This window comes from Opitutaceae bacterium, from assembly GCA_041395105.1.
Taxonomy (GTDB): Bacteria; Verrucomicrobiota; Verrucomicrobiia; order Opitutales; family Opitutaceae; genus B12-G4.
The window spans coordinates 402,186-501,062 of the sequence record JAWLBB010000003.1; the positions used below are offsets into that span (position 1 = coordinate 402,186).

Consider the following 98,877-nt stretch of genomic DNA (forward strand, 5'->3'; position numbering starts at 1 on the left):
CCCGCGTGGCGGCCCATACCGATATCGCCTGGACCAATCTGCAGGACAACCTTGAGAAATGCATGTTGCCGGACGGAGGCTATGTCGAGGGGTGCACCTATTTTACCTGGGTGGCCAGGCAGGCCGTTCTCTGCGCCCTCCTCTACGGCCGGGGACGTCATATGGATATCCGCCAACTGGTCCCGCCCGCGCTCTTCCGGACCGAGACGCTGGCCGAGATCCTCGTCTCCACGGATGACAATCAGGACATGATCCTGACCGGCGACGCCTGTGTCGCTTTCGGCGAAGCGCTCGCCTTCCTGGCCTGGCTCATGCCCCGATCCCACTGGGTCACCCTCTATCGGAAATCCCTTCGCCGGGCCGGTGCCGCTCCCATGCTCCTCGCCTTGCGATTTGACAGCGAAATACCGGCAGAGGGTCCCGACTTCGCCCCATTCCTGGAAATGCCGGATACCGGCATGATGGCCTCGGTCCGACGACTGGGGACCGAGTGGGTCAAACTCTTCATCCTCGGGAACAAGGCCGACGGCGACCATCAGCATGAGGATAAGGGCAACTTCATTCTGGAATGTGCCGGCGACAGCTTTGCCTTTGATTTTGGTGTGGTCGACTACGCCAACCCGGTGACGGAATTGCTCAAGCACTGCCAGCGCCACAATATGCTCACGCCATGGAGCGAGACGGAACGACCCAGGCCCCGGAACCCGATTCACTTGGACATCAAACCCGTCGGGCACGGGGACGGGGAATCCTTTCGCGCCTCCATGGATGTGTCTCCGGGTTGGGATGGCTGGTTCAGCCGATGGCAGCGCACCTGGGATTCATCCGCACCGGATCGACTGACCATCATCGACGATTGGTCGGTTGAACGAGGAGAGGGTGTGATCTTTCACTGGACGACGCGTCTGCCCATTCGCCTTGAAGGCACTCGAGCGGTCATCAAGGGAAGCCGGGCGACCGCGGTCCTGTCGTTTCCCGAAGAGGTCGAGGCCGTCGTCGAGGAGCTTCCGCTCATGGATCCCGGTCGACGGGCCATCGACGAGCAGCGTCGCGACATCATCCAGTTCGGCTGGACCCACGCCGCGACGCAGCCCCGGCTCACCTTGAGGCAGCGTGGCCGCAGTGGAACCCTGCGGGTCGATGTTCAATTGTCACTGAACGATTGATACAGTTGTCCGGAGACTGACCGGACCCACTCTGCACGACACAAGGGATCTTCATCATGAAACTCACTCCCATCAACAGTGCCGAAGCCGTCTTCGAACCCTTTCACGATCCCGAGATCAGCGGATTCAAGGAATGGACGGTCGAATCCGATGGCGTCCGGGGATTCAAGGTCTGGCAGAACTGGATCTGGGTACAGTGGTCGTGGGAGGCACCCGCGGATGACGGCCAGGTCGTTCACTTCCACCGGAAACTCGATCTCGATTGCTCCAATTACGACCGTCTCATAGTCTGCGTGGCCATGCCCGAGGGCAGCATGGTCAGTCTTGAAGCGGTGACCGATGCCGGTCGCCGCATCCGCCGGGGCGATCCCTTCGGTCCCACCAAGCGCGAGGAATGGCTGCCGCTCGAGGGAGCCCGGCGCATCACCTCCCTCTCCATCAGGGCACACTTTCCAAAAGGACCTTCCGGAGACGGCTGGATCTATTGGATGGCCCTCCAGAGCACCGACCGACTTCCCGCCCATCTTGATCAGTGGGCGGGCTATGATGAACGGTGGGAGAAATACCTGCAACCGCCCGAGTTTGTGCCTTCCTTCAATCCGGCTTTCGGGCTGCTTCTGAAGGCGGATGAACTTGAAGCCGTGCGCAGGGAGTTTGCCGAAACGCCGGCCGCTGATGCCATGCGGGAGGCGGCCGTTGACGCCCGAGCCGTCCGGCCCGAGAGCCTGATCGGTCAATACGTCAATATGTGGAACTCGAATTCGCTCCGACGTGAACGCGACCACGGGAAAGTCATCATGATTCACGGAGCCAACGCGGCCCAGGCGGGCATGCTCCTCAAGGACAGGGAACTCTGTCGGCTGGCCGCGCGATTCGCAATCAGCATGGCGCACTGCGAGCGCTGGGACGACTGTTTTGTCTGCTATATGCCGGGCAGTTCCTGGGAGCAGCGCAGCTTTGTCCAATCCGTCTGTGTCTTTGAAACCGCTCTGATCCTCGACCTCTGTGGCGAATGGTTCACCGATGTCGGACGGAACCTGATACTGCGGCGGATCGCCGAAGAGGGCCTCGGCAATCTGAATTTCAACACCTGGTGGTGGGAGTACATCTTCCACTGCAACCAGCTCACCTGGTTCGCCCCCGGGCGGATCCTTGGATACCTGTTGCTCGAGCGGACCATGCCCGCGAAGTGCGGCGATCACCCTCCCCCGGAAACTTCGCGGGTCGCCCCCTACACCGAACTCGCGGTCAAGGACCTGCTGGAAAACCTGCACCACATTCTCCTGCCCGACGGCGGCTACGTCGAAGGGCCCACCTATTTCACCTGGGTCATCCGCCAGGCCTTCGTTTCCCTGCACCTCTATGCCCGGGCCCGCGGCCGCACCCTGGCCGAGGTCATGCCCACCCAGATCAAGTCCACCGCGGTCATGGCGGAGGTCCTCTATTCTACGGACGATCGGCAGGATATGATTCTGATCTGCGATGCGATGTATGCCTTTCCCGAAGCCCTTGCCTACCTCGCCGCCTACCTGCCGGACAGTCACTGGGTGAACATTTATCGGAAACAATTGTCGCGTGCCGGGGCCGCTCCGTCGCTTCTCGCCATGAGTTTGTCGGCGGATATCCCCGAGTCGGGGCCGCCCCTGCGGCCCTTTGTCGACATGCCCGAGACCGGGATGATGTGCTCGGTCCGTCGCCTGCAGGGAGAATTCGTCAGACTCTTCCTCATGGGCAATCGGGCCGGAGCCGGTCATACCCATGAAGACAAGGGCAGTTTCGTCCTTGAGTTCGCCGGTGATACATTCGCCCAGGAATTTGGAGTGGTCGACTACAGCAATCCGCTGACCGAGTCGCTGAAGCATGCCCAGCGCCACAACATGCTCACGCCTCTGTCGATGGATGAGCGTCCCTCCCCGGCCTGCCCGATCCTGTCCGCCATCCGGCCGACCGGCGCCGGGGACGAGACCCGATTCCATGCCGCGATGGATGTCAGCCCCGGATGGGAAGGCTGGTTCAGGAAATGGATACGCACCTGGGACTCACCGACCCCCGATGAACTCGTCATCACCGATGAATGGGCTGTGGAAAAGGGAAACGGCGTTGTCTTCCACTGGACCACGACTCTCCCGATGAAACGCGAAGATAACACCATTATCATCGAAGGCAGGCGCGGTATTGTCGAGATCACCATTCCACCTGGAACAGAAGCAATCATCGAGGCACTGCCCCTGATGAACCCCGACCGCCGGGCGATTGACGAACTTCGTCGCGAAATGGTGCGTTTCGGCCTGACCCACGCCGAAACCCAGCCCCGATTGCGGATTATCAAACAAGGAAAAGGCGGGATTCTGCAGGTCAGAGTTCAGTTGAGGCTCAAGTCGTAGACGGCAAAGGGAACCTCCGCATCAGTAGATCCGGGAGGTCTCTCCGCCATCGATTGGCAGGGCCGTACCGTTGACGATCTCAGCGGCGTCCGAACAGAGCCAGGCGATCATTTCCCCTACTTCCTCAGACTCGCCGAATAGCCTGGTGGCCGAATGGCGCTCGTGATGGGGGCAGGCCTCGGCATCAATCAACCTCTTGTTGGCCCATATGCTTCCGCCTCGCCCGTCCAAACCTGCGATCGGACGGCAAGGGAGCGACCGGACCCACAATTGACGGTGTCCAACTTCTCCACCGGCCGGAACCCGGCCACAACGCCAATCGGCGACTCTCTGCGACTTTTCTGCCGGCAACCGGGTTCTGTATTCGAACAGCACGAAAATCCCCAACCCATCCGAACCATGAAAAAGTCAAATCCACTCTCAGCCATCAGCCGTCTCGCCATTCTGACTGCCGCCGTCATCGCACCGTCCTTCGCGTCCGCTGCCGGATCCGTGACCGACGGGTTTGCTCGCGCGGCGGATCGCGAATATGTCGAGGTCAACCTGGACCGGAATCTCATTGAACTGGCCCTCGGCATCGTGGCCTCGAAGGAACCCGCCCTCGCCGCCACTTTCCAGGATATCGACCGGGTCAGCGTCAGGGTGATCGGCCTGGACGAAAGCAACCGGAGCGCTTCGCTCGCGCGGGTCGGCGAAATCCGGACCACCCTGGAGTCGGACGGATGGACCTCGATCGTGTCCGTCAACGAAGGCCAGGGGGGCGACAATGTATCCATTCTGGCCCGTGTTGTCGACGATGCCATCACCGGTCTCGTCATCACCGTGATTGACGCGGAAGACGAAGTCGTGGTCATCGATATTTCCGGACGAGTCAAAACCGAGCAGATCGCCGCCCTTATCGACCGCCTGAACATCGAAGGGCTCGGTGACCTCTCCAATCTCCTGGAGGAAGTCTGAACCGGTCACCTTGCCCGACCCAAAGCCACCATGTCCTCAAACAAGACATCCCACCGCGGCCGTCGATTCCTTCTTTGGACGCTCGGTACCATCGTCGTCACCTCTTTCCTCCTGGTCTTTGCCGTCTCCCGGATTTTCCGGGTCGACCGGAACGCCGCCCGGTTACGCGATGACTTTGTTCAATCCGTCAATGCCTCCGTCAGTTGTCAGGTGCAGTTCAATCTCGGACCGGCCGTCCTCGCTCCGGCGAGACTGATCCTCGGACTAGTCGAGGAAGTGCCACCCGAGGCCCGCCTGGCGATTTCCGCGGCCCGCCGGGCTTCGGTCGGCGTCTACACGATCGATTGTGCCGGAGGCTCGGTCGATCCGGATGCCCTGTTTGATTCGGCCACCCGAAAGATGGATGCCCGCGCCTGGAGCCGGATCGTCGCCGTTCGTGACGGCGATGAGTCCGTCATGATTTATCTGCCGCGAGAGTGGTCGGCCGATGATGAGGTCAATCTCTGCATCGCGGTCTGCGACGGGCAGGAACTCGTTCTGGTTTCCGCCAGAATCCGGACGGAACCCCTGCTCGCACTCGCTTCGATGCACCTGCCCGCGAATTTCCTCGGACCGATCTGAAAACGCGAACGCACCGATCCGGGAAGACGGGTTTCGACCGGTACCCATATCACTCTCACAACCGATAGGCTTCGATCGCCGTACCGCCCAGAACACGGGCCTGTTCATCGGTCGACAGGTTCGTCAACCATCCAAATACCAGGTCTCGCCAACGCTGGTAGCCGCAAGCCACCAGACAGACCGGCCAATCGGAACCAAACATCAATCGCTGGGGTCCGAAGGCATCCAGGACGATCTCGAAATACGGCCTCAACTGCTCCCCGGTCCAGGAAAGGAAATCCGCTTCCGTCACCATGCCTGACAACTTGCAGAAGACATTGGGTCGACGCGCCAGATCACGAACGTGTGTCTGCCAGGGCTCCATCAGCCCGTCCCGGATCCGGGGTTTGGCGATATGATCGAGGATGAAGACCTGTTCCGGATGCCGATCCACCAGACGGATCGCCGCCGGGAGTTGGTGTTCCACGACCAGGAGATCATAGGCCAATGAGATGCGCTTCAACGCCCGAATGCCCCGATTGAAATCGTCACACTCGACCAGGGCGTCATCCGGTTCCGATTGAAGACCGTGCCGGATACCCTTCAGCTTCCGCATCGTTGCCAGTGATTCCAGATCGGATTCCAACCGGGGTGACCTAAGATCGACCCACCCCACCACTCCCCGGATAAAGTCGTTCCGAGCCGCCAGATCCATCAACCACCGAGTCTCGACCAGGCTTTGTCGCGCCTGCACGGAGACCACGCCGTCGACACCCGCCGACGCCATCTCCCGCTCCAGGTCTTCCGGCAGGAAATCACGGCGGATCTTCTTCAGGGAATCGCCGATCCAGCCATACTCCTCCGGATCGTATCGCCAGAAGTGGTGGTGGGCATCGATCGTCACTGATTCGGGCATGGCGGCATCCCAGGATGTCAGGGAATAGGGAATTCCATGGTGAAGATCCAGCGGGGTGTCCATCCTTCAGTTCCCGGACAAGGCAAGACGAGGCTTCGGGCAGGGTGGTCGCCCTCATCGGTTTCCCAATCGACCGGGAATTCAGGTCGACACTTTCGCGGACAATTCCCAGGGTGGATCGCTGGCATCAGCAAATCCATGACCCCCGAATCCATCGCAGCCGAATTTGAAGTTCCCGGGCAGGTTGTCACCGTCCTCAGCATCGACAGCGGCAACGTCAACGACACCTACCGGGTGATTAAACGGACCACGTTCTCCGAGGTTCAGTTCGTCCTCCAGCGGATCAACCAGGCGGTTTTTCCGCGACCGGACCTGGTCATGGCGAACATGAAGGCAATCACGGATTTCGGTCACCGGCGCCTGGAGGAGCAACTGGCCACCTCCAACCGGATCTGGCAACTGCCCAAGGTCATCCCGACGGTGACGGGCAAGGACTTTTTCATCGACGAGAACGGCAGCTACTGGCGGGCGCTCTCCATGATCGCCTCGGCCTCATCTCACGAACAGGTGCTCAATGTCGAGCATGCCTATGAAGCCGGCTATGTGCTGGGCCATTTCCAGCGGATCATCGCCGATTTTCCCGCCGACCACCTGGCCGACACCCTTCCCGGCTTCCACATCACCCCCGGCTACCTGAAAACCCACGACAGAGTTATTGAGACCGAGAAGGCTCGGCAGAAGCTGAAGGCGTCCTCCGAAGCCCGCCGGATCGAAGAATTCATCCAGGAAAGGCGAGGCTTCGCCTCCGTGCTCGAAGACGCCCGCGAGCGGGGCGAGTTGCAGCTGCGGCCCATCCATGGCGACCCCAAGATCACCAATATCATGATGGACGAAATCACCGGCAAAGGAACCGCCATTGTCGATCTGGACACGGTGAAGCCCGGCTTGATCCACTATGATTTTGGCGACTGTGTCCGCTCCGTCTGCAATCCGGCGGGCGAGGAAGCGAGCGACCTGAAGGACGTCGTGGTCGATCTCGACTATTTCGAGGCACTGGTGCGCGGCTACCTCAAGCAGGCCCGCAACTTCCTGACCGACTGGGACCGCAAGTACCTCTACGATTCGGTCCGCCTGATCACCTTCGAACTCGGCCTGCGCTTCTTCACCGACTACCTCGCGGGTGACGTGTATTTCAAGACGAATTACGCCGCGCAGAACCTGAACCGCGGCCGGGTCCAGATGAAGCTTTGCGAGAGCATCGAGACCCGCGAGTCCATGCTCCGGCGGGTGCTGGAGAGCGTCTGACCCGAATGGTACTGAGTGAGGGGGTATCTTCAACTCAGAACAGGTAATTGTTCTTCTGGTGTAGTCGCCCCAGTCTCTTGGGGCGTATCGCCGTGGGTTCGCGGCAAGAGACTGCCGCGGCTACATTTCTTGATCCGTCCCGCACCCCCACTAACTTGGTGCCATTCGCTTCTGACCCCTATTTGCGTTTGATCAGATTGAACCAACTCGACGGCGGCAGGGGACTCCGGGAGCCGAAGTTGCGCACCCGGGTCGGGGTCTCGCAGACATAGAAGACATCCGGGTCGATTCGCTGAACAAGCTCGAGGGCTTCTGGCATCCGCCGCCGCTCGCAGATGATATGCAGTTCGCTGACCGGCCCACGGGCCCCTTCTCCCTCGTAGCGTGTCACCCGGAAGCCGTTTTCCCGCAACGAAGCAGCGATTTCGAGAGCAAGCCGGGCGGTGAATATCCGTAGGATGGCGTGACCCAAGGCAAGCTTCTTCTCGAGCATGATGCCGACCACGTTCCCGGTGGAGAATCCGAACGCGTAAAAGACCAGCAGCCAGGGTCGATCAAGAACCGTGTTCAGAACCGCGGCGATCACGACCAGCCAGATGGTGACCTCGAAGAGACCCAGAACGAAAACCAGGGCGACCCGGCCCTGAACCGTCGCGATCGTGCGGACCGTTCCGATGGAAACGTCCAGGACCCGGGCAAAAAAGACAACCACGGCAAGCAGGCCGATCGGCAGACTGTTCAGGTCGAGTTCCATTCAGAGCGAGGATGCAGGCTTCTCTACCGGGAGCAAGTGCCTCCCTCGGCAATCGGTTTCGGGAAAACCCACCGCGTCGTCCGGTCAGGATGCATGAACCCCACGCGGGTCTGAATCCGTCGTCCAGCCTGACTCAAACCAAAGGTAGGATACTGGAATGGCACCTGGTTGGCAGAGGTTGAGGGAAACGTCCCGGGCCTCGGTCGTGCTTCCCGACACCATCGAGATGGGCCGGGACGGGTCGATGGCGCGCCCGGCGGTCACGCCCCACCGCCAGATCGGTCCCATCAGGTTGGGTGTCACCGCCGGGCGCACCGTTCCGACAGTCAATGGCGGACTCGACAATCAGCCCCTCAACCAGGTGCCGTTCCAGCAGGCTGCGTTCTGTTTGGTGAATCAAAAGAATACGTAGTTTGCTACGGCTTGTTTTCCTGTCCAAAACCCTACGGTCCATGCTACGTTTTGTTTGGTGCCGCCACCGTGCTCCACCATGAGCCTGCCGAATGGCTCCGCCGCGGTTCGTCCGGACCGCGACGCTTCCGATGACAGGCCCGTGCGCCGGGAAAGGGAGCGGCCGTCAAGACAGGGGCGGTGCGCTCAGCGCCGGAAGCCGCCGAGTTCCCCGAGGTGGACGGCTCCATGGCCCGCCAGGGCGCTCCGGACCTCCTCACTCGGATTTCCGTAGACAGCCAGGCCGGTCGGCTCCAGACAATCGAGAAATCGTTCCGCATACTTCTCGCCGAAAGTCGCGATATGGACCATGGCGGCGGCCGAATCCGCATAGCTCTCGATGATATGACAGGAGGTTCCGTCCGGGCTGATGTACCACTCGTAGATGAGTGTGCCGGGTTCGTTGGACGCGGTGGCTTTGGACATCTCGGCGCAGAGGGCGCGCAGGGTCTCCTGTTTGCCGGGCTTCACATTCAACTTCAGGTGCCAGGTGATTCGATTCGAGGCCATGGTGAGGTTCGACAGGGGTTTATCTTTCCGAGTTGCAGGGCTGGAACTGTCCGATTTTTGTGAATGCTGGACCGCTGCGTGGCGAGGAAAATCCTGAAGGAGATACCCGGGGTGCCGGGCAGCGGGCTGGACGACGGACGGCTCGGATGACGGTTCCTCCGTTGACGATTTGACCGCCGGGGAGCAGTCTCCGCAAATCATGAAAGACCTGAAGAACCGGATAGAGACCTGGCTCGCCTCGATCGAGCCGGGAAGTCGGTTGCTTCGGGTCTGGTCACTTGGCGGGGGCACATCTTCCGGAATGACCGCGTTCCGCTTTTCGAGCCGTGGTGAAACCCGGACCCTTGTCCTCCGCCAGCCCAACGACTGGACATTGGAAAACCGTCCCGGGACCGTGCGCAACGAGTTCCGACGACTCCGGGCGCTCCACCAGGGCCATATCGCCGTCCCGCATGCCGTCTTTTGCGACGAATCGGGAGCCGTTTTCGGTCGACCCGGACTGGTGATAGACTACATCAAAGGCCGCCCCGAATTCGAGCCCGGAGACATGGCTCAATATCTTCGGCAATACACCCGGCAACTGGCGGACATCCACCACTTCGACCTGACGAACAAAGAGCTGGTCTTGTTGGAGGCACCGGCAATCGACATTGATCCGCGCGCGGACGACCGAATCGCCGCGGCCGAGAAAATCTACCGGGTGGATTGCATCTACGCCGCCTTGACCGACCATGCCGGTCGGACTTCCGGCAATGATGAGATGCTCCTGCACGGCGATTACTGGCCCGGCAACACCCTCTGGCGGGACGGATCGCTGGTGGCGGTAATCGACTGGGAGGAAGCGACCAGAGGGGATCCGCTTCACGACCTTTCGATTGCGAGGCTCGACCTGTGGTTTGCCTTCGGTCGGGGCGCCGCCCAGGCCTTCACGGAGTATTATCAGGCCCTCAACCCCATTGACATGACCCTTCTGCCACTCTGGGACCTGCGCGCGGCACTCCGACCGGTGGGTAATCTCGAAGTCTGGGCAACCTGCTACGGGCCGATGGGGCGCCCCGACATCACGCTTGATCGGATGAAGGCGGCGCACATCGAATTCGTCGACCAGGCCTTTGAGGCCCTGCGGGCGCTTTGACGGACTAGGGCGAATCGACATTCAAATTGCGCTGCTGGTGAGAAGAGAAGCGGAAGCAGCGCAAGGCGGTGGCACGGAAGGCGTGCTGGAAGCACGTGTCCGTGCCACCAACGCCGCGACCTTCCGCTTCGCTCATCCTTCGGACGGGTCTGCGGAAGCGCTCAGCCGCGTTCCTTTTGCGACAGAAGCCCTTCAAGGGATTCTCGCCGCAAAAGCGCCTTGCTGAGGCCCTCCCGCAGTTCCCGCCAGCGCACAATTTGAATGTCGATTCGCCCTAGTGGTCGCGACTGCCTGCCATCAGTTTCGATTGCGGCGGATCATCTGCAGAAAGAGCGACTCCACCCTGGATCGCGCCCAGGGTGTTTTCCGCAGGAACTTGAGACTGGATTGAACGCTTGGGTTATCGTTGAAGCAATTGATTCGGATACGTGCGCCCAATTCCTCCCATCCATAATGATCCACCAGGTCATTCAGAATCGCCTCCAGGGTCATCCCGTGGAGGGGATCGTTGCTTTTCGGGTTTGTCATCAGGCGTCTGTTCCCAACATTCCTGCCGCCTGCTCCATCCACGGTTTGGTCAGCGGAAGAATGGCCTGGGCCGCGGGTCGATTGGGCCTGGTCAGTATTGACCCGTGCTGAGAAGGACCAGGGTGCAGGCCTCGATCACGGCAATCCCCTTCGATTCAAGCAGCTGCTGAAACTCGGGATTCTCCGTGCCGGGGTTGAAGATGACCCGCCTGGGTTTGAGGCGGATTACGTAATCCGAGATATCCGCCTGGAAACGCGGCCCGATGTAGAGGGTCACCGTATCGACATCCGGAACCGCGGGTTGGCCCGTCACGACGGGGATGGTTCCGATGGTCCCGGCGGCGCGGCCCACCGCAACGACTTCATGATGATGGTCCGCCAACATTCGCACCGCTTTGTTCGCGTAACGCTCCTCGTTGTCACTCGCCCCCAATACCAGAGTCTTCATCGTTTGGATAATTGCCCGGAGTCTGGTCCGGGAACGAGCCGGTTCCAATCACAAAACCGCCGTCATCCGGCAGACCTGCATTCCGCCGGTAGTCCGGTCGACGCCACGGCGCCAACCGAACGGCATAGGAGGAATTCGTAGATTTGACGGATTCCTGCTTGGTTTCTGGTTCCGGCTCAAATACAACGACTCAGGATTAGAATGTATTGTGGCATGCAGGAGTGTTTCTTGTGGAAACCCAGCTGGCACTCGAGCTGGAATCCGGGCGTCGCAACGCCAGCCCAATCCTGCGGCCCGCATGCCATAAGCGGCGCTGCAAACCCCAAGCATATATTCTTATGAGCAGTCCCCGAATCGTTCGTTTGCCCGAACACATTGTCGAAATTGTGAGCGATGCCGGAGAGGGCGCCCAGAAGGCGGCTCTTGCCTTTGCCCAGATCTGCGCGAAGGCCGGCAACGGACTCTGGACGGTCGAGATCATCCCATCAGAGATTCAGCCTCCGCCCCATACCACCGGCAGTGCGAGCGGCAATCGCATCCGTTTGGCCGAGCGCAGTGAGGTGACCAACGCGGGCGACCGTGCCAATGTTGTTTTCGCCTTCAACGAGATGGCCCTTCTATCGCGCATCGAGGCGGAGAGCCTGGCCGATGATGTGATGGTGCTGATCGACAACCAATGGGCCACCCACGCGATTGAGAAGTATCACGACAGCTACCGCGAAGTTCTGGCCCGGGCCAGGTCAATGGGCGCCCGGGTCATCGAGATTCCGCTTGAGAGCGAAACCCTGCGTCACACCGACGACCCCAATCGCGGCAAGAACATGTTTGCCGTCGGTCTGCTCTGTGCCCTCTACAGCAAGGAACTTCGGATCCTCCAGGAAATCATCCGCACCATTTTCAAGAAGAAGACGCGCGATGTCATCGAGACAGCCGTGAAACTGGCCGCTGCGGGTTACGACTACGGCCTGGCAAACTTCGAAGAGCGTTACGAGATCCAGGCGCTCCCGTCGGACATCCCGAAGGTGGCAATGAACGGAAATACCGCTCTGGCCCTAGGTGCCGTTGCCGCCGGCTTTGAATTGTGTTCGATGTACCCGATCACTCCGGCCACATCCGCTTCACACGCCCTGGCGGAGATCTTTGAAGAGTTCGGCGGATTCGTCCACCAGGCCGAAGACGAGATCGCTGCCATCGGTGTCGCCCTGGGCGCATCCTACGCCGGCAAGACCGCCCTGACCATGACCTCCGGTCCGGGCATGGCCCTGAAGACCGAGTTCCAGGGGCTGGCTGTCATGACGGAGACGCCCCTTGTCATCGTCGATGTTCAACGGGGCGGCCCGAGCACCGGCCTGCCCACCAAGATTGAGCAGGGAGACCTCCTGCACTGCCTTTACGGTGCCCCCGGAGACGCGCCCAAGGTCGTGATTGCACCGAGCACGATCGAAGAGTGCTACTATATCCTCTCTGTCGCCCGGAAGATCGCCGAGGAATTCCGTATGCTTGTGATCGTGCTTTCGGACGCCAATCTGGCCACCGGACGCCAACTCTTCGCCCGGCCCGACGTCGCCTCGACTCCCCGGCGTCCCCCGATGGACCTCAACCCGATCGCCCCGGGCACCCTGCCCTATGACTGGGATCCGACCACCGGACTCTCGCAGCGACTCATACCCGGCCAGCCCGGCGGCATGGGCATCACCACTTCACTCAACCACGACCGCAACGGCAAGGCCTGTTACGATTCCGAACGCAACCAGCGCGGTCACGCCATGCGCAGCCGCAAACTTGCCGCCCTCCAGAAAAGCCTGCACCCGCCGACAATCCACGGACCCGATTCAGGCGATCTCCTTGTCGTCGGTTGGGGCAGCACCCGCGGGACGATCGAAGAAGCGGTTGACCGGGCCCGACTGGAAGGGCTCGAAGTCTCCTCGGTCAACATTCAGTTCCTCAGTCCCTTCCCCCCGGGACTAAAGGAGATTTTCTCGCGTTTCCGGAAGATCATTACAGTCGAACTGAACTACAGCGACGATTGGGACGACCCGTTGATCACCCATGAGAACCGCCGCTACGGGCAATTGGCCTGGGTCCTGCGCGCCTACACCCTGCTTGACATTGATTGTTACGCGCGCGTGCCCGGCCGGCCCTTCATGCCGGTTGAAATCTACGAAGAGATCCGGCGCTGTATCGGGGCCGACCAGGATGCCCCGGAATCCCTGTTAGCCACGTCCGAAGCCAAAGGAGGAAATTGACCATGTCGACGATCATTGACGACTGCCTTGAAGAGACTTGCGCCATCGAATCCCATACGCTGGCCGATTACGAGTCCGAGATACCCCGGTGGTGTCAGGGCTGCGGTGACCATGGGGTCCTCGCCGCGTTGCAGCGGGTCCTGCGCAAGAACAACCTCGACCCGGAAAACGTCGTTTCGGTCTCGGGAATCGGTTGTTCCAGCCGCCTGCCGCATTACCTGAAGACCTACGGATTCCATGGAATCCACGGGCGCGCCCTGCCCATCGCGACCGGCGTCCGCCTGTCCCGCCCGGAACTCAATCTCATCGTCACGATGGGCGACGGGGATTGCTTCAGTATTGGCGGCAACCACTGGCTGCACGCCATCCGCTACAATATCAATGCCGTCGTACTCGTACTCGACAATGAGATTTACGCCCTGACCAAGATGCAGGTCTCCCCAACCACCCCGGATGGCTGGCGCACCAATACGACGCCCAAAGGGACCTATCTCCAGCCGCTCAACCCCCTCAGTGTGGTGGTCGGCATGACCAATGTCTCGTTTCTCGCCCAGTCGGCCACCTGGTTGCCCGCCCACCTCGATGAGACAATCGAAAAGGCGTTCGATCACCACGGACTTTCCTTTGTCCGCATTCTCCAGCGTTGCCCGGTCTTCATGCCGAAAGCCTTCGGAGAAGGTGGGGCTCACTTTCCCATCGTTTTCCTGGAGAACCCTGAGGGAATCCCGATCGACCCCAGCCTGCTCAAGCGCGGACCGAGCCAGCCGCACAATCACCGCGACATCAATGAAGCCCAGCGGGTCGCCGTCACGGTCGATCCGGCCCCGATGGGTTTGATCTACCGCAATCCCGACGTGCCGACCTACGAGGATATCCGCTGGGGCCGGCAGGAAAGACCCGATCATGAGACCTTCGTCCAGCGGCTGGACCGGGCCCTCGACCGTTACGCCGTCTGATTCAAGCGATGTCCACCATGCACGATCAGATCCTCCAACCCGCATCGGATGTCTGGCGTCACCACTGCGCCGCTCTGGTTGACGCCCTCACCCAGGCTATCCGCGAACTGGACCGACTCGTCCGCCTGGACGAATACCACCGCCACGGGCACGATCCCCAGGACCTCGAGAAGGCGATCGGCCCGCTCGGCTCGTCCGCCCTCGATCTGAACGCGCTCTCACGGATCCTGGGCGAGAGCACGCGGACGCGCGCGATGGCGCCCGACCGCCTCGAGCGGGTCCAAAGGCTCCTGAAGGAACTCGGCGAAATGAAGGCACGGTGTGTCACCGATCCCCACACCTGCGCTTCAATCGAGATCGACGAGGATGAGAACACCATTCATGAGGCGGCCGAGAATCACCTCAACCGGATGGCGACCGTCTTTCGTGCCTTGCGCATCGCCCAGCTGGAAACCCGCTCGAAGTACGACCCGGGAACCCATGATGCGGTCTTCAGCAGTTTCGACTGGCGGCAGCTCAGCCCGGCCGAACTCAGGCTGTGTCCCCCTTTCCTCGTCATCGCCCGTCTGAACCGGGAAACCGGCCCTCAACTGCGCAAGATGATGTCGTTGCTCGAGAGCCGGAAGCCGGTCAAGATCGCCGCCCTGCGATCCAGCTTCAGCAAGTCCTATTCGAGTACTTCCGATACCAGCGTTCCCGCCAGCATGGCGCTTGAGACCCTTCCGCTCGCCATGCGTGGTGTCAGTTTTGTGCAGACCTGCATTGCGGCACCGGATTTTCAGAAACGCATCTTCGACGGCCTGACCTCCCCGCGACCGGGCGTTATCTCGCTGCTCTGCCGCCGCGACGACGAAGCGCATGAAGCTTTTGTCCTGCGGGCAGAGCGGGCCATCCACTCCCGGGCCTTCCCCATCTGCGTCTACGATCCTGATCGGGCCCATGGTTTTGTGACCTGCTTCGATCTTTCGGCCAATCCGTCTCCGGAGACTCTCTGGATTTCAGAAACCTTCAGCGCACCGGACGAGAACGGCGAAATCCGCAAGCACACCGAACCCTATACGTTCGCCCATTTTGCCGCGGGCGAGGAAGAGTTCGCATCCGAGTTCACCGCGATCGATCCGGCGGTTCCAGCCGACCACCTCATCCCCATCGCCGACTATCTCGACCTCACCCGCCGGCAGCGGGTCGGTGTGCAACCCGTCCTGACGCGACACCACGCCGGGCAGGCGATCGACCGCAGGGTGGTCTCTCAGGTCATGGTCACCCAGACCGGGGATCGGCTCCATCTCTGGAGGACGCTCCAGGAGATCTCCGGAATCAACAACCCTTACGTCAACACGACCCGTTCCGCCTTGAGCAAGGAATTCGGTGTGCAGCAAAAGGCACTCCTGGAGAGCCTGCAAAGGGACATGGAGAAGGCCGCCTCCCATCGCGAGCAGGTCGCGGTGGCCGCGGCGGTGCGCAAACTCGTGGCCCACCTGACCGGAGTTGATGCCTCGGAAATCGACCTCCGGGGGATCCTGCCGCCCCCTTCCGAAGCCGTCACTTCCCCGCCCTGAAATCCGCGGGGGCCGTGTCCGAGCCGGTCGGCGACCCGAGTGGGCGTGGCCTGTCCACGCCTCTCCGCGACCGTTCCCGGACCGGGGCTAGGGCGAATCGACATTCAAATTGTGCGCTGGCGCGAACTGCGGGAGGGCCTCAGCAAGGCGCTTTTGCGGCGAGAATCCCTTGAAGGGCTTCTGTCGCAAAAGGAACGCGGCTGAGCGCTTCCGCAGACCCGTCCGAAGGATGAGAGCGAAGCGGAAGGTCGCGGCGTTGGTGGCACGGACACGTGCTTCCAGCACGCCTTCCGTGCCACCGCCTTGCGCTGCTTCCGCTTCTCTTCTCACCAGCAGCGCAATTTGAATGTCGATTCGCCCTAACACTATTCGGCGAACTGGAAGACCTCCTGACCTTCGTGTTCCACGGCAGTCAGGGTCTTGCGGATGAAGAGGCTGCGGTGCATGGCGGTGGGGCCGGCCGCGATCAGGGCGTGCCGGTGGGCATCGGTCCCGTAACCCTTGTGCTTCGAAAATCCATAGTCCGGATACGCAGAATCGAGCGAATCCATCAGGCGGTCGCGGGTCACCTTGGCCACGACCGAAGCCATCGCGATGACGAGCGAGCGGGCATCTCCTTCGACAAACGCGCGATGGGGGAATCCCAGGTTGCGGACGGGCCGTCCATCAACCAGGACTCTCCAGTCCGTGATGCATTCGCCGGGCATCAGGTCGGATGATTCGACCGGGTCGAAGAGCGGATCCGGCGCATGGGCGCGGATCTGCCCCAGTCGGAGCACATTGAGGATGGCCCGGCGCATCGCGAGGGTGGTCGCGCCGAGTATGTTGACCTGTTCGATCTCCTCGACCGAGCCCATCCCGGATGCAAACAGGATCCGGTGTTCGGACATCAGCCAGTTCATCCGGCTGTAAAGTCGCTCGCGCTGATCGACGCTCAACTGCTTGGAGTCGTTGATCTGACCCGCATGACGCCGGCACCAGTCGCTTTGCAGAAATCCATTGTCGATCAGGACGGCCGCGGCGACGACCGGACCCGCCAGTGCCCCGCGCCCGGCCTCATCCACCCCGATCAGGCCGAGCCGACCCTTGATCTGGCGCAGGTCGAACCCCCGGATCCGTTTCGAAGCCATCGATCCCTTCTCCTCAGGAACGCCGGAAAGGCACCTTCTCCGCGGGTTTCGGCAGTGGAAGTTCGTGGAGCTTGCCGGCTGCTTCCACCACCTCGTAGGCGGTCCTGAAATGCAACTTGGCAAATTCCCGGAGTGCGGTGGCCCCGAGTCGATCGACAATGGACCGCGCTTGTTTCTTGACGAGGGCACCCGCGCCCTTGAGCAGCTTCTCACCCGCACGCTCGGAGAGTCTGGCCATCTGTCGGACGAATTCGGCGCGGGCGACGACGGAAGCCGCTGCGACCACCGGATCCTCCTCGGCTTTGGTCCGCATCCGCAACTCGAAGGCCGGCGACGCAAAATACCCGGACACCAGGTCCTTCTTGGTGAACTGATCGAGAAGCCCCCACGGCACCGACCGGACGGCAAGCGCCTGTTCCAGCGCCTTGGCGTGCTGCCAGGCCAGAAGCTTGTTCAGATTGGCCCCCGGACGGGACATCAACTCATTGTAGCGCGCCATGCCGCAGAAAGTCGTCTTCACGACCACGCCGCGGGTGGCGCGTATGCGTTTGTCGAGCGCGAGGATTCGGAGGTCCGTGATGGTCTTGCTGTCGCGGATCCCGGCCTGAACCCAGTCCCGGATATCGTCCGGGCCGGCAATGACGCAGGCCGAGACAATCGGACCGAAAAGATCACCCTTGCCGCTTTCATCGAGTCCGGCATGGGCCTCGTACCAATCGGGATGAAGCACCTCGTCGTACCCGAAGCGGGCCTCCCCGGTGACTTCGGGCTCGAGCGTGTTGATGATGAAATCCTCGGTGTCCTTGCCCTGGATGACCAGCTTTCCGCTTTCGTAGCCCACGATGTTGACCCGCGGTCCCTTGAATGCGAACCGGGCGTAATCGACCGCATAAGCCTCCCACATGCGGGCGGCGCAGATCGCCCTGACCCGCTCGAGCTTGTCCTGGTCGAGCTTGATCGTGTAGAGCGTCTTCGGTTTGGGTTTGTCGTCCGCGACGTCCGCCTTCCGTTTCATTGACCCAGAGTGAACACAGGATCTTCGGGAACGCACCAAAAATTGATTTGGAAAGTCGCCCCCGACCGCGTTTCGTCACTCGGTCCACCATAAAGTGGACTCGCCATGGCACTCAATTTCGACTCAAACCCACGCGAGCTCATCGACAAATTCCGCCTCCACCTCCACCGCTGGTACCGGAAGGAGCATCGGCGTCTGCCCTGGCGAAACCGTCCCGACGTCTATCAGACGGTCGTTTCGGAATTCATGTGCCAGCAGACCCAGATCACCACCGTCCTTCCCTACTTCGAGCGCTGGATGATCTCATTTCCGGATTTCGCCACCCTGGCTCGTGCGTCCGAGGAAGAGGTCCTCAAGCATTGGGAAGGCCTCGGCTACTATCGGCGGGCCCGGTATCTTCATGCCGTTGCCCGCAAACTCAATGGGATGAACCCACCCCGGACGGCCCCGGAATGGGCAAAGCTTCCCGGTATCGGACCCTACACGGCCGCCGCCATCGCCAGCATCGCCTTTGGCCGGGCGGTCGCCTGCGTCGACGGTAATGTCGTCCGCATTCTCAGCCGGCTGGCGGGTGTTGAGCAGCCTTTTACCAACGGGGGCGCCGCCGTCAAGGCGTTCACCCCGCTGGCCGACAGCCTGATGGATGACGACAATCCCGGCACCCACAATCAGGCCATGATGGAACTCGGGGCCACCGTCTGCCTGCGAAAGAAACCACTCTGCATGCTCTGTCCGGTTCAGTCCTTCTGCCGCGCCGGACCGGGCGGTTACGCCGACCGACTCCCCAGGATCCAGCGGGAAACCACGATCAAGCAGGAAGTGGACAGAGTGTGGATCATCCGCCGGGGCCGGCTCCTGCTTCATCGCCTTCCCGAAGAATCCAGCCGGATGGCACGACTCCATGAACTCCCAACGGCCGCCGAGGCCGGCGTGGCTCCAACCTCGCTGAAGCAATACCCCTGCAAGATCCGGCGACGGTCCATCACCCGTTACCGCATCACCGAACGCATCTGGTTTCCACCCGACAATGCCAAAGTGACGGTACCGATCAAAGGCACGGATGCCTGCCAATGGGTTCCGCTCGACCAGGTCGAAGCCATCACCCTGTCCGGTCCCCACCGCCGCTGGGTAAAGGAGTTCCTGGCGGAGCGGGCCGCACCTACCCTCTGATCACGTCTTCAAGATATCGCTTCGACTCGACGACATCCGCCGCGCTGAGTCGGGGAGAAAGTTCCAGGACGAGGACGTGGTCCGGCCGGACAAAACGCCGGACCATGCCGAAATCGACGGAACCGGTCCCCGGAACCGCGTGATCCCGTCCGTCGCGCACGTCGTGCAGATGGAATCCCGCCAGGTGGCCGTTATTGGCCTCCAGGATGGACTCATGATCGGCAACCCCGAGTTCCTGCTTCAATTGGGCATGACCGGTGTCATGCCAATAGACGAGTTGACTGGTCTCGACCGTTCCGTCGAAGAGTTCCCCGATGGACGCATCCAGAGGGAGCTCATCCAGCCGCTCCCGGTTTTCACATCCGATCCGGATACCATGGCGGCCGGCATAAGCATTCAGGGGGACCAGGCTGGAACGGACCCGGGCCCAATATGACGGTGAGCGCCGGGCGACCTTCGCGAGGACATCCATCCAGATGGCCTGCATCCGACCGACCTCACCGACCGGCAACCTCCCCTTCTCCAGGCGACGGATGGTTCTGGCCACGGGATTGACCAGGGGAAATCCAACCGAGCCCAGGTGCGCGACCATGATCGGGGCCCCCACCTGGACCGCGAAGTCGATCGTCTTGCAGGAGTAACGATACCATTGACGGACCTCGGAAAGGCGGGGAGCGGACGGCTGATGGAGGTTGGGGGCCGCCGAGATGATCCCCGGAGGGAGGGGGCAGAAATTGTGAACCGATGACACCTTGACCCAACCTTCACTCACTGCCTTGAGGATTCCCGCCACCAGAGTAACCCGGATACCGTGGCTCAGTTCGATCCGATCGAACCCCAGATCAACGATTTCCCGGGCCATGGCATAACCATCGCTGTGACGGGCGGAGTTCCAGCAGGTTGAAAGCGAGAGAGGAAGCATGTCCGGTCAGGCAAAAAAAAGGTCTTTCCGTCTGCTGACAGGAAAGACCCTTGGGAATTGGTGGCGAGGTCATGTCGGACCCGCCTTGAGGCTATTCAGCTGTCGTAACGCTGGCGGAGCATATTGGAAAAGGCCATGACCTTGTCCTTGCGCCGACGAACCTCGCTGGGCTTCTCGTAGTAGCGCTTCGCGCGAACGTCACGGATGACGCCCTCGCGATCGAGCTTCTTCTTCAGGCGTCGGAGGGCGCGCTCAACCGGCTCACTTTTACGGATTCGAATCTCAATAGCCATATACAATCTGGGAAAACGTTGAGCTTCGATCAGTCGATGCCTCGAGGTCAATCCCTTTTTTTAAACCCGGGTATCGATTCGCACGCCCCGATCGGCGGCAGAAAACCCGGGGGCACACCGAACATCGTCCGACCGAATTCTTCACCCGCAAGTCGCTCTCAATCAGACTCACCGCATGCATCCCGGGATTTCGGGTTGAAAGAACCGTCCCGCGGACTTGATCTGGAAAGGTGCCCGGTCAAGACAACGAATTCGTCCACCTTCACGTCCATACCGACTACAGCCTGCTCGACGGGGCCTGCCGCATAGACCGGCTGATGAACCGGGCGGTTGATCTCGGCATGAAGTCTCTGGCCCTGACCGACCACGGAAACCTCTTCGGGACTATCAACTTCTACACGGCCGCCAGGAAGGCGGGAATCAAGCCTCTGATTGGCAGTGAAGTCTATATCGTTCCCGGATCCCGACTCGAGCGGCCTGAACGCGGCCAGGGCAATTATTTCCACATGGGATTGCTCGCCCAAGACTTCAATGGTTATCGCAACCTCCTGAAGATCGTTTCCGACGCCAACCTGAAGGGCTTCTACTACAAGCCGCGGACCGATCTGGAAACCCTCGCCGCCCACGCCGACGGCCTTATCGGCTTCTCCGGCTGCCTCAAGGGAATGATTCCCCAGCTTCTGCTGGAAGACCGCTTCGAGGAAGCAAGGGAACGGACCGCCCAGTTCGTTTCCATTTTCGGCCGCGAGCGGTTCTTCATCGAGATCATGAATCACGGTCTCGATCTCCAACTGAAGATCATCGCGCCTCTTCTTCGCCTGGCCAAAGAGTTCAACCTGAAGGTGGTCTGCAGCAATGACGTCCACTACGTCGATTCCACCGATGCCTCACCCCACGACGCCCTTCTCTGCATCCAGACCGGGTCCAAGGTCGATGACGAAAACCGGATGCGCTACGACAGCCGCCAGTTCTTCCTCAAGTCGCGCCGGGAGATGGAAGCCCTCTTCCACGAGGTCCCGGAATCGGTCATCAACACGATGGCGGTGGCGGAAATGTGCGACCTGAATCTGCCTTTCGGCGAAAACCACTACCCGGTCTATCCCCTCACACCCGAAATCAATACCGATCGCCCGACCTATCTGAAGGAACTCTGCATCCGCGGGCTGATGGAACGTTATGGAGTCGATTACCATTCGCCGGACAAGGCGGATGACCCGGAAAAAGCCCGCGTCCTGATCGAGCGCATCGACTACGAACTCGGGATCATCGAGCAGACCGGATTTGTGGACTATTTCCTCATCGTCTGGGATTTCATCAACTGGGCGATCAAGCAGGGCATACCGGTTGGTCCGGGACGGGGTTCAGGAGCCGGATGCCTTGCGGCCTATCTCTTGAAGATCACCAATGTCGACCCGCTCCGATTCAAGTTGCTCTTCGAACGGTTCCTCAATCCGGAACGGGTTTCGCCGCCCGACTTTGATATTGATTTCTGCATGCGGCGCCGAGGGGAGGTGGTGGACTATGTCCGCAATAAATACGGCAAGGAATGCGTCGCCAATATCATCACTTTCGGGACCTTTGGAGCCAAGATGGTGGTTCGTGATCTCGCCCGCGTCCTGGGGGTGCCCTTTGCCGACGCCGATCGGATCGCCAAGATGGTTCCCGACGATCTCAACATCAGCCTCGAAGAAGCTTTGCGCAAGAGCAGCGACCTGCGTCAGGAAGCGGAGAACAATCCGGTGGCGGCCCGTATCCTCGACCAGGGACGGGTCATCGAGGGAATGGTCCGCAACACGGGCAAACATGCCGCCGGGGTCATCATCGCAGACCGGCCGCTGAGCGAGTTCGTTCCGCTCATCGTCCAGGAAGGCGATATCACAGTCCAGTTCGACATGAAATCAGTCGACAAGGTCGGACTCCTCAAGATGGATTTCCTCGGGTTGAAAACCCTGACCGTGATCGACGATGCCGTGGCGAATATCCGTCTGACGGAAGCGCCCGACTTCGACCTCGAAAGAATCGGTTTCGACGACAGGAAGACCTACGCCCTGCTCAATGAAGGGCGCACTGTCGGTGTTTTCCAGCTGGAATCCGGGGGCATGCAGAATCTCTGCCGCCAGTTCAGCATCTCGAGCATCGAGGAAATCGTCGCTCTGATCGCGCTTTATCGACCCGGTCCGATGGACTGGATTCCCGACTATATCCGGGGAAAACGCGACCCCTCCACCATCAAGTTCCCCCATCCCCTGCTCGAGGATGTCTGCCGTGAAACCTACGGGATCATGGTCTACCAGGAACAGGTCATGGAGGCGGCCAAGATCATCGCCGGGTATTCGCTTGGAGGTGCCGATATCCTGCGCAAAGCCATGGGCAAAAAGGACCCGGCCATCATGCAGCAACAGAGCAAGGTGTTCGTCGACGGCGCCCGTGCCACCCACAATATCCCCGAAAAGACCGCCCTCGAGATCTTCGGCATCCTCGAGAAATTTGCCGGCTACGGCTTCAACAAGGCCCATTCGGCTGCCTATGCGGTCCTCGGCTACCAGACCGGCTTTCTCAAGGCAAACTACCCGGTCCAGTTCATGGCCGCCCTTCTCTCCAACGAACTGGGCAATGCCGACAAAATCGCCAGCTTCATCAGCGAAGCCGGCACCATGGGCATCGAGGTGCTCGGTCCGGACGTCAACGAGTCCCGGCACAACTTCACCCCGGTCATCAATCGCTCAAACGACGGCGGGCGCCCCGGCAGCATCCGCTTCGGGATGGCGGCGATCAAAGGGGTCGGCGATGTGGCCGCCCAGAGGATCATCGAGGAGCGCGAAGCCAACGGTCCCTATCAATCGTTCGATGATTTCATCGACCGCGTCGACGCCAAGGCGGTCAACCGCCGCGTGATCGAGTGTCTTACCAAGACCGGCGCCTTCGACTTTTCCGGTGAGCTCCGCGGCTCGATCTTCAACCGGATTGAGGCGGCCATGAGCCAGGCTTCAGCCCGACAAAAAGACCGACTGGCCGGTCAGGAATCGTTCATGGACATGCTCGGGGGCTCCGGACCACAGGAAGCAACGACCACCGCCAGCAGCACCGGAGCCGACCCGACCAAGGCATTTACCCGCGCGGAAACGCTTCAGTATGAGAAGGAACTGCTCGGTTTTTACGTATCCGGCCATCCCATGGACATCTACGACGGACTCGCTGAATCGCTGGACACCGGTTCGGAAGCCAGCCTGATGGAGTTACCGGACCGGGCGGAATTCCGGCTCTGCGGCATTGCCGGGGCCATCACGAAGAAGCTTTCCCGGAAGGACAACCGCCCCTGGGCATTCTTCAACCTCGCGAGCAAGACCGGCACGATCTCGGTCAATGTCTATGCGGACACCTTTGAGGAATACGGGGAGGCCCTCGAGAACGAGCGTCCGGTCATCGTTCTCGGCACCATCTTCCGCAACGACGAAGGAGCCCGTCTCTCAGCCCGCGAAATCCATCCACTGGATACCGCCCTGCCCGGCCTGATCAGGAAGGTGGTCTGGATCCTCCGCCCGGGCTTCCAGGCGGACGACTTTCTCATGCGATTGCGGGAGGAAGTCGACGCCAGTTTCGGAGAGACCCGGATTGAATTCGGATTCCTCGACGGTTCCGGCTACATCGCGCTGGCTGAAGCATCGAACGCGCTGAGTTGGAAAATCCAACCCACGGTCTTCCGCAGCCTGAGGAAGATGCCCGGAGTCGTCGGCTGTTTGATCGAATCGGAACCGATCCGCCTGAAGGAGACCCGCCGTCGCTGGTCGAGGGCCGCAGGCTGAGGGTACCCCGGAGTCCCAACGGGCAAAGCGCCCTGCCCGTCAATTCCCGCTGATCAATTTGCGGTGACGTGCGAAGATATCCCGGAGGGCGTGGGACAAATCATCCTGGATCCCCTGGAGTTCGCCGTAGAGACGGTGGCGTTCGCGATCCGGTTGACAACGGGTCGACTCGTCGAACTCGACCACTCCTTCAACGAGGTGGCTCAGCGAGGTCGAACGTCCGCTCTCCCAATCGAAGCACCAGGCGGCCTGGAGGGCGGCGCCCAGGGCGGCGCCCTCGTCTGTCTTCATCGCGACGACCGGGATTCCGAATATGTCGGCCATGATCTGCCGCCAGACCGGGCTCCGTGCGCCTCCGCCCGTCAGTCGGACCTCGGACGCCTCGATACCCAGTTCCCCCAACCGTCGCAGACCGAAATTCATCCCGAGGGTCACACCCTCCATCGCGGCCCGGGCCAGGTGGCCGGGCTTGAAGGTGCCGCCACTGAGGCCGAGCAGGACTCCCGATCCGTCCGGAACCGAAGGCGTGCGTTCACCTTCAAGATAGGGCAGGAGAACAAGACCACCGGCTCCGGCCGGAGTTTCCGAGACCGCCCGGGCGAGGGCTTCGTGGTCGAATCCAAACAAGCGGCGCACTGCTTCCGTCACACTCGTCACGTTCATCGTGCACAGGAGCGGAAGATAGCCGCCGGTTGAATCACAGAAGGCGGCGATTTCTCCGCGGGGATCGACCACCGGGTTCTCGTTGTAGGCGTAAATCGTCCCGCTCGTTCCGAATGAGGCCGTGACCACCCCGCGGGTCACATTCCCCGTCCCGATGGCTCCCATCATATTGTCACCACCTCCCGCACTGACCACGACGTCGGGCGAAAGGCCCAGCTTTTCGGCCAGGGCCGGCCGGAGACGACCCGCCGGATTCTTCGAATCGCTCAACCCGGGCAGCCAGTCGATCAGATTCGGATCGATCGCATCGACCACCGCCCGGGACCAGGTCCGCTGACGCACGTCCATCATGGCCGTTCCCGAAGCGTCTCCATACTCCATGAAGTAGCTTCCGGTCAGATGGAAATTGAGGTAATCATGCGGAAGGAGGACGTGACGCAGGCGGGCAAAATTGGCCGGCTCGCGGTTCTTCATCCACAGGATCTTCGGAGCGGTGAAACCCGGAAGGATGCGATTGCCTGTCGCCGCGATCGCGGCAGACTCGCCTCCCAGGGCCGCATGGAGCTGGTCGCACTCGGCCGTCGTGCTCGTATCACACCAGAGCTTGGCCGGGCGAATGACCCTGCCCTCCCCGTCAAGCGGAACAAACCCATGCTGCTGACCCGAAACGCCGATCGCCACCACCTTGGAACGATCAATCCCGGTGAGGATCGCTGTCAGGACCGACTCGAGAGCGCGAACCCAACCCGCCGGATCCTGTTCCAGGTGTCCCGGCGCCAACCCCGCGATCATGTCGTGGGGCGCTTGAGCCTCCGCTATGACGTTGCCGGTTTCCCGGTCCCAGAGAATCGCCTTGGTGCTCTGGGTTCCGCTGTCTACTCCGATCGTGTAAGCCATGTCCGCTTGCGCTGTGTATTTGGAAAGACCGCCGAACACCTTCCGCTTCAGAGTCCGGAAACGAACTGCGCGATCCGCTCGGCCCCTTTTTCAATGATTTCATCCGAAGTCGCGTAGCTCAGTCGCATATGCGCATCGGACCCGAAGGCGATTCCAGGGACCACGGCGACGTTGGCCTCCTCGAGGAGCCGGGCCGCCAGGGTGGTCGAGTCCATTCCAAGTCCGGAGATATTCGGAAAGAGGTAGAACGCGCCTCCCGCCAGGAGGCAGGAGATCCCGGGGATCGCGTTCATCTGTTCATGGAGAAAACGACGGCGCCGGTCGAAGGCCTTGAGCATGGTGGCGACAGCTTCTTCCGCCAGACGGTTCTCACGCAGAGCCGCAAGGGCTCCATACTGAGCGAAGGTGGTTGCATTGGACGAGGTCTGGCTCTGGATATTGACGATCGCCTTGGCCACCGCCGGTGGGGCCACCAGGGTGCCTAGTCGCCAGCCTGTCATGGAAAACGTCTTGCTGAAACCCGAGACAATGATGGTCCGGTCCGCCGTCTCCTGGTTGAGCGCGGCAGGTGAAACATGCTCGGCGCCGTCATAGAGGAGATGCTCATAGATTTCGTCCGACATGATGGTGACACCGCGCCGGACCGCGACCTCGGCGAGGGCTTCCATCTCTTTCCGGTTGTAGACCGCGCCGGTCGGATTGGACGGACTGTTGATCACGACCAGACGCGTGGCCGGGGTGATCGCGGCTTCAAACTGTTCCGGAGTCATCTGGAAACCCGAACTGTCATCAGTCGGAACGATGACCGGCCGAGCTCCCGCCAGCTTCACCATCTCGGGGTAGCTCACCCAGTAGGGAGCCGGAATGATCACTTCATCGCCCGGGCCGCAGGTCGCCAGAATGGCCAGGTAACAGGAAAACTTGCCTCCGGGACTGACGACGACCTGCGAAGGCGCAACGGTGAGGCCATGGGTTCTCTGGTACTTGGCGGCCAGGGCTTCGAGCAGCGGTGCAATCCCAGGGGTGGGCGCATACTTGGTCTTGCCGTCGGCCAGAGCCTTGACCGCTGCTTCCTTGATGAATTCGGGGGTGTCAAAGTCCGGTTCACCGGCTCCAAAACCACAGACATCCACTCCGGCCGCGATCAGAGCCTTCGCTTTGGCGTCGACCGCCAGGGTTGGTGACGGAGCGATATTGCTCGCCCAGGAGGAGAGAGGTATTGAGGAAGCTGCCATAAGAAACGGACGATTAGTCCGTCACCGATTCGAAGGCAAGAGCGGATCGCGAACGGGGCGGCCTCTGCGCCGGGAGGTCCGGGATACACGGTCGGGGAAAGGCAGCGGGGCATCACCTGGTCCCAAAACCAGTTCGGGGCATCCGCATTTCGCGGACACCCCGAACGGAAAACGGCAGACCGAACTCTCGTTCGCGCCGGTCAGAAAAGAGAAAAGGAACCGGCAGACCGGTTCCGAGTTCCCTACTTCTTTTTCTTGGCAGCCTTCTTGGCCGGAGCCTTTTTGGCAGCCTTCTTCGCAGGAGCCTTCTTGGCCGCAGCCTTCTTGGCCGGAGCTTTCTTGGCAGCCTTCTTGGCCGGAGCCTTCTTGGCAGCCTTCTTGGCCGGAGCTTTCTTGGCAGCTTTCTTCATAGGTTCGACTTGTTTTACTTGGGTTTGCTTTTCAATGCCGGCGATATTCGCAGGCAGAGATTCGAGCGCAGCCCGAAGGAGTTCGCCCACGCTCACTTTCTTCTGGCGGGCAATCTTCAGCAGCGACGCCTTCTGCTTCATCGGCAACCGGACAGAAATCTGACGGTGCTCCTGAGCGGAGGACTGGTAGCTTGAATAGTCGAAAACAGCGATGGCTTTGCGGATCACTTCACTCTTTGAACCCGCGCCCAATTTCTTGCGAATGGTCTCGAGCTTGGAGAGAAGGTCGGCCTTGAGGTCGAATGTCAGTGGAGAACTCTCGGAGACTTTCTTTGGCGGCATAACGGTAGTGGGACAATCTATGTGACGAAGAATCTAGGGAACTTGACGTATCAACAAGTAAATACGCTTTGCATCGATTCAACGAAAATTTCAGTTCATCATCTCTTTTTTTTTCAGGAAATCAATGGTTTTAATCGCGGGCATCACCATAGCAGGGTCCGGCACGGCGCGATTCACTACCATCGGATGAATGCAGATGCCCTTAACCTCGATTTCCGATGCGCTTCGAGAATGGGGAATCATGCTTTCAAAGTGTATCAGGAATCTCTTTCAGTCATCGGACGATGATGTTCGGATGTGCTTGCGGGAAGGAGCATGCCGGTCGCGGCATCCATGCTTCAGAGCCCGATGCCTCCGCATTTTCCGACTCGCCCGGAACCCAAAGATTCTTCCCGGATCGCTCCCTGATCGCGGATGATCGGCCGCGAGTTTCCGCCCTCCTCCTATTTTGCAGGACCGGATGGAGATTGCTTGCACCACTGGGCAAACCGGGTAGACACAACCCATCATCCCCACCCAAATGCCATGGCAAAAGTCCTAATTGAGAATCTGGTAAAGATCTACCCCGAGCGCAAAGGTCCGGGAGTCCGAGCCGTCAACAATATCAATCTCGAAATCCAGGACCGCGAGTTCATGGTGCTGGTCGGCCCGTCGGGATGCGGCAAGTCCACCACTCTTCGCATGATCGCGGGACTCGAGGAGATTTCAGAGGGCACCATCTCGATCGACGGTCGCGTCATCAACAACGTGCTGCCCAAGGATCGCGACATCGCGATGGTCTTTCAGAACTACGCGCTCTATCCGCACATGTCGGTCTATGACAATATGGCGTTCGGTTTGAAACTGCGGAAGTTCCCCAAGACCGAGATCGAATCGCGGGTCCGGGACGCGGCGGGCATCCTCGGGATCGAGGAACTTCTCGATCGCAAACCCAAAGCGCTGTCCGGCGGCCAACGCCAGCGCGTCGCGGTCGGTCGCGCCATCGTGCGCAAACCCAAGGTTTTCCTTTTCGACGAGCCCCTGTCCAATCTCGATGCGAAGATGCGGGTATCGACGCGGACCGAGATCTCAAAGCTCCACGCCCGACTGGCCACGACGATGATCTACGTCACCCACGACCAGGTCGAGGCCATGACGATGGGAGATCGGATCACCGTGATGAAGGACGGCAACATCATGCAGGTGGCGGAACCCCTCAACCTTTACAACGATCCGTCCAATGTTTTCGTCGCCGGGTTCATCGGAAGTCCTCCCATGAACTTCATGCATGGGACTCTCGAATCAGCAGGAAACCGACTGACCTTTGTCGAAAAGAACCCGAGTCCGAAGGCCGTCCGACTCGAACTGAATGACGAGCTTTCCCGCCGCGGCGCCAATCACATCGGCAAGCATGTCATCTTTGGAATCCGTCCGGAAAATGTCCAGGATGCACTCCACGTCGACAACCCCAATCCGGCCCGCACCGCTTCGATAAACGTGGAAGTCGCCGAGCCGATGGGCCACGAGACCTATCTCTATCTGGATACCGGCGCCCATTCCTTCATCGCGCGCGTGCGCAGTGATCACATCTTCGACACCGGAAGACCGCTCGACATCGTTTTCGACATGGACAACGGCCACCTTTTCGACGGACAGACCGAACAGGCGATGAAATAGGCCGGCACGGTGCCGGGAACCCTCGGCGGCGACTCAGTTGATCCGGGTCAGTTCCGCCTCGGAAACCTCCGGCAGTCTCCCGGAGAGCCCTTCCGGCAGCAGGAGACGCCCGTTCCAGAGGTTGTCCATCGATGCCGCCTCCACCCGGAACCGAGTCTTCATGCCGTTGGGTCGCCGCACATCGATCGTCTTGGCAATCCAGGATTCCTCCACTTTGCGGATCTCCAGAAGATTGAGTTCCTTCACGACCTCGAGATTCTCGTCGAGAATGGCGGCCTGCATCATCGCGTTGAACTGCGAGTCAAGATACAGACGCACACCGGTGATCGCGGGGTAGAGGTCCAACTCGTCGGCGGGAGGGTAGAGGATGAAGACCTCTGTCGGTCGCCCGCGATACCGGGTCACTCCTTCATAAATGAAGTCTTTCCAGTAGAGATAGGGCAACTGAAGATCGAACGGGGTGATATCAGTGCCGAAGAGCGGCTCGGAAAGTTCCTCGCCGTTCAGCTGCCGGGGCTCCATTCCTTCGCCGTCCAACCGCCAGACAGTCGGATCAGGTCCGTTTTGTATCAAATAGCGGAGGAAAACCGGCTCTCCGTCCCGCTCCGCGATATCGATCAGGCTGGCCGGTCCGCTCGGACCGCGCCCCCCGAAGATCCGGCCATGAATCCGATCGACAGAACGCCCGGACCCGTAGGTCCGTAGAGAAAACGAGAGGAAATAGTCGCCCGGCATCCAGGATGCCCGGAATGACTCAAGCAGCGCCAGTCCTTTGGCCTGATCCGGTTCCCCCCAGGTCCGGTATTGCGGAGGAGGACGGTTCCTGGGCTGGGCCGGAAGACCGGTCCAGAGACAACTGCCGACAAGACCAAGGACCAGACACAATCGCCACCTCATCCCAGGTCAGACAACAGGACCGGATAAAGGTTACGGAGCAGGCGACTCGGCAGACGTGTTGCCCGAGTCGTCGACAGGCGCCGCAACCGGTTCTTCCGTTGTCGGAAACTCGATCAGCGGGGCACCCGCCTCCACTCCAACCTCGGTTCCGACAGGTGAAAGCGCCGGAGCGGCATCAGGGAGTCCGCTGTCGGCTACCTCCGCATGATTGCGCACCCAAAGGTGCCCCAGGTAAAGACCGAAGCTCAGCACGAAGAAGGCGATCGCCGCATTGCGCGTCGCATTGAAGAGAACCGTGTTGGTCTCAGCGCCAAAGGTTGACTCCGCCATCCCGCCCCCGAGCGACGCCCCGAGGCCTCCGTCGGACTTCGAACGCTGCATGAGGATCACCAGCATCATGAAAAGACTGACGATGATGAGAATGAATGTGAAAATGCCGAGTAACAGACTCATAAAACCGGCTACTTGAACCCCCGCACCAGGATTTGTCAATAGGCCAGAACGATGCCCGCGTCTTCCGGAAACGAACGCTCAGAATCGCATTGCCGACGCCCGGGGGCGGTCATTTGCTCAGTCTCAGCGACGAAGTGAATATCCGATCCATCATCAGCCCCCACTGGGTACGTTCCGTCTGGAGCGTGGCGATCCACCCTCCGATTCATTTCTTCCCGTTCAGTCGGGCGGTCAGAAGCTACGGCCTTCGCGACTTCCTCCGGGACGCTCGGGCGGCCGGGCCGGTTGCCGTCGTCGCCTTCATCCAAGGCATGACCTGCGCCTCGATCGCCGGACTCCCCATCGAATACGGCATTCTCTCTGCCATCGTCGCGGCCATCATGGGAGGCGTCTTTTCCGGTTCCCGATTGCTGGTCATCGGACCCACCAACGCCATTGCGATCCTGGTTTTCAGCACCCTGGCGGCTTCTGATTTCTCCTTAACGGAAAAAGCGGTCGCCATGCCGGCCCTTCTCCTGATGACGGGCCTCATCCTGATCGCGGCCTCCTGGTTCCGGATCGCCAGCCTGACCCAATATGTTTCCCGCAGTGTGGTGACGGCCTACCTGACCGGGGCCGCCGGGATGATTGCCATTACCCAACTCAAGTACGCGCTCGGCCTCAACATCGAAGAGACCGGCATCCTCCTGCAGAACCTGTTTGAGACCGTCCGGCAACTCCCTTCGACTCACCTGCCCAGCCTGGTCGTGGCCCTGTCGACCGGCCTGGTCTTTGTGCTCTTCCACTTCCGGGTGCGCGCCGTCCCCGCCTCGGTGGCCGCCTTTCTTGCCGGAAGCGGCGCGGCCCTCATCGCACATTCACTCGGCTACACCCTCGTTCCGGTGGCCGTCGTTTCCCCGGATTTGCTTCCCTCGGGCGAATTCGCGATCAGCTTCGACCTGATCAGTCTGCTTTCCCGAGTGGCCCTCGCCATCGCGCTCATGTCCTTTCTGGAAACCTCCGTCATCGGAAAGTCCAACGCCGCCCGCACCGGAGTGCGGTTCGATGGAAACCAGCAGATGTTCGCCATCGGCATGGCCAATCTGACCGCTGCCTTTTCATCCGGCATGCCTGTTTCAGGATCACGGACCCGATCGCAACTCAACCTTCAACTCGGCGCGGTCACACCCGTCGCCGCCGTTCTCAGCGGCGTCTTCTGCGTAGTCATCTTCATTCTCGTCCGTCCTTTTGTCATCGATCTGACCCGTCCCGTCCTCGCCACCGTCGCCATCGGCATCACCATGACTCTGGTAGATCGCGACGCCTTCCGGGTCATCCTGCGCTCCACTCCATCCGATGTCCTCGTCCTCACGGTCACCCTGCTCTCGTGTCTTTTTTTTCCTCTCGATGCCGCGCTCTACCTGGGCGCAGGCCTTTCGATCGTCTTTTTCCTCAAGAAGGTCGGCGTGCCCGAACTGGTAGAATACGCGTTCACTGAAGATGGGCACCTTGCCGAAATCGCCAGAAGGGACCGCCGTTCCGAACCCGACATCTCCATCGTCCACGTGGAAGGTGACCTCTTCTTCGGAGCGGCCGAACTCTTCCTCGATCAGGCACGGCGGGTTTTTGAAGATCCCAACCTCAAGGTGATCATCCTGCGCATGAAGAACGCCCATCACCTGGATGCGACCTGCGCGATGGCGATCCGTGAACTGCTCGAGTTCGCGAAAAAGAGCGACCGGCATATCATCGTATCCGGGGCTCACCGACAGATCTTCCGGGTGTTCCGCAATTCCGGCCTGCTGGATCTGCTGGGAAGGAAGAATTTCTTCATGGAAGTGCCCTCAAACCCGACCGTCTCCACCCGAAACGCCCTGAAACGGGCCCAGACACTTCTGGGTCAACAGAAGGCAAATATCCGCATCTACGTCGACCCCGCCAAACAGAACGCCAAAGCCGCGCCCTGAACCGCCGGTCAGCTTCCCCTACCCGCCGTGGGCCACCATCTTCATCGTATTACGTCGCGGTTCTCCGGGCGATTCTCCGTCCCGGTCATCGACCTGTTCCCTTTTCGGAACGTGGTTGCCGGCTACAACTCCGCCCAGGCCAGGGCCGACCTGTCCGCGGGACTCAACGTCGCCCTTCTTGCCTTTCCCCAAGGCATGGCCTACGCTCTGATTGCGGGCCTGCCCATCCAGTATGGCCTGTTTGGTTCAGCCATCGCCACCATCGTCGGACCACTCTTTGCCGGATCCCGATTCATCGTCCTCGGCCCGACAAACGCCACCTCGGTGCTCCTGCTGAGCACCTTTCTCGCGATCGGTATTCCGGAAAACGAGCGGGCGACCCTTTTGCCGATCATCCTCTGTCTGACCGCGCTCTTCCAGATTGTCGGCGCCTACCTCAATGTCGCCACTCTCATCCAGTTCATCTCGCGCAGTGTCGTCGTCGGATACATCACGGCGGCGGCGGTCCTTATCATGGCGAATCAGGTTCAGAACATACTCGGTTTCAAGATCTCCGGGGCCTCGACCTTCGCCGACGTCGTCACGCGCACATTCGAGTCCCTGCCGCAGACCCGCTGGTCCACCGTTGCCCTCAGCCTTCTGACCGGCGCCATCTTCCTCGCCCTCCGGCGTTGGTTCGGTCGCTTGCCCAATGTCGCCATCACCCTCGTCCTTGCCAGTCTCGTCGCCTTCGGTTTCCGCCACATCGGTTTCGGGGTCGAAACCCTGAAGGCCGTTACTGCCGATTCGTTTTCCATCACCCTGCCCCACCTCGATCTGGCCAATGCCGGAGTCCTGATCAGTGCCGCTCTGGCCATCTCCTTCCTCTCCGTTCTCGAGGGTTCTTCCATCGGAAAATCCCTTGCCGCCATGTCCGGCGCCCGCCTCAACACCAACCAGGAACTCTTCAGCATGGGCATGGCCAATCTGGCCTGCGGATTCTTCAACGGAATGCCCGCCTCAGGCTCCCTCACCCGTTCCGTGCTCAACTGGACCAGCGGCGCCGCCACTCCCATGGCCAGCATTTTCTCCGGCCTGATCTGCGTGGGCCTCTTCCTTGGTCTCGGCAGTTTCATCGCCTTTATCCCCAAGGCGGCTCTTGCCGTCGTCGTGGTCTTCGTCGCGCTCTCTCTCATCGACCGCAATCAGATCCGTCTCATGACCCGGACGACCCGCGGGGATGCCGCCGTCTTCATCCTCACGTTCAGTTCGGCCCTCCTCTTCCCTCTCGACACGGCCATCTACGTCGGAGCCACCCTCTCCATCGTCGTCTTCCTCTTCCAGGCCGGCGAGCCGGAGTTGATCGAGTACACCTATGACGATACCGGCGACATGACCGAAATGAGGAAGGACGAGTCCCGCCGCAATCCCGAGATCTCCATCGTTCACGTCGAAGGAAGCATCTTCTTCGCAGCCGCGGAACTCCTCCAGGAACAGTTGCGAAGGGTCTGCGACGACCCCTTCCTCCGCGTAATCATCCTGCGGCTGAAGAACGCCCACCACCTTGACGCGTCGACCATCCTTGCCCTTGAGGAACTCGTCACCTTCATGCGTGAACACGACCGGGTGCTCATCATCTCGGGAGCCCGGAAAGACGTCTATCGCATCTGCAAGCGGACCGGCCTGCTCGATCTTGTCGGCCGGCAGAACTTCTTCCTGGAGTGGCCGCAGAACCCGACGCTCTCCAACCGCAACGCCCTCAAGCGCGCCATGGAGATCCTCGATGGGGGCGACGCCGAAATCCGAATTTTTGGCGAGACCCGCTGAGAACCGCCCGGATTATCCCCCGCCGGATCGGTCGCCGCCTCCGATCCGGCCCCAGATCCAGCGAAGGACCTCCGGCATCTCGGCCGCCCAAAATTCTGAGTCGTGGTTGCCTTCGAAGACTGAGAAATCAACCTCATGGCCGGCCTGCCGGAGCGCCGCAACCAGGCGACCACACGACTCAATCTGACTGCTCGTCTGATGCAGATCGCCGGGTTGGAAGACTTCCCCAAAAGTGGTTTCCTCGGAGCCGACGCTGATCCGAAATGCCGTGCCGGAATCGACAACCGGCTTGACCTCTCCTTTCAAGCATTCCCCCCGATACCATGCCGACGGCGACTGCGCGACAACCGCCCCGAAGAGAGAGGGATGGCGCAACGCGGTCCAGATCGCCTGCAGACCGCTCAGACTCAAGCCGACCATGCCATGTCCGCCCGCTTCAAGAGACGGGAAGCGCGCGCGCGCCCAACCCATGAGATCGTCGCAGAGGAAACGTGCGAAATCCGGGTGACAGGCGTATTCGGAATGTCGGTTTTCCGGGGTCACACAGGGCACAAAGACCAACGTCATCGGGCCCACTTCCCCCGCCTGCTCCATCCCATTGAGGATCGCCCCGATGCCGATCTTGCCGAGGTAATTCTCCGCATCGAGGATGAGGCAGAGCCGGGTCGGTTCATGTCCGTCGGGCGAATCGACCCAGACGGAACGGTTCCGCCCGAGCGCCACGCTCCCGATCAGCAATTCCTCAAGCATCCGACACCCCTCTCCGCTGCGGGTGTGCGGCTTCTCCGGTCCGGTCCGCGCCGGGCGCGACAAGCAGGGAGACGCCCGCGAAGATGATGCGATCTCCGGCCACGATCTGTCTTCGCTTCCGCGTTTCCACTTCCCCGTTGAGGATCACCCGACCGTCGGCGATCACATGCTTGGCTTCGCCGCCGCTCCGCACCAGTCCCTCCATTTTGAGGATTTTGCAGAGCTCGATCGGAAGGTTTTCCACCGTCACGGTCCGAATGGGCGCGGAGCCCGCTGAAGAGTCGTTTTTCATGGATGAATGGAGGGGATTTCCGGGCTGTCCGGTCTCACCAACGGCACCGCCACTCCCTGGTCTAGGAGCAGATTGGCCCGGTTGGTCAGTAGGACATCAATGCCAATATCGAGAAAGCGACGGGCATCGGCAACCTCATCCGAGTAGAAGAGATTGCAGACGAGGCCGGCATCATGAGCCCGCCGACAGTGTGCGGCAGTCACCGTTCTTGGAAATTGAATGCGGCGGCAGGCGTGAGCCTCGGCCACGACCTGCTGGGTCTCCGGCCGATCCTGCCCGATCAATGAGGCACGCCCGATATCCGGATCATACCGACGGGCAAAGGCCAGGACATCTTCGGCGTGCCCGGCGATATAAGCGAGGTCGACCAGCCCATGTCTGCGTAGCAGATCACAGACCAGCCGGACGAGCCTCCCGTCCGGTCCGGCGTCCTTGAGGTGGATGTTCATGACCGCACGATGATCGACCAGCTCAATGACCTCTTCGAAGCGAGGCAGGCGAATGCCCCGCCAAAGCTCACCCATCCGGATCCCGGCATCCATCCGACGCAGGTCCGCCCAGTCCAGATCCGTCACGACGCCCTGGCCGTCGGTCGTACGATCCACCCGCGGATCATGACAGACCACCGGAACACCGTCGCGACTGAGCCACAGATCGAACTCGATCTCGTGCACCCCGAGGGCAAGCGCGGCCGAAAAAGCGGGCAGGGTGTTCTCGGGACAGACATGACTGAGTCCCCGGTGGGCGCAAAGCTTCGGGGCCGGAGCCGCAAGGCTGGCCTGTATCCGTTCCTGGGCATTCCGGTAGAGGCCGGGGCGTCGATGGCCTTCGAGGAGAACCCGATGCTCGATCACAGCTTGTCCGTGAGAATGGGGCTTCATCCACTTCTCGGACAGATCCACCTGGCACCGGACGATGCCCGCCTGCTGACCGCCAGTGGCCACCAGGGAACCGTCCGGCGCGGCCACCAGAGACTCGCCACCGGAAGATCCCCCTTCCATGGCGTAGCCGCTGCGGATCAACCAGGCCCCGGTATCAAGCGCCCGACCTCGGGCCAGGAGACGGATTCGTCCGGGAGATTCCGAGCGCTGGTAACTGGGAGAAACCACAAGATCGACCTTCGCAAAGGCCAGGGCCTCCGAGACCTCGGAAAAATAAAGATCGAAGCAGGGCGCGAATCCCAGCAAGTGTCCCCGCCAACGGATCACCTGCATCCGCAAACCCGGGTCAAGACGGAGCCGGGTCGACTCCGCTTCGGTAAGGTGCAGCTTCTCGGGCGACGGCTCCGACCGCCGGCCGGAATCAAAAACGGCCACCCCGTTGAGCCAGCGGGCTCCGCGATTCCAGACGATACCCGCGACCACCAGACACTCCAAGCGCCGGGATTCTTCCGCCAGTCGATCGAGAAATGCGACCCCCTGTTCGAGAGCAAATGAGCGCATGAGATCGCCGTCCTCCAAGCCCGGGGTATTGGCGTATTCCGGGAGAAGGAGAAGATCGCACCCGCCCGGAGTCAGCGCCTGGATTGAACCGATCATCCACTCGTGACAACGAACCGCCGCTTCAGCGCTTCCGTCCGACGGATAGGGAGGCTGGAGAAGGGCGATTTTCATGGAAATGACCGACGTCCCAATACGCAATGCGAATGGCGGGACAGAGCGAGCCAAAAGGGAGCGCACTGAAGCCTGTTGAAAGAATCCAAAAAAGGCTCAACAATAGACAAACAATGCATAAGCCAATATGGAGGAATGGTCTAATACTATAAGCGGCTGTCCTTCCTATTTGACTTTCCCGGCCGAAATCGGGAGAGCCAAACGCGACGGAACGCTCATCTTTCGCTCAACACCAATACCAAGAATACCATGCCTGTAGCCACACCGAAACAATTTGCCGCCATGATCGACGCTGCCCAGCAGGGCGGCTACGCCTACCCGGCAGTCAACGTGACGTCCATCACCACAATCAACGCCGCCCTCAAGGCGTTTGCCGAATCCAAATCGGATGGCATCATTCAATTCTCCACCGGTGGCGGTCAGTTCGCTTCCGGTCTCGCAGTCAACGATGCCGCGTTCGGCTGCATCGTTCTGGCCGAGGCCGCACACCGACTGGCCGAGAAGTACGACGTCCTGATTGGCCTGCATACCGATCATTGCCAACCCGAGAAGGCCGCCGGTTTCCTCAAGCCCCTGATCGAGGCCACCGCCGCCCGTCGGGCCAAGGGAGAGAACAATCTCTTCCAGATGCACATGCTGGATGCTTCCGGCCTGCCTCTGGCCGAGAACATGAAGATCTCCCAGGAATATCTCAAACTTTGTGCCGATCAGGAGATCATCCTTGAAATCGAAGCCGGCGTGGTCGGAGGCGAGGAAGACGGCGCCGCCGGCAGCGAGGATACCCCCTCCGAAAAGCTCTACACCACTCCGGAAGACATGCTCGCCGTTTACGAGGCCCTCAACGGACGCGGCCGCTACATGTTCGCCGCGACCTTCGGCAATGTCCACGGCGCCTACAAGCCCGGTGCGGTCAAACTCCGTCCCAAGATTCTCAAGCAGGGCCAGGATGCCGTCATCGCCAAGTACGGCAAGGAAGCCGAGTTTGATCTCGTCTTCCACGGGGGTTCCGGGTCCGACTTGAGCGACATTCGGGAAACCCTCGGCTATGGTGTGGTCAAGATGAACATCGATACCGACACCCAGTATGCCTTCACCCGGCCGATCGTCACCCACATCTGCTCGAATATCGAGGGTGTGCTCAAGATCGACGGCGAGGTCGGCAACAAGAAGACCTACGACCCGCGCTCCTACCTGAAGAAAGCCGAGCAGTCGATGGCCAACCGGATGAAGGTGGCCTGTGAGGACCTTCAGTCCGTCGGCAAGACGATCTTCGGCAAGGTCTGACCTCCAGAATCTCCACCGAGTCCATTCATCAAAGCCCCCCGGCCCGCGCGGGGGGCTTTTTCGTTTTCCGATCAAGCTCCACCCAACGGGTTCGCCGGATTACGTCTTGAGTCATCCTGCCCTCCCGGAAAGATCTCAAATCTCAAATCCCAGAATCCAAATATCAAATCTCAGATTTCAAATACCGATGCTTCCCTTCTCCCAACCCGGCACTTTCTGGAAAGGCAATCTACACGGTCACAGCAACCGCTCCGATGGCGGGTTGCCACCGGAGGAGGTGGCCCGGCGCTACCGAGAGGCGGGCTACGACTTCATGGCACTGACCGACCATTTCCTTGCTGCCTACGAGTATCCGATCACCGATACCCGCGCCTTTCGGACTGACGGTTTCACCACGATCATCGGGGCCGAACTCCATTCCGACCAGACGGAATTCGGCGACATGTGGCACCTGCTGGCGGTCGGCCTTCCCGACGATTTCGCTCCTCCCGGCAATGATGAGTCGGCGGCGGCGATGGCCGCTCGCGCCCGTGAAGCCGGAGCCTATGTGGCTGCAGCCCACCCCGCCTGGTACGGACTGACGGAACGCGACCTTGAGGCGCTTGGGCCGGTCGATGCGATCGAAGTCTTCAACGGCGTGGCCGTCGACCACAACGGTCATTCCGACAGTTGGGAACTGACCGATATCGTTCTCGGCCGCGGTCATCGTTATCTGGTCTGTGCCACCGACGACTTCCATGGGACCGCGGGCCGGAACGATTTCCAAAGGGGCTGGGTTCAGGTGAAATGTGATGCCCTCGATCCGGAGCAGCTCCTCGCAGCGCTGAAACTCGGGCATTACTATTCGAGCACCGGGCCTGAGATTCACCATATCGAGCGAACCCCGGAAAACCGACTGAGACTCTCCTGTTCGCCAGCCGACCGGGTTTTCGTGACAGGGAAAGGACCCCGCGCGATCGCCCTGGCCGGCGAAAACCGGACGGAGTTCGAATTCGATCTCAGCCAATTCCGGAGTCCCTATATGCGCCTCACCGTCCGCGGCCCTGATGGCACCTGCGCCTGGACAAATCCGTTCTGAGTGGAAGTCGCCGGGAGTCCCGTCAACCCAGGAAACGGCCCGCGCCCGCGGATTCCAGATCCTGAAGGATGGCGGCCGTCCCTTCGATCAACGCTTCGAGATCCCCTCCGCGCGGCATCGAGAAGCGGGCCTGATGAGACTGCAGGGTCATCTCGATCGCCGATCCGTCGACCCGCAGCTTCAGCCAGGAGCAATCCGCCGAATAATCGAGAAACGGGGCCAGCCGATCCGACTCCTCGATCCGGTCGATCGTTGCTTCCAGATCGATCGCCTGCGGGAAATCAAACACCACCGACTGACACATCAGGCGGAAGATGCCAGTGAATGCCTTCCGCCGGACGAGGTCGGAATCGGTGATGGATCCGACCTCGATCCCGATCCGATAGGCCTTGGGATCATCGGGGTCCTGATCGATCCATAAGGTGACCGTGAAGCCGGGTGTCCGGATGACGGCGGTTCCGTCCTCACAACTGAACGCAAGCGCCTTACGTTTCAAACCCAGGCCGGTGCGAATCTCACGAAAGAGGCGTTCGGCACGCTCCTCGACCTCCGAACTGACCCACTTTCCGGGCGAAGGCCTCAGCCGCCGGACCATGCCGGTCGGGTTCCTGATGCCTGCCCCGGACGAAACCCTGCAAACGCCTGATCCGTCCCCCGTCAAATCCGCAGAGACGGGCCGATAAAAGGGACCATGAGTTGCGGCGGGATCAGTTTCTGGCATTTCAGAATCGAGAATGGCGAAAGCGCCCTTCCCCAGGCAAACCCGGATTCCCTCAATCGCCTGGATCGATCGCCATTTTCAGCTGGCGAATCCTCCCCGTCATGGATTCACTGGGTCATCTCCGCAAGGGACCCGCGTCTCCTGAAAACCAATGATTCCCGCCGAAGAAGCCCTGGAACGTCTGCGCCTCGGAAACCGGCGTTTCGCCGCGAACCTGGGCGGCCATGGCATCCTGACCAATCAGGCCCGACGCGACGAGCTTCTGGCCGGTCAGGAGCCCTTCGCCATCATCCTCGGCTGTTCAGACTCCCGCGTGCCCCTCGAGATCATTTTCGACCAGGGGTTGGGCGATCTCTTTGTCATCCGCGTGGCGGGCAATATCGTGGCCGCCAGCCAGGGTCGGCAGTGTCGAGTTTGCCGTCGAGCAGTGCAAGACTGCACTCATTGTCCTGGGTCATTCGATGTGTGGCGCCGTCACCGCCACACTTGAGGAACTCGAACGTCCGACCGAGAATCGCTCGCAGAATCTCCGGTCGATCGTCGATCGGATCCGACCCTCGGTTGAGACATTGATCGAGACCGATCTTCGAGCCAGACCCGCCGAGCTCCTCCATCATGCCATCCGGGCCAATGTCCGGGTGTCGGCCAATCAGCTGCGACACGGATCGCGGATTCTCGAAGAACTCATTCGCGATGGCCGTCTCACGATCGTCGGCGCCGAATACTCGCTCGAGACCGGACTGGTTGATTTTTCGACGGGGCCGGTTGAGCCGGTTTCGGTTTCCGGACCTTTGATGCGCACTGCCGGCTTGCGCAATGACCGCAGATGGTTTCTTTGAACCGTGATGAAACACCAAAGAGGGAGAATCCGGCAACGCCCGTTCCAAGGTCGAAAAGTCCGACGACCAGTGGCGGAGGGAACTGACCGGCGAACAGTACCGCATTCTTCGAACAGCCGGAACCGAACAACCCTTCGGTCCGGCTTATGAGACCTTTTCCAAAGAGGGTTCCGGGACCTATGTCTGCGCCGGATGCGGTGCCCGGCTCTTCACCTCCGTTCAGAAATTCGATTCCCATTGCGGTTGGCCCTCGTTTTACGATCCGGCCGACGCGGAGAATGTCTGGACGCGTGAGGACAAATCGCTCGGCCGGATCCGGACCGAGGTCCTCTGTGCCATCTGCGATGGACACCTGGGACACGTCTTCAAGGGCGAAGGCTACGAAACCCCGACCGATCTGCGCTACTGCATCAACGGAGTGGCCCTGAAGTTCATTCCGGACGAAGGTCCCTCAGGCTGAAAGCGGGCTGTCTTGAAGCTCTTGCTGCTTCCTTTCGGCATGTCCATGCTTGCGCACCCGCCAGCGACAAGAGCCAGCACCGCAACGAGTATCGTCCGATTCAATTTAATCGGCCTGTTCCGGGGGCGAGCGGGTGGCCTGGAAGGATTTGGTGACTGGCCCGGAGGGACTCCGGCCGATATTCTTCAGGACCTCTCCGAGACCTTCCGGGCGCGACTGTCCTTCAGCGAGACGGTCCGGTTGAAGACCAGATGATCCGGCCGGCTGTCGACCGAGTCCACCGTGAAATAGCCCTTGCGCTCAAACTGGAAAGCTGTGCCGGGCGCAGCTGCCGCCAACCCGGGTTCGACCTTGGCCTGGATGCGGATCAGGGACTTCTGGTTGAGATGCTCGATCCAGGGAATGCCGTCACTGTCATCCAGGATATTCGCTTTGCTGAACAAGGTGTCATAGAGCCGCACCTCCGCATCCAGACCACGGCGCGCACAGACCCAATGTATGGTGCCCTTCACCTTGCGGCCGTCCGGTGAATCGCCTCCCCGCGTAGCCGGGTCGTAGGTGCAGCGGATGCATGTGACCTCGCCGCTCGATGGATCCTTGTCGATTCCGGTGCAGGTGACCAGGTAACCGTAACGCAGCCGCACCTCCCGCCCAACCGACATCCGGTAGAAATTCCTGGGCGCGTTCTCCTGGAAATCCTCACGTTCGATGAAGAGCTCACGGGAAAAAGGAATCTGACGTGAACCGGCCTCGGCATTCGCCGGATGATTGGCCGCCTCGAGCCACTCCTCCTTGTCTTCAGGGTAATTCTCAATGACCAGGCGAACCGGATCGAGCACACCCATGACGCGGTGGGTCGTCTCATTCAGGTCCTGGCGAACATGGTGTTCCAGCAGGGCAAAATCCGTCAGGCTGTTGTACTTGGTAACCCCCACCTCCTCGAGAAAGGAACGGATCGCTTTGGGCGTGTAGCCCCTCCTCCGCATGCCGCGGATCGTCGGCATGCGCGGATCGTCCCATCCACTTACGTGCCCCCCATGGACCAGTTCCCGCAAGTAGCGTTTGCCCGTGACGATGTAGGTGACGTTGAGGCGGGCAAACTCATACTGATGCGACTGAAAAACCCCGGTATTCTCGATACACCAGTCGTAGAGGGGACGATGCACTTCAAACTCGATGCTGCAGAGAGAATGGGTGATCCCTTCAATCGCGTCGGAGATGGCATGGGCGTAGTCATACATCGGATAGATGCACCAGGCATCTCCCGTGCGATGATGGCCGACCTTCTTGATCCGGTAGAGGGCCGGATCGCGCAGGTGGAGATTGGGTGAGGTCATGTCGATCTTCGCCCGGAGGACCTTCGACCCCTCGTCGAATTCACCCGCTTTCATGCGGACGAAAAGATCAAGATTCTCCTCGACCGAGCGGTTCCGGAACGGACTCTCCTTGCCGGGCCTGGAGGGGACGCCGCGGTAGCTCTTCCATGTCTCCTGATCCAGTTCGCAGACATAGGCCTTCCCGTCGCGGATCAGTTGAACGGCCAGCTCATAAAGACGGTCGAAATACCCGGAGGCAAAATAGAGATGCTCGCCCCAGTCAAAACCCATCCAGCGAATGTCCTCGATGATCGACTCCACATACTCGGTTTCCTCCTTTTCCGGGTTGGTGTCATCCATCCGCAGATGACAGCGTCCCCCGAATTCTTCAGCGAAACCGAAGTTGAGACAAAACGCCTTGGCACTGCCGAGATGAAGATAACCGTTCGGTTCGGGAGGGAACCGGGTCACGATCGTCTCATACCGTCCGGCGGCGACATCGGCAGCAATGATCTGCCGGATGAAATTCTGCGGTTTGGGTGTGGTTTCCTCAGTCATAGCGGGCCTTCAGCTACCAACAGTGTTCAAAAAGCGGGAAATGCGCTCGAGACAGCGATCCTTGCCGAGCAAATGAAGCAGGTCGTAGAACCCCGGGCCGCCCGCCACGCCGGACAGCGCGATCCGGGCCACGCCAAAGTAGTCATTCCTTCCATGGCCACCTGACTCAACCAGGCGGTCGATCGCCTCTTCCAGACCGGCCGGGCTGAAATCGTCCTGTATCCGCAGAAGCGCTTCGAGTTCCTTCAGCCGGGCGATCGGCTCCCCTTTTCGCAGAACCTTCTGCATCGCCTTCTCATCCGTCGGATAGTCATCGCTGAAGAAATACCGGGTATAGTCCGGCAATTCACTGAAGACGCGGATCTTTTCCTGACAGACGCGAAGAACGCTGCGCACATAGGACGAATCAAACCCCGCCGCGGTGCCGGCATCGGCCAGCACCTGCTCGCCCCGGTCGGCGAAGTCGGACTCCGACAGGTCGCGGATATAAAGTCCGTTGAGGTGATTCATCTTCCTGTCGTCGAACCGCGCATTCGACTTGTTCACCCCTTCGAGATCGAATCGCTCGATCAATTCCGATCGGCTCATCTTCTCCCGGTCGTCTTTGGGCGACCAACCCAGCAGCACCAGATTGTTGACGACTGCATCGGGGAGGTACCCCAGTTTCTGATAGTCCTCGATCAGGGCACCCTCATCCCGCTTGCTCATTTTCCCGGAGCCATGCTGCTTGAGAATGAGCGGGATATGCGCATAGACCGGAAGATCGGCGCCGAACGCCTTGATCAATTCCGTGTGCTTGCTGGTATTGGAGAGGTGATCCTCGCCCCGAATGACGTGGGTGATTCCCATGGTCAGGTCGTCGACCACGTTGACGAAATGGAAGACAGGCGAGCCGTTGGAACGGATGATGACGAAATCCTTTTCTTCCGTCCTCTCCACCCGGCCCCGAACCGCATCCTCAATGATCTGAGGCTGGCCGGAAATGCGGAAGAAAACCGCTCCGTCCCGGTCGTAGACCCGGCCGGCCGATCTCAGACTCTCGAGATGCTCAAGATAGACCTGGGAACGTTCGCTCTGGAAATAAGGTCCGCGGTCCCCTCCGACGCCGGGACCTTCGTCCCATTCCAATCCCAGCCAGGCCATACCCGAGAGGAGAACCTCAAGTGCCTCCCGTGTATTCCGCTCCTTGTCGGTATCCTCGATCCGCAGAATGAAACTCCCTCCATGCCTGCGGGCATAAAGCCAGTTGAACAGGGCGGTTCGGGCGCTGCCGATGTGGAAGAAGCCGGTCGGGCTGGGTGCAAAACGTACGCGGACTGATGCCATTTACTCTGGGTTGAAATCTGACAATGAAACGGTCAGGAATGAATCAACCCTGAAGCCGTGTCAAAATCCTTCCTCCATGTCCTCACCCGCGACTGAATTCCTCCAGCGACTCCTCCCCGTCGCCGGCGCAGCGGGTTTCCGCCACCGGAGCTACGGCAAGGCCGACGGAACCGACCTCGTCGTTCTCGAGCGATCCGGAAGGGCCGGTGCCCCCCACCTTTATCTTTCAGCGGGTATCCATGGCGACGAGCCGGCCGGCCCGGAAGCCATCTGCCGCCTTCTGGAGCAGCCCCACCACCTTCCCGATTTCCGCTGGACGCTCTTTCCCCTGCTCAATCCCGCCGGATACAACCTTGGGACACGCGAAAACGCGGCGGGCCTCGATCTGAACCGGGACTACCGCAGCCCCCTCGCACCGGAAACCATCGCCCACCGATCCGTCCTGGAGAACCTGGGACCGCTCGATCTGGTGATCGCGCTCCATGAGGACTGGGAATCAAGGGGATTCTACCTCTACGAACTCAATGCAGCCGGATTGGATGGAATGGCGGAGAAGGTTCTCTCGGCTGCCGCATGCGAAGGCCCGATCGATCTGGACAGCGAAATCGATGGTCGTCCAGCCGCCAACGGCGTAGTCCATGCGCCCATCGACCGATTCGACGACCGACAGGATTGGCCCGAACAGATCCTTCTCTTCCGCACCCGGACCCGGCTCTGCTACACTTTTGAAACGCCATCCACCCTGCCCCTCGAGGTCCGGATTCGCCAGCACCTCGCCGCCTGTCGGAGTGCCTTCGACCTTATGGAATCCCGGTCGCATCAACCTCCATCCTCTCCCGACAGAACCCGATGAGGTCGGGCGCGAGCGGCGTCTCGAGGACGAGCGGACCATCCGGAAGGTCGAAGACAATCCGTCGGGCATGGAGGGCGTGCCGGTAATGCGCCAGCACGGCTTCGAGATCGGGCGTCCAACCGTTATCGATGAAGCTCAGGAAGATCGCCGGGGGTACGCCGTAGATCTTGTCACCGACGAGCGGGTGCCCGATCAGTTCTCCGTGGGCGCGGATCTGGTGCTGCCGCCCCGTGTCCATCCGGACCCGGACCAGGGTGAATCCGCCCCCCGTCGCCAGCGGCTCAAAAAGTGTCCGGGCCGCCCGGCCATCGGTTGGCCTCCACCCCTGTTTGGCCACGATGGGGCTGTCCGGATGTCGACCCAGAGGATGGTCCGCCTCACGATTTTCCCTCAACTCCCCGTGGAGGATGGCGATGTATTCCTTGTGGACCATCCGTTTCTCCACCGCCTGCTGAAGCCGGCTGGCCGCTTCACGATTCTTCGCGACAAGAACGACCCCGCTCGTCTCCCGATCGATCCGAAAAACCAGATGTGCGGCTTCCACATCCCGATAGGCGCGGAAGGCGCCGACCAGGCTCGAGGTCGGGCCGTGCTTCGAGGGGTGACAGACCACCAGAGGCGGCTTGTCAAAACAGATCCAATCCGCATTCTCATTCCGTATCCAGGATTCGAATTCGGAGGGAAGGATTTCAAAGCCCCGGGCGGTCGCCGGCATCTAGCGCTCCTCCCCCCAGGGAAGGATGTCTGCCCATCCGTCCCCAGCTGTGGAATTCCATTCACGAGGCGACCGGATCCGGAATTTTACCCGAGAGAGAAGGTCTCCGGACGGGCGCCGCCTCCGGCATCTCTTATCATTGACCATCAATATCTTACCCACGAATACGGAAAATCCCTGACTACGGGACCAGCCAGTCTTCCGGATTCAATTTCAAAAAGCCGATTTCGTCAAGAAGCCGCCCGCTCCCGAATAAAATCGATCGCGATAACGGCGAGAAAGGTTGCATATCCACATCCTCCGGCTTAGCTTCCCATTGACTTGATGAAGGACCTTCCAGCAATCGCGGAACCATCTGTCGCTTTGACGAGTCTCACCCCTTCCAGAACGTGCTGAGCCGCACTTGCAGGGCCGGCGCGTGCCTGTTCATGACCACCAACAACAAAAATGACGCAGATTATGAATAATTCGTCCAGCAACCACGAAGTGATCCTCAAAGGAATCCATCTCGATCTGACCGAGTCCTCAAATCGATCGCCAACGAGAAGGTATCCCGACTGTTCACATGAAGATCGCATCATCAGGATTCGTGTTGAGCTGGAACACGACAAGACCAAGGCCAAAGAGAGGAAGTTTGTCGCGAAGGGACACATTGAGATCCACGGTCCCTCCATGAATGCGTCCGTATCGAGCGGTGATTGTCTGAAATCGCTCGACGAATTGATCGACAAACTCGACCGGATGATCCGCCGCCGATCCCGGCTGCGCCTGAGCAAACGCCGTCATCCACACCGGGTTGAGATCCCGGCGAACCTGCCCAAGGTCTGAAACAGGCCCATTTCCCCTGCCCAGCCGTCCGGTTCCGACCGGGCGGCTTTTTTTTCCGTTCGCCATATCCGGTCGATATTGCAGGTTTTCAGTCGATGACCGGTTGCCAATCCGCAGGATTTCTGCCCACATTTATCCGGTGAAATGCTGCGGAATAATCCCACGCCTCCTGCCGATCGCCTGGATCGCGGTTCTGTGGATCTCGCCGGCCAACGCCCGGCAGGAGCTTTCGCCCACCTACACGGCAACCGTGGTGGAGCGGGAATTCAAGGGGGTTGAGGACATCGAGCCCAAGGAGATGGCCGGAATCTGGCTCCTCCAGTTCCTCCCCGGCAACGCCTTCGTCCTCCTCAAGGACGGAGAGATCATGGTGGATGGCTACTGGACCCTTAAGGATGATCTGTTGACCCTCACCCGGATGACGGGCCCCCTGGTCTGCTCCTGGGATGACGCCGAAAAGGCGACTTACCGGGTGGACATCCAGGGGTTCTCCGTCGCGTTCCGGGCCACCGAGGACGTCTGTGAGGGGCGGGCCGCCGTGCTGACCCGGGGAACCTTCCGAACCGTCCCCCGATAACCGCGGCCGGCCTGCCGGGAACAATCGCAGCGAAAGGTGTCTTTTCGGTGCGAAAATCGCCCTGCGCGATTTGCCGCCCGCCACAATCGGCAATACCTTGCTCTCGGGCCGGTTCGCTGCGGCCCGTCGGACAGCAACCTCAACCATAAACTCGCCATGAAACCTGGAACCCGCACGGTTCTGATCACCTTGGCGGCAGTCGCTCTGGCCCTCGCCTCGTGTCGGCCCTCGCCCAATTCGGGCTACGGTCTCTCGCTGCCTGAAGGGGATATCGATCGCGGCAAGGCCGCCTTTATCAACCTGAAATGCACGGAATGCCACACTGTTAAGGACGTCGCCCTGCCCGGGCCCGAAAAGCCATCCGCGATCATGATGGAACTGGGAGGGGTGGTATTTTCGGTCAAGACCTACGGTGAACTCGTCACCTCGATCATCAACCCGGAGCACATCATCTCCCCGAAATACACCCGGCTGATCGATGCCGAAAACAACGCCGGGTCCGGTCTGTCCATGCCGGATTACAACCAGCGGATGACCGTCGCCCAATTGATTGACCTGGTGGCCTTCCTCCATTCCCGTTACCAGCTCAAACCCGACACCGACTACAGCACCTACCAGATGTACCCGTAGACTGGATGTTTCCAGCCGGGTGGAAGGGTGTCGAACGGGAACGTTCGGACCGGCCGGGGGAAACCGCCGGGAGGTCCAGAACAGGAACAGCCTCGGCCAGGTCGACTCGCGTCAAGTGCGGCAGAAGCGTGATCCGTCCCTGTCCGGATGAACAACCGGACGGCTCCATGCGTCGCCCCTTTCGCCCGAAGCCCGGAGATGACACGGTCGGCCAAAGGGCCGAGCGGACAAGCTTGGCGGTTTTCCTACCCGGAAAACCTTCGGTTTCACCCGCCGCTGCTATTCGTAGGCCTTGAAGCTGAACTTCTGGCCACCGAGGGTCGCTTCATACATGAGACCACCCTTGGCCCGGGTGAACACGGCCATGCCCATTGAATAATCGGCCTTCGTCTGGGAATTCCCCGCCGCCGCCGAGGTTCCCCCGGCCGTGCTGGCAGAAGCATTCGCGCCGGCCGTGATGGCCACCGCCGAGGCCTGTGCACCGAATTCGAAATTGCCGCTGGTGAACGAATCGTAGGCTCGCTGGTCCTCGAAGAAAATCAATTGGCTGTAGGCCTGACCACCGAGCTGGAAACCGATGGTGACCTGGGTCATGGAGGTCACTCCCGTCGACTTGCGTCCCTTGAAAACCCAACCTTTGCCGTGAGCCCCCCCCACACCGATACCCGCCTTTCCGATGGTCGGGAAAATCGCGAATCCGTAATTGCTGGCCAGGAAGGGCTGGACCGCATCCGCTTTCATGAAGTCCTCGAATGCCGCCTTGACCAGATCGGGGTCCTTCTCCTCTCCCTGAACCGAGCCGAAATCGATCACTATCGCGGCGGGCACCTTTTTCGGACAGCCGGACCATCCGAAAGCCAGCAAGGCCAAAACCATCGGAATGCAGACGCGTTTGTACATGCCGCCAGTGCACGGTAGAATCCCGCGGATGACAAGCTGGATCTGCTTGCGCCCCTGGATCCCGGGCGGCCACCCCGCCACCACCCGGCGCCTCCTCGAGCAGGTGCAAATCGTTTGTCGAATGGCATTCTTAAAGCTTCATCCATGCAAATCTGCTTGCGCGCCGCGAACGACCCGCGAACGATTTGTTCCCTTGTATTTTCCAAAGTGATCCTCATCTTTCCCCTTCCCGTCACCCGGGAAGCACCCAGTCTGACAGGCCGAACGGCAGCCTACCACACCTGACGCTCGACCCGGACTCTTGAGTCCACCGGCTCGGCACTCTCCGGGCAAAACAGCCTTTTCCCAGGAAATCCACAGATCCACCGCTTATGTCCGATTCGCAGAAATCTCCCTTAGGATGGCCCCAACCCCAAGGCCTCTGGCATCCCTCCCACGAGAAGGACTCCTGTGGTGTCGGATTCATCGCCCATCTCAAAGGGAAGCGATCGCACGACATCATCGAAAAGACGCTGACGATGAACACCAATATGGATCATCGGGGCGCAAGCGGAGCAGAGCCCGAGACCGGCGACGGCGCGGGTATTTTCGTGCAGATGCCGGACAAGTTCCTCCGCCGGGTCATGGTGGAGCACGAGGTCGATCTCCCTCCGGAAGGCCAATATGGAGCCGGGATCGTCTTCCTCTCCCCACATTCCGGCGAGAGAGAGGCCGCCATGCAGCTCTTCGAGCATATCATCAAGGAGGAGGGTCAGCGCTTTCTCGGCTGGCGCAATGTCCCGGTCAAGAGCTCGATTCTCGGCAAGACCTCCGGGCGTTACGAACCCCTGATGAAGCAGATCTTCATCGGTCGCAATCCCGAGCTGACCCATATCCTCGATTTCGAGCGCGTGCTTTACATCATCCGCAAACGCATGGTCAACGCCGTCCGCACCAATGAGGTTCCGGTGCAGTTCTACGACGTGCACCGCAATGAGCGGAACTCCTTCCCGGGAAGCGAATACTTCTACATCAACGGGCTCTCCGCCCGGACCATGATCTACAAGGGCATGCTCACGCCCTGCCAACTGGAGGAGTATTTCCCCGATCTTCACGATCCGGATTTCGAGTCGGCCCTCGCCCTCATGCACACCCGGTTCTCGACCAACACCTTCCCGAGTTGGCCGCGCGCCCACCCCAACCGGATGATCGCCCACAACGGCGAAATCAATACGGTGATGGGCAATGTGAATTTCATGAAGTCCCGCCAGGCCCTCTGCCGGTCGGCCAGGTTCGGGGACAACATCAGGAAGATCTTTCCCGTCATCAACGAGGACGGATCCGATTCGGCCCGCTTTGACAACGTTCTCGAGTTTCTGCACATGGGCGGCTACGACCTGACCCACGCCATGATGATGATGATCCCCGAACCGTGGGAACGTCACGAGAACATGGACCCGGCCAAGCGGGCTTTCTACGAATTCCATGCCTGCATGATGGAGCCCTGGGACGGTCCGGCCTCGATCACCTTCTCCGACGGCTACCAGATCGGCGCTGTCCTCGACCGCAACGGCCTGCGTCCCAGCCGCTATTACGTGACCGATGACGATCTTGTCATCATGGCCTCCGAAGTCGGTGTCCTGCCCAACCTGGACCCCCTCAGCGTGGTCGAGAAAGGGCGCCTCCAACCCGGCCGGATGTTCCTCGTCGACATGAATGAAGGGCGGATCATTCCCGACCAGGAACTGAAGGAACGCGTCTACTCGGCCCATCCCTACCAGAAGTGGCTCGATGCGAATCGGATCAAGGTAGACGACCTCCCGGAACCGGAGAATGTCCCGGGCGTCACCCCGGACACCATCCGCACCCGGCAACTCGCCTTCGGCTATACCTACGAGGACCTCCGGTTCCTCCTCGGCCCGAGCGCCCAGAGCGGAGTCCAGCCGATCGGTTCGATGGGCAACGACACGCCTCTGGCCATTCTCTCTGACCGGCCGAAGCACCTCTACCAATACTTCAAGCAGATCTTCGCCCAGGTGACCAATCCCGCCCTCGACTGCATCCGGGAGGAACTGGTGACGGCGACCGAAACCTTCATCGGCTCGGAGGGCAACCTGCTCAACCCGGGGCCGAAGAGCTGCCGTATGATCCGCATGGATACGCCGATCATCGACAACCGGACCCTGGCCAAGCTGCGCGAGGTGAAACGGGACGGTTTCAAATCCGCGACGGTCGATGCCCTTTTCCCGGCGGATCAGGACGGAAAGGGTCTCGAGAAGGCTCTGACGAACCTCTTCCGGCGTCATCGACTGGCCAAGGGAAGGAGTCAACATCGTCATCCTGACCGACCGGAACCTCGACCGGGCCAACGCGGCCATGCCCACCCTTCTCGTCATGGCCGGGCTCCGTACCTGGTCAAGAAGGCACCCGGACCCGGGTGTCCATCATCCTCAGACCGGAGAGGCCCGCGATCCATCACTTTGCCGTCCTGCTGGGCTACGGCGGACGCGATCAATCCCTACATGGCCTTCGAATCACTTCACCAGATGATCGAGGACAAGATGCTTGATCTCGACTACGAGAAGGCGGTTTACAACTACCTCAAGGCTTCGGTCAAGGAGTCATGGTCAGACGATGGCCAAGATGGGTATCTCCACGGTGGCGTCCTACCGCGGTGCCCAGATCTTCGAGGCGATCGGCCTCAACACCGACCTGGTCAACACCTACTTCTGCGGAACGGCCGGCCGGGTCGAAGGGGCCGGAATCAATGAAGTCGCCGAAGAATCCCTCCGGCGTCACCGCAAAGGCCTATCCGCCCCGGCATATCGAGGACGACGAAGCGGCTTTGGACCCCGGCGGCATGTATCAGTGGCGCAAGGACGGGGAGGACACCTTTTCAACCCCCAGACCATCCATCTCCTGCAGGAAGCGGTTCGCAGCGCACGACTACGAAGCCTACAAGCAGTATGCGAAACAGGTCAATGACCAGACCCGGAAGATCTACACCCTGCGGGGACTGATGAGTTTCAAGATGAATCGCAAGCCGGTTCCTCTCGAGGAGGTGGAATCGGTCGAGTCGATCACCCGGAGGTTTAAGACCGGGGCGATGTCCTACGGCTCCATTTCCAAGGAGGCCCACGAGACCCTTGCCATCGCGATGAACCGCATCGGCGGCAAATCGAATACCGGCGAAGGCGGCGAGGATCCCGGAGCGCTTCAATCCGATGCCCAACGGCGACAGCAAACGCTCGGCCATCAAACAGGTTGCCTCCGGACGCTTCGGTGTGACCAGTCATTACCTGGTCAACGCCGACGAGCTGCAGATCAAGATATCCCAGGGGGCCAAGCCGGGCGAAGGCGGCGAATTGCCCGGTTCCAAGGTCTACCCATGGGTGGCCAAGGTCCGTCACTCACTCCGGGAGTCGGACTGGTCTCCCTCCCCCTCACCACGACATCTATTCGATCGAGGATCTGGCCGAACTGGTCCACGATCTGAAGAACAAATGTCCACGCACGGGTGAACGTCAAACTGGTGGCTGAAGTCGGAGTCGGCACCATTGCCGCCGGCGTGACCAAGGGCCATGCCGACGTCATCCTCATCTCGGGCCACGACGGCGGGACCGGCGCCTCGCCCACTTCGTCGATCTACAATGCGGGTGCACCGTGGGAACTGGGCCTGGCTGAAACCAACCAGATCCTCCTCCTCAACAATCTGCGCAGCCGGGTTGTTCTCGAGACCGACGGCCAGCTCAAGACCGGCCGCGACGTGGCCATCGCCGCGCTCCTCGGAGCCGAGGAGTATGGTTTCGCAACCGCTCCACTCGTCTCGCTCGGATGCATCATGATGAGGGTCTGCCAGAAAAACACCTGTCCTGTCGGCGTGGCCACCCAGGATCCCCGCCTGCGCAAGAATTTCACCGGAGAGCCGGAGCACGTGGTCAACTTCATGAAGTTCATTGCCACCGACCTGCGCTCCATCATGGCGTCGCTTGGTTTCCGGACGATCAATGAGATGATCGGCCGGGTTGACCAGCTGGAGACCGTTGAGGCAGTCAATCACTGGAAGGCGAAAGGCGTCGACCTGACGACCATCTTCCACAAACCCGATGTCGGGCCGGAAGTCGGACGCTACTGCCAGAAACCGCAGGATCACGGCCTGGCCAAGGCTCTCGACAACACCCATATTCTCAAAATCTGCGAACCGGCTCTCGAGCGCGGCGAAAAAGTCGTGGCCGAACTGCCGATCGTCAATGTGAACCGTGTGGTCGGAACCATTACCGGAAGCGAGGTGACCCGCAGATACGGAGCCAGCGGGCTGCCGGATGACACCATCCAGTTGACCTTCAAAGGAAGCGCCGGTCAGTCCTTCGCGGCTTTCACGCCCCGCGGCATGACCTTCCGACTTGAAGGTGATGCCAATGACTACGTGGGCAAAGGTCTCTCCGGAGCCAAAGTCATTGTTCACCCTCCCAGGGGTTCGAAGTTCAAGCCCGAGGAGAATATCCTGATCGGAAACGTCGCCTTTTATGGAGCAACCTTCGGGACCGCCTTCATCAACGGCATCGCCGGCGAGCGCTTCTGCGTTCGCAATTCGGGCGTGCGGGCGGTAGTTGAGGGCGTCGGTGACCACGGTTGCGAATACATGACCGGCGGTGAGGTGATCGTCCTCGGCGCCACCGGCCGCAACTTCGGCGCCGGCATGTCGGGCGGGGTTGCCTACATCCTGGACCTGAAGGGCGATTTCATCAGCCGGCAACTCAACCAGGACATGGTCAACACCTATGGGCTGATCGAGTGCGAAAACAACGAAATCGCCCGGGTGCGGGAGATGATCGAGAAACATGTCGAGTACACCGGTTCTCCGCGCGGGCATTGGGTTCTCGATCAGTGGACGGAGATCCTGCCGAAGTTCGTCAAGGTCCTGCCGCGCGACTACGAACGGATGCTCGACGCCTTCAGGAAAGTCGAGGAACAGGGCCTTTCCGGAGACGAAGCCGCCATGGCGGCTTTCGAGGCCAACATGAACGATACGGCCCGCGTGGGCGGCAATTGATCAGTCCCCTCGTCTCCTTCACTCACGCCAATTCCAATTCGCTGATTCACTAAATGGGCAAACCAACCGGATTTCTCGAGGTCGAAAGAAAAACCATCTCCGAAAAGGCTCCGCTTGAGCGGATCAAGAACTGGGAGGAATTCAAGGACCACCCCCCTGAAGAGCATCTCCGCAAGCAGGGATCGCGCTGCATGGATTGCGGCACCCCGTTCTGCCACACCGGCCATCTGATTTCCGGCATGGCCAGCGGCTGTCCGATCAACAATCTGATTCCGGAGTGGAATGACCTGGTCTTCCAGGGTCGCTGGAAGGAAGCCCTGCAGCGACTGCACAAGACCAATAATTTCCCGGAATTCACCGGACGTGTCTGTCCCGCCCCTTGCGAAGGGTCCTGTGTCCTTGGCATCATTGAGCCCCCGGTCACGATCAAAAATATCGAGAGTGCCATTATCGATCGGGGCTGGGACGAAGGGTGGGTCACCCCGAAAACGCCCGCGGAACGCACCGGCAAGAAGGTGGCGGTGATCGGATCCGGTCCCTCGGGCCTGGCCTGTGCCGATCAGCTCAACCAGGCGGGGCATTCCGTGACTGTCTTCGAGCGGGCCGACCGCCCGGGCGGACTCCTCATGTACGGGATTCCGAACATGAAGCTCGACAAGCGCAAGGTGGTCGAACGCCGGATCAAGCTGATGGAAGAGGAAGGCGTCACCTTCCGGACGGGATGCGAGATCGGCCGCGACATCCCCGCTTCCCAGATCAGGACGAACTTCGATGCCATCGTCTGCTGCACAGGCGCGACCAAACCCCGCGACCTGCCCATCCCGGGTCGCGAACTCAACGGCGTCCATTTCGCCATGGATTTCCTGACCGGAAATACCCGGCACATTCTCGACACCTCCTTCGACGGATCCCTCCCCCCGATCAACGCGCGGGACAAGGATGTGGTGGTCATCGGCGGCGGCGACACCGGAACCGATTGCGTCGGCACCTCCATCCGCCACGGCTGCCGGAGTGTCACGCAGCTTGAAATCCTGCCCCGACCACCCGATCAGCGGGAAAAGAATAATCCATGGCCGGAGTGGCCGAAGATCTACCGCCTCGATTACGGACAGGAAGAGGCCAAGGCCCTTCAGGGCGAGGATCCACGTCAGTATCTCGTGATGACCGAGCGCTTTCTCGACGACGGCGAAGGGAATCTCGCCGGGCTTGAAATCTTCGATATCGAATGGGGCAAGGATGATCAGGGACGTTTTGTCCCCAAGAAGAAGGAAGACACCCGACGGATCATCCCCGCCCAACTCGTCACCCTGGCGATGGGATTTCTCGGGCCTGAGCAGACCCTGGTCGAGCAACTCGAACTCAAGACGGACGCGCGTTCAAACCTCGAGGCCGAACACGGGAAATTCACCACCAACGTCGAGGGCATCTTTGCCGCCGGCGATTGCCGTCGTGGCCAAAGCCTCGTGGTCTGGGCGATCAACGAAGGTCGCGGCGCCGCCCGCGAGGCGGATCGCTACCTGATGGGCTCGACCCAGCTCCCCTGAGCAAAGGGTCGATTCCGTCCTGGTTTCTCGTTCCCTCGGGCTACGCCGCATGAATCCGTTTCGATAAGCCGGATTGATCAATTGGTCCCGGTCTGATTGAGTTTCTCCGGAAACTCGTATGAAACGCGTCGTAATCGTGGAGGACCAGACGGCTGTCCGGCAGATGCTGGCCCATGTCCTCAGCCTGGAAGGCAACTACGAAATTGTCGGAGAATCCGGAGACGGGCATGAGGCGACCGCTCTGATCCGCAAGGTCAGACCCGATCTTCTCATTCTCGATGCCCGCCTGCCGGGAATGAACGGTCACGAAATCCTCCAGGCGGTTCAGGATCTGCTGCCAAGACTGCGCGTGCTGGTATTTTCCGGCTACGAGAATCCGGTCATCATCCGCGACCTGCTCAATCACGGCGCCCACGGTTTCGTCGAGAAATCCGCCAACCTCGAGGAATTGCGGCGGGGAATCGAGGCCGTGGCCAATGGAGGCACCTATTTCGGACCGGCCGCCGCGGTGTCCATCCGCAATCTCATGACCGGGACCGCCGGTTCAGCGACAAGTCGGGACCTCCTGACCGACCGGGAGCGGGAGATTCTGAAATTGATCGCCGAAAGCCACAGCACCAAGCAGATCGCGGCCCGCCTTGGACTCAGCGTGAAAACGGCCGACAATCATCGGACAAACCTGATGCGCAAACTCGATCTCCACGATGTCGCCGGCCTGACCCGCTTTGCCATCCAGATCGGCCTGGTCGAAGCGGCCCAACTGCCGGGAGTGGAAGAAGACCCCCGCCCCTAGTGGTCAGACACGCATGATCTGACGGGTTGGGCAGGAGAGGCTTACGCCTCGATTCTTGTCCAGACCGGCTCTGGATCGAGGCGTAAAGCCTCTCCTACACACTCTCGTGGATACCTGATACCCATCAGTTGATCAGCGTCAGTCCACTGGGGCGAATCACCCGAGCAAAAAAAAAGGCCCCGCACCTGGAGATGCGGGACCGGAGAGGAAAGCGAAAAAATCAGCGCAGGATCACCAGTTCGACCCGCCGATCCTGCTGCATCTGCTCCTCGCTGCCGCCTTCGGCGGCATCAAGGTCACCCTTGGAAAGGGTTTCCACGCGAGATGACTCAACTCCAATGCCCTCGAGGAAGGACCGCACACTCGACGCCCGGCGGTCTCCGAGGCCCATATTGTATTCGGTCGTCCCCCGCCAGTCACAATGGCCTTCGAGGAGAATCCTCGCGGTCGGGCTGCCCGAAAGGTATTCGGCGGCCTGGGAAAGTTTCTGCCTCTCGGAGACCCGGATACTCGATGAATCGAAGTCAAAATAAACGGACGGAAGCACGCCGCGCTGCTGCTGGCCAAGGCCACCCATGTCATCCGCACCCCGGGACTCCAGACCGCTTTGTCCGGCAAAGAGATCATTGGTCGAGACGGACTGGGGATTCAGCCCGGAACCTGCCCCCGGCCCCACCATGGTCTGGCTGGGATTGGGACGGGTGGGCTTTTTCTGACACCCAGCAAATGCAACGGCGAGCCCAAGTGAAGCGAGGGCGAGAAGTCTGGTCGGATAGATCATGTACAAAGAATTGTCCGGATTTCAGCTGATTTATTGTCTAATCGCCTGAGTCGGGCAAGAAATTTAGGTCGGAATGAATATTCCGTGAAAGCAGCAGGATGATCACCCTTCAAACCGGGCACAAGAAAGAAAGGTGCCTCCAGGCCTTGCGCCGGTTATCGACCCCCATTTCCTTGATTCCCAATGCCGGTGGACCTCGTACAGACCCCTGAAATCCTGCTCGTCGACAATGGTTCACTTCGCCCTCAGCCGACACTGCACCTGCGCCGGATCGCCCGGAGGCTGTCGTCCCGCATCCCCTACCCGGCGACCGCGACCTCGCTTCTTCATTCGGATCGGATCGATCCGGACCGGCTGGAAGGCAAACCCGCCGTTCTCCTCTTTGACGAAATCAGTCGCCGCCTCGAGGCAGGCAAAACGCATTTCATCATCCTGCCCTGCTTCATCGGCCCGAGTCTCGCCCTGACCGATTACATCCCCGGGCAGCTGAACGAACGGCGAACCCGCCACCCCCGCCTCAGGGTCGTGGTCGCAGACAGCCTCGCCCGGACCGGCCCGCGGGAGGACCTCCGCCTCGCCCGGATCGTTAGCCATCGGGTCCGGGATGTGATCACCGGGCATTCGCCGTCGACTGCGCCAGACGTTATCGTGGTCGACCATGGGAGTCCGGTCCGGGCGGTGGCCGCTTTGCGGGACCGAATCGCCACCGAGGTCGCCGGGCACCTCGCCGGGTCGGTTCATTCCGTCCATCCGGCCTCAATGGAACGCCGCGAAGACCCCGAGTTCGCCTTCAATGAACCCCTCCTCGAGACCGCCCTGATGGAAACAGGCCGGAACGGTCGCCCCGTCATCGTCAGCCTCCTCTTTCTCTCACCCGGCCGCCACGCCGGACCCGATGGCGACATCACCCGGATCTGCAGGGAAGCGCGGGCGGCCCGTCCCGGCCTCGACATCACGTTGACCCCACCGATCGGAGTCGATCCAGGAATCATCGATATTCTGGCCGACCGGACCGGAGAAGCCCTCGCGGAACTGACCGCGCAGACCTGAGACCTCCGGTCGGACGCCCGGGAAAGTCCGATCCGCCCCGCTGCAGGGGACCATCAGCCGGACCTGCCCGCCAAAGACTTGAGGATATCCCTCGAGACTTCGATGCCCTTCTTCATAACCCCGAGATGAAAGCTTTCGTTGGGAGCGTGAAGGGCGTCTTCAGGCAGGAAAAGCCCCAGCATGAGGGAATCCATTCCGAGGACCCGCTTGATTTCGGCGATGATGGGGACGCTGCCGCCCTCGCGCAGGTAAAGGGGTGGCCGGCCGAAGACCCGTTCGATACTCCTGCCCGTCGCCTGAAAGGCCCGGGCCAGAACCGGTGACTGGTCTGCGGGCGTATTCACACGCCCGGGCGGAATGACCATGTAGGGGTTGCCCTTGTGGCCCGGTTTGATCTCGAGTCTGACGTCTGGACTGCAGCGGGCCCGCAGAGCCTCAAAGACGAGCGCCTCGATCCGGTCGGGATCCTGGTTGGGCACCAGCCGGCAACTGATCTTCACGAACGCGGTCGACGGGATGACCGTCTTGCTTCCTTCACCCTGGTAACCGCCGCCGATTCCATTGAACTCCAGTGTCGGATAAAAGCGGATACCCTCAAACGGCGACACGCCATTCAGCGTCCGGAATCGCCGGACTCCGGTGAACTTGAGATACTCCTGCTCACTGATGCCGAGCCGTTTCAATTCCTCCCGCTCCCACTCCTCCGGCTCCACCACATCGTCGTAGAATCCGTCGATCGCCACCCGTCCGTCCGCGTCATGAAGAGAGGCGCACAGATCGGATAGAGCCTGGATCGGATTGAGGAAGGCGCCTCCGTGCATTCCGGAATGAAAATCGCCGGAAGCCGCGGTCACCGAGACCTCCAGGGTGATGATGCCCCGCAAGCCCGACGTCACCACCATCTGGTTCTCGTTCGGGCTTCCCGTATCGGAGAGCAGGACAAAGTCACCTTTCAACCGTTCCCGGTGGGCATCAAGGAATCCTCCAAAACTGGGACTGCCGATCTCCTCTTCGCCCTCGACCAGAAAGGTGATCCGAAGCGGCAGTCCGGGATGATCCGCAAGAAGCGATGCGACCGCCGCGACATGAACCATGAAGGGCCCCTTGTTGTCGGCTGTGCCCCGGCCATACATCCGGCCGTCCCGGACTGTCGGTTCAAAGGGGGGAGTCTTCCAGAGGTCGAGGGGGTCCGGCGGCTGGACATCGTAATGCCCGTAGATGACGACGTGCGGCCAGGCGGGATCTCCGCCGCGGGTGGCCAGGATGACCGGGTGGAGCGGCGTCTTCACGATCTCCACCTCGAACCCGATTCCACCCAGCAGACCGGCCACGAAATCGCGGCACTGGGCCATGCCCTCACGGAAGGCGGAATCGGTCGAGACACTCCGGCAACGGACGTACTCTTTCAGTTTCTCAATCGGATCGAAGGACATGGCGCCAACCTGCACGCAGCCCGCGACTGGATCAAGCCTGGCCTCAATTTCCGTCTCCGCCGTCCGGATGATAAACCGCCAATGCCTCGGGCATGATCTTCTTCAATTCCCTGATCCGCGTCTCATCGGCCGGATGGGTCGAAAGAAATTCGGGTGGCTTGTTCTTGCCTTTCGACGCCGCCGCCATCTTTTCCCAAAAGGTGATGGCCGCCCGGGGGTCGTAGCCGGCGCGGGCCGCGTATTGCAGGCCGATGATGTCCGCTTCGGTTTCGTGCTTTCGCGAATAGGGCAGGAGCACGCCGACCGTCGTGCCCAACCCATAGGCGGCCAGGGCGGCCGCCCGTTCACTGTTCGACTGATCCTTTGTGGCCACCCCCACCCCGACGGCACCCGCCGCCACCAGGATATTCTGCGACATCCGCTCGGAACCGTGGCGCGCCGTGACATGGGCGATCTCATGCCCCATCACCGTCGCCAGTTCCGCGTCGGACTCCGCAAGGGCCAGGAGTCCGGTGTAAACCCCCACTTTCCCTCCGGGCAGGGCGAACGCATTGATATCCGGACTGTCAAAGACAACGAACTCCCACTGGGCACTGGGAAGATCGTCCCCCACCGCCGTGGCGATCCGCTTTCCGACATTGGTGACTCGCTCGTTCAGAATCGGGTCATTTGAGACCTTCTCCTCCTTCTTGATCTGCTGGAAGGAGGCCGCCCCCATCTCGGTCTCCTGACCCACCGAGATGAAATTGACCGTCCGCCGACCCGTTGTCGGGACGGTATAGCACCCCGCCAGAAGGCACCCGATCAGGATGAACACCCCGACGCAAAAGCCTGTCCGAGATACCTGACCCGAATTCTTCATCGCGCGTAACTTGGACCCTGATAACCCCCGGAGGTTCAATCGCATTCGCCGAAAGGTCAAGACGGCCTCCATCACCGGTTTGCGTTCGGTCGCGAAGCTCAATGCCGGAAATGCCGGATTCCTGTGAAGACCATGGCCATGCCCCGTTCGTTGGCCGCTGCGATGACTTCGGCGTCGCGGACCGATCCGCCCGGCTGGATGGCGGCGGTCGCACCGGCCTCAGCTGCCGCAATCAGGCCGTCGGCAAACGGGAAGAGAGCCTCGGAGGCCACCGTCGATCCCTTCAGATCGAGCCCCGCCTCGCCGGCCTTCCAGACCGCGATCCGGGAACTGTCCACCCGCGACATCTGTCCGGCGCCGATGCCGAGGGTCCGTTCACCGCGTGTGTAGACGATGGCGTTGGACTTGACGTGCCGTCCCACTTTCCAGCCGAAAAGCATGCTCGCCCATTCATCTGCAGTCGGCTGCCTCTCGGTCACGACCCTGAATCCGTCCGACCGGATCGGCATGGCATCACGGTCCTGACAGAGCAGGCCGCCCAGAACGGAACGTACTTCCTGCAGATCGTCCGGCCCGAGGCCCCTCTGCCTGGTGATCATCAGGCGGAGATTCTTCTTTTTCGCAAAGATGGCGCGAGCCCCATCCGTAAAGTGGGGCGCGATGATGACTTCGCTGAAAATTCCGGAAATCTCCATCGCCAGCTCTTCTTCCAGAGTCTGGTTGACAATGATGATGCCGCCAAAGGGAGCCTGCCGATCGGTCTCAAACGCCAGCCTCCAGGCTTGGACCAGGTCCGGCGCACTGGCCAGGCCGCAAGGATTGGTGTGCTTGAGGATGGCCACGGTCGGCTTCTCGAATTCCCCGATCAGATGGACCGCCGAGGTGATATCGAGGATGTTGTTGTAGCTGAGGGCCTTCCCCTGCAACTGCTCGAACTGCTCGAAGAACGACCCGTAGAGCGCCGCCTTCTGATGAGGATTTTCCCCGTAGCGCAGATCGGCCGCCTTGGGGTAGCTCAGGCTCAATTCGTCGGGACACCCGGTAAGCAGGGCGCTGTCGGGCCCCTCGGACGCCTCGGCGGAGAGGTAATCACTGATCGCCCGGTCGTAGGTGGAGGTCCGCCGAAAAACCTTCAGTGCCAGATCCCGGCGAAGACGCTCAAGACCCGTCTCATCAGCCGCGTCCATCGTCTTCAGTACCCGATCGTAATCGGCCGGGTCGCAGATAACCGCAACCGAGGAGTGATTCTTGGCTGCGCTCCGCAGCATGCTCGGGCCCCCGATGTCGATATTCTCGATCGCCTCCTCAAAGCTCACATCCGGCCGGGCGACCGTTTCCTCAAATGGATAAAGATTGACCACCACCAGATCGATCAGATCGATCCCATGCGCCTTGGCCTGGGCAAGGTGGTCCGGCTTGTCCCGCCGACAGAGCAACCCTCCATGAACTTTCGGGTGGAGTGTCTTGACCCGTCCTTCCATGATCTCGGGAAAGCCGGTATGGTCGCCCACCTCGGTAACCGGCAGACCGTTTTCGAGGAGAAGGCGCGCCGTCCCGCCGGTTGAAAGGAGGTGATACCCATGACGCTCAACCAGGGCTTTGGCGAAAGCGACCAGGCCGGTTTTGTCCGAAACGGAGAGGAGGGCTAGCTTTTGCATCGATTCTCATTCCCATCCTCCCTATCGATGGTTTCAACCCTAAATCCAACGATCCTCCCCCTCCCGATCCATCATGGCCAAGCCCTCCATCCCTCGCCGCCTCGAAAGCACGCGGAAATCCTGGGAACGCTTCGCCTCCGAAGACCCCCTCTGGGCCATTCTGACCGACCCGGAAAAACGGAATGGCGGCTGGGACGTCGAGGAATTCTTTCGCTCCGGCGCCGATGCAATCGACGCCGAGATGCAGCGGCTGAGCCGACGCCTTCCCGATCGACCCACCCATCGGGCGCTCGACTTCGGGTGTGGCGTCGGTCGCCTCACCCGTGGACTGGCCGGACACTTCCGGGAAGTCGTCGGGGTCGACATTTCCGCCAGAATGATCGAATTGGCGGACTCCCTCAACGACACTCCCGACCGGGTCCGATTCGTCCACAATCCGTCGGCCGATCTCACGGTCTTCCCGGACAATCACTTCGACCTCGTTCTCACCCTGATCACCCTGCAGCACATGCCGCCGCGCAACGCCAGGCGTTACCTCCAGGAATTCGTGCGGGTCACCCGCCCCGGCGGCGCTCTCGTTATCCAGGCCACCGCAAGGCGCATCCGCGAAAGGGTTTTAACTCGGCGCCTGCGGAGCCGCTTCCTCCGCTCCATCGAGTGGATCAACCGCAAGCTGATGATCGACCAGAGCCCGCGCATGGCCATGAACATGATCCCGGAGCACGTCGTCCGCCGCACTCTCGAACAGGCGGGTGCCACCCTCCTCGAGGTCGCCCCCGACTCCGACGCCGGGGAGAAGTATCTCAGCCTTCGCTACCTGGCACAGAAGGATTGACCGCAGATAGTCGCGGGCCGAAAATGCCGGGTCCGATCCCGCGGACCACCTGAATCAGGCAAGAGAATCGGAATCCTGAGCCCGCGAAATGGCGCCCCCGATGGAGGCATCGGGCCCTCTTCAGCTCTTGATCCGCTCCGAGTAACCTCTCACAATCCGCCATGCCCCAACCATCCGCTGCCCTAAACCCCGAAAGGAATCGAACCCGTCCCTTTCCCACCCCACAAAGCCCTTGAACCCCCGATCACCGGTCGGCAACAGGAGCTCTCGAGAGGTCGTTTCGCACCAGGAATCGTAGAGTATCCCAGGATTTCCCGGCAAAAGCACGGTTTCCTGTGACCTTACAATGATCTACCAAAAATGCGATGAATGAACACTTCGAGGTCCGCATCGCTGTCGAAAGGGATTTTGACCAAATCCACATGGCTGACCTATCAATCAAACCGGAGATCCTGAGAACAAAAATCGGTAGGAACGAGGTCATCGTTTGCGACGAGTCGGGACATATTACCGGAGTTCTTCGCTTCCAATGGTTTTGGGACTATCTCCCATTCATCAACTACATATGGGTCGAGGAGGGATTTCGAGATGAGCACCGAGCAAGCCGAATGATTGAGAAGCTCGAAGCGACAACAGAAGGAAGAAATTACAAGAGAATCATGGCATCTACGCAGTCCAACGAAACTGCACAGAATTTCTTCAGGAAGGTTGGATTTCAATATGCTGGTGGATTTGCGATGTCGGATCAGCCCTTCGAGTTGATCATGATCAAATACCTGAACTGACGCAGAACCAAGCGCTGCACACCATCGTTCACCTACGGTTCGCTCTCGTGTGGGCTTTTCGTTCTTCAAATCCCTATGGACAAGAACAGGAACGCATACGATCGCTGTTCGGATATGTATGATGTCGACCCGAATACCCACACGGCAGTGGAGGAGTAAGACGTTGAGGAAATGGTCGCCGCCGCGCCTGGCGAGCACATTCTTAACGCGGCCTGTGGAACCGGAAGGTATTGCCGTTTGTTAAGAGAGGAGGAGCCCACGTTGTTGGCATAGACTTCTCAGAGGGCATGCTGCGCGTTGCGAGAGAGAAAATGCCGACCATCCCTTTTTACCATGGGGATCTGACAGGTATTCTGCCTTTCCCGGAAGCCAGCTTCGATAAGGTCAACTGCGCACAAGCGCTAAGACACCTTCCTGAACTGACAATTCCGCTGACGGAATCCGCCCGCATCTTGAAACCGTCCGGTACGATTACTTTCTCAGTGACGCATCCAGAAATGGACTGTGACAACTATGAGATGTCTTGTAGACCTTCTTTCAATCCTGCTGCCGAGTCCGATATCCACCATCACCGATTCTGGTCATACTTCGAGGCGATCGAGCGGGCTGATCTTCGCCTGTCTGCATTCCGCCAGACGCCCGTTGGAAACAAGATCCGAAAGTATCTGACTTCTGAATCATATCGGAGAGTCAGAGGGCGCTAACAGATCGCGATATTCCAGACCACGAAACGGAAGCCAGTCGAATTGGCAGTTGCACCGGACACTTCGCCGCCCCGGTGAGCCTTCACGCTACCTCGAAAACAGGACTGACCAGCTCTCCCCTATGGAAGAATTCGTGGCCAGAAACTCAACTGGGTCATGCAAAGGAGTCCAATGATTCACGATTCAAGATTGGCATGGAAGGCGGGACCGGTCTCGTCAGTTCAGAGCCTGATCAGTCTTCATCGTCAGCAAAAGCAAAGAGATCTCATGTGGGAAATCCTGCGGAAATCATGATTAATTGCTGACCCCACAGCGCAAACTTGAATCCGAATAGGGTAAGCCAAACCCGCCCTGATCAGAACCGACGCCTGTGCAGCAGCCGGAGATCCTTCGTCCAGAGGATCTGCCCCGAACCGAGGGGAGCCCCAAGAACAAGGACCGGTTCTTCGACCAGAAGCCCCCCGGTTTCGAATCTACCTGCGCTCGACTGGCGGGCGTCCCAGAAAGCGGCGACCGCCCGCTTCACCTCATTCGGTCGGTCACCCAAAGGAACGTATCCTTCGTCCAGATACAATCGTTTCCATTGATTGCTTTCCCCATACCAGAAGCAGAACCGCACGGGAAGATCGGCCGGAATCCGCACGAGGGAGGCGTAGCGGGCCCGGGAGCCGCCCGCCTGAACGAAAGATCCGATGTGGAGGTGGGCCGCATCCCATGATACGACCGGGACCAGCCTCGCCCCCCGCCCGAGGGAAATGCACCTGGTCCGATGGAGCTTTACCGCAAGCATCGCGTTCTTTCTCTAGCGTTGACTGCCCCACCTGACCCGATGAGACCCGGAGCCGGCCCCGATCGAATAGCCCCGTCTCTGCGCCCAATCCCGGGCGCCGGCATCGAGATCGGGTTGCCCACAGTTCAGGTAATCCTCGGCCAGAGGGACATCGCCGTAGAGCTCAAGCAGATCGATCAGTTCGGGAATGCGAGACTCCTCACCTCTCCGGATGTATTCATGGCACGCTTTGACCACGGTATCCTTGATGGCGGAATTCTTTGGCACGAGCGCCACCGCAGCCAGGACGCCCGCCAGATCCCCGGTCGCCGCACTCCCCGCTTCCATGACCTCGACGGGGAGATCGTGACCCTGAGAAACACCGATCAGATCTGCGAGCCGCCCCCTCCCTCTCGAAGCGTCTGCAATCAGTTCAGGCCATGCCCCATGACCATTCAGGACGCCCGCCGCCATGCGAACGGCGGGATCAACCGCTTCCTCGACCACCCGGGAAAGTGCCGCCTCGTCCGTCAGCTTGGCCAGGACGATCTTGCAGACCTCCCGGTCGGTGGAGCGGATCGCCACCTCGGCCAACCGCATCGGATCCTCCAACCGACCGGCTGCCTCCTGCCGAATGACGTCGAATTCCCCATTCAGGGCCCATCGCACGAGGACGGCAGGGTCATCCGTCTCCTCAATCGCCGCCACGCGACGGTCAAGATCCCGATGGGCGGCCAAGACCCGGTCCCTGAGGTCTTTGTCCCGATAAACCTGGTCTGCCGCAAATTCCCGAAGAGAGGCAAACTCTGATTCGATGGCCACGTGCGTCACATAGACCGGGTCCACCATCGCCTCGATCGCCGCCGAACGCACCGAAGCAGAGGTATCCCGACGCGTGCACAGGAGAAGAAAATCGTCATCGGCATTCTTCTTCACCACCCGTGCCCGCAGGGCGGCCGAGGGATGATCAGCCGCGAATTCCTGAAGCAACTCAGGATCCTTGAGCGCATCGACGGCCCCGATGCGCAGGTATGGGTTCCGGCCATACCGGGCGATATGATCCAGCCTCAGTGGGTCGTTCAGACCCGCCACGGCCGCCACCCGCACCTCCGTCTCCTTGTCGTTGGCAATCGCATCTTCAAGCAAGGTCTGATCGGTCACCCGCCCGATGGCCGCCGCCCGCAAATGCGGGTTCGAGCCAGTCACCGCCAGAGAGCGCAGAAAAGCCTGGTCGGTGATCTTGGCGGCGACCGCTATCGATCGCTCGCGATTCAAGCGGTCAAACATCTCCAGCAGCAGTGCTTCATTATTGAGATTCCCAAGAGCGGCTTCCCATATCCCCCATCCCTGATGCGTCTCTACGATGCGGGCCAGCGCGGCCTGATCGGTCAGCCTCCGGACCGCAGTTTCCTGAAGCTCTTTATTCTCGTCCTCCCAGACCCGCTCGGCGAGAAAGGCCTGATCGGTGACCCGGCCGACGGCGCCTTTCCTGACCAACTCATGATAGGGTCCGGAAGCGATCTCCTTGAGCAACGCCTGATCGGTCAACCGCGCGACCGCGATCCTTCCCTGCTTCATGCCGCTTTCCTCCATCGCGATCCTGGCCAGGAGCGTCTGATCATCGAGCCGCTCAATCGCACTGAAGCGGACATAGGGGGTCTCTTCGGTCATGACCACGTCCCGCAAAACCTCCTGGTCGTCGAGGTTGCGGATCGCGGCCTCCCTCACTTTCCCCTCAGGATCCTCAAGGGCCAGGCGTCCCAACAGAGCTTGGTCCGTGAGCCGCGATGTCGCCGCCGCCCTGATGTCTTCGGAGCGGCCTTCTCCCGTCGCAAGGGTCGCCAGCAACTCATGGTCCTCCAGCCTAACGGTGGCCGCACGTTGAACAAAAGCATCAATCCCAACCTCGGGCAACACGATCGCCGCTAATTCGGCGGCTTCGGTCAGGCGAGCCACCGCGGCCAGACAGATCGGGTTGAGGTCCTCTCCGACCGCAATCTGTCCGAGAACATTCTGGTCCGTCAATCGGCCGACCGCTGCCAACCGGACACTGAAGTCGGGATCCGAAGTCGCCAGTGACGCCAGCAGATTCTGATCAGCCAGTCGGGCGATCGCCGCCATCCGGACCGACCAGTCCGGATCCCTCTGCGCCGACTCCGCAATTACGACCGGACTTTCGACCCGGTCCAGCGCCGCGCGGCGGACATTCCAGAACCGGGCTTCCTTCACCGCCTTTTCGATTGCCCTTGCGTCATTCAGTCGGTTCAGGGCGAGCCGAGCCAGGGCGGGATCGTCTGAATCCTGCACGATCCGGAAAATGGACTCCTCATCCTGCAACCCGGAAAGCGCCGCCGAACGCACCGTCCACGACCGATCCGAAAGGGCCTTTTCCAGAAAGAACGCCTCATCATCCAGGCGGCGCAGAGCCTCCCGCCGGACCCGCGGTTCCGGCGCTTCGGAGGCGAGAGCGGTCAACGGTCCCGGATCGTCGAGCTGCGCGACGGCGGCCACGCCCAGAACCGGATCATCCAGGATCATGGCGATCCCGATCAACACCTCGGGCTCGGTGATCCCGCTGACCGCCGCCAGTCGAACCGCTTCCTCCGGATCCCGCCGGGCCACCTCACCCAAGTCAATCGGATCGGTCATCGACGCGACCGCCGCCAGCCGGACACCGGCGTCCGGATCTCTCCGAGCCACCGTCAACAGCCGATAGGGATCGGTCAACTTCGAAACCGCCCGCGCGCGTTCCTCCGGATCCTTGCTGTCCAGACTCGGTCCGCACCCCACCAGGATCAGCCCAACCCCAAAGATCCCGAAACCCCGGAAGAGCCCCAACCCGCCCAAGCCGCTCCGGAAACCGACGCTCTTCTGACCAATGGCTCTCCCAACACCCTGCATTCCGCTCGTGAATCGCTCCATCGCCTGGTTCACTCCGGATTCTAGTCGGCCCGGAATTCGGGGTCAAGAACGCAACGGACGAATGAGCGTCGGCAGTGCCAGTTTTTCGGGCTTGTTGCGATCGATCGGTCTTGCCGGGGGACGCGGCCGGAGTAGAATAGGGGCCGGTCGGGGAGGACCGTCACCATGAAGACAACGGCCTGTCTGCTCATGCTCCTGTGCGGAGCGGCCACCTTGGGCTACCCACAACGGACCTACACCGAGGACGAGCTGTTGCATAGGCTACAGCAGGGGGATGCCACGGATCGGGCCATCGCGATCACTTACCTCACCCTTACCTGTCCGTCTCAAGCATTCGATCCGATCCTTGCCGCCACAGGCGATGAGGACAAGATCGTGCGGGAAAGGGCCGTGCGGGCTTTGGGCAAATTCGCAGACCCTCGCGCCGGGCCAACCCTCATCGCTGCGTTGAGCGATCCCGACCGTTCCGTCCGAAGAGAAGCCGCCACCGCCTTGATCATGGTGCGCGATCCCCGGGCAACATCCGCCCTGTGCCGGATCCTGCGGACCGACGATGACGCAGACGTCCGCCGAATGGCCGTCCGGGCCCTGGGATGCCTCCCGTCCGCGGAAGCCGCAGAAGCGCTGGAAGATGCCTTGCAGGATCCGTTCTCCTGGGTGCGAAGCGAAGCGGCCACATCCCTCGTTTCCATCGGGCGGGAAAGCAGCGTTGAACCGTTGATCAAAGCGCTGCAGGATGGCGACGATCAAGTGCGCGCCCAGGCCGCCGCCGCCTTGGGCGCGATTGCTGATCCGCGTGCGCTTGTCCCCCTGTTGGACGTCCTGCGGATGCACCCGTACCAGCCGGATCCACAGGTGATCATCGCCTTGGGCCGGATTGGCGATCCATTGGCGTTGCCGGTCCTGATCGACATCCTGCAGGACAAGCGAATCTTCGAATCGATCCGCGCTGAAGCAGCCGCTGTCTTGGGCCGGATCGGCGATCCCGACGCCGTCGAGGCATTGGTCCAGGCCGTTTGCAGCAGCACTGACATGATCCGTGGCCATGCTGTCACCGCCTTGGCCGCGCTGGGACCAACGGCTGAAGAGCGGCTCATCGCCGAAGCCCTGGCAAGTGAGGAGGCCGAGGATACCCGCGAACTGTGCCACGTCGTTCGCGCGTTGGGCACCCTGAAGGCCGAAGGCGCCCTCCCCATCATCCTCGCGATCCACAGCCGGAGAGGTCCTTCCCACGACATCGGCAAAGCCTGCACCCTGGCTCTTGCGGACATCGGGAACGCGGGGCTTCCCGATCTAATCCGTCTGGCTGACCTGGATGAGGATTCGGCGATCGAGGCGATCGCCGGCGTCCGCGATCCTCAAGCTGTCCCCGGATTGATCGACGTGCTCCATCATGAGGACCGAAGAATACGGTCTTCCGCGGCCGACGCGCTGGGGGCGATCAAGGACAGCCGGGCTGTCCCGGCCCTGCTGGAAAAGCTCATCAACGAACCCTGCAATGTCTCCGTTCGGGCCGCTCGGGCCCTCGTCGCCATCGGCCCCGCCGCCGTCGAACCGTCCCTGGCCCTGCTGCCCGCGGCAAAGGAATCACCGCAGGTCTTTCTTTACTATGTCCTTGCCTGCATCCCGGACCCGGCCGCCGAACAGGTCATAGCCACGGTCATGGACGGCCGCGATGAGCAGGAAGTCGCGGCCGACCATACGGCGTTGATCAAGCAAGGAGCCTACCGGCTCCGATGGCCACTGATCATCTCGCTCTTTCGCGCGGGCGACAGGCAGATGGCGAATGCCTTTCTCAGCTCCAACGTTTCCGCCCTGGAAACGGCCGGGATGGCCTGGGGCCTTCTCCATGGATACGACCTCTACCCGGTTCTTCGATAGACCAGACGGGCAAAGAGGAGGATTGGCCTCTCCATGGGAAGGTCGACCAGGCAATCTCGAGCGCTCCCCCTACCCCGGCAGGCACCATTCAATCAGGTGGGCCGAGGCCGGGATGAGGGTCTGGTGGAACCAGTGATGCACGGCCGGGACCCACCGGACAAGGGTGACGACGCCAAAGGCGATGATCAGCAGGCCGGCCCACCGAAGCAGGCGGCGACGCGCCTTCAGACCGACCGTCCGCGAAAAGGCGCCCAGCAGGAAAAGCGAAGGAAAGGTTCCCAGGCCGAAGACGACCGCACCGAGGGCCGCGTCGACAACCGAACGGAAGGAGGCCAGATAGAAGAGCGCCGCCAGCACCAGACCGCAGGGCAGGAATCCATTCAGCCATCCGATCACAAAGGCCGAAACGAGTGAGGAGGACCCGGTCAGGCGGCCGAGCGCACGACAGGCGGCGGTCGGCTCGACCCATCGGGTCCACCAGGTCTGCAGACGGAACTCAAAAACCTGGGCCAGACCCAGAAGGATCATGATCAGCCCAACAACGACAGCCAGACCAACCTGGATCCCGCTGAACCAGCTCAGGCGCGAAAGCAAACCCGTCCCGGTCGCCACCACAATCGCCAGAAAGACGTAGGTCAGGGCTTTCCCGGCCTGATAGGCGAGGTGACGGCCAAGAACGCCCGGCCAGGACCTGGCCGGAGCTGCCACCGCCAGCGCAAATCCCCCACACATGCCGAGACAATGCCCGGACCCGAGGAGACCGAGGAGCAGGACTGAACCGTAATCAAACAGGGTCATCGGAATCGAAGACCCAACCGCTAGCCGGGCCGGACGGAATTGGCCAGCCTTTGTGGGTCCACATCGGCCGTCAAAAAAAAAGATTCCCGTAAGGCCCCCTTCGTTCAGGATGTTCACTCCGGATGGAAGGCGGACGAGTTCTCCCGCACGATTCCGGCCAACCTAATGAAGTTAACCGACCTGAACCGGGAAGGTGGCATCGGTGCCAACTCCCTCCTTATCGAACTTGGCGATTTCACCTTCGTCATCGACGCCGGACTCCATCCCAAGCGGACCGGCCGGGAAGCCCTGCCGGATTTTCGGAGCCTGATCGACCGCCACGTCGATTTCCTCATCCTGACCCACTGCCACCTCGATCACCTCGGCGGATTGCCTGTCCTCATGCGACAGCATCCCGAGACCCGGGTGCTGACCAGTGTGCCCAATCTGACCCTGGCCCCGCGCATGCTCCACAATTCGGTCAATGTGATGACCCGCCAGCGCGAAGAACAGGGGATTCCCGGCTACCCGCTCTTCACCCACACGGAGATCGACGAGCTGGTGCCGCGGTTCCTGCCCATGCTCTTCAATCAGCCCAGAAGAGTCACCCTTGACCGCGACGAGATAGAAATCACCTTCTATCCGGCCGGTCACGTGGCGGGAGCGGCAGGGATTCAGCTCGTTCACAAGCACCGGTCCATCTTCTTCACCGGAGACACGCTCTTCGAGGACCAGCGTATCCTCGATGGGGCCCGTTTTCCCCGCCGGCATTTCGACACTGTCGTTACCGAAACCACCCGGGGTGCAACTCCGGCCGTCCCCGGAAAATCCCGCCACGAAGAAATCGAACGCCTCCTGCACACGATCAACAACGTGATCCATCGGGGCGGTTCGGTCCTCATCCCTGTCTTCGCCCTCGGGCGGATGCAGGAAATCATGACGATCCTCAATGATGCCCGTCGCGCGGGGCACCTTGTCGACTGCCCGGTCTTCGGCGGGGGCCTGGGGCTCGATCTCGCCGATTACCTCAACGATATCGCCCACAAAACCGGCTTGGTCCGCTTCAACCGGAACGTCATCAAGCAGCTCAAACTCAAACCGTTCCCCCGCAAGTTCAAACCCGGACGCGAACCCGGTGAAAAGGGAATCTACATCCTGAGCAGCGGGATGATGGTGGAGAACACCCCATCCTACGGAATCGCGGCCAGCCTGCTCGGCCACCACCACAATGCGATCTGCTTTGTCGGCTACTGCGACCCGGATACCCCGGGAGGTGGCCTGATGGCGTCCAAGGCCGGAGATACCTTCCTCTTCGAAGCCCTCAACTACCAATGCCCGATTCGAGCCGAGATCGAGCGATTTGAACTCAGCGGCCATGCCGACCGGGACGAGCTGCTCGAATTCGTCCTCCAGACCGACCCCCGGGCGGTCGTGCTGACCCATGGCGATCCCGAGGCCCGCCAATGGTTCGCCGAGTCGATCAACCGGGCCAGTCCGGCCATCAAAGTGACCGACCCCATCCCTTTGCAGGAAGCTCTCATCTGAATCCGCATGAAGAAGATCAACACCAACCAGCTCAAGGAAGAGTCCTGGACTTCCCCGAAAGGGATCTTCGGAGGCTCGGCAAAATCGGTATCCGAGGCCCTTGGACGGAAGCCAGCCTCGATGGACCTGAACGAACGCCATCCTTTCGATGTCGAAATTTCCCGGATCCCGCCCGGCAAGTCCCCCTGCCCCTACCATTCCCACAGCGCCCAGTGGGAATTCTATCACGTCGTCTCCGGGAACGGATCGGTTCGCCACCAGGACGGGGAAACGGAGGTCCAGCCCGGCGACGCCTTCATCTTCAAACCCGGAGAACCCCATCGGATCACCAATACCGGCGGCGAAGACCTGGTCTTCATGGTCCTGGCCGACAACCCGATCGGCGAATCATGCCATTACCCTGACAGTGGAAAGTGGCTCGTTCGCTCACCCGAGGGCCGACTGATCCGCTCGGAGAATCTCGACTATTACGACGGCGAGGAATAGCCCGGACACTTCGTCGTCAACCGCCGACCCGCCATGCTCAATCTCGCCCTGCTACTTTTCCTCGTGATGGATCCGTTCGGGAACCTGATCATCCTGAACAGCCTGCTCGCGCCCGTTCCCCCGGCCAAACGCCGGATGATCATCATGAGGGAAGCCCTTTTCGCGACCATCATCCTGATGATGGCCGTGTTCATCGGCGGTCCGCTCCTCCAGATGCTCGACCTCGAGGAATACTCGATCCGTCTGGCCGGTGGCATCGTGCTTTTCCTCATCGCCCTCGGCATGCTCTTTCCCTCGAAGAAGATCATCGAAGAACCGGGGACGGAAGCTCCCCTGATCGTTCCGATCGCCATGCCTCTCATCGCCGGTCCGAGTGCCATTTCCATGGTCATCCTCTTCTCGGAGAAACACCCGCACCTGACGGTGGCGATTGCTGTCCTGATCGCCTCGGCCGCTTCCGCCGCCGTCCTGGCCGTTTCGGCCGGCCTCTTCTCCTTTCTCGGCCGGCGGGGTGCCGTCGCCCTGGAACGATTGATGGGCATGCTGCTGATCATGCTCTCGGTCGAGATGCTGCTCGACGGCATAGACACCTACCTCCTTTCGCGCGTGTTGTCCTGATGTCGAAGCAGGGAGAAATCAATTACCTCGATCTGCTGGGGCCGGAAGGTCGGGTCCACGCGTTCAACAAGCCCTTTTCAGATGCCGACTGCGGCCGTTACCTGATCGATCTCGGCTTCATCATGAGCGTGCTTCCCCCCCCGCCCTGCCGCCTGCTCGACATGGGTGTCGGCACCGGCTGGACCAGTGTCTTCCTCGCCCGGCGCGGTTACCGCGTGACGGGAATCGATATCGCCCCCCAGATGATCGAACTCGCGGAAAAAAACCGCATCCGCTACGAGGCGGAGAACCTCGATTTCGTGGTGTCGGATTTCGAGGATCTCACGGTTGACGGCACCTATGATTGCGTCCTCTTTTACGATTCCCTCCACCACGCGATGGATGGAGAAAAGGCCATGGCGTCGGCCCATCGGGTCCTCAACCCCGGCGGGCTCTGCGTGACCCTTGAACCCGGTTACGGTCATTCCCGGACCAGCGACTCGCGACGAGCGATCGAGGAAATGGACATCACCGAACGGGACATGCACCCCGAGCGGGTCATCGCCCTCTCCGGACCGGCCGGATTCCAATCCGCCCGGATCCTTCACTTCGACTTCATTCCACGTGAGATCCGCAACCGGACCGGTCCCTATCGAGTGACCAAGGACAAAATCCGTCAGATCCTCCGCATTATCCGCGCGCCCGGCGACTATACCCGGGCCCTTGCCGAGCGAAACCTTGTCGTTCTTCAAAAGTAGAGACGTCCAACCCACCATGCCCTAACGATCCAGCACATTTCTCCGCGCAAAATCTCGCCAAGACCCGCTCACCCGCACAACATCGCCGTCTGCAATCACCACCCCCCTTCCCGCCATGCAAGATGACCCCGTGTCCCGTCGAACATTCATCAAGACTGCAGCCGCTGCCGCCGCCATTCCGGCCGTCCTTCCCAACGTCCTGAGGGCACAGGGTGAGCCCGGTCCGGCCGCTCCCGCCATCCTCAACGAGGATTCGAAGAAACTGCGCGTCGCCTGCATCGGAGTGGGTGGACGCGGCTGGTCCGCCGTCGAGGGAATGAAAGACGAGAACGTCGTCGCCCTCTGCGACGTCGATGATGAACGCGCCTCCGGGGCCTTTGAAATGATCCCCGGCGCCCTCCGCTATCGGGATTTTCGCAGAATGTTCGACGAGATCGGTTCGGAAATCGACGCCGTTACCGTTTCAACACCCGATCATATGCACTTTGCCGCAGCCATGGCCGCCATCCGCCTGGGCAAGCATGTCCTCGTCGAGAAACCGCTCACCCACAGCATCTGGGAAGCCCGACAGCTCACCTTGGCAGCCAGAGAGGCCGGCGTCGTCACCCAGATGGGCAACCAGGGCCATGCACTCGAGGGGACCCGGCTCGTCCGCGAATGGATCGAAGCCGGCGCCATCGGCCCCGTCCGCGAGGTCCATTTCTGGACCAATCGGCCCATCTGGCCGCAGGGCCTCAATCGCCCCGACCACTCGACCTGCATCCCGGTTATCCCTGCGACCCTCGACTGGAACCTCTGGCTCGGCGTCGCTCCGGAAAGACCTTACGATCCGGCTTATGTCCCGTTCAACTGGCGCGGATTCTGGGATTTCGGAACCGGTGCCCTCGGAGACATGGCGTGCCATATCATGGATGCGGCCTACTGGGGTCTTCAGCTGGGTGCCCCCACCTCGGTCGAGGCGGTCTCGACTTCGGTCAACGAGGAAAGTGCGCCCAAGGCTTCCATGATCACCTACCAGTTCCCAGCCCGTGGTTCCATGCCACCGGTCAAAGCGGTCTGGCACGACGGCAATCTCATGCCGTCCCTTCCCGATACGATCGCATCCGACTACCGATTCGATGAAGGCGGGGGAGTCTTCATTATCGGCGACGATGCCACCATCGTGACCAACACTTATGCCGGAACCGTCCGGATCGCTCCCGAAGCCCGCATGCAGGAAGTCGCCCGGGCCCAGATTCCCCGGAAATACGATCGGGTCAAGGGCGGCCATTTCCAGGAATGGATCGAAGCCTGCAAGGGCGGTCCGGTCTGTGGATCCAACTTCGAGTACTCGGGTCCCTTCACCGAAACCGTCCTGCTGGGCAATCTCGCCCTCCGGACCCGCCGGCGCCTCGAGTGGGACCCGGTCAATCTTCAGGTGACCAATGTTCCGGAAGCCAACCGATTCATCAAGCGCGACTACCGCCCCGGATGGGACATATGACAAAACCCCGATCCCGCCATCGCTCCGCCCACTCGCCGGAAACCCTAAGCCGGCGTTCCTTTCTCAAGCGTTCACTCGCCGGGGCCGGAGCCGTCTTTGCCTTCCCCACCATCGTCCCGTCATCCGTCTTCGGCGCCAATGCTCCGAGCAACCGGATCGTCCTCGGTGCGGTGGGCATGGGGAATATGGGGACAAGCAATCTCCGGGGATTCCTTGGCCGCGACGACGTCCAGGTCGTCGCCGTCTGCGATGTCGACAGCCTGCGACTCGAACGGGCGCGCCAGACCGTCAATAACGAAAACGGAACCGGCGACTGCGCCGCTTACGCCGATTTCCAGGAACTCATCGCCCACCCGGGACTCGACGCCGTATCCCTGGCCACCCCGGATCATTGGCATGCCCTCGTCGCCATCGCCGCCGCCCGGGCCGGGCTCGATATCTACGGCGAAAAACCCTTCTCGCACGATCTCCGGGCCGGCCGGGCCATGTGCGACGCCGTTCAGCGTTACGGCCGGGTCTGGCAGACGGGCAGCTGGCAGCGATCCGAGGAAGATTTCCACCACGCGGCCGAGCTCGTCCACAACGGACGTATTGGAAAAGTGCATACGGTCGAGGTCGGACTGCCCAACGGCACCTTCCGGGAGGATCCGCCGGTCCAGGAAGTGCCCGGGAATCTCGACTGGAACCGCTGGCTCGGCCCCGCTCCCTGGACCCCCTACCGCGGCGTGTCCCACTGGGACTGGCGCTGGGTCCTCGACTGGGGCGGCGGTCAGATGCTCGACTGGATCGGACACCATGCCGACATCGCCCACTGGGGCCTCGGCCTCGACCGGACCGGTCCCGTCTCAATCGAGGGTGTCGGCGAGTTTCCGGGCGGCGCCCTTTATGACGCGCCCATCGCCTACCGTTTTGTCTGCCGCTACGCCAACGGGGTCGAAATGACCGTCGCCAACGGGGCGCAACTGCCCAAGGGTGTCGGGGTTCGCTGGATCGGCGACAAAGGCTGGATCTGGGTCACTCGAGGCGGAATTGCCTCCGAACCCGCCGGTCTCATTCACGAGCGGATTGTTCCGGGCGAATCAAGACTCTACGCCAGCCGCGACCATCGGGGCAATTTCATCGACTGCGTGAGGAACCGCCAGCTCACCATCACCCCCGCCGAGGTCGCCCATCGCTCGGCCAGTGTCGGCCATCTCGGACAGATCGCCATGCTGACCGGCCGCCGGATTCGCTGGAATCCGGAAACGGAAGAAATCGTCAATGATCCCGGTGCGTCCGCTCTGCTCGGCCGCGCCTGCCGCGAACCCTGGATTCTCTGAAAATGGCCACTCGAATCTCCGGCCGGCTGGCCGCCATTCTCTTCACCGCCTGTGGGCTTGCCCTGAACACGGTGGGAAGCCAATCCGCGCCAACCGGGCCCAACCCGCCTGCCCCGCTGGATACGGCGGTGCTCACCTATACGGCAGGGGACGACTTTTCCGCGTTTGCCGACGCCGCCGAATCACTCCGGGGGGCCTCGCCTGAGGAGAAACGCGCAACCGAGGATCTGCTGCTTCTCCTTCTCCAGAACCCGGGAGCGACCCAGGCGGCCCGGGTCGAGATCCTCGCCCTGCTCGAACTCGCGGCCGGCCCCGCCTCCGTCGAACCGGTCGGCCGGCTCCTGACCGATCCGGTCCTCTCTTTCTCTGCCCGGAGGGTTCTTCAGGATCTGGATTCCCCCCTGGTCAATCCCATTCTTCTGGCCGCCGTTCGCGAAACCCGGGGCGAAATGAGGATCGGTATGATCGGCTCCCTCGGTCATCGACATGCCCTGGAAGCGGTCGAACCCCTGGCCGCCCTCGCTTCCTCCGCAGACCTCCCGACGGCCCGGGCGGCCCTGCGGGCACTTGCAGAGACCGGCAACATCGAAGCCGCCGCCGCCCTGATCGAGACGTCGGTTGACCCTGAGGTCGAGAACGACCAACTGGACGCCCTTCTCCTGATTGGAGAATCCCTGCGAAGGAAGGACTTCACCAACACCGCCGGGGCGATTGCAGAACTCCTGATTGCTCCATCCTACCCGGTCCAGATTCGTCTGGCGGCCTACCTGCTTCTCGCTCGAACCATTCCGGAAAACTCGGCAGACGTATCCATCCGCATGCTGGAAAGCGGCGAGCCGGAACTGATCGCCGGCGGCCTCAGTCTGGTGGCCGCCGCACAACCGGCGGACGCAACCCGCCGATTCGCCGCACTGATGACATCGCCGGGGATTCCCACCGTCGCCCTGCTCGAAGCGCTGGTCGCCCGCGGAGACATCGCTGCCCGGTCCGCCATTCTTTCCCTGACCAATTCCGACGATACGGATTTCCGGGCGGCCGCCCTCGAGGCCCTCGGCGTCCTCGGTTCACCCGAGGAAGTAAATCTGCTCATCGCCCGTCTCCAGGCCGGGAAGGAAGAATCGCGCGCCGCCCGGACAGCCCTCGTCCGCCTCCCTCAGCTCGAGGTCGATGTCGAACTTCTTCGACGCTACCGCACATTTGAGGAACCTCCCGCTTCGGAACTGGCCGGCATCCTGGGGGATCGCAGCAACCGGGCGGCCGTCCCCTTCATGCTCGAAGCCGCCCTTCGCCCGGATAAAATCGGACGCGAATCGGTCAGAGCCCTGGCGTCGTTGGCGGAACCGTCCGACGTGCCCGAGCTCATCGCTCTGCTCGACCTGGTCCCTTCGGGATTTCGCCGGGGAGTGGAGCAGGCGGTCGCGGCAGCGATGAATCGCTCCGATCTGAGCCCGCCCTCCCTCGACCCGGTCCTCGGTTCCTATGCGGCCGCCGGACCGGACAATCGGCTGTCCCTGCTGCGAATCGCCGGGGCGATCGGCGGTCCCGAGGCATCCGCCAAGTTTCTCGACGTCTTCCGGAACGGCCCGCCAGCGGAACGCGAAACGGTCCAGGGCATTCTCGCCACCACCACCGATTCACGCTACCTCGAGACCCTGCGGATCCTGACCGCCGGGACGGACGACCCATCCAGCCGCACTGTCTTTATTCGCTCAGTCCTCAGGCTCTCCGAAAAGCTGCCAAACTGGAAGGCCGACGATGCAGTCGACATCATCGCATCGGTCGCTCCCTTGGCGCAGAGCCGGGAAGAAAAGAACATGATCATCGAGGCCGCCTCGGAACGGCCGACTCCGGCTGCCCTTGAGATCATTCAGGGATTCCTCGATGATCCCGAACTGGCCGGGGAAGCCCGGGCCGCCGCCGCCGTTGTTTCCGAAGCCCTCTCCGAAGACTCCCAGCTTCCCTGATCTCCCAGCCCACTCATGGCAACCTCCACCACCCGCGTTTCCTATGACTGAAAAAGACGTATCCACCAAACCGATCATCGGCTGGTCCGACGCCACCTGGGCGTTCATGCTCATCCGTCTGTTCCTCGGCTTCCGCGCCCTCATCGCCGGAATCGAGAAGTTCGAGCTCGATGGCGTTTACAGCATGGAGAATTACTACGCCAACATGCGGAGAATGGGCGAAGGGATCGCCTCGTCATCCTTTCTGCCCTCCTGGATGACCCTTCCCTATGCCTATACCCTGGGCCACCTTCTCGTGGTTCTCGGCATCCTCCTCCTCCTCGGAGTCAAATCGAGGTTGATGCTCATCCTCAACGGCCTGACCTTCCTCTCCCTTTCCGTTGGCCTGATGGCAGTCGAGGAATCCGGCGGAGTCGCCTGGCTGGCCATCCACGTCATCCTCTGTGCGGGTGGCCTGCTCCTTGTTTCACACAACCGCTTCGCCCTCACCCGGAACTGAACAGTGCCCATGCCCATCTCGGACGACGGACAGAACCCTACACCGCCGAGCGCCCTTTCGCGGCGCGCTTTCATCCGCTCGGGCGTCGCGGCCGGTGCCGGTATGATGATGGCCAACCCCATCCCCGCCTTCGCGCAGAATTCCAAGGCCAAAGGTGAGGACCTCAACGTGGCCATCATCGGAACCGGCGCCCAGGGCCGGGTCCTCATCGATGCGGCCCTCGGCATTCCCGGCATCCGCTTCAAGGCGGTCTGCGATATCTGGGAATACAGCCAGCGTTACGGTGAACGCTACCTCGGAAAGAACGGACATGCCGTCACCGCCTATACCGACTACCGCGACATGCTGGCCAAAGAACCCGACCTCGATGCGGTCATCGTGGCCACACCCGATTTCGTCCACGCGGAGCACGCCATCGCCTGCATGGAAGCCGGCCATCACGTCTACTGCGAGAAACTCATGTCCAACACGGCCGAGGCCGCCCGCCGCATGGTGAAAACCTCGCAGGAAACCGGCAGGCTGCTGCAGATCGGACACCAGCGACGAAGCAATCCCCGGTATCAGCACGCCCTGCACAACCTGCTCGGGGAGGCCCGCCTGCTCGGCCGGATCACCAACGTCAACGCCCAATGGAACCGGGCCGTGACCGAGGACCTTGGTTGGCCCGAGAAATACACCATGGATCAGGACACCCTCGCGCGTTACGGCTACGCCAATATGCACGAGTACCGCAACTGGCGCTGGTATCGCAAGTATGGCGGCGGGCCGATTTCCGACCTCGGAGCCCACCAGATCGATATTTTCAACTGGTTCCTCGGTGCCAATCCGTCCTCGGTCATGGCCGGCGGCGGGATCGACTACTACAAGAACCACGAATGGTATGACAATGTCATGGCCATCTACGAGTTCCCCACTTCCGAAGGGATGGTCCGGGCCTTCTACCAGGTGCTGACCACGACCAGCGCCGGCGGCGGATACTTCGAATACTTCATGGGTACGGACGGGTCACTCAAGATCTCGGAAAACCCGAAGATCACCGCCGCCTACCAGGAGGCGCATGCCCCCGATTGGGATGAGTGGGTCAGGAAGGGCTATATTATCCGTTCCGGAAGCGCCGACGACCCCAAACCCTGGGAGAAAAAGAGATCTGTCGTCGTCGATGCCCGGGAGACCGCCCAGCTGGCCGCCTGGAAGATCCCGATCGAATTGAACAAGGCCATCCATCAGCCGCACCTGGAGAACTTCTTCGACGCAATTCGTCACGGAGTTCCCCTCAATTGCCCCGGGGAGCAGGGCTACGCCTCCTGCGTCACCGTCCTCAAGGTCAACGAAGCCGTTGCCGCGGAACGAAAACTCGATTTCAAGGCCTCCGACTTCGTGGTCTGAACCTGAATGGTCCTAACCTATGGGTGATGCATGACGGATCACGATTTGTAGCGGCGGCAGTCTCTTGCCGCAAATCCACGACGACACGCCCCAAGAGACTGGGGCGTCTACACCTGACGAATGAACAAACACCAAGTACCGGTTCCGACTCGAAGAATCGTCCCAACCCAGTCTGACTCACCCGGAATCTGATCCACTGCCATTCCCATGACACCATCACGCCTCCACACCGCCCTCTCCACCCTTGCCCTCCTCGCCCTCCTGCCGCTCGGTCAGTCGCTGACCGCCGCCGACGAAGTCCCGCTCGAGACCGAATTGCCCAAGCCGCTTTTCGTCGGCACGCCCAAGCCGATCAAGGTGCCCAACCTCGAACCCCTGCGACAGGGAAAACGTCCCGACTTCATGGTTCCGGCCGGAACCACCAACCTGGCGGCGGGCAAGGAAGTGACCGGCAGCGATGAATGGCCGGTCATCGGTGAACTCGAGTACCTGACCGACGGAGACAAGGAGGGAACCGACGGCTACTTCGTCGAACTCGGTCCCGAACTCCAATATGTCCAGATCGATCTCGAGAAAGAGGCCGCCATCAGCGCCGTGATTGTCTGGCATTACCATGCTTCACCCCGGGTCTATCACGATGTCGTGGTCCAGGTGGCTGACGATCCGGAATTCAAGAGCGGCGTCAGAACGATCTTCAACAACGACAACGACAATTCCGCGGGTTTGGGCGTCGGCTCCGACCGCCCCTACATCGAGTCCTACGACGGCCGCCTCATCGATGCCAAAGGTGTCCGGGGCCGCTACGTTCGCCTCTACAGCAATGGGAGCACCGCTGACGGCATGAACCACTATATCGAGGTTGAAGTCTTTGGGATACCAGTCGGGTAAACGACTGCCGGAAGTCTTCGCGATTGTCCTGTTGATTGTCGCGGCTTCCTGGCTTCGCTTCAGCGGACTGACCGACAAACCCCTGCACAACGATGAGGCGGTCCAGGGCTACAAGACCGGACTGCTTCTCGAGACGGGGGACTACCGGTATGATCCCGAAGGCCACCACGGTCCCTCGCTCTACTTCCTCGATCTGCCGATCGCCCGGGTCCGAGGAGAAAAGACCCTGGCCGGACTGAGTGAGCTTTCCCTCAGGTTACTCCCGGCCCTCGCCGGCGTTGCAACCATCGTCGCCGTCCTTCTCCTCGCGCCGGCGATCGGGCCGGCCAATGCCCTTCTCGGCGCAGCCTTCGCGGCCCTTTCACCCCTACAGGCGTATTTCAGTCGCCACTACATTCAGGAGCCCCTCCTCGCTCTCTTCGCCCTGCTCGCCATCCTTGCCCTTCTGGCCTATGCCCGAAAACCCGGAACCCTCCCGGCGGCCGCTTTCGGACTCGCTGCCGGTCTGATTCATGCAACCAAGGAGACCTGCCTCATCCTTGGTCTGAGTCTGGCAATCGCCCTGATCGCTGAAGGGCTTCTCGACCGGGAGGCTACCCGCTCACGGCTCCGTGTCCTCTTTCAGGACCGACACCCGTTTCGTGACCTTCTGGCAGCCCTGCTCTGCGGCACCCTCGTCTCCTTCCTCTTCCACTCGTCCTTCCTCGAGCATCCAGCCGGCTTCATCGATGCCTTCCGGGCCTACCTCCACGGCGCGGAACAGGCCGCTCTGCCCGAACACCAGAAGCCCCTCCTTTACTACCTGGGGCTTCTCGTCGGGGGACCCGCGGCCGGCCGGTTCTGGTCGGAGTCACTCATTCTGGTTCTTGCCGGAATCGGTTGGGTCCGGACCCTGACCGGCCCTGACCGGACCATCCCCGCCCATCACTCCCTTCGATTGATCGGTTCCGCCTCGATCGTTCAACTCGTCGTCTACAGCCTCATTCCCTACAAGACTCCCTGGCTGCTCATCGTCCCGGGGCTCGGCCTCTGCATCCTCGCCGGCTCCGGCGCCGCCCTTATCCTGCGCGTTCTCGGCCGCCAGCACGCCCTCGGCATCATCGGCGCATTGGGGCTCGCCTTGGGACTCGCCCACCTCGGCCTCCAGGCCCGCCGGGCCTGCGGACCCTATGCCGCGGATCCGCGCAATCCCTACGCCTATGTGCAGACGGTGACAGACATCCTGAAGGCTCCCCTCCGGATCGGCGCCCTCTCGGAAGTCGCCGGGCGTCCGCTTCGCATCAAGGTGATCGGCGAGGAATACTGGCCACTGCCCTGGTACCTCCGCATGTATCCAGCGACCGGATACTGGAGCACCCCGCCGCCCGATGCGGATGCGGACGTGGTCATCTCGACGGCCGGCCTCGACGACCGGGTGGAAGCCTCCCTGAAGGACGCCTACCAGGCCGAGTTCATCGGACTCCGCCCCGGCGTCGTCCTCATTCTTCGGACCCGGATGGATCTCTGGCAATCCTATGTCAAGACCGTGGAGTGAATCCATCGACCCGGGGACGGAGGATACCCTGCAACGGTGCCATCGGCTGCGGCACCGGGCAATGAACACCACCTTCGAGATGGTCATCGATCATCCTGACGGGGCCTACGCACGCCAGGCCGCCCGGGCCTCCTTTGACGAGCTGGACCGGCTGGAAACCTGCCTGAGCCGCTTCGTTGATGGCGGTGATATCAGTCGCCTCAACCGGGCTCCGGCCGGGCAATCGATCCACCTGGGAGCAGATGCCTGGGCCTGCCTGCACGAGGCCGTCGAACTGCACACCGTGACTTATGGAGCCTTCGATGTCTCCCTGGGGTCGGGCCTGCCGGCCCTCGTCCTTGATCCCAAATCGTCCAGTGTTCGAAAGGCGGCCGACCACACCGACATCGACCTCGGTGGAATCGGCAAAGGCTTCGCCCTCGATCGATTGGTCAGTCTCCTCGAGGACTGGGGGATCCGCCGGGCATGCCTCATCGGAGGCGGCAGCAGCATCCTCGCCCTCGACCCACCGGAGGGGATTGCGGGCTGGCCGGTCGGCCTGGGAACCGGCAGCAGTTCATTTCGCATTACCCTCTGCCAGGCCGCGCTCGGCGCCTCGGGCACGGGTAGCTTGGGCGAGCACATCTGCGACCCGGTCGATCCATCCCGAATGCTGCCGACCCGTCGCACCTGGGTCTGCGCCCGGAACGCCACCTGGGCGGACGCCCTCGCCACCGCGTTCATGGTCCTTGCTGAGGACAGGATCGACTCCATCTGCCACAACGTCGAAGAACTCGCGGCCCTTATCGAGCACGAGGAGCCCGCCGGCATCCGGCCATCACTCCACGGTCACCCCCCCCTGCGGAATCCGACCTGAGAAGACGACACTGGACGATGGCGGTCGATCCTCCAATCAGCCCCATGGGTCTTTCCACCTTCAATTCTCCGACCTTCAGACCGCCCCCTTTTTCTCAATGCAAGCCTCCATCCGACCCGCTACTCGCGCAGATCTCCCCGCCATCCTCGAGGTCTACAACCACTATGTCGCCCATTCAACCGCCACATTCGACCTCGAACCGCGCTCCGCCGAGGCCGGGACAATCTGGCTGGAAAACCGCAGCGACCGCCATCCTGTCCTCGTGGCCACGGTCGGGGACAAGGTTGTCGGGTGGGCCTCGCTGAGTCCCTGGTCGCATCATGGCGGGTACCAGAACACCGTTGAACTTTCCATCTATGTCCAACCCGGAATGACCGCCAAAGGCATCGGATCCCAACTGCTCCGCCGGATCCTAGAGGCAGGTGAAGATCTCGGACACCGGTGCATCATGGCCCGGATCAGCGTTGAAAACGACCGCAGCCGGGCGCTCCACCAGCGCAACGGTTTCGAAATCATCGGCATCATGCGCCAGGCCGGCGAAAAGCACGGCCGCCTCCTCGATGTCACGCTCCTGCACTACCTCACCTGAAGTGGAGCCACTGCGCTGCGCCCTGAGCCTGCCGAATCGCTGTGCCGCGGTCCCGTCCTCTTGCCCCTTCGCCCTTTGACCTCCGCAGTCTCAGAGCCTTCCTTCCATACTCTCCGCATAGCCGGTCAGTTCCGTATAGGCCGATCCGACCTCCTTGCCCGCTTCGTCAAGAACCCGGCCCGCCCCTTCCCAGTAGGCAATGCCGCCAATCCCTCCGGAAAGCTCCTGGACCCGCGCCAAGGGACGGACCTCGAAGACCACCTCGCGATCCGTCACCGGATCGGTCGTCCGGAGTCTGTAGGCGATCGGATAACGCCCGCCCGTCTGCGGGCTCTGCCACCAATCCAGCGCCTCCCACTGGAATTGATCGACGCCCAAATGGGTGACCATTCCGTCAGAACCCACCCAGGCCAGCGTCGAAAACGGATCCGAACGACCGTCCTCCAGCCGCAACCGATAGGCCATGATCTCCCGACCGTCCTCCAGCTGAATGCTCACCCAATCCCAGCCGACCTGACCTCCGGAAAGCTGACTGCTGCTGATCTCGTGGTCCATCCATGCCTGTCCCGTGACCGCGACCTCGGCACCCTCAATGGTGAGGACGCCCGACACGTTGAGGCGCGGAAAGGTGATATAGTGGCTGGCGGCGGTAGGGTCCGAACCCTTGCGGGAAACACCGTCCCGGCCGAAGAAGATCTTTGGTTTGGCCGGCACCAACTCGAGATTGAGGGAAGCCTCGGCCCGAACCGACGCCAGCAGGTGCATGCGTTCTTCAGAGGAATCCACCATCGTCAACGACCAGTTGCCATTCTGCAGATCAAGCGTCTCGGTCGAAGAAAACGCGTCCCATCCCTCCCGATTGAGGCGCTCCTCGTGCAGAAACTGCCCCGAGGCGATATCCAGCAGGGCGGAATGGGCCAGATAGAGGTCCGACGAACCGAACGCACCCCCGCGACTCTCCGGATGGTTTTCCCGAGGTCCCGCCTGTCGGAAGAACGTGGCCTGGAAACCATACCGTTTCCCCGCATCGGACCAAAGGTGCCCTGTCAGGTACCACCACTCGATCCGGAATTCCGGATGGCTTCCGTGATCCCGGGGAAAGACAAAGGAACGTCCGGGCTGAGGGACCGCAAAATCGTCCACCGTCCTCGGCAAGAGAGCCGGTTCCGCCGCCGGAAGCATCGAAGCCATCCACACGAATACCAACCCAAAGACAGTTACTCCGGTTCTGTTCACGACTTTGACCGTAAAGGGATTCGGCTGCTCGGCAACCCGCGCCGAAGTATTCCGGGCTTCCTTAAGATATCCGGTCATTCCGCGGGTCGGAATCCGGAAGGACCGCGGTCGGCGGGACCCATGGACTGCGGTGCCACGAACCGAAAAAAAGGGGTGCGGTCCACTCTTTTCCGTTTAGGATACATCTCCAGAAAATCATGATCGCCTCAATCACCTGGTTTCTTTTCAGCTCCCGGCTGCGCATCTTCCTGACCACTGCTTCAGTTCTGGTCGGCCTCTATGCCCTTGCCGGATTCGTCATCGTCCCGTGGCTGGCCCGCCCGCGCATCGTCGAAACCGTCTCGGAATTGACGGGCCGCGAAACCCGGCTCGATACCCTCAAGCTCAACCCGTTCTCTCTCTCCGGGACGATGGAAGGATTCGAAGTCACCGACACCGACGGGGAGAAGCTCCTCTCCTTCGATCGGGCCCACGCCAATGTCGAGATCTTCTCCTTTCTCTTCCGGGGCACCTACCACCTGAGCATTCTCGACCTCGCCCGACCCTATTTCCGCTTTCAGATCAACAAAGACGGTTCACTCAATGTCGCCGACCTCATCAACCAGGTAACCGCCATCGCCGACGCAGAACCGGACCCGGACTCTCCACCCAAGGTCCTCAAGATCGACGATTTCAAGGTCACCGATGGTTCGATCTCCGTTACCGACCTTTCGCGCTCGGCCGATTTCACCTCGGTCATTGCCCCCATCACTTTCGACATTACCGGCTTCCACACCGGCGGCGAATCCGACGCCCCCTACGCCTTCTCGGCCACCTCCGAATCCGGCGAAGCATTCTCCTGGAAGGGCTTTGTCGCCTTCAACCCCTGCGATCCAAGGGGGCATTCGTGATCAGCGGCTTCTCCATGCCGAAGTATGAGCCGTTCTACGACATTGTCCTCGAAACCAACATTGTCCGCGGAACCGTCGCAGTGACCGGAAACTACGAGTACTCCTCCGGAGCCGAAGGGGTGATGCGCCTTGAAGACGCCGCCATCACCATGGAGAACCTCGAGGTTGTCCGTGGTTCCGACCAGAGCCCCGTGCTTTCGGTTGCCAAAGGCTCGATTGCCGGCGCCAATGTCGACGCCCTCACCCGGCGGCTCGAGGTCGATGCCATCGTTTTCCAGGATGGCACCCTCAACGCAAAGCGGCTTCAAGACGGCCAGATCGACTTGATCACCCTGGTCAATGAATCCGTTTTCTCGCCCGGGTCGGTTGACGGGGAGACCGCTCCTCCGACCGCGCCGATCGATGCGGAGACGCCCTCCCCAAGTTATCATGTCCACTCGGTCAATCTGAATGGGTTCACCATTGAGTTGATCGATGAGACCGCGCCCACCCCGGCCGCATTCGATCTCGACAACGTCCGCCTCAGCGCCGTCGATATCCGCAGCGAGCCCGGTGAACCGGTCACCGTGAGCCTGGGAGCGGAGGTCCGGTCGGGCGGATCAATCACCGTGGACGGAACCGCCATCGTCCAACCGATCAGTTCAATGCTGACTCTCAAGATCGCAGACCTCGCCCTGAAGCCCGGAAATCCCTATCTCAAGGAATTCGCCGACATCGCCCTTGCGGGCGGACGACTGACGGTAACCGGACAGGCCATTGCGAACCTCGAAGGTGATAAACCCGCAGGCGGCTTCCAGGGTGACATCCAACTGAATGCGATCCGTCTCGTCGGTGGCGATCTCGAACAGGATCTCGTCACCCTGACCCGGATGGATTTCCAGGGGCTGAAGGCCGAACTCGAACCGATGTCCGTCGAAATCGGATCGATCACCCTGGTCGACCCCCGAGCCACCATCCTGATGAATGAGGACGGTTCCATCAACCTGCTGCAGGCACTTCGAGTAAGCCGGGACGAGACGCCGGCCGAGGAGACGGAGAGCGAAGCGGAGCCGTCCACCGCCGAAGCCTCCGACGCACCCACCGGGCTGGTCCTGCCTTTCCCGATCACCATCGGGGCGATCAATCTCGAAAACGCCGGAGCCCTCGTCACCGACCGCTCGGTTACGCCGTCCGTCACCATCGGCATGGAGACTCTCTCGGGAACCATCTCCGGACTCTCTTCTGAAGAACTCGCCCGGGCCGACCTCGACCTGGCCGGCAGCCTGACCGGCGGCACCCGGCTGGCCGTCACCGGCAAGATCAACCCGCTGATTGAGGATCGATACAGCGATGTGGCCATGACCTTCAAGGACTTCAACCTGACCGCCGTCAGTCCCTATTTCGGCAAGTACGCCGGCTACGCCCTCCAGAAAGGGAAATTGTCCTTCGACTTCAAATACAAGATCTCCCAGGCGGACCTCGAGGGAGAAAATATCGTCGTCATCGACCAGTTGACCCTCGGCGAGAAGGTGGAAAGCGAGGACGCCCTCAAGCTGCCCATCCCGCTCGCCATCTCCCTGATGAAAGACAGGGACGGCGTCATCAACCTCGATATTCCGGTATCCGGGAATCTCAATGATCCCGAATTCGGTTTCGGCCGCGTCATCACGGCTGCCATCGTCAATGTCATCACCAAACTGGTGACTTCGCCGTTCTCGATGCTCGGCGGTCTGATTCCGGGCGGATCGGATGTCGACCTCAGCTTTGTCAGCTTCCCGGCCGGGAGTATCGAACTGGACGCCGAAGCCTCGAAAAAAATCGAGGTGCTCGCGAAAGCGCTCAACGAGCGCCCCACCCTCAATGTCGAGATTGTCGGCGGTGCCGGAGGAGCGGCCGAAGCCACTCTGCTCAAGACGAGTCAACTCGACGACAACCTGCGCGTCATCCGCTGGCGCGAACTGAAGGACGCCGGAAACAAAGCCATCATCCTGGATGAAGTCGTCCTCACCCCTGAGGACCGGGATCGTCTCGTCGTCCACGCCTTCAACCTGACCTTCCCCGATGAGGCGGTCGACCCGGGGGTCACTTCCGCCAAGACCTCCGGGAAAGCACCAAGACCGTCGACACCGGCAACCGCTGCCGCCGCGCCAGCCGCCGGGGAACCCGCAAAATCGGAAGGTGGCGGGATCTTCGCCTATCTCGGCCGGGTGTTTTCCGGCAAGTCCGGCTCCTCGGATTCGCAGCCGTCGGGGACTCCGGCACCCGCTCCGGTTGCCGAGCCCGTTCCTGAACCCGGACCCTCCGACATCGCCGTCCCCGAACAGACCGACGCCGCGCCTGCTCCCGACCTCACGGTCACCCAGATGGAATCCCGCCTCCTCGAGACCCTCCAGGTCGCCGATGAAGATCTGAGAAAACTCGCCGACGCCCGCGCCGAAGCGATCCGGTCGTCCCTCGAAACCGTCGGTGGGATCTCGCCCGACCGGCTCTTCGTGGTGGCACCGGAGGATCCCGCGGCCCTGTCGGCCCAGTCCGGCGAACCGCGCGTCAGCTTCAACCTCGAATGAACCCCCGCGGGCCGTCCGGGTGCCGCCGACCGTGCCGATCGCGATCAAAAACAAACCGTAGTATAGACCGTATTCTTTTTCATCATGAAACAAAACGTAGTCTGCTACGTTTTGTTTCATGACCATCCGCCTCCCCTCATGCGCCGATTTCTCATCGCCCTTTTCCCCCTCCTGCTCGGAGGATGCCTCGGCCTGCCGGAGAACATCGAACCCGTCCGCGGGTTTGAACTCGAGCGTTACCTGGGGAAATGGTACGAAATCGCCCGCCTCGATCATTCGTTTGAGCGCGGACTTGAACAGGTGACGGCCGAATATTCGCTGCGCGAGGACGGCGGGGTCAGGGTCCTCAACCGTGGCTATTCCGTGACGAAGGGCGCATGGAAGGAAGCCGAGGGACGGGCCTACTTCGTCGAGGAAGAAACATTGGGCTACCTGAAAGTCTCCTTCTTCGGGCCGTTCTATGGGTCCTACATCGTCTTCGAATTGGACGAAGCGGACTACCAGTATGCCCTGGTCGCCGGCCCGAGTACCGATTACCTCTGGTTGCTTTCGCGGACCCCGACCATGGATGCCGGTCTGATGAAGGAACTGCTGGAAACCGCCCGCAGCAGGGGTTTCGACACGGACAAACTGATTATCGTGAATCAGGACGGCACCGGAAGAGAGTGAAACGGGAGCGCATCATCCACCTCCGGACTGTCCCGCCATCATGAACACGCTGATCATCGGAGGGAGCGGCCATCTCAGCGGAACCCTGGCACTGGTCGCCCTCGGCAAAGGGCATACCGTCTGGATTGTCACCCGGGGAAACAAGCCCGTTCCCGAAGGCGTCACCCCGCTCATCGCCGATCGTAAAGACCACACCGCCCTGAGCGCGGTCATCGCTGGTCAGGACCAGGTCTGGGACCTTGTTGTTGACTGCATCTGCTTCGACGAGGCGGACATGCGCCATGACATCGAGCTTTTCCGCAGCCGGGCGCGCCATTTCGTCTTCGTCTCCACGGATCTTGTTTACCATCCATCCCGCCGCAGGTTTCCCCAACCGGCAGAGACCGGGGACTATGTGCGACCGGAAGACGCCCTTCCAGCCTACGGATTGAAAAAGCGGGAATGCGAAATCGCTCTCCAGAATGCCGATACCGGCGGGATGGCCTGGACCATCGTGCGTCCCTGTCACATCTACGGCCCCAGGTCGGAGCTCGGCTGCCTTCCCATGCACCAACGCGATCCCCGGATCATCCATCGCATCCGCGCCCGCGAAGCGATCCGTCTGGTCGGCGGCGGACGTTTCCTGCAGCAGCCGATTCGAGCGGACGATCTCTGCGAGACAATCCTCAGCGCGAGCGGAAACAGGAAAGCCGCGGGAGGCATCTTCAACACAGCGGGACCCGACATCATCGAATCGTGGCACTACTACCGGATCATCGCCGACACGCTGGGAGTTCCCCTCGAGATCGAGGATCTTCCGGTGGCCTCCGCCCTGGCTGAGCACCCCGAACTTGCGCCTTCTCTCTGCCACCGGATTTACGACCTCAGTCCGCTCGCGGCCGCCGGCCTTCATGTTCCCGCGACTCCCATCGAGATCGGACTCCGACTTCACATCAATGGTCTTCTGGAGCGCCAGTCATGAGCTACGTCGAATTCAGGGATTCGATCCAGGCCGACCTGAAAAGGAGCCCCTCCGGGAAGACCTGGAAGGAACTTCAGCAGTCACTGAACCTCCCCTACAAACGCCCGTGCCCGGAATGGGTCGGCCGACTGGAGCGGGAGATCGGCCTCCTCCGGGATGCCCGGCGTGGCTCTGCCCTTGTCTGGAGAGTCGCTTTGCCGTGACCTGAGTGGCCTTTCCTCCCGGCCGTTCATTTCGCCCCGATCCTCAAATCTTTCGCCTTTCACCTCACCAGTTCAATCAACCCTGCAAAATGGAATCGCTACGAAAAGTCCTCGTCCTGGACAATGAAATCCAGGCCCAACTCATGGGGGGAATTCTGACCGAGCGTGAGATTCCCCACTTCATCCGAAGCTACGATGACCTCGCCTACGGGGGGATTTTTCAATCGCAGAAGGGCTGGGGCCAACTCGAAGTCCCCGAGAGCCTCCATGCCGAAGTCCGGGCGATCTTCGACGAACTGAATCAGCAGGAGTAAATGACCCCCACCAGAAAGTTCTTCCCAGCCTGTGGACCGATTCCACGGAGACCAGTCGGAGCCCGTTCCGCATAAACCCGAAAACCAGGAGAGAGACCATGGACCTCAACCAATTCATCGTATTCATCATCATCGGAGGCGTGGCCGGATGGCTGGCCGGTCTGATCATCAAGGGAGGAGGCTTCGGCATTCTCGGCAACATCATCGTGGGCGTCCTCGGTGCCGTCCTTGGTGGATGGCTCTTCGGAGTCCTCGGAATCTCACTCGGCGGCGAGTGGATCGGCCCGATCGTCACCGCCACCGCCGGTGCGGTCGTCCTTCTCTTTGTCATCGGCCTCATCCGCAAAAAGCCCTGAGGCGTGCTCCGGACGCCACGGTGGACGATCGATCACCGCGTTCTGATGAAGGTCATCATTGGAGCCGGCGATCAGCGATAGGACGGCTGGATCGCCACCCAGGTCGACGAACTGAACCTCGTCGCCGAGGAATCGTGGAAACGGTTTTCGGCGAAGCAGGGGCGGAGGCGTTTCTCTGTGAGCCTGTGCTGGAACACCTGACCCTTGAGGAGGGAGCGATCGCCGCAGGGACACTCTTCGAATACCTGAAACCGGGCGGCTTTGCCCGGATCGCCGTGCCCGATCGACATTTCCCGGATGAAGACTACCAGCGAATGGTGCGGCCGGGAGGGCCGGGACCCTCGGATCACCCCGCCGCAGACCACAAGATCGTCTACGGTTACCGAGAACTGACCCGGGTCTTTGAAAACGCCGGATTTGAGGTCAGACTTCTGGAATACCACGACGAGAATGGGAACTTCCAATTGCACGATTGGGATCCCGACATTGCTCCGGTCTATCGCTCATCGAAGCTCGACTCACGAAACCAGAACGGCAGAATCGTCACTCATCATCGACGCAGTCAAACCGCCGGCATCATGAACGCGGCATCGACGCACATACGTTCATTTGAATCCGCTCCACGGGTGCATGAGGGAGAAAAGGTCGTCTTTGAGCGATTCGACTCCAGGAACCCTGCCTGGTTCTTCGGACGCGACCCGAACGCCGTTGAAGGCTATTTCCCGACGGACTGGTTTCTCATCAACCAAGCCGATGGAACCGCGACTGCACGCCGCAGTTATGATGGCATGGAACTGTCGGTGAGCGCCGGTGATGCCATTGCACTGGAAGAGGAATACGGTGGCTGGGTACTTGTCACCTCGGGTGAACATCGGGGCTGGATTCCCAAGGCGTGCCTGCCGCCGGAGAACCTGCCGTCTCACCGACCTGACCGATGAAAATCAAAACCCTCCCGGAGGCACGCAGGTTCGTGAAGCAGGTGCGCCTCTGCAGTCTGTTTTCTGACAAGACGGGAAGCCTTCCGTCTCTCTGGGACGCCGTCGACCTGCCCGATCGTCGGCCCGGCGAGAGCGGCTGGGGAGAAAAAATCGGCGCGGTCTGGAATTGGAAGAACCGTCTGCCCGCGGAATACCCGGATGAGATCTTCTACGGAAAGATCAAGGGAGGATCCGCCGTTCTCATGACCCTCGACTACCTCCGGGATGTCCATTACCCGGAAGCACACAAGGAGCTTCACGACTGCCGTCGACTTGCCCGGCAGATCTACGAAGTGATCCGAACCGATCTCCTCGATACCACTGCACTGCGGAAAGAATCCATCGCCCGATTCAACTGCACCAAGAGTCGATTCGATACCGCACTGAAGGAACTCCAGATCACGTTGAACATTGTCCGCTCCAATGATCCTGACGCGGAAAGAGACACCTGGGTCCGCTTTCAGGAAATCTACCCGGAAATCTACGACCACCACCATCCGGGACGGTAGATCACGTTCGCATCGGCCCCGTGCGGCGGCCTGCATGCAGGCCACCCAAACTCACCCGACAATCTGTCCACCCACGACCAGACCGTCGGTCGGCGGTAATCCGGCAACCCGTCGACCCCGTGAATGCCGTCCATGATCAGCCGGTCTTCAACGCATCGCCCGCCGCCTCTTGACGGATCCATCAGGATCCATGCGTGAATACCTCAGCGGTTTCCATTTGTTGAAGGTAAAGGAAACGTGTCGTCCACCCGTTCAATCCATTCCGCAAGTTGAGCCTGCAACTGACCACGGCGTCGGTGGCTTGACCGGTAATAGGCCAGGTTATTCAGTTCGAAGGGATCCGCGTTCAGGTCAAAGAGGACCCACGGTTGATTCTCGAAACACGCATACTTCCAACCATCCTCGGTTATGAGGCCCCGCCAGGGTCGATCCACACAGTGGCCGAATCTAGAGGGCCGGCAGTATTGCAGATAGGCGCTATCCGGAGGTCGGGCGGCCTCACTGGTGGTCCACGAAATCTGGGGAGCGTAATTGAACCCTTGCATGGCGGCCGGTGGTTCGATTCCACAGAGGCCAAGCGAGGTTGCCGCGACATCGACATGATTGATGGGGTGGTTAAGGACTTGAGGCTTCACGAGCCCCTCGGTTTCATAAAATGGAATTCCTCCCAACCACGAAGGGGATTTGCAATGATTCTGATAGACGCTTGTTTTTCGCATCTGTCCGTGGGATCCCAACATTTCTCCGTGATCGGAAAAAAACATTAGAATGGTATTCTCGAAAAGCCCCAGCCGGTCCAACGCGTGACGAATACGGCCAAGATTGTGGTCGAGGTTCTCAATCATCGCGTAGTAACCGGCCAGTTGCCTGGAGGCCTCGCGGCGGATCGTATCATAGGGCGGCACATTGGGACGGAGTTGGATCGTTCCCGGCGTATGCCGTTGCATCCAGTGTTCAGGGGCGATGAACGGATTATGTGGAGGGATCACCGAGAGAGCGCAAAAGAAGGGAGGTGAACTGGCCTGTCGGTCCGGATGCCTGTCCCTGCCCACACGCGCCGGTACGGATTGTTCTTCGAGATACCGAATCAACAGACTGGTCATTTCGTCGGTCTCGTACCCCTTCAAACGAAAATGATCCACCTCGGTTCCGTCTCCATCATGTCCGTGCACCCAGCAATCAAAGGGCACAAGGTTGTTTTCGTACCCCATCCAGCGCTTGAACCCTCCCCGGCGGTTGCGGGGAACGGTATGGAACGCGGCCCGCCCCACTTTTTCCTTGAACCCGTCGATGTGCCACTTGCCAAACCAGGCGGTGTCATACCCGGCTGCATTGAAGGCGTCCGCTACGGTGGGCATTCCGTCTGGAAGTGGATCTTCGTGGCCCGGGACGCACTGATGAGGATAGCGCCCTGTCAGCAGCGATCCACGAAACGGGCTGCACAGCGGAGTTCCCGCCACGGCGTTCCTGAAGACGGTGCCTTCCGCGGCCATCCGATCCAGATTGGGCGTGTGAAGATTGGGGTCTCCGGCAAAACCTGTCGCACATCCGCGATGCTGGTCGCCAAATACCCAGATAATGTTGGGACGTTCAGTCATAGACCCCTTCTCTTCTCCAAATATCCATCATGAGGGCATACCTGTGAAGCGGCAATCCGGTGAAAATGCAATTACTGGTGCCGAAAATATAACCTCCTCCAGGCAGACCTTCCCGCAATGAACGCCGGACGTCCTCCACCACCTCCTCTTCCGTTCCACTCTGCAGGAGCCCACAGTTCACGTTCCCGATCAGACACACCCTCCCAGTGACCAGGCGCTTCATCCGCGCCAAATCCACCCCCCCCTGCGGATCGAGGCTGTGCAGAGCGTGTGGGTTCGCATCAAGCAGATCGTGAACGATCGGCATGATATTGCCGTCGGTGTGTTTGATCACGTAGAAACCCATATCCCTGTAGCCCTTGACGAGCTGATGCAGAAAGGGAGTCACAAACTCCCCGAACATGGCAGGAGAGAGAAACGGGTTGTCGTTGAAGCAATAATCCGCGCAAAGGCAAAATCCGTCAACCAAACCCCATTCCTTTATCGTGCCGGCACGAGCCAAGGCCGCATCGACCCGTCGCTGCGCCTCGTTCTTCATCGCCTCCGGCTCATCCGCAAGTCGGCTGACAAAATCCATCATCTCGGCCCCGGAGGGGATCGCATAGGTGGCATCCCCGTGCAGAAGGACCAGATAGTCGAGATTGGACAATTCCCTCAGGTGCAGGACAGAGAGGCGAAGATCCTCCTGGCACCAACCGCCAGGCGCATGGAAGAGGATTCCCGCCTGTTCGAACCGACGGGCCACGGCGAGGTGCAGGTCCGCCACGTCCCTCCGGTGGAGATCCTGCTCCGCCGCCGACATCTGCAGCCACTGGCGGTAGCATCGATGGGACGGATGGATTCTCCCGAATGCCTCCATCGTCAGCAGGAAACTCAACTCAAAATGTGGCACCCGTCCGTTCGGCGGCCCACAACAGAGAGCGTTGATCATTGAATCTCTCGAGTCATGCCATCGCGAAGCCCCAAATCCCGGACTATCGCTCGCCCGTTGTCTTCGCAGCCAAGGACCGCTTCATGGTCCGATTGAATCCCGACAGGGTCAGTTGTTCATTGGGATGGTGGTGGCATTCATCCATCCGGTCGTCGCCCGAGTGCAACTGGGCGAGAACCGTCTTGCGAATCCGGGCGGATCGGTTCGACATCGACCCGTGAAGCGTGAAATAGTGGAAGAAGAGAACATCCCCTCTCCTGCATTCGACCGGAACAGCCTTTTCAAGTGGATAGTCGCTCAACGTCTTGCTCGGGTTTTTTCCATCGGACTCTTCCATTCGCCCCAGTCGATGTGTTCCAGGGTAGACCCGAAGACAACCCATCTCCTCGCTGGCATCTGAGACATGCACAACTCCGGCGATCATCGTGTCCTTTTGCATCGGGAAATAGGACCAGTCCTGGTGAATGGGAAAGGGAGCGCCTTTCTCGGCGGGTTTCTGAAAAAGCTTCGAATGATGCAGGATAATATCCCGACCGAGAATCTCCCGGGCAACGGAGAGGAAACGAGGATGTAACCACGCTTGCATCCAGGCGGCGGAGAACTTCTGCACGTTATGGGTGTGGTAGAGTTCGGTGACCTGTCCCTGGTCAATCTGGTCGACCGCACTCCCTTTCCAGCGCGCGTTAACCGCTTCTCCGTTGTCCCTGAGTTGGTCTACAATCGCATCAAAGTGTCTTTCCAGCTTGTCCATTTCGGCCGTGGAGAAAACCCTCTCCGCGCGATAGAAGCCGTCCCTTTCAAATTGTTCTTTGATTGAAGAATCCATTTTCGTCAGCCCTCTTTCTTGGTTTACCCTGAGATGATGGAAAATCATACCATCCAATCACAAACAGGGCTATTGCATCACCGGTCAAATTATTGACTATTTCGGCCAATGATACCGTTCCTCGATCCGGTCGAATGGCAGGAAAACTATGGACGATTCCTCCTCAACGCACGAACCGGAGGCTATTGTTCGTTTGACCAGAACCCGACCAATGGCCTTCACTCTCACGACTTCCACGAGGTTTGCCTGATCACGGCTGGAAGAGGAAACTATCGCTGCGAAGGAGTCGACTACCCCCTGCAGCCGGGGGATGTCATCCTGGCCCTGCCCAACGCCAAGCACGAGATTTCCTCCATGCAGACACGGGACCTTCAGCTCGTTTTCTTCGCGTTTGTTATTCATTCCGGCCACACCGGGTCCTTCTCAGGAGAGCGGGAGAGACTCATATCCAGTATCCGGAACTCAACGCGCGTTCACGCCGGCGGTCACCGCCGGCTTCTAGGGTATCTGCAGATTTTCAGCCGGGACCTGGAAATGAACTGGGTGGTCACGCGTGCGCTCGGATCCTTCCTGACTGAGCTGCTGTCCTCCTTTTCGCCCAGCCGACCCGAAAACGAGGGTACTCTGGAAAAAGCCAGCGTCGCACGGGCGGTCGACTATATTGATGTCAACATCCGCAATCCGATTCAGGTGGCCGAGATCGCCGGGGCGATCGGAATCTCGGAAAGGTCCTTGCGACGGTATTTCTCGCGCCTCCTCGAGAAGACCGTGATCGAAGTCATCAGGGAAAGAAAACTCAACCGGGCCTCCGCCCTGTTGCTGATGAATTTCGACATCGGTTCCGTCGGCAAGATCATCCACATGGAGCCCTCCCACTTCAGCCGGACATTCAAGAAACAGTTCGGGGTCAGCCCGAGGGAGTTCCAGAAAGCACACCGTCGACAGACTCCACCGAAAAGCCCTGTCGTCCGTTGCCTTCCCCGGGACTGACCGATTGTAGTGCCCGGCTTGCCGTTGATCATCTCTGTTCTGCTCCCATGCCGAATGCCCGCCCATCCGTGGCTTTTAGGAGAGTAGGATCTTTTCGAAACAAAAAATGACAATTTCGCAACTAGCGTTTCGTTTGTACTCGATCACTATCCAATAGTGCGCCATGTTGCGGGACTTTCCCGATCCGATTTCCCATGCAGTCCGAGCCGAATGAAGGACCGAGAAAAGAGAAGACAATTGGAATGCGCGATTCATCCCTCATCCCACTCCCACAACACGCGAAGCGGCTCGCGGGCACCACCACGCTGAGTGCCGGCACAACAATCGTATATCCGCCCGGAGCCCGGGAACTTGAACCCGCTGCCCGCCACCTGCAACTCTGGTTGGGAGATCGGACGACCGGACTGCCCCAGCCGCCAACTTGCAGGGAGATCCATCTGACCACCGAACCGGCGCTGGCGGCTGAAGCCTATGACCTTTTCGCCACACCGGAGAGAATCGCGATTCGCGGCGGGGATGCGGCCGGTGTCTTCTACGGCCTACAGACCCTCAAGCAGATGACCCGGCCCTGGACAGGCGGGCAAGCGGGCCTGACTCTTCCCTGCGTCGAGATCAACGATGCCCCCGCCTTTTCCTATCGGGGAATGCACCTGGATGTCGTCCGGCATTTTTTCCCGGTAACATTCATCAAGAAGTACATCGACCTGCTGGCCGGCTACAAAATGAACCGGTTTCACTGGCACCTGACAGACGACCAGGGATGGCGGATCGAGATCAAGCAGTACCCGAGACTTCAGGAAGTCGCCGCCTTCCGCAGGGAGACAATGATCGGCCACCTCGACGATCAAC

The 98,877-nt window shown here is 60.8% G+C and carries 88 protein-coding genes and 3 pseudogenes (1 of these 91 cut by a window edge); 57 read left to right on the plus strand and 34 right to left on the minus strand.

All coding sequences use genetic code 11. The features are described from left to right. The 4 genes from R3F07_13270 to R3F07_13285 form a co-directional block, all read left to right on the plus strand. Positions 1 to 1,166, plus strand: partial view of a heparinase II/III family protein gene (locus tag R3F07_13270; protein MEZ5277346.1) — the 3' portion only. Its footprint begins 1,162 nt before the window's first position; the window shows 1,166 of its 2,328 coding nt (coding positions 1,163-2,328); the start codon falls outside the window, past its left edge; the stop codon is at positions 1,164 to 1,166. A gap of 56 nt (positions 1,167 to 1,222) precedes the next feature. Continuing rightward, positions 1,223 to 3,550, plus strand: a complete 2,328-nt coding sequence (locus R3F07_13275) for a heparinase II/III family protein (protein MEZ5277347.1) — start codon at positions 1,223 to 1,225, stop codon at positions 3,548 to 3,550. A gap of 399 nt (positions 3,551 to 3,949) precedes the next feature. After that, positions 3,950 to 4,507: a DUF4252 domain-containing protein gene (locus R3F07_13280; protein ID MEZ5277348.1), complete on the plus strand. Its 558-nt coding sequence runs from the start codon at positions 3,950 to 3,952 to the stop codon at positions 4,505 to 4,507. Between the two features lie 30 nt (positions 4,508 to 4,537). Next, positions 4,538 to 5,128, plus strand: a complete 591-nt coding sequence (locus R3F07_13285; protein ID MEZ5277349.1) for a hypothetical protein — start codon at positions 4,538 to 4,540, stop codon at positions 5,126 to 5,128. Positions 5,129 to 5,183: 55 nt separating this feature from the next. Here the strand turns inward: R3F07_13285 and R3F07_13290 are convergent, their stop codons facing one another. Next, positions 5,184 to 6,086 carry an amidohydrolase family protein gene (locus R3F07_13290; GenBank protein ID MEZ5277350.1) on the minus strand — a complete coding sequence of 301 codons (903 nt, stop codon included), beginning with the start codon at positions 6,084 to 6,086 and terminating at the stop codon, positions 5,184 to 5,186. Between the two features lie 135 nt (positions 6,087 to 6,221). On the opposite strand from R3F07_13290, the gene R3F07_13295 reads away from it, so the two are divergent. Then, positions 6,222 to 7,328, plus strand: a complete 1,107-nt coding sequence (locus R3F07_13295; protein ID MEZ5277351.1) for an aminoglycoside phosphotransferase family protein — start codon at positions 6,222 to 6,224, stop codon at positions 7,326 to 7,328. 178 nt (positions 7,329 to 7,506) lie between these two features. Here the strand turns inward: R3F07_13295 and R3F07_13300 are convergent, their stop codons facing one another. Further along, entirely contained in the window at positions 7,507 to 8,082 is a 576-nt protein-coding gene (locus tag R3F07_13300) for a DUF5698 domain-containing protein (protein MEZ5277352.1), read from the minus strand. Positions 8,083 to 8,239: 157 nt separating this feature from the next. Here R3F07_13300 and R3F07_13305 point away from each other — a divergent pair, with 157 nt between their 5' ends. Next, on the plus strand, positions 8,240 to 8,494 hold the full coding sequence (locus R3F07_13305) for a hypothetical protein (GenBank protein ID MEZ5277353.1): 255 nt from the start codon (positions 8,240 to 8,242) through the stop codon (positions 8,492 to 8,494). 185 nt (positions 8,495 to 8,679) lie between these two features. Here R3F07_13305 and R3F07_13310 read toward each other — a convergent pair whose 3' ends face one another. Next, on the minus strand, positions 8,680 to 9,042 hold the full coding sequence (locus tag R3F07_13310) for an antibiotic biosynthesis monooxygenase (protein ID MEZ5277354.1): 363 nt from the start codon (positions 9,040 to 9,042) through the stop codon (positions 8,680 to 8,682). A 199-nt stretch (positions 9,043 to 9,241) separates the two neighbouring features. On the opposite strand from R3F07_13310, the gene R3F07_13315 reads away from it, so the two are divergent. Beyond that, positions 9,242 to 10,177, plus strand: coding sequence for a phosphotransferase (locus R3F07_13315; protein ID MEZ5277355.1), 936 nt, complete (start codon positions 9,242 to 9,244; stop codon positions 10,175 to 10,177). Positions 10,178 to 10,474: 297 nt separating this feature from the next. Here R3F07_13315 and R3F07_13320 read toward each other — a convergent pair whose 3' ends face one another. After that, the gene (locus R3F07_13320; protein ID MEZ5277356.1) at positions 10,475 to 10,705 is read right to left on the minus strand and encodes a VF530 family protein; all 231 of its coding nucleotides are present in this window, start codon (positions 10,703 to 10,705) and stop codon (positions 10,475 to 10,477) included. 91 nt (positions 10,706 to 10,796) lie between these two features. Continuing rightward, the gene (locus R3F07_13325) at positions 10,797 to 11,153 is read right to left on the minus strand and encodes a CoA-binding protein (GenBank protein MEZ5277357.1); all 357 of its coding nucleotides are present in this window, start codon (positions 11,151 to 11,153) and stop codon (positions 10,797 to 10,799) included. A gap of 338 nt (positions 11,154 to 11,491) precedes the next feature. Between R3F07_13325 and R3F07_13330 the strand changes: the two genes are divergently transcribed. The 3 genes from R3F07_13330 to R3F07_13340 are packed head-to-tail and all read left to right on the plus strand — an operon-like array spanning position 11,492 to position 15,914. Further along, on the plus strand, positions 11,492 to 13,399 hold the full coding sequence (locus R3F07_13330) for a 2-oxoacid:acceptor oxidoreductase subunit alpha (protein ID MEZ5277358.1): 1,908 nt from the start codon (positions 11,492 to 11,494) through the stop codon (positions 13,397 to 13,399). A 2-nt stretch (positions 13,400 to 13,401) separates the two neighbouring features. Continuing rightward, positions 13,402 to 14,355, plus strand: a complete 954-nt coding sequence (locus tag R3F07_13335; GenBank protein ID MEZ5277359.1) for a thiamine pyrophosphate-dependent enzyme — start codon at positions 13,402 to 13,404, stop codon at positions 14,353 to 14,355. 17 nt (positions 14,356 to 14,372) lie between these two features. Then, entirely contained in the window at positions 14,373 to 15,914 is a 1,542-nt protein-coding gene (locus tag R3F07_13340; protein ID MEZ5277360.1) for a hypothetical protein, read from the plus strand. Positions 15,915 to 16,279: 365 nt separating this feature from the next. On the opposite strand, the gene R3F07_13345 is transcribed toward R3F07_13340, so the two are convergent. Then, complete coding sequence (locus R3F07_13345) at positions 16,280 to 17,044, minus strand: ribonuclease HII (GenBank protein MEZ5277361.1); 765 nt, start codon at positions 17,042 to 17,044, stop codon at positions 16,280 to 16,282. Positions 17,045 to 17,057: 13 nt separating this feature from the next. Continuing rightward, positions 17,058 to 18,059 (minus strand): ribonuclease HIII, encoded by a 1,002-nt coding sequence (gene rnhC, locus R3F07_13350; GenBank protein ID MEZ5277362.1) that lies wholly within the window; start codon positions 18,057 to 18,059, stop codon positions 17,058 to 17,060. Positions 18,060 to 18,164: 105 nt separating this feature from the next. On the opposite strand from rnhC, the gene R3F07_13355 reads away from it, so the two are divergent. Beyond that, on the plus strand, positions 18,165 to 19,229 hold the full coding sequence (locus R3F07_13355; GenBank protein MEZ5277363.1) for an A/G-specific adenine glycosylase: 1,065 nt from the start codon (positions 18,165 to 18,167) through the stop codon (positions 19,227 to 19,229). Here the strand turns inward: R3F07_13355 and R3F07_13360 are convergent. Both R3F07_13360 and rpsU read right to left on the minus strand, forming a co-directional pair. Beyond that, on the minus strand, positions 19,219 to 20,151 hold the full coding sequence (locus R3F07_13360) for a TIM barrel protein (GenBank protein ID MEZ5277364.1): 933 nt from the start codon (positions 20,149 to 20,151) through the stop codon (positions 19,219 to 19,221). The genes R3F07_13355 and R3F07_13360 overlap by 11 nt on opposite strands. Positions 20,152 to 20,246: 95 nt before the next feature. Beyond that, entirely contained in the window at positions 20,247 to 20,444 is a 198-nt protein-coding gene (gene rpsU, locus R3F07_13365; protein ID MEZ5277365.1) for a 30S ribosomal protein S21, read from the minus strand. Between the two features lie 230 nt (positions 20,445 to 20,674). Between rpsU and dnaE the strand changes: the two genes are divergently transcribed. Then, positions 20,675 to 24,247 (plus strand): DNA polymerase III subunit alpha, encoded by a 3,573-nt coding sequence (dnaE, locus tag R3F07_13370; GenBank protein MEZ5277366.1) that lies wholly within the window; start codon positions 20,675 to 20,677, stop codon positions 24,245 to 24,247. Positions 24,248 to 24,286: 39 nt separating this feature from the next. On the opposite strand, the gene xylB is transcribed toward dnaE, so the two are convergent. From xylB to R3F07_13390, 4 genes are all read right to left on the minus strand, one after another. Further along, entirely contained in the window at positions 24,287 to 25,807 is a 1,521-nt protein-coding gene (gene xylB / locus R3F07_13375; GenBank protein ID MEZ5277367.1) for a xylulokinase, read from the minus strand. 47 nt (positions 25,808 to 25,854) lie between these two features. Further along, positions 25,855 to 27,042, minus strand: coding sequence for a pyridoxal phosphate-dependent aminotransferase (locus R3F07_13380; protein MEZ5277368.1), 1,188 nt, complete (start codon positions 27,040 to 27,042; stop codon positions 25,855 to 25,857). A gap of 242 nt (positions 27,043 to 27,284) precedes the next feature. Next, complete coding sequence (locus R3F07_13385; protein ID MEZ5277369.1) at positions 27,285 to 27,794, minus strand: hypothetical protein; 510 nt, start codon at positions 27,792 to 27,794, stop codon at positions 27,285 to 27,287. A gap of 90 nt (positions 27,795 to 27,884) precedes the next feature. Next, entirely contained in the window at positions 27,885 to 28,037 is a 153-nt protein-coding gene (locus R3F07_13390) for a hypothetical protein (protein MEZ5277370.1), read from the minus strand. A 282-nt stretch (positions 28,038 to 28,319) separates the two neighbouring features. Between R3F07_13390 and ugpC the strand changes: the two genes are divergently transcribed. Continuing rightward, positions 28,320 to 29,450 carry a sn-glycerol-3-phosphate ABC transporter ATP-binding protein UgpC gene (gene ugpC, locus R3F07_13395; protein ID MEZ5277371.1) on the plus strand — a complete coding sequence of 377 codons (1,131 nt, stop codon included), beginning with the start codon at positions 28,320 to 28,322 and terminating at the stop codon, positions 29,448 to 29,450. A gap of 33 nt (positions 29,451 to 29,483) precedes the next feature. Here ugpC and R3F07_13400 read toward each other — a convergent pair whose 3' ends face one another. After that, complete coding sequence (locus tag R3F07_13400; GenBank protein ID MEZ5277372.1) at positions 29,484 to 30,347, minus strand: hypothetical protein; 864 nt, start codon at positions 30,345 to 30,347, stop codon at positions 29,484 to 29,486. Positions 30,348 to 30,377: 30 nt separating this feature from the next. Continuing rightward, positions 30,378 to 30,800: a preprotein translocase subunit SecG gene (secG, locus tag R3F07_13405; GenBank protein ID MEZ5277373.1), complete on the minus strand. Its 423-nt coding sequence runs from the start codon at positions 30,798 to 30,800 to the stop codon at positions 30,378 to 30,380. A 134-nt stretch (positions 30,801 to 30,934) separates the two neighbouring features. On the opposite strand from secG, the gene R3F07_13410 reads away from it, so the two are divergent. Next, the gene (locus R3F07_13410; protein MEZ5277374.1) at positions 30,935 to 32,746 is read left to right on the plus strand and encodes a SulP family inorganic anion transporter; all 1,812 of its coding nucleotides are present in this window, start codon (positions 30,935 to 30,937) and stop codon (positions 32,744 to 32,746) included. A 27-nt stretch (positions 32,747 to 32,773) separates the two neighbouring features. Continuing rightward, positions 32,774 to 34,552, plus strand: coding sequence for a SulP family inorganic anion transporter (locus tag R3F07_13415; GenBank protein MEZ5277375.1), 1,779 nt, complete (start codon positions 32,774 to 32,776; stop codon positions 34,550 to 34,552). Positions 34,553 to 34,564: 12 nt separating this feature from the next. Here R3F07_13415 and R3F07_13420 read toward each other — a convergent pair whose 3' ends face one another. The 3 genes from R3F07_13420 to R3F07_13430 are packed head-to-tail and all read right to left on the minus strand — an operon-like array spanning position 34,565 to position 37,207. Then, positions 34,565 to 35,302 carry an alpha/beta hydrolase-fold protein gene (locus R3F07_13420; GenBank protein ID MEZ5277376.1) on the minus strand — a complete coding sequence of 246 codons (738 nt, stop codon included), beginning with the start codon at positions 35,300 to 35,302 and terminating at the stop codon, positions 34,565 to 34,567. Beyond that, positions 35,295 to 35,594 (minus strand): RNA-binding S4 domain-containing protein, encoded by a 300-nt coding sequence (locus R3F07_13425; protein ID MEZ5277377.1) that lies wholly within the window; start codon positions 35,592 to 35,594, stop codon positions 35,295 to 35,297. The genes R3F07_13420 and R3F07_13425 overlap by 8 nt, the downstream gene beginning before the upstream one ends. Continuing rightward, positions 35,591 to 37,207: a glycerophosphodiester phosphodiesterase family protein gene (locus R3F07_13430; GenBank protein MEZ5277378.1), complete on the minus strand. Its 1,617-nt coding sequence runs from the start codon at positions 37,205 to 37,207 to the stop codon at positions 35,591 to 35,593. Before R3F07_13430 ends, R3F07_13425 begins: the two co-directional genes overlap by 4 nt. 249 nt (positions 37,208 to 37,456) lie before the next feature. Here R3F07_13430 and fbaA point away from each other — a divergent pair, with 249 nt between their 5' ends. Both fbaA and R3F07_13440 read left to right on the plus strand, forming a co-directional pair. After that, positions 37,457 to 38,491, plus strand: coding sequence for a class II fructose-bisphosphate aldolase (gene fbaA, locus R3F07_13435; protein MEZ5277379.1), 1,035 nt, complete (start codon positions 37,457 to 37,459; stop codon positions 38,489 to 38,491). 187 nt (positions 38,492 to 38,678) lie between these two features. Then, on the plus strand, positions 38,679 to 39,569 hold the full coding sequence (locus tag R3F07_13440) for a CehA/McbA family metallohydrolase (protein ID MEZ5277380.1): 891 nt from the start codon (positions 38,679 to 38,681) through the stop codon (positions 39,567 to 39,569). Between the two features lie 22 nt (positions 39,570 to 39,591). On the opposite strand, the gene R3F07_13445 is transcribed toward R3F07_13440, so the two are convergent. Beyond that, on the minus strand, positions 39,592 to 40,164 hold the full coding sequence (locus tag R3F07_13445) for a hypothetical protein (GenBank protein ID MEZ5277381.1): 573 nt from the start codon (positions 40,162 to 40,164) through the stop codon (positions 39,592 to 39,594). A gap of 277 nt (positions 40,165 to 40,441) precedes the next feature. Here R3F07_13445 and R3F07_13450 point away from each other — a divergent pair. Further along, a pseudogene (locus R3F07_13450) lies at positions 40,442 to 41,129 on the plus strand (carbonic anhydrase). Positions 41,130 to 41,774: 645 nt separating this feature from the next. On the opposite strand, the gene R3F07_13455 reads toward R3F07_13450, so the two are convergent. Both R3F07_13455 and R3F07_13460 read right to left on the minus strand, forming a co-directional pair. Further along, on the minus strand, positions 41,775 to 43,463 hold the full coding sequence (locus tag R3F07_13455; GenBank protein MEZ5277382.1) for a glutamine--tRNA ligase/YqeY domain fusion protein: 1,689 nt from the start codon (positions 43,461 to 43,463) through the stop codon (positions 41,775 to 41,777). A gap of 9 nt (positions 43,464 to 43,472) precedes the next feature. Next, on the minus strand, positions 43,473 to 44,789 hold the full coding sequence (locus tag R3F07_13460; GenBank protein ID MEZ5277383.1) for a glutamate--tRNA ligase family protein: 1,317 nt from the start codon (positions 44,787 to 44,789) through the stop codon (positions 43,473 to 43,475). A 76-nt stretch (positions 44,790 to 44,865) separates the two neighbouring features. Here R3F07_13460 and R3F07_13465 point away from each other — a divergent pair, with 76 nt between their 5' ends. Further along, the gene (locus R3F07_13465; protein ID MEZ5277384.1) at positions 44,866 to 45,642 is read left to right on the plus strand and encodes a M14 family metallocarboxypeptidase; all 777 of its coding nucleotides are present in this window, start codon (positions 44,866 to 44,868) and stop codon (positions 45,640 to 45,642) included. Here the strand turns inward: R3F07_13465 and R3F07_13470 are convergent. Then, entirely contained in the window at positions 45,590 to 46,357 is a 768-nt protein-coding gene (locus tag R3F07_13470) for an RNA pseudouridine synthase (GenBank protein ID MEZ5277385.1), read from the minus strand. The genes R3F07_13465 and R3F07_13470 overlap by 53 nt on opposite strands. Before the next feature lie 459 nt (positions 46,358 to 46,816). Here R3F07_13470 and R3F07_13475 point away from each other — a divergent pair, with 459 nt between their 5' ends. From R3F07_13475 to R3F07_13485, 3 genes are all read left to right on the plus strand, one after another. Further along, complete coding sequence (locus R3F07_13475; GenBank protein ID MEZ5277386.1) at positions 46,817 to 47,185, plus strand: HPF/RaiA family ribosome-associated protein; 369 nt, start codon at positions 46,817 to 46,819, stop codon at positions 47,183 to 47,185. A gap of 139 nt (positions 47,186 to 47,324) precedes the next feature. Then, on the plus strand, positions 47,325 to 47,762 hold the full coding sequence (locus R3F07_13480) for a hypothetical protein (protein MEZ5277387.1): 438 nt from the start codon (positions 47,325 to 47,327) through the stop codon (positions 47,760 to 47,762). Positions 47,763 to 47,918: 156 nt separating this feature from the next. Further along, the gene (locus R3F07_13485; GenBank protein MEZ5277388.1) at positions 47,919 to 48,392 is read left to right on the plus strand and encodes a c-type cytochrome; all 474 of its coding nucleotides are present in this window, start codon (positions 47,919 to 47,921) and stop codon (positions 48,390 to 48,392) included. A 279-nt stretch (positions 48,393 to 48,671) separates the two neighbouring features. Here the strand turns inward: R3F07_13485 and R3F07_13490 are convergent, their stop codons facing one another. Next, positions 48,672 to 49,220: a lipid-binding SYLF domain-containing protein gene (locus tag R3F07_13490; protein ID MEZ5277389.1), complete on the minus strand. Its 549-nt coding sequence runs from the start codon at positions 49,218 to 49,220 to the stop codon at positions 48,672 to 48,674. 443 nt (positions 49,221 to 49,663) lie between these two features. Between R3F07_13490 and R3F07_13495 the strand changes: the two genes are divergently transcribed. The 7 genes and pseudogenes from R3F07_13495 (at position 49,664) to R3F07_13525 (ending at position 56,661) form a co-directional block, all read left to right on the plus strand. Next, positions 49,664 to 52,042, plus strand: coding sequence for a glutamate synthase central domain-containing protein (locus R3F07_13495; GenBank protein MEZ5277390.1), 2,379 nt, complete (start codon positions 49,664 to 49,666; stop codon positions 52,040 to 52,042). Beyond that, positions 51,930 to 52,256 carry a hypothetical protein gene (locus tag R3F07_13500; protein MEZ5277391.1) on the plus strand — a complete coding sequence of 109 codons (327 nt, stop codon included), beginning with the start codon at positions 51,930 to 51,932 and terminating at the stop codon, positions 52,254 to 52,256. The genes R3F07_13495 and R3F07_13500 overlap by 113 nt, the downstream gene beginning before the upstream one ends. Continuing rightward, positions 52,186 to 52,437, plus strand: a pseudogene (locus tag R3F07_13505) (glutamate synthase-related protein). The gene R3F07_13500 and the pseudogene R3F07_13505 overlap by 71 nt, the downstream one beginning before the upstream one ends. A 58-nt stretch (positions 52,438 to 52,495) precedes the next feature. Continuing rightward, a pseudogene (locus R3F07_13510) lies at positions 52,496 to 53,211 on the plus strand (FMN-binding glutamate synthase family protein). Between the two features lie 72 nt (positions 53,212 to 53,283). Continuing rightward, positions 53,284 to 54,324 (plus strand): hypothetical protein, encoded by a 1,041-nt coding sequence (locus R3F07_13515; protein ID MEZ5277392.1) that lies wholly within the window; start codon positions 53,284 to 53,286, stop codon positions 54,322 to 54,324. Between the two features lie 53 nt (positions 54,325 to 54,377). Further along, the gene (locus R3F07_13520) at positions 54,378 to 55,868 is read left to right on the plus strand and encodes a glutamate synthase subunit beta (protein MEZ5277393.1); all 1,491 of its coding nucleotides are present in this window, start codon (positions 54,378 to 54,380) and stop codon (positions 55,866 to 55,868) included. 118 nt (positions 55,869 to 55,986) lie between these two features. Further along, complete coding sequence (locus R3F07_13525; protein MEZ5277394.1) at positions 55,987 to 56,661, plus strand: response regulator transcription factor; 675 nt, start codon at positions 55,987 to 55,989, stop codon at positions 56,659 to 56,661. Between the two features lie 220 nt (positions 56,662 to 56,881). Here R3F07_13525 and R3F07_13530 read toward each other — a convergent pair whose 3' ends face one another. Continuing rightward, a complete protein-coding gene (locus R3F07_13530; protein ID MEZ5277395.1) occupies positions 56,882 to 57,442 on the minus strand; it encodes an OmpA family protein in 561 nt (186 codons plus the stop codon). Positions 57,443 to 57,625: 183 nt separating this feature from the next. Here R3F07_13530 and R3F07_13535 point away from each other — a divergent pair, with 183 nt between their 5' ends. Continuing rightward, positions 57,626 to 58,492, plus strand: coding sequence for a CbiX/SirB N-terminal domain-containing protein (locus R3F07_13535; GenBank protein MEZ5277396.1), 867 nt, complete (start codon positions 57,626 to 57,628; stop codon positions 58,490 to 58,492). Between the two features lie 53 nt (positions 58,493 to 58,545). Here the strand turns inward: R3F07_13535 and R3F07_13540 are convergent, their stop codons facing one another. From R3F07_13540 to purH, 3 genes are all read right to left on the minus strand, one after another. Continuing rightward, positions 58,546 to 59,925 (minus strand): M20/M25/M40 family metallo-hydrolase, encoded by a 1,380-nt coding sequence (locus R3F07_13540; protein MEZ5277397.1) that lies wholly within the window; start codon positions 59,923 to 59,925, stop codon positions 58,546 to 58,548. A 43-nt stretch (positions 59,926 to 59,968) separates the two neighbouring features. Then, entirely contained in the window at positions 59,969 to 60,787 is an 819-nt protein-coding gene (locus tag R3F07_13545; GenBank protein MEZ5277398.1) for a M48 family metallopeptidase, read from the minus strand. A 98-nt stretch (positions 60,788 to 60,885) separates the two neighbouring features. After that, complete coding sequence (gene purH / locus R3F07_13550; GenBank protein MEZ5277399.1) at positions 60,886 to 62,445, minus strand: bifunctional phosphoribosylaminoimidazolecarboxamide formyltransferase/IMP cyclohydrolase; 1,560 nt, start codon at positions 62,443 to 62,445, stop codon at positions 60,886 to 60,888. Between the two features lie 73 nt (positions 62,446 to 62,518). On the opposite strand from purH, the gene R3F07_13555 reads away from it, so the two are divergent. After that, entirely contained in the window at positions 62,519 to 63,280 is a 762-nt protein-coding gene (locus R3F07_13555) for a methyltransferase domain-containing protein (protein MEZ5277400.1), read from the plus strand. A 365-nt stretch (positions 63,281 to 63,645) separates the two neighbouring features. After that, on the plus strand, positions 63,646 to 64,065 hold the full coding sequence (locus tag R3F07_13560) for a GNAT family N-acetyltransferase (protein MEZ5277401.1): 420 nt from the start codon (positions 63,646 to 63,648) through the stop codon (positions 64,063 to 64,065). A gap of 1,059 nt (positions 64,066 to 65,124) precedes the next feature. Here R3F07_13560 and R3F07_13565 read toward each other — a convergent pair. Together R3F07_13565 and R3F07_13570 are read right to left on the minus strand one after the other, a co-directional pair. Continuing rightward, complete coding sequence (locus R3F07_13565) at positions 65,125 to 65,559, minus strand: hypothetical protein (GenBank protein MEZ5277402.1); 435 nt, start codon at positions 65,557 to 65,559, stop codon at positions 65,125 to 65,127. Positions 65,560 to 65,571: 12 nt separating this feature from the next. Then, complete coding sequence (locus tag R3F07_13570; GenBank protein ID MEZ5277403.1) at positions 65,572 to 68,472, minus strand: hypothetical protein; 2,901 nt, start codon at positions 68,470 to 68,472, stop codon at positions 65,572 to 65,574. Positions 68,473 to 68,625: 153 nt separating this feature from the next. On the opposite strand from R3F07_13570, the gene R3F07_13575 reads away from it, so the two are divergent. Continuing rightward, entirely contained in the window at positions 68,626 to 70,341 is a 1,716-nt protein-coding gene (locus R3F07_13575) for a HEAT repeat domain-containing protein (GenBank protein MEZ5277404.1), read from the plus strand. 69 nt (positions 70,342 to 70,410) lie between these two features. Here R3F07_13575 and R3F07_13580 read toward each other — a convergent pair whose 3' ends face one another. After that, entirely contained in the window at positions 70,411 to 71,139 is a 729-nt protein-coding gene (locus R3F07_13580) for a sulfite exporter TauE/SafE family protein (GenBank protein ID MEZ5277405.1), read from the minus strand. A gap of 165 nt (positions 71,140 to 71,304) precedes the next feature. Here R3F07_13580 and R3F07_13585 point away from each other — a divergent pair, with 165 nt between their 5' ends. The 13 genes from R3F07_13585 to R3F07_13645 all read left to right on the plus strand — a co-directional run bounded on the left by R3F07_13585 (position 71,305) and on the right by R3F07_13645 (position 85,022). After that, positions 71,305 to 72,663: an MBL fold metallo-hydrolase gene (locus R3F07_13585; GenBank protein MEZ5277406.1), complete on the plus strand. Its 1,359-nt coding sequence runs from the start codon at positions 71,305 to 71,307 to the stop codon at positions 72,661 to 72,663. A 6-nt stretch (positions 72,664 to 72,669) separates the two neighbouring features. Further along, positions 72,670 to 73,149: a cupin domain-containing protein gene (locus R3F07_13590; protein ID MEZ5277407.1), complete on the plus strand. Its 480-nt coding sequence runs from the start codon at positions 72,670 to 72,672 to the stop codon at positions 73,147 to 73,149. 33 nt (positions 73,150 to 73,182) lie between these two features. Then, the gene (locus tag R3F07_13595) at positions 73,183 to 73,767 is read left to right on the plus strand and encodes a MarC family protein (GenBank protein ID MEZ5277408.1); all 585 of its coding nucleotides are present in this window, start codon (positions 73,183 to 73,185) and stop codon (positions 73,765 to 73,767) included. After that, a complete protein-coding gene (locus R3F07_13600) occupies positions 73,767 to 74,504 on the plus strand; it encodes a methyltransferase domain-containing protein (GenBank protein MEZ5277409.1) in 738 nt (245 codons plus the stop codon). Before R3F07_13595 ends, R3F07_13600 begins: the two co-directional genes overlap by 1 nt. A gap of 130 nt (positions 74,505 to 74,634) precedes the next feature. Next, positions 74,635 to 75,987, plus strand: coding sequence for a Gfo/Idh/MocA family oxidoreductase (locus tag R3F07_13605; protein MEZ5277410.1), 1,353 nt, complete (start codon positions 74,635 to 74,637; stop codon positions 75,985 to 75,987). Continuing rightward, the gene (locus R3F07_13610) at positions 75,984 to 77,306 is read left to right on the plus strand and encodes a Gfo/Idh/MocA family oxidoreductase (protein MEZ5277411.1); all 1,323 of its coding nucleotides are present in this window, start codon (positions 75,984 to 75,986) and stop codon (positions 77,304 to 77,306) included. Before R3F07_13605 ends, R3F07_13610 begins: the two co-directional genes overlap by 4 nt. 2 nt (positions 77,307 to 77,308) lie before the next feature. Beyond that, the gene (locus R3F07_13615; GenBank protein MEZ5277412.1) at positions 77,309 to 79,270 is read left to right on the plus strand and encodes a hypothetical protein; all 1,962 of its coding nucleotides are present in this window, start codon (positions 77,309 to 77,311) and stop codon (positions 79,268 to 79,270) included. Positions 79,271 to 79,313: 43 nt separating this feature from the next. Further along, positions 79,314 to 79,769 (plus strand): hypothetical protein, encoded by a 456-nt coding sequence (locus R3F07_13620; protein MEZ5277413.1) that lies wholly within the window; start codon positions 79,314 to 79,316, stop codon positions 79,767 to 79,769. Positions 79,770 to 79,778: 9 nt separating this feature from the next. Further along, a complete protein-coding gene (locus R3F07_13625; protein ID MEZ5277414.1) occupies positions 79,779 to 81,155 on the plus strand; it encodes a Gfo/Idh/MocA family oxidoreductase in 1,377 nt (458 codons plus the stop codon). A 207-nt stretch (positions 81,156 to 81,362) separates the two neighbouring features. After that, entirely contained in the window at positions 81,363 to 82,043 is a 681-nt protein-coding gene (locus tag R3F07_13630) for a hypothetical protein (protein MEZ5277415.1), read from the plus strand. Continuing rightward, on the plus strand, positions 82,015 to 83,577 hold the full coding sequence (locus tag R3F07_13635; GenBank protein MEZ5277416.1) for a TIGR03663 family protein: 1,563 nt from the start codon (positions 82,015 to 82,017) through the stop codon (positions 83,575 to 83,577). The genes R3F07_13630 and R3F07_13635 overlap by 29 nt, the downstream gene beginning before the upstream one ends. 61 nt (positions 83,578 to 83,638) lie before the next feature. Next, positions 83,639 to 84,433, plus strand: coding sequence for an FAD:protein FMN transferase (locus R3F07_13640; protein ID MEZ5277417.1), 795 nt, complete (start codon positions 83,639 to 83,641; stop codon positions 84,431 to 84,433). A gap of 97 nt (positions 84,434 to 84,530) precedes the next feature. After that, positions 84,531 to 85,022, plus strand: coding sequence for an N-acetyltransferase family protein (locus R3F07_13645; GenBank protein MEZ5277418.1), 492 nt, complete (start codon positions 84,531 to 84,533; stop codon positions 85,020 to 85,022). 90 nt (positions 85,023 to 85,112) lie between these two features. On the opposite strand, the gene R3F07_13650 is transcribed toward R3F07_13645, so the two are convergent. After that, a complete protein-coding gene (locus R3F07_13650; GenBank protein MEZ5277419.1) occupies positions 85,113 to 86,213 on the minus strand; it encodes a lipocalin-like domain-containing protein in 1,101 nt (366 codons plus the stop codon). A 242-nt stretch (positions 86,214 to 86,455) separates the two neighbouring features. Here R3F07_13650 and R3F07_13655 point away from each other — a divergent pair, with 242 nt between their 5' ends. The 9 genes from R3F07_13655 (at position 86,456) to R3F07_13695 (ending at position 93,683) form a co-directional block, all read left to right on the plus strand. Then, the gene (locus R3F07_13655) at positions 86,456 to 87,148 is read left to right on the plus strand and encodes a DUF748 domain-containing protein (protein ID MEZ5277420.1); all 693 of its coding nucleotides are present in this window, start codon (positions 86,456 to 86,458) and stop codon (positions 87,146 to 87,148) included. A 14-nt stretch (positions 87,149 to 87,162) separates the two neighbouring features. Further along, positions 87,163 to 89,694, plus strand: coding sequence for a DUF748 domain-containing protein (locus R3F07_13660; GenBank protein ID MEZ5277421.1), 2,532 nt, complete (start codon positions 87,163 to 87,165; stop codon positions 89,692 to 89,694). 84 nt (positions 89,695 to 89,778) lie between these two features. After that, positions 89,779 to 90,363, plus strand: a complete 585-nt coding sequence (locus tag R3F07_13665; GenBank protein ID MEZ5277422.1) for a lipocalin family protein — start codon at positions 89,779 to 89,781, stop codon at positions 90,361 to 90,363. A gap of 40 nt (positions 90,364 to 90,403) precedes the next feature. Next, a complete protein-coding gene (locus R3F07_13670; protein ID MEZ5277423.1) occupies positions 90,404 to 91,324 on the plus strand; it encodes an NAD-dependent epimerase/dehydratase family protein in 921 nt (306 codons plus the stop codon). Further along, positions 91,321 to 91,527, plus strand: coding sequence for a hypothetical protein (locus R3F07_13675; protein MEZ5277424.1), 207 nt, complete (start codon positions 91,321 to 91,323; stop codon positions 91,525 to 91,527). Before R3F07_13670 ends, R3F07_13675 begins: the two co-directional genes overlap by 4 nt. A gap of 89 nt (positions 91,528 to 91,616) precedes the next feature. After that, positions 91,617 to 91,841, plus strand: coding sequence for a hypothetical protein (locus R3F07_13680; GenBank protein MEZ5277425.1), 225 nt, complete (start codon positions 91,617 to 91,619; stop codon positions 91,839 to 91,841). 98 nt (positions 91,842 to 91,939) lie between these two features. After that, positions 91,940 to 92,197 (plus strand): GlsB/YeaQ/YmgE family stress response membrane protein, encoded by a 258-nt coding sequence (locus R3F07_13685; protein MEZ5277426.1) that lies wholly within the window; start codon positions 91,940 to 91,942, stop codon positions 92,195 to 92,197. A gap of 134 nt (positions 92,198 to 92,331) precedes the next feature. After that, positions 92,332 to 93,135, plus strand: a complete 804-nt coding sequence (locus tag R3F07_13690) for an SH3 domain-containing protein (protein ID MEZ5277427.1) — start codon at positions 92,332 to 92,334, stop codon at positions 93,133 to 93,135. Further along, positions 93,132 to 93,683, plus strand: a complete 552-nt coding sequence (locus tag R3F07_13695; protein ID MEZ5277428.1) for a hypothetical protein — start codon at positions 93,132 to 93,134, stop codon at positions 93,681 to 93,683. Before R3F07_13690 ends, R3F07_13695 begins: the two co-directional genes overlap by 4 nt. Positions 93,684 to 93,886: 203 nt before the next feature. On the opposite strand, the gene R3F07_13700 is transcribed toward R3F07_13695, so the two are convergent. The 3 genes from R3F07_13700 to R3F07_13710 are packed head-to-tail and all read right to left on the minus strand — an operon-like array spanning position 93,887 to position 97,038. Beyond that, on the minus strand, positions 93,887 to 95,281 hold the full coding sequence (locus R3F07_13700) for a sulfatase (protein MEZ5277429.1): 1,395 nt from the start codon (positions 95,279 to 95,281) through the stop codon (positions 93,887 to 93,889). Then, positions 95,274 to 96,212 (minus strand): uroporphyrinogen decarboxylase family protein, encoded by a 939-nt coding sequence (locus tag R3F07_13705; GenBank protein MEZ5277430.1) that lies wholly within the window; start codon positions 96,210 to 96,212, stop codon positions 95,274 to 95,276. Before R3F07_13705 ends, R3F07_13700 begins: the two co-directional genes overlap by 8 nt. A gap of 43 nt (positions 96,213 to 96,255) precedes the next feature. Then, positions 96,256 to 97,038 carry a phytanoyl-CoA dioxygenase family protein gene (locus tag R3F07_13710; protein MEZ5277431.1) on the minus strand — a complete coding sequence of 261 codons (783 nt, stop codon included), beginning with the start codon at positions 97,036 to 97,038 and terminating at the stop codon, positions 96,256 to 96,258. Positions 97,039 to 97,146: 108 nt separating this feature from the next. On the opposite strand from R3F07_13710, the gene R3F07_13715 reads away from it, so the two are divergent. After that, positions 97,147 to 98,028, plus strand: coding sequence for an AraC family transcriptional regulator (locus tag R3F07_13715; GenBank protein MEZ5277432.1), 882 nt, complete (start codon positions 97,147 to 97,149; stop codon positions 98,026 to 98,028). A 242-nt stretch (positions 98,029 to 98,270) separates the two neighbouring features. Further along, positions 98,271 to 98,877 (plus strand): family 20 glycosylhydrolase (locus R3F07_13720; GenBank protein MEZ5277433.1); only part of this gene is annotated, 607 nt, incomplete at its 3' end.

Coding starts and splice junctions, on each gene's coding strand:
- rnhC (MEZ5277362.1), bottom strand. CDS start 18,059: ATGAAACGGAAGGCGGACGTCGCGGACGACAAACCCAAACCGAAGACG.
- R3F07_13685 (MEZ5277426.1), top strand. CDS start 91,940: ATGGACCTCAACCAATTCATCGTATTCATCATCATCGGAGGCGTGGCC.
- R3F07_13695 (MEZ5277428.1), top strand. CDS start 93,132: ATGAAAATCAAAACCCTCCCGGAGGCACGCAGGTTCGTGAAGCAGGTG.
- R3F07_13555 (MEZ5277400.1), top strand. CDS start 62,519: ATGGCCAAGCCCTCCATCCCTCGCCGCCTCGAAAGCACGCGGAAATCC.
- R3F07_13640 (MEZ5277417.1), top strand. CDS start 83,639: ATGAACACCACCTTCGAGATGGTCATCGATCATCCTGACGGGGCCTAC.
- R3F07_13565 (MEZ5277402.1), bottom strand. CDS start 65,559: ATGCTTGCGGTAAAGCTCCATCGGACCAGGTGCATTTCCCTCGGGCGG.
- R3F07_13430 (MEZ5277378.1), bottom strand. CDS start 37,207: ATGAAAATCGCCCTTCTCCAGCCTCCCTATCCGTCGGACGGAAGCGCT.
- R3F07_13315 (MEZ5277355.1), top strand. CDS start 9,242: ATGAAAGACCTGAAGAACCGGATAGAGACCTGGCTCGCCTCGATCGAG.
- R3F07_13700 (MEZ5277429.1), bottom strand. CDS start 95,281: ATGACTGAACGTCCCAACATTATCTGGGTATTTGGCGACCAGCATCGC.
- R3F07_13715 (MEZ5277432.1), top strand. CDS start 97,147: ATGATACCGTTCCTCGATCCGGTCGAATGGCAGGAAAACTATGGACGA.
- R3F07_13630 (MEZ5277415.1), top strand. CDS start 81,363: ATGACACCATCACGCCTCCACACCGCCCTCTCCACCCTTGCCCTCCTC.
- R3F07_13425 (MEZ5277377.1), bottom strand. CDS start 35,594: ATGAAAAACGACTCTTCAGCGGGCTCCGCGCCCATTCGGACCGTGACG.
- R3F07_13285 (MEZ5277349.1), top strand. CDS start 4,538: ATGTCCTCAAACAAGACATCCCACCGCGGCCGTCGATTCCTTCTTTGG.
- R3F07_13655 (MEZ5277420.1), top strand. CDS start 86,456: ATGATCGCCTCAATCACCTGGTTTCTTTTCAGCTCCCGGCTGCGCATC.
- R3F07_13585 (MEZ5277406.1), top strand. CDS start 71,305: ATGAAGTTAACCGACCTGAACCGGGAAGGTGGCATCGGTGCCAACTCC.
- R3F07_13385 (MEZ5277369.1), bottom strand. CDS start 27,794: ATGCCGCCAAAGAAAGTCTCCGAGAGTTCTCCACTGACATTCGACCTC.
- R3F07_13310 (MEZ5277354.1), bottom strand. CDS start 9,042: ATGGCCTCGAATCGAATCACCTGGCACCTGAAGTTGAATGTGAAGCCC.
- R3F07_13650 (MEZ5277419.1), bottom strand. CDS start 86,213: ATGGCTTCGATGCTTCCGGCGGCGGAACCGGCTCTCTTGCCGAGGACG.
- R3F07_13665 (MEZ5277422.1), top strand. CDS start 89,779: ATGAAACAAAACGTAGTCTGCTACGTTTTGTTTCATGACCATCCGCCT.
- R3F07_13275 (MEZ5277347.1), top strand. CDS start 1,223: ATGAAACTCACTCCCATCAACAGTGCCGAAGCCGTCTTCGAACCCTTT.
- R3F07_13475 (MEZ5277386.1), top strand. CDS start 46,817: ATGAATAATTCGTCCAGCAACCACGAAGTGATCCTCAAAGGAATCCAT.
- xylB (MEZ5277367.1), bottom strand. CDS start 25,807: ATGGCTTACACGATCGGAGTAGACAGCGGAACCCAGAGCACCAAGGCG.
- R3F07_13595 (MEZ5277408.1), top strand. CDS start 73,183: ATGCTCAATCTCGCCCTGCTACTTTTCCTCGTGATGGATCCGTTCGGG.
- R3F07_13355 (MEZ5277363.1), top strand. CDS start 18,165: ATGGCACTCAATTTCGACTCAAACCCACGCGAGCTCATCGACAAATTC.
- secG (MEZ5277373.1), bottom strand. CDS start 30,800: ATGAGTCTGTTACTCGGCATTTTCACATTCATTCTCATCATCGTCAGT.
- R3F07_13495 (MEZ5277390.1), top strand. CDS start 49,664: ATGTCCGATTCGCAGAAATCTCCCTTAGGATGGCCCCAACCCCAAGGC.
- R3F07_13515 (MEZ5277392.1), top strand. CDS start 53,284: ATGATCGGCCGGGTTGACCAGCTGGAGACCGTTGAGGCAGTCAATCAC.
- R3F07_13580 (MEZ5277405.1), bottom strand. CDS start 71,139: ATGACCCTGTTTGATTACGGTTCAGTCCTGCTCCTCGGTCTCCTCGGG.
- R3F07_13590 (MEZ5277407.1), top strand. CDS start 72,670: ATGAAGAAGATCAACACCAACCAGCTCAAGGAAGAGTCCTGGACTTCC.
- R3F07_13615 (MEZ5277412.1), top strand. CDS start 77,309: ATGGCCACTCGAATCTCCGGCCGGCTGGCCGCCATTCTCTTCACCGCC.
- R3F07_13420 (MEZ5277376.1), bottom strand. CDS start 35,302: ATGCTTGAGGAATTGCTGATCGGGAGCGTGGCGCTCGGGCGGAACCGT.
- R3F07_13465 (MEZ5277384.1), top strand. CDS start 44,866: ATGTCCTCACCCGCGACTGAATTCCTCCAGCGACTCCTCCCCGTCGCC.
- R3F07_13675 (MEZ5277424.1), top strand. CDS start 91,321: ATGAGCTACGTCGAATTCAGGGATTCGATCCAGGCCGACCTGAAAAGG.
- R3F07_13610 (MEZ5277411.1), top strand. CDS start 75,984: ATGACAAAACCCCGATCCCGCCATCGCTCCGCCCACTCGCCGGAAACC.
- R3F07_13545 (MEZ5277398.1), bottom strand. CDS start 60,787: ATGAAGAATTCGGGTCAGGTATCTCGGACAGGCTTTTGCGTCGGGGTG.
- R3F07_13455 (MEZ5277382.1), bottom strand. CDS start 43,463: ATGACTGAGGAAACCACACCCAAACCGCAGAATTTCATCCGGCAGATC.
- R3F07_13290 (MEZ5277350.1), bottom strand. CDS start 6,086: ATGGACACCCCGCTGGATCTTCACCATGGAATTCCCTATTCCCTGACA.
- R3F07_13345 (MEZ5277361.1), bottom strand. CDS start 17,044: ATGGCTTCGAAACGGATCCGGGGGTTCGACCTGCGCCAGATCAAGGGT.
- R3F07_13535 (MEZ5277396.1), top strand. CDS start 57,626: ATGCCGGTGGACCTCGTACAGACCCCTGAAATCCTGCTCGTCGACAAT.
- ugpC (MEZ5277371.1), top strand. CDS start 28,320: ATGGCAAAAGTCCTAATTGAGAATCTGGTAAAGATCTACCCCGAGCGC.
- R3F07_13460 (MEZ5277383.1), bottom strand. CDS start 44,789: ATGGCATCAGTCCGCGTACGTTTTGCACCCAGCCCGACCGGCTTCTTC.
- R3F07_13705 (MEZ5277430.1), bottom strand. CDS start 96,212: ATGATCAACGCTCTCTGTTGTGGGCCGCCGAACGGACGGGTGCCACAT.
- R3F07_13485 (MEZ5277388.1), top strand. CDS start 47,919: ATGAAACCTGGAACCCGCACGGTTCTGATCACCTTGGCGGCAGTCGCT.
- R3F07_13660 (MEZ5277421.1), top strand. CDS start 87,163: ATGCCGAAGTATGAGCCGTTCTACGACATTGTCCTCGAAACCAACATT.
- R3F07_13530 (MEZ5277395.1), bottom strand. CDS start 57,442: ATGATCTATCCGACCAGACTTCTCGCCCTCGCTTCACTTGGGCTCGCC.
- R3F07_13645 (MEZ5277418.1), top strand. CDS start 84,531: ATGCAAGCCTCCATCCGACCCGCTACTCGCGCAGATCTCCCCGCCATC.
- R3F07_13575 (MEZ5277404.1), top strand. CDS start 68,626: ATGAAGACAACGGCCTGTCTGCTCATGCTCCTGTGCGGAGCGGCCACC.
- R3F07_13390 (MEZ5277370.1), bottom strand. CDS start 28,037: ATGATTCCCCATTCTCGAAGCGCATCGGAAATCGAGGTTAAGGGCATC.
- R3F07_13670 (MEZ5277423.1), top strand. CDS start 90,404: ATGAACACGCTGATCATCGGAGGGAGCGGCCATCTCAGCGGAACCCTG.
- purH (MEZ5277399.1), bottom strand. CDS start 62,445: ATGCAAAAGCTAGCCCTCCTCTCCGTTTCGGACAAAACCGGCCTGGTC.
- R3F07_13325 (MEZ5277357.1), bottom strand. CDS start 11,153: ATGAAGACTCTGGTATTGGGGGCGAGTGACAACGAGGAGCGTTACGCG.
- R3F07_13680 (MEZ5277425.1), top strand. CDS start 91,617: ATGGAATCGCTACGAAAAGTCCTCGTCCTGGACAATGAAATCCAGGCC.
- R3F07_13560 (MEZ5277401.1), top strand. CDS start 63,646: ATGAATGAACACTTCGAGGTCCGCATCGCTGTCGAAAGGGATTTTGAC.
- R3F07_13625 (MEZ5277414.1), top strand. CDS start 79,779: ATGCCCATCTCGGACGACGGACAGAACCCTACACCGCCGAGCGCCCTT.
- R3F07_13445 (MEZ5277381.1), bottom strand. CDS start 40,164: ATGGTCCGGCGGCTGAGGCCTTCGCCCGGAAAGTGGGTCAGTTCGGAG.
- R3F07_13520 (MEZ5277393.1), top strand. CDS start 54,378: ATGGGCAAACCAACCGGATTTCTCGAGGTCGAAAGAAAAACCATCTCC.
- R3F07_13280 (MEZ5277348.1), top strand. CDS start 3,950: ATGAAAAAGTCAAATCCACTCTCAGCCATCAGCCGTCTCGCCATTCTG.
- R3F07_13300 (MEZ5277352.1), bottom strand. CDS start 8,082: ATGGAACTCGACCTGAACAGTCTGCCGATCGGCCTGCTTGCCGTGGTT.
- R3F07_13525 (MEZ5277394.1), top strand. CDS start 55,987: ATGAAACGCGTCGTAATCGTGGAGGACCAGACGGCTGTCCGGCAGATG.
- R3F07_13400 (MEZ5277372.1), bottom strand. CDS start 30,347: ATGAGGTGGCGATTGTGTCTGGTCCTTGGTCTTGTCGGCAGTTGTCTC.
- R3F07_13305 (MEZ5277353.1), top strand. CDS start 8,240: ATGGCACCTGGTTGGCAGAGGTTGAGGGAAACGTCCCGGGCCTCGGTC.
- R3F07_13380 (MEZ5277368.1), bottom strand. CDS start 27,042: ATGGCAGCTTCCTCAATACCTCTCTCCTCCTGGGCGAGCAATATCGCT.
- R3F07_13470 (MEZ5277385.1), bottom strand. CDS start 46,357: ATGCCGGCGACCGCCCGGGGCTTTGAAATCCTTCCCTCCGAATTCGAA.
- R3F07_13620 (MEZ5277413.1), top strand. CDS start 79,314: ATGACTGAAAAAGACGTATCCACCAAACCGATCATCGGCTGGTCCGAC.
- R3F07_13600 (MEZ5277409.1), top strand. CDS start 73,767: ATGTCGAAGCAGGGAGAAATCAATTACCTCGATCTGCTGGGGCCGGAA.
- R3F07_13710 (MEZ5277431.1), bottom strand. CDS start 97,038: ATGGATTCTTCAATCAAAGAACAATTTGAAAGGGACGGCTTCTATCGC.
- R3F07_13440 (MEZ5277380.1), top strand. CDS start 38,679: ATGCTTCCCTTCTCCCAACCCGGCACTTTCTGGAAAGGCAATCTACAC.
- R3F07_13360 (MEZ5277364.1), bottom strand. CDS start 20,151: ATGCTTCCTCTCTCGCTTTCAACCTGCTGGAACTCCGCCCGTCACAGC.
- R3F07_13295 (MEZ5277351.1), top strand. CDS start 6,222: ATGACCCCCGAATCCATCGCAGCCGAATTTGAAGTTCCCGGGCAGGTT.
- R3F07_13320 (MEZ5277356.1), bottom strand. CDS start 10,705: ATGACAAACCCGAAAAGCAACGATCCCCTCCACGGGATGACCCTGGAG.
- R3F07_13540 (MEZ5277397.1), bottom strand. CDS start 59,925: ATGTCCTTCGATCCGATTGAGAAACTGAAAGAGTACGTCCGTTGCCGG.
- fbaA (MEZ5277379.1), top strand. CDS start 37,457: ATGCCTGTAGCCACACCGAAACAATTTGCCGCCATGATCGACGCTGCC.
- rpsU (MEZ5277365.1), bottom strand. CDS start 20,444: ATGGCTATTGAGATTCGAATCCGTAAAAGTGAGCCGGTTGAGCGCGCC.
- R3F07_13335 (MEZ5277359.1), top strand. CDS start 13,402: ATGTCGACGATCATTGACGACTGCCTTGAAGAGACTTGCGCCATCGAA.
- R3F07_13340 (MEZ5277360.1), top strand. CDS start 14,373: ATGCACGATCAGATCCTCCAACCCGCATCGGATGTCTGGCGTCACCAC.
- R3F07_13330 (MEZ5277358.1), top strand. CDS start 11,492: ATGAGCAGTCCCCGAATCGTTCGTTTGCCCGAACACATTGTCGAAATT.